The organism is Staphylococcus sp. 11007852 (genome assembly GCF_011394325.1).
In the GTDB taxonomy this organism is placed as follows: Bacteria; Bacillota; Bacilli; order Staphylococcales; family Staphylococcaceae; genus Staphylococcus; species Staphylococcus agnetis.
The window spans coordinates 1-93290 of sequence record NZ_JAANBJ010000026.1 but is presented as its reverse complement, the minus strand read 5'-3'; the positions used below and the strand labels follow the sequence as shown (position 1 = coordinate 93290).

At 35.3% G+C, this 93290-nt stretch carries 94 protein-coding genes, 1 rRNA gene and 1 pseudogene; 56 read left to right on the top strand and 40 right to left on the bottom strand.

Annotated features, from left to right (window positions below; translation table 11 throughout):
* The first annotated feature begins 176 nt into the window (after positions 1-176).
* Positions 177-291: ribosomal RNA gene (rrf, locus tag G8Y85_RS08065) — 5S ribosomal RNA — on the top strand.
* Between the two features lie 47 nt (positions 292-338).
* Here the strand turns inward: rrf and ilvA are convergent.
* From ilvA to ilvD, 9 genes are read right to left on the bottom strand one after another with little or no spacing between them, the layout of a single operon-like run.
* The gene (ilvA, locus tag G8Y85_RS08060; RefSeq protein WP_165805662.1) at positions 339-1607 is read right to left on the bottom strand and encodes a threonine ammonia-lyase IlvA; all 1269 of its coding nucleotides are present in this window, start codon (positions 1605-1607) and stop codon (positions 339-341) included.
* A gap of 5 nt (positions 1608-1612) precedes the next feature.
* Entirely contained in the window at positions 1613-2191 is a 579-nt protein-coding gene (leuD, locus tag G8Y85_RS08055; RefSeq protein WP_060552499.1) for a 3-isopropylmalate dehydratase small subunit, read from the bottom strand.
* Positions 2191-3567: a 3-isopropylmalate dehydratase large subunit gene (gene leuC / locus G8Y85_RS08050; RefSeq protein ID WP_165805661.1), complete on the bottom strand. Its 1377-nt coding sequence runs from the start codon at positions 3565-3567 to the stop codon at positions 2191-2193. The genes leuD and leuC overlap by 1 nt, the downstream gene beginning before the upstream one ends.
* A 2-nt stretch (positions 3568-3569) precedes the next feature.
* Positions 3570-4619 (bottom strand): 3-isopropylmalate dehydrogenase, encoded by a 1050-nt coding sequence (gene leuB / locus G8Y85_RS08045; RefSeq protein ID WP_103345971.1) that lies wholly within the window; start codon positions 4617-4619, stop codon positions 3570-3572.
* Entirely contained in the window at positions 4612-6147 is a 1536-nt protein-coding gene (locus G8Y85_RS08040) for a 2-isopropylmalate synthase (RefSeq protein ID WP_060551506.1), read from the bottom strand. Before G8Y85_RS08040 ends, leuB begins: the two co-directional genes overlap by 8 nt.
* 27 nt (positions 6148-6174) lie before the next feature.
* Positions 6175-7179, bottom strand: a complete 1005-nt coding sequence (gene ilvC, locus G8Y85_RS08035) for a ketol-acid reductoisomerase (RefSeq protein ID WP_060551505.1) — start codon at positions 7177-7179, stop codon at positions 6175-6177.
* Between the two features lie 34 nt (positions 7180-7213).
* Positions 7214-7687, bottom strand: coding sequence for an acetolactate synthase small subunit (gene ilvN, locus G8Y85_RS08030; protein ID WP_103345970.1), 474 nt, complete (start codon positions 7685-7687; stop codon positions 7214-7216).
* Positions 7684-9417, bottom strand: coding sequence for a biosynthetic-type acetolactate synthase large subunit (gene ilvB, locus G8Y85_RS08025; RefSeq protein ID WP_425338451.1), 1734 nt, complete (start codon positions 9415-9417; stop codon positions 7684-7686). The genes ilvN and ilvB overlap by 4 nt, the downstream gene beginning before the upstream one ends.
* A gap of 38 nt (positions 9418-9455) precedes the next feature.
* On the bottom strand, positions 9456-11144 hold the full coding sequence (gene ilvD, locus G8Y85_RS08020; protein ID WP_107371148.1) for a dihydroxy-acid dehydratase: 1689 nt from the start codon (positions 11142-11144) through the stop codon (positions 9456-9458).
* Positions 11145-11571: 427 nt separating this feature from the next.
* Between ilvD and tsaE the strand changes: the two genes are divergently transcribed.
* The 4 genes from tsaE to tsaD are packed head-to-tail and all read left to right on the top strand — an operon-like array spanning position 11572 to position 14132.
* On the top strand, positions 11572-12021 hold the full coding sequence (tsaE, locus tag G8Y85_RS08015) for a tRNA (adenosine(37)-N6)-threonylcarbamoyltransferase complex ATPase subunit type 1 TsaE (RefSeq protein ID WP_060551501.1): 450 nt from the start codon (positions 11572-11574) through the stop codon (positions 12019-12021).
* Positions 12014-12679 carry a tRNA (adenosine(37)-N6)-threonylcarbamoyltransferase complex dimerization subunit type 1 TsaB gene (gene tsaB / locus G8Y85_RS08010; protein WP_107371147.1) on the top strand — a complete coding sequence of 222 codons (666 nt, stop codon included), beginning with the start codon at positions 12014-12016 and terminating at the stop codon, positions 12677-12679. Before tsaE ends, tsaB begins: the two co-directional genes overlap by 8 nt.
* An 11-nt stretch (positions 12680-12690) precedes the next feature.
* Positions 12691-13113, top strand: a complete 423-nt coding sequence (gene rimI, locus G8Y85_RS08005) for a ribosomal protein S18-alanine N-acetyltransferase (RefSeq protein ID WP_082624789.1) — start codon at positions 12691-12693, stop codon at positions 13111-13113.
* Positions 13110-14132 carry a tRNA (adenosine(37)-N6)-threonylcarbamoyltransferase complex transferase subunit TsaD gene (gene tsaD / locus G8Y85_RS08000; RefSeq protein ID WP_103345966.1) on the top strand — a complete coding sequence of 341 codons (1023 nt, stop codon included), beginning with the start codon at positions 13110-13112 and terminating at the stop codon, positions 14130-14132. Before rimI ends, tsaD begins: the two co-directional genes overlap by 4 nt.
* 16 nt (positions 14133-14148) lie before the next feature.
* Here the strand turns inward: tsaD and G8Y85_RS07995 are convergent, their stop codons facing one another.
* Both G8Y85_RS07995 and G8Y85_RS07990 read right to left on the bottom strand, forming a co-directional pair.
* The gene (locus G8Y85_RS07995; RefSeq protein WP_209104229.1) at positions 14149-15780 is read right to left on the bottom strand and encodes a MutS-related protein; all 1632 of its coding nucleotides are present in this window, start codon (positions 15778-15780) and stop codon (positions 14149-14151) included.
* A gap of 344 nt (positions 15781-16124) precedes the next feature.
* Complete coding sequence (locus G8Y85_RS07990; protein WP_103345964.1) at positions 16125-18065, bottom strand: ABC-F family ATP-binding cassette domain-containing protein; 1941 nt, start codon at positions 18063-18065, stop codon at positions 16125-16127.
* 275 nt (positions 18066-18340) lie between these two features.
* Between G8Y85_RS07990 and G8Y85_RS07985 the strand changes: the two genes are divergently transcribed.
* The 4 genes from G8Y85_RS07985 to G8Y85_RS07970 all read left to right on the top strand — a co-directional run bounded on the left by G8Y85_RS07985 (position 18341) and on the right by G8Y85_RS07970 (position 22337).
* Positions 18341-18976 (top strand): redox-sensing transcriptional repressor Rex, encoded by a 636-nt coding sequence (locus tag G8Y85_RS07985; RefSeq protein ID WP_037567012.1) that lies wholly within the window; start codon positions 18341-18343, stop codon positions 18974-18976.
* A gap of 182 nt (positions 18977-19158) precedes the next feature.
* The gene (locus G8Y85_RS07980) at positions 19159-20244 is read left to right on the top strand and encodes a YeeE/YedE family protein (RefSeq protein WP_060551495.1); all 1086 of its coding nucleotides are present in this window, start codon (positions 19159-19161) and stop codon (positions 20242-20244) included.
* Positions 20245-20266: 22 nt separating this feature from the next.
* Positions 20267-20494 carry a sulfurtransferase TusA family protein gene (locus tag G8Y85_RS07975; RefSeq protein WP_060551494.1) on the top strand — a complete coding sequence of 76 codons (228 nt, stop codon included), beginning with the start codon at positions 20267-20269 and terminating at the stop codon, positions 20492-20494.
* A gap of 352 nt (positions 20495-20846) precedes the next feature.
* On the top strand, positions 20847-22337 hold the full coding sequence (locus tag G8Y85_RS07970) for a sucrose-6-phosphate hydrolase (RefSeq protein ID WP_165805659.1): 1491 nt from the start codon (positions 20847-20849) through the stop codon (positions 22335-22337).
* A gap of 67 nt (positions 22338-22404) precedes the next feature.
* On the opposite strand, the gene agrA is transcribed toward G8Y85_RS07970, so the two are convergent.
* The 5 genes from agrA to G8Y85_RS07945 all read right to left on the bottom strand — a co-directional run bounded on the left by agrA (position 22405) and on the right by G8Y85_RS07945 (position 26607).
* Entirely contained in the window at positions 22405-23127 is a 723-nt protein-coding gene (gene agrA, locus G8Y85_RS07965) for a quorum-sensing response regulator AgrA (protein ID WP_107401418.1), read from the bottom strand.
* 13 nt (positions 23128-23140) lie between these two features.
* Positions 23141-24439, bottom strand: a complete 1299-nt coding sequence (gene agrC / locus G8Y85_RS07960; RefSeq protein ID WP_165805658.1) for a quorum-sensing sensor histidine kinase AgrC — start codon at positions 24437-24439, stop codon at positions 23141-23143.
* Between the two features lie 22 nt (positions 24440-24461).
* Complete coding sequence (agrD, locus tag G8Y85_RS07955) at positions 24462-24596, bottom strand: cyclic lactone autoinducer peptide AgrD (RefSeq protein ID WP_107368992.1); 135 nt, start codon at positions 24594-24596, stop codon at positions 24462-24464.
* Between the two features lie 2 nt (positions 24597-24598).
* Positions 24599-25162, bottom strand: coding sequence for an accessory gene regulator AgrB (locus tag G8Y85_RS07950; RefSeq protein WP_165805657.1), 564 nt, complete (start codon positions 25160-25162; stop codon positions 24599-24601).
* A gap of 647 nt (positions 25163-25809) precedes the next feature.
* Positions 25810-26607: a carbon-nitrogen family hydrolase gene (locus G8Y85_RS07945; protein ID WP_165805656.1), complete on the bottom strand. Its 798-nt coding sequence runs from the start codon at positions 26605-26607 to the stop codon at positions 25810-25812.
* Positions 26608-26777: 170 nt separating this feature from the next.
* On the opposite strand from G8Y85_RS07945, the gene G8Y85_RS12285 reads away from it, so the two are divergent.
* Positions 26778-27869 (top strand): SdrH family protein, encoded by a 1092-nt coding sequence (locus G8Y85_RS12285; protein WP_210433360.1) that lies wholly within the window; start codon positions 26778-26780, stop codon positions 27867-27869.
* 81 nt (positions 27870-27950) lie between these two features.
* Here G8Y85_RS12285 and mroQ read toward each other — a convergent pair whose 3' ends face one another.
* Positions 27951-28703 carry an intramembrane glutamic endopeptidase MroQ gene (mroQ, locus tag G8Y85_RS07935; protein WP_103345958.1) on the bottom strand — a complete coding sequence of 251 codons (753 nt, stop codon included), beginning with the start codon at positions 28701-28703 and terminating at the stop codon, positions 27951-27953.
* A gap of 170 nt (positions 28704-28873) precedes the next feature.
* On the opposite strand from mroQ, the gene groES reads away from it, so the two are divergent.
* Both groES and groL read left to right on the top strand, forming a co-directional pair.
* On the top strand, positions 28874-29161 hold the full coding sequence (gene groES, locus G8Y85_RS07930) for a co-chaperone GroES (protein WP_037566995.1): 288 nt from the start codon (positions 28874-28876) through the stop codon (positions 29159-29161).
* Positions 29162-29228: 67 nt separating this feature from the next.
* On the top strand, positions 29229-30848 hold the full coding sequence (gene groL / locus G8Y85_RS07925; protein WP_037566994.1) for a chaperonin GroEL: 1620 nt from the start codon (positions 29229-29231) through the stop codon (positions 30846-30848).
* Between the two features lie 257 nt (positions 30849-31105).
* Here groL and G8Y85_RS07920 read toward each other — a convergent pair whose 3' ends face one another.
* Positions 31106-31612, bottom strand: coding sequence for a YagU family protein (locus G8Y85_RS07920; protein WP_103345956.1), 507 nt, complete (start codon positions 31610-31612; stop codon positions 31106-31108).
* 432 nt (positions 31613-32044) lie between these two features.
* On the opposite strand from G8Y85_RS07920, the gene G8Y85_RS07915 reads away from it, so the two are divergent.
* A complete protein-coding gene (locus G8Y85_RS07915) occupies positions 32045-32488 on the top strand; it encodes an ASCH domain-containing protein (RefSeq protein ID WP_245203098.1) in 444 nt (147 codons plus the stop codon).
* A gap of 115 nt (positions 32489-32603) precedes the next feature.
* Here G8Y85_RS07915 and G8Y85_RS07910 read toward each other — a convergent pair whose 3' ends face one another.
* The 3 genes from G8Y85_RS07910 to G8Y85_RS07900 form a co-directional block, all read right to left on the bottom strand.
* On the bottom strand, positions 32604-33128 hold the full coding sequence (locus G8Y85_RS07910; protein WP_165805655.1) for a methylated-DNA--[protein]-cysteine S-methyltransferase: 525 nt from the start codon (positions 33126-33128) through the stop codon (positions 32604-32606).
* 14 nt (positions 33129-33142) lie between these two features.
* Complete coding sequence (locus tag G8Y85_RS07905; RefSeq protein WP_107368987.1) at positions 33143-33958, bottom strand: SPL family radical SAM protein; 816 nt, start codon at positions 33956-33958, stop codon at positions 33143-33145.
* A gap of 83 nt (positions 33959-34041) precedes the next feature.
* The gene (locus G8Y85_RS07900; protein ID WP_165805663.1) at positions 34042-35331 is read right to left on the bottom strand and encodes an aminotransferase class I/II-fold pyridoxal phosphate-dependent enzyme; all 1290 of its coding nucleotides are present in this window, start codon (positions 35329-35331) and stop codon (positions 34042-34044) included.
* 162 nt (positions 35332-35493) lie between these two features.
* Here G8Y85_RS07900 and G8Y85_RS07895 point away from each other — a divergent pair, with 162 nt between their 5' ends.
* The 7 genes from G8Y85_RS07895 (at position 35494) to G8Y85_RS07865 (ending at position 42105) form a co-directional block, all read left to right on the top strand.
* Positions 35494-35667 (top strand): SE1626 family protein, encoded by a 174-nt coding sequence (locus G8Y85_RS07895; protein ID WP_234022042.1) that lies wholly within the window; start codon positions 35494-35496, stop codon positions 35665-35667.
* 567 nt (positions 35668-36234) lie between these two features.
* Positions 36235-37110 (top strand): phenol-soluble modulin export ABC transporter ATP-binding protein PmtC, encoded by an 876-nt coding sequence (gene pmtC, locus G8Y85_RS07890; RefSeq protein ID WP_103345801.1) that lies wholly within the window; start codon positions 36235-36237, stop codon positions 37108-37110.
* Complete coding sequence (gene pmtD, locus G8Y85_RS07885; protein WP_103345800.1) at positions 37107-37835, top strand: phenol-soluble modulin export ABC transporter permease subunit PmtD; 729 nt, start codon at positions 37107-37109, stop codon at positions 37833-37835. Before pmtC ends, pmtD begins: the two co-directional genes overlap by 4 nt.
* Positions 37836-38038: 203 nt before the next feature.
* Positions 38039-38722: a GntR family transcriptional regulator gene (locus G8Y85_RS07880; RefSeq protein WP_245203097.1), complete on the top strand. Its 684-nt coding sequence runs from the start codon at positions 38039-38041 to the stop codon at positions 38720-38722.
* Between the two features lie 14 nt (positions 38723-38736).
* Positions 38737-40293 carry a gluconokinase gene (locus G8Y85_RS07875; RefSeq protein WP_342448010.1) on the top strand — a complete coding sequence of 519 codons (1557 nt, stop codon included), beginning with the start codon at positions 38737-38739 and terminating at the stop codon, positions 40291-40293.
* Positions 40283-41644 carry a gluconate:H+ symporter gene (locus G8Y85_RS07870; protein ID WP_107369018.1) on the top strand — a complete coding sequence of 454 codons (1362 nt, stop codon included), beginning with the start codon at positions 40283-40285 and terminating at the stop codon, positions 41642-41644. Before G8Y85_RS07875 ends, G8Y85_RS07870 begins: the two co-directional genes overlap by 11 nt.
* Positions 41645-41694: 50 nt before the next feature.
* A complete protein-coding gene (locus G8Y85_RS07865; RefSeq protein ID WP_060551459.1) occupies positions 41695-42105 on the top strand; it encodes a DUF2188 domain-containing protein in 411 nt (136 codons plus the stop codon).
* Positions 42106-42154: 49 nt separating this feature from the next.
* On the opposite strand, the gene G8Y85_RS07860 is transcribed toward G8Y85_RS07865, so the two are convergent.
* Entirely contained in the window at positions 42155-42706 is a 552-nt protein-coding gene (locus G8Y85_RS07860) for a thioredoxin family protein (RefSeq protein WP_060551458.1), read from the bottom strand.
* Between the two features lie 185 nt (positions 42707-42891).
* Between G8Y85_RS07860 and G8Y85_RS07855 the strand changes: the two genes are divergently transcribed.
* Positions 42892-43455 carry an HAAS signaling domain-containing protein gene (locus G8Y85_RS07855; RefSeq protein WP_103345796.1) on the top strand — a complete coding sequence of 188 codons (564 nt, stop codon included), beginning with the start codon at positions 42892-42894 and terminating at the stop codon, positions 43453-43455.
* Positions 43452-44294, top strand: a complete 843-nt coding sequence (locus G8Y85_RS07850) for a DUF4097 family beta strand repeat-containing protein (RefSeq protein ID WP_103345795.1) — start codon at positions 43452-43454, stop codon at positions 44292-44294. The genes G8Y85_RS07855 and G8Y85_RS07850 overlap by 4 nt, the downstream gene beginning before the upstream one ends.
* A gap of 63 nt (positions 44295-44357) precedes the next feature.
* On the opposite strand, the pseudogene G8Y85_RS07845 reads toward G8Y85_RS07850, so the two are convergent.
* Both G8Y85_RS07845 and G8Y85_RS07840 read right to left on the bottom strand, forming a co-directional pair.
* Positions 44358-45398: pseudogene (locus G8Y85_RS07845) on the bottom strand (C45 family autoproteolytic acyltransferase/hydolase).
* Positions 45399-45665: 267 nt separating this feature from the next.
* Positions 45666-46046 carry a hypothetical protein gene (locus G8Y85_RS07840; protein WP_037566976.1) on the bottom strand — a complete coding sequence of 127 codons (381 nt, stop codon included), beginning with the start codon at positions 46044-46046 and terminating at the stop codon, positions 45666-45668.
* A 172-nt stretch (positions 46047-46218) separates the two neighbouring features.
* Here G8Y85_RS07840 and G8Y85_RS07835 point away from each other — a divergent pair, with 172 nt between their 5' ends.
* From G8Y85_RS07835 to pglS, 3 genes are all read left to right on the top strand, one after another.
* Complete coding sequence (locus tag G8Y85_RS07835) at positions 46219-46392, top strand: hypothetical protein (protein WP_086375163.1); 174 nt, start codon at positions 46219-46221, stop codon at positions 46390-46392.
* A 122-nt stretch (positions 46393-46514) separates the two neighbouring features.
* Positions 46515-47090, top strand: a complete 576-nt coding sequence (locus G8Y85_RS07830; RefSeq protein ID WP_103345118.1) for a hypothetical protein — start codon at positions 46515-46517, stop codon at positions 47088-47090.
* Positions 47091-47156: 66 nt separating this feature from the next.
* On the top strand, positions 47157-48206 hold the full coding sequence (gene pglS / locus G8Y85_RS07825) for a 6-phosphogluconolactonase (protein ID WP_103345117.1): 1050 nt from the start codon (positions 47157-47159) through the stop codon (positions 48204-48206).
* A 109-nt stretch (positions 48207-48315) separates the two neighbouring features.
* On the opposite strand, the gene G8Y85_RS07820 is transcribed toward pglS, so the two are convergent.
* The 4 genes from G8Y85_RS07820 to G8Y85_RS07805 form a co-directional block, all read right to left on the bottom strand.
* On the bottom strand, positions 48316-49704 hold the full coding sequence (locus G8Y85_RS07820) for an aldehyde dehydrogenase (RefSeq protein ID WP_234022041.1): 1389 nt from the start codon (positions 49702-49704) through the stop codon (positions 48316-48318).
* 64 nt (positions 49705-49768) lie between these two features.
* Entirely contained in the window at positions 49769-50053 is a 285-nt protein-coding gene (locus tag G8Y85_RS07815; RefSeq protein WP_082624732.1) for a GNAT family N-acetyltransferase, read from the bottom strand.
* 17 nt (positions 50054-50070) lie between these two features.
* Positions 50071-50994 carry a manganese-dependent inorganic pyrophosphatase gene (locus G8Y85_RS07810; protein ID WP_037566973.1) on the bottom strand — a complete coding sequence of 308 codons (924 nt, stop codon included), beginning with the start codon at positions 50992-50994 and terminating at the stop codon, positions 50071-50073.
* Between the two features lie 62 nt (positions 50995-51056).
* Positions 51057-51608 carry a cysteine hydrolase family protein gene (locus tag G8Y85_RS07805; RefSeq protein WP_037566971.1) on the bottom strand — a complete coding sequence of 184 codons (552 nt, stop codon included), beginning with the start codon at positions 51606-51608 and terminating at the stop codon, positions 51057-51059.
* Positions 51609-51690: 82 nt separating this feature from the next.
* Between G8Y85_RS07805 and G8Y85_RS07800 the strand changes: the two genes are divergently transcribed.
* Complete coding sequence (locus G8Y85_RS07800) at positions 51691-52800, top strand: glycosyl hydrolase family 28-related protein (RefSeq protein WP_060551451.1); 1110 nt, start codon at positions 51691-51693, stop codon at positions 52798-52800.
* A gap of 84 nt (positions 52801-52884) precedes the next feature.
* On the opposite strand, the gene G8Y85_RS07795 is transcribed toward G8Y85_RS07800, so the two are convergent.
* Together G8Y85_RS07795 and G8Y85_RS07790 are read right to left on the bottom strand one after the other, a co-directional pair.
* On the bottom strand, positions 52885-53679 hold the full coding sequence (locus G8Y85_RS07795) for a prephenate dehydratase (protein WP_103345116.1): 795 nt from the start codon (positions 53677-53679) through the stop codon (positions 52885-52887).
* A 44-nt stretch (positions 53680-53723) separates the two neighbouring features.
* Entirely contained in the window at positions 53724-54794 is a 1071-nt protein-coding gene (locus tag G8Y85_RS07790; RefSeq protein WP_060551449.1) for a nitric oxide synthase oxygenase, read from the bottom strand.
* A gap of 157 nt (positions 54795-54951) precedes the next feature.
* On the opposite strand from G8Y85_RS07790, the gene G8Y85_RS07785 reads away from it, so the two are divergent.
* The 10 genes from G8Y85_RS07785 to G8Y85_RS07740 all read left to right on the top strand — a co-directional run bounded on the left by G8Y85_RS07785 (position 54952) and on the right by G8Y85_RS07740 (position 66232).
* Positions 54952-56427 (top strand): nicotinate phosphoribosyltransferase, encoded by a 1476-nt coding sequence (locus tag G8Y85_RS07785; RefSeq protein WP_103345115.1) that lies wholly within the window; start codon positions 54952-54954, stop codon positions 56425-56427.
* Positions 56420-57241 carry an ammonia-dependent NAD(+) synthetase gene (gene nadE / locus G8Y85_RS07780; protein WP_060552495.1) on the top strand — a complete coding sequence of 274 codons (822 nt, stop codon included), beginning with the start codon at positions 56420-56422 and terminating at the stop codon, positions 57239-57241. The genes G8Y85_RS07785 and nadE overlap by 8 nt, the downstream gene beginning before the upstream one ends.
* Before the next feature lie 66 nt (positions 57242-57307).
* A complete protein-coding gene (locus G8Y85_RS07775) occupies positions 57308-57877 on the top strand; it encodes a DUF2179 domain-containing protein (protein ID WP_037566962.1) in 570 nt (189 codons plus the stop codon).
* The gene (locus G8Y85_RS07770) at positions 57867-58043 is read left to right on the top strand and encodes an NETI motif-containing protein (protein ID WP_103345114.1); all 177 of its coding nucleotides are present in this window, start codon (positions 57867-57869) and stop codon (positions 58041-58043) included. Before G8Y85_RS07775 ends, G8Y85_RS07770 begins: the two co-directional genes overlap by 11 nt.
* Before the next feature lie 264 nt (positions 58044-58307).
* Positions 58308-59603, top strand: a complete 1296-nt coding sequence (gene purB / locus G8Y85_RS07765) for an adenylosuccinate lyase (RefSeq protein WP_103345113.1) — start codon at positions 58308-58310, stop codon at positions 59601-59603.
* Positions 59604-59673: 70 nt separating this feature from the next.
* Positions 59674-59976, top strand: a complete 303-nt coding sequence (locus tag G8Y85_RS07760) for a YerC/YecD family TrpR-related protein (protein WP_037566960.1) — start codon at positions 59674-59676, stop codon at positions 59974-59976.
* 160 nt (positions 59977-60136) lie between these two features.
* A complete protein-coding gene (gene pcrB / locus G8Y85_RS07755) occupies positions 60137-60826 on the top strand; it encodes a heptaprenylglyceryl phosphate synthase (RefSeq protein WP_060551446.1) in 690 nt (229 codons plus the stop codon).
* Entirely contained in the window at positions 60826-63015 is a 2190-nt protein-coding gene (gene pcrA / locus G8Y85_RS07750) for a DNA helicase PcrA (protein WP_107401179.1), read from the top strand. The genes pcrB and pcrA overlap by 1 nt, the downstream gene beginning before the upstream one ends.
* 5 nt (positions 63016-63020) lie before the next feature.
* Positions 63021-65018: an NAD-dependent DNA ligase LigA gene (ligA, locus tag G8Y85_RS07745; RefSeq protein WP_103345110.1), complete on the top strand. Its 1998-nt coding sequence runs from the start codon at positions 63021-63023 to the stop codon at positions 65016-65018.
* 17 nt (positions 65019-65035) lie between these two features.
* On the top strand, positions 65036-66232 hold the full coding sequence (locus G8Y85_RS07740) for a CamS family sex pheromone protein (protein ID WP_060551443.1): 1197 nt from the start codon (positions 65036-65038) through the stop codon (positions 66230-66232).
* A gap of 144 nt (positions 66233-66376) precedes the next feature.
* Here G8Y85_RS07740 and putP read toward each other — a convergent pair whose 3' ends face one another.
* Positions 66377-67921: a sodium/proline symporter PutP gene (gene putP / locus G8Y85_RS07735; protein ID WP_103345109.1), complete on the bottom strand. Its 1545-nt coding sequence runs from the start codon at positions 67919-67921 to the stop codon at positions 66377-66379.
* A gap of 397 nt (positions 67922-68318) precedes the next feature.
* On the opposite strand from putP, the gene gatC reads away from it, so the two are divergent.
* The 8 genes from gatC (at position 68319) to dinB (ending at position 77344) form a co-directional block, all read left to right on the top strand.
* Positions 68319-68621, top strand: a complete 303-nt coding sequence (gene gatC, locus G8Y85_RS07730) for an Asp-tRNA(Asn)/Glu-tRNA(Gln) amidotransferase subunit GatC (RefSeq protein WP_103345108.1) — start codon at positions 68319-68321, stop codon at positions 68619-68621.
* 2 nt (positions 68622-68623) lie between these two features.
* Complete coding sequence (gene gatA / locus G8Y85_RS07725) at positions 68624-70084, top strand: Asp-tRNA(Asn)/Glu-tRNA(Gln) amidotransferase subunit GatA (protein ID WP_060551441.1); 1461 nt, start codon at positions 68624-68626, stop codon at positions 70082-70084.
* Positions 70085-70097: 13 nt separating this feature from the next.
* Positions 70098-71525, top strand: a complete 1428-nt coding sequence (gene gatB / locus G8Y85_RS07720; RefSeq protein ID WP_039644777.1) for an Asp-tRNA(Asn)/Glu-tRNA(Gln) amidotransferase subunit GatB — start codon at positions 70098-70100, stop codon at positions 71523-71525.
* A gap of 240 nt (positions 71526-71765) precedes the next feature.
* Positions 71766-72698: a diacylglycerol kinase gene (locus G8Y85_RS07715; RefSeq protein WP_103345107.1), complete on the top strand. Its 933-nt coding sequence runs from the start codon at positions 71766-71768 to the stop codon at positions 72696-72698.
* A 95-nt stretch (positions 72699-72793) separates the two neighbouring features.
* Positions 72794-74164, top strand: a complete 1371-nt coding sequence (gene rlmD, locus G8Y85_RS07710) for a 23S rRNA (uracil(1939)-C(5))-methyltransferase RlmD (protein WP_103345106.1) — start codon at positions 72794-72796, stop codon at positions 74162-74164.
* A gap of 11 nt (positions 74165-74175) precedes the next feature.
* The gene (locus G8Y85_RS07705; RefSeq protein ID WP_103345105.1) at positions 74176-75489 is read left to right on the top strand and encodes a carboxylesterase family protein; all 1314 of its coding nucleotides are present in this window, start codon (positions 74176-74178) and stop codon (positions 75487-75489) included.
* 86 nt (positions 75490-75575) lie between these two features.
* Complete coding sequence (locus G8Y85_RS07700) at positions 75576-76115, top strand: metalloprotease family protein (protein WP_060551437.1); 540 nt, start codon at positions 75576-75578, stop codon at positions 76113-76115.
* 158 nt (positions 76116-76273) lie between these two features.
* Positions 76274-77344, top strand: coding sequence for a DNA polymerase IV (dinB, locus tag G8Y85_RS07695; protein ID WP_107371179.1), 1071 nt, complete (start codon positions 76274-76276; stop codon positions 77342-77344).
* Here the strand turns inward: dinB and G8Y85_RS07690 are convergent.
* Positions 77339-77899 carry a 3'-5' exonuclease gene (locus tag G8Y85_RS07690; protein WP_060551435.1) on the bottom strand — a complete coding sequence of 187 codons (561 nt, stop codon included), beginning with the start codon at positions 77897-77899 and terminating at the stop codon, positions 77339-77341. The two genes, dinB and G8Y85_RS07690, sit on opposite strands and share 6 nt — an antisense overlap.
* A 98-nt stretch (positions 77900-77997) precedes the next feature.
* Positions 77998-78501 carry an H-type ferritin FtnA gene (gene ftnA, locus G8Y85_RS07685; protein ID WP_037566941.1) on the bottom strand — a complete coding sequence of 168 codons (504 nt, stop codon included), beginning with the start codon at positions 78499-78501 and terminating at the stop codon, positions 77998-78000.
* A gap of 147 nt (positions 78502-78648) precedes the next feature.
* Here ftnA and murT point away from each other — a divergent pair, with 147 nt between their 5' ends.
* A complete protein-coding gene (murT, locus tag G8Y85_RS07680) occupies positions 78649-79959 on the top strand; it encodes a lipid II isoglutaminyl synthase subunit MurT (RefSeq protein WP_060551434.1) in 1311 nt (436 codons plus the stop codon).
* The gene (gatD, locus tag G8Y85_RS07675; protein WP_105989016.1) at positions 79960-80691 is read left to right on the top strand and encodes a lipid II isoglutaminyl synthase subunit GatD; all 732 of its coding nucleotides are present in this window, start codon (positions 79960-79962) and stop codon (positions 80689-80691) included.
* A gap of 100 nt (positions 80692-80791) precedes the next feature.
* Here the strand turns inward: gatD and G8Y85_RS07670 are convergent, their stop codons facing one another.
* Both G8Y85_RS07670 and G8Y85_RS07665 read right to left on the bottom strand, forming a co-directional pair.
* Positions 80792-81823, bottom strand: a complete 1032-nt coding sequence (locus G8Y85_RS07670; protein WP_103345101.1) for an FUSC family protein — start codon at positions 81821-81823, stop codon at positions 80792-80794.
* 119 nt (positions 81824-81942) lie between these two features.
* Positions 81943-82260, bottom strand: coding sequence for a YkvA family protein (locus tag G8Y85_RS07665; RefSeq protein WP_246864159.1), 318 nt, complete (start codon positions 82258-82260; stop codon positions 81943-81945).
* Positions 82261-82489: 229 nt separating this feature from the next.
* On the opposite strand from G8Y85_RS07665, the gene map reads away from it, so the two are divergent.
* The 5 genes from map (at position 82490) to vraR (ending at position 86106) form a co-directional block, all read left to right on the top strand.
* On the top strand, positions 82490-83248 hold the full coding sequence (gene map, locus G8Y85_RS07660; protein WP_103345099.1) for a type I methionyl aminopeptidase: 759 nt from the start codon (positions 82490-82492) through the stop codon (positions 83246-83248).
* Positions 83249-83346: 98 nt separating this feature from the next.
* Positions 83347-83733 carry a hypothetical protein gene (locus G8Y85_RS07655; protein WP_103345098.1) on the top strand — a complete coding sequence of 129 codons (387 nt, stop codon included), beginning with the start codon at positions 83347-83349 and terminating at the stop codon, positions 83731-83733.
* Between the two features lie 12 nt (positions 83734-83745).
* Complete coding sequence (gene vraT, locus G8Y85_RS07650; protein ID WP_103345097.1) at positions 83746-84447, top strand: cell wall-active antibiotics response protein VraT; 702 nt, start codon at positions 83746-83748, stop codon at positions 84445-84447.
* Positions 84444-85487, top strand: coding sequence for a sensor histidine kinase (locus G8Y85_RS07645; protein ID WP_103345096.1), 1044 nt, complete (start codon positions 84444-84446; stop codon positions 85485-85487). The genes vraT and G8Y85_RS07645 overlap by 4 nt, the downstream gene beginning before the upstream one ends.
* The gene (vraR, locus tag G8Y85_RS07640; protein ID WP_037566926.1) at positions 85477-86106 is read left to right on the top strand and encodes a response regulator transcription factor VraR; all 630 of its coding nucleotides are present in this window, start codon (positions 85477-85479) and stop codon (positions 86104-86106) included. The genes G8Y85_RS07645 and vraR overlap by 11 nt, the downstream gene beginning before the upstream one ends.
* A gap of 65 nt (positions 86107-86171) precedes the next feature.
* On the opposite strand, the gene G8Y85_RS07635 is transcribed toward vraR, so the two are convergent.
* From G8Y85_RS07635 to G8Y85_RS07620, 4 genes are all read right to left on the bottom strand, one after another.
* Complete coding sequence (locus tag G8Y85_RS07635; protein WP_037566924.1) at positions 86172-86741, bottom strand: beta-class carbonic anhydrase; 570 nt, start codon at positions 86739-86741, stop codon at positions 86172-86174.
* A gap of 35 nt (positions 86742-86776) precedes the next feature.
* Entirely contained in the window at positions 86777-88048 is a 1272-nt protein-coding gene (locus tag G8Y85_RS07630) for a YihY/virulence factor BrkB family protein (RefSeq protein WP_103345095.1), read from the bottom strand.
* A 115-nt stretch (positions 88049-88163) separates the two neighbouring features.
* Positions 88164-88439 (bottom strand): hypothetical protein, encoded by a 276-nt coding sequence (locus G8Y85_RS07625; protein ID WP_037566921.1) that lies wholly within the window; start codon positions 88437-88439, stop codon positions 88164-88166.
* A gap of 7 nt (positions 88440-88446) precedes the next feature.
* Positions 88447-88905 carry a low molecular weight protein-tyrosine-phosphatase gene (locus G8Y85_RS07620; protein WP_060551426.1) on the bottom strand — a complete coding sequence of 153 codons (459 nt, stop codon included), beginning with the start codon at positions 88903-88905 and terminating at the stop codon, positions 88447-88449.
* A gap of 132 nt (positions 88906-89037) precedes the next feature.
* On the opposite strand from G8Y85_RS07620, the gene G8Y85_RS07615 reads away from it, so the two are divergent.
* The 3 genes from G8Y85_RS07615 to G8Y85_RS07605 are packed head-to-tail and all read left to right on the top strand — an operon-like array spanning position 89038 to position 91030.
* A complete protein-coding gene (locus G8Y85_RS07615; RefSeq protein ID WP_037566916.1) occupies positions 89038-89247 on the top strand; it encodes a DUF1128 domain-containing protein in 210 nt (69 codons plus the stop codon).
* 16 nt (positions 89248-89263) lie between these two features.
* Entirely contained in the window at positions 89264-90499 is a 1236-nt protein-coding gene (locus G8Y85_RS07610; protein WP_165805652.1) for an aminopeptidase, read from the top strand.
* 12 nt (positions 90500-90511) lie between these two features.
* Positions 90512-91030 carry an acyl-CoA thioesterase gene (locus tag G8Y85_RS07605; protein WP_165805651.1) on the top strand — a complete coding sequence of 173 codons (519 nt, stop codon included), beginning with the start codon at positions 90512-90514 and terminating at the stop codon, positions 91028-91030.
* 141 nt (positions 91031-91171) lie between these two features.
* On the opposite strand, the gene yfkAB is transcribed toward G8Y85_RS07605, so the two are convergent.
* Positions 91172-92302: a radical SAM/CxCxxxxC motif protein YfkAB gene (gene yfkAB / locus G8Y85_RS07600; RefSeq protein WP_481864903.1), complete on the bottom strand. Its 1131-nt coding sequence runs from the start codon at positions 92300-92302 to the stop codon at positions 91172-91174.
* A gap of 114 nt (positions 92303-92416) precedes the next feature.
* Here yfkAB and G8Y85_RS07595 point away from each other — a divergent pair, with 114 nt between their 5' ends.
* Together G8Y85_RS07595 and G8Y85_RS07590 are read left to right on the top strand one after the other, a co-directional pair.
* The gene (locus G8Y85_RS07595) at positions 92417-92578 is read left to right on the top strand and encodes an SE1561 family protein (RefSeq protein ID WP_086375152.1); all 162 of its coding nucleotides are present in this window, start codon (positions 92417-92419) and stop codon (positions 92576-92578) included.
* A 67-nt stretch (positions 92579-92645) separates the two neighbouring features.
* Complete coding sequence (locus tag G8Y85_RS07590; protein WP_060551421.1) at positions 92646-93164, top strand: type 1 glutamine amidotransferase domain-containing protein; 519 nt, start codon at positions 92646-92648, stop codon at positions 93162-93164.
* Positions 93165-93290: the final 126 nt, after the last annotated feature.

Sequence of the window (93290 nt, the reverse complement as noted above, 5' to 3'; positions counted from 1 at the left end):
TTTTACGAAGTGACATGTTCGAATACGAACGTTTACCACACCGTATTTTACGAAGTGAAAACGTTTGAAGTCTATGAATCGCAAGAAAGAGCGAAGGCGTTTACTTACCGTAAACAACTGAGTGATGACGTAGCGATGAAGACGAATGCGAACGATTGCCACGAAGTAAAACATTGTTTGGTGACAATAGCAAAGAGGCCACACCTGTTCCCATGCCGAACACAGAAGTTAAGCTCTTTAGCGCCGATGGTAGTCGGACTTACGTTCCGCGAGAGTAGGACGTTGCCAAGCAAACGAACCCCAAGTACAAATCGTACTTGGGGTTTTTTGTATGTGATTTAAATCAGCAGTGAATAAAGCATTTTATTTTCATTAATATAAATATTTTTTGGATCAAACTGATGGATACGTTGTTTCAGTGTATTTAAGTCTTTGTGATATTTTAATTGGATTCCAATTATAACCGTTCCCGTATTTTGTGATGCCTTTTTAAGATATTCAAATTTCGTGATATCATCATCAGGGCCTAAAACATCATTTACAAATTGTTTTAGTGCACCCGGACGTTGTGGGAAATTCAAAATAAAATAGTGTTTCATTTCTTCGTACAGTAATGCACGTTCTTCAATTTCTTTCATGCGATTAATGTCATTATTACCACCGCTAATGATACATACAACCGTTTTCCCTTTAATCTCTGATTGATAATGATCTAATGCGCTGACACTCAGTGCACCAGCTGGTTCAGCAACAATGGCTTGTTTCGAATACATATCTAATATAGTGGAACATACCGCTCCTTCATCCACTTGTACATAATCATCAATGGTATGTTTACAAATGTTAAAAGTAAATTGCCCAACTTTAGCTACAGAAGCACCATCTACAAATTTATCGATATTTTCTAAACTCACAATACGATTTTGTGAAATAGATTGATACATACTACTTGCACCAAGGGATTCAACTCCAATGCAAGACGTATGAGGGGAGTGTGCTTTAAAATAAGAAGAAACACCAGACATTAAACCACCACCACCGATTGCACCAAACACGTAATCGAAATGTATGTCTGCGTCTGTAGCTTGTGTTAAGATTTCTTTTGCCACAGTACCTTGTCCTGCAATGGTGTCAATATTGTCAAAAGGATCAATAAACGTCATTTGGTGTTTTTCGGTGTAGGATAAAGCTTCTTTTAAACAATCATCGAAGGTATCCCCAATTAATTTAATTTCAACATTGGTATCTCCAAAAAATTTAACTTGATTGATTTTTTGATTCGGTGTTGTCACTGGCATGAAAATTACTGCATTTAAATTTAGTTGACGTGCAGTGTATGCCACACCTTGAGCGTGATTTCCAGCACTGGCACATGTAATACCTTGTGACTTTTGTTTTGAAGATAATACTGAAATTGCATTGTATGCACCACGTAATTTAAATGATCGCACCCATTGTAAATCTTCACGTTTTAAATAAACATGACATTGATATTTTAATGATAAATAATGGTCATATTCAAGGGGTGTTGTTTTTACGGTATCTCGTAATCGTAAATGTGCTTCATCAATCTCTTTTACATTTAAAGTTGGTGTTGTGACAGTCATTCTGTTCACTCCTTTAATTTAGCTCGTTCATAGGCTTTTATTTCACTTTCATACGATAATGTGATAGCAATGTCATCTAATCCATTGATAAATTTATGCTTCCACGTTTCTTCAATGTCGAACGTAAATGTGTTGCCATTAGCTTGAATAAGTTGACGAGGCAAGTCAATCACTATTTCTTTTGCTTCTACGAGTTGATGTCTGGCTTCGTCATCTAGGCGTATCGGTAGTATAGCATTTTTAGTACAGTTCATATAGAAAATATCACTGAAGCTTTTTGCAATAATGACTTGAAAGCCATAATCTTTTAGTGCCCAAGCCGCATGTTCACGACTAGAACCACAACCAAAATTATCACCCGTAATTAAAATAGTTGCACCACGGTAGGGTGCTTGATTTAAAATGAAATCCGGGTTGGCTTCGCCATTTTTTAAATACCGCCATTCATCAAATAGAAAGGGCCCGAAGCCACTTTTCGATATGCGTTTAAGGTGTACTTTAGGAATAATTTGATCCGTGTCAATATTGTCATGGAATAATGGCACAACTTTACCTTTATACGTCGTGAAGGGTTTAATTTCCATCATAATGTCTCAGCCACCTTTCTAACATCAATAAAATGACCATGAATGGCTGCTACAGCGGCCATTGCAGGGGATACAAGATGTGTCCGTGCACCTTTACCTTGTCTACCTTCGAAATTACGGTTACTTGTTGAGGCACAATGGACACCTTCTGGCACTTGGTCAGGATTCATACCTAAACACATGCTGCAACCTGGTTCTCTCCACTCAAAACCTGCTGCAATAAAAATACGATCTAGCCCCAATGACTCGGCTTCTTTTTTAACGCGCCGTGACCCTGGAACGACAATTGCGTTAATGTTTGGATGCACTTTTTGACCTTTGATAAATCGACTGGCTTCAATTAAATCAGATAGACGAGCATTCGTACATGAACCTAAAAATACATAACCTAATGGGATATCTTTAGCACGTTGACCCGGTTTAAGCCCCATGTATCGATACGCACGCGCATCATTGACGGATTTACTTTCGGGAAATGGTTCTGAAACACTCACGCCCATTTCTGGGTTCGTACCCCAAGTGACTTGAGGTTCTAATTGTGATACATCTAAGTGAATGACTTTATCAAAAGTTGCATCCGTATCACTCGATAATAATTGCCAATCCATTACTTTTTGATTAAAGTCTTGGACATACTGGCGTCCTTTTAAATATTCAAACGTTGTTGCATCCGGTTGTATGACGCCATATTTGGCACCAGCTTCGATTGCCATGTTACATAATGTCATTCTACTTTCCATTGAAAGGGATGAGATAGTATCACCTGTAAACTCTAGTGCATAGCCCGTTCCAAAATCTACGCCGTGTTGTTGAATTAAAAAGAGTATAATGTCTTTCGCATAAACCCCTTTAGGCAATGTACCTGTCACTTCGATTTTTAAATTTTTAGGTTTAATTTGCCATAACGTTTGTGTTGCAAATACATGTTCTACTTCACTTGTACCAATACCAAAAGCAATTGCACCAAATGCTCCATGTGTAGCAGTATGTGAATCACCACAAACAATCGTTTTACCAGGTTGTGTAAGTCCAAGTTCAGGGCCGACCATATGTACAATACCTTGTTCATCTGATCCCATATCAAACAATGTGACATTGAAATCTTTACAGTTTTGTTGCAGTGCTTGTATCTGATTCAGCGCTACGCTGTCTTTAATGTTAAAAATATCTGATGTTGGTACATTGTGATCTAATGTTGCAAAGGTTAAATCAGGACGGCGTAAAGGTCTCTTTTGTATACGTAAACCTTCAAATGCTTGAGGTGACGTTACTTCATGAATAAGATGTAAATCAATATAAAGTAACTGAGGTTTACCAACTTCACCTGTAATGACATGTTGATGCCAAATTTTATCAAATAATGTTTGCCCCATAATTACGCCTCCTTTATATATGCCTTAATATTTTCAATAATATCGGTGGTTTTGTAATGACCGCCCAAATCTGCAGTTGTGATATTCTCAGTTATTAAATGTGCAATGCTCTTTTCAATTAATTCTGCGGCTTTTGGAGCTTGAAAGGTTTCTCGTAAACACATTGCTAGCGATAATAACATCCCAAATGGATTTGCTGAATTTTGACCGGCTATATCTGGAGCAGATCCATGAATGGGTTCGTATAGATTGATGCCACTATGTCCTTTACTCGATGAAGGGGATAAGCCTAAAGAACCTGGTAACATCGAAGCCTCGTCGCTTAAGACATCACCGAATAAATTTTCAGTGACGATAATATCAAAATGTAGCGGATTTTGGATAAGTTTCATACTACACGCATCCACAAGTAGGTGCTCTAGCGTGACATCAGGATAAAAACGAGCAACTTCAATTAATGTTTGTCGCCATAATTTACTGCTTGCGAGGACATTTTCTTTATCGACTGACGTCACACGTTGACGACGTTGTTGTGCTAGTTGAAAGGCAACATGTGCGATTTGTTCAATTTCAGATTTTGTATATACAAGTGTATCGATAGCTGACTCCGCATTGAGTACTCTAGGCTCTCCAAAATAGATTCCGCCTGTGAGTTCCCGAACAATAATAAAATCTGTATTGGAAACAATTTCTTCTTTTAATGGTGATAATTTAACCATGGAAGGTAATACTTTTGTAGGTCGAATATTTGCATATAATCTGAGTGATTGACGCAATTTCAATAAACCTTGTTCTGGTCGAACTGACGCGTTTTGCCATTTTGGTCCACCTATAGCTCCCAACAATATCGCATCTGCACGTTTACAAGCAGAGAGCGTATGTTCAGGGAGGGGTGTACCATATTGATCGATAGCACACCCGCCCATAAGATGTTCTTCTAATTCATAGTCAAACTGAAATTGATGAGATAGTAATTGCAGTACTTCTAAGGTGCCTGACATAATCTCAGGCCCGATACCATCTCCAGCTAATACAACAATTTGCTTACACATGCACATCCACCTCACTTGAAACTGCAGCCATCGCTTTTGAACAAGCTTCAACATAGGCTTTACAGGATGCATAGATAATATCGTGATCAAATCCAACGCCATCAAAAGTAGTATCATTTAGACGAATCGAAACACGTACTTCAGCTTGGGCATCAGAGCCTTCAGTAACTGCTTCAATACGGTAATCACATAACTCAGGTTGAATTTTAAATATACGATCTACCGCATTATATATTGAAACTATTGAACCTGTGCCAATACTGGAGTCTTGGTAGGTATGGCCATCCTTGTCTTTAATCACGACGACGGCACTTTGTAATCCATTTGATACAAACTGTAATTGTAACGTTTCTAGTTGATAGTAAGCATGTAACTCATGTGTTGTACCTTGAATTAGGGCATGAATATCCCGGTCTGTCACTTGCTTTTTCTTATCGGCAATATTTTTAAATGCTTTAAATAGTACTTTTTGTTCTTCAGATCCTATTTCATAACCCATTTGTTTAAGCTTCTCTTGGAAAGCATGTTTTCCTGACAATTTGCCAAGTGGTAATTCAGTTTGTTGAATACCCACGAGTTGTGGTGTCATGATTTCATACGTTTCAGGATTTTTAAGAAAGCCATCTTGGTGTATACCAGATTCATGACTGAAAGCATTTTTACCTACAATGGCTTTATTTCGAGGTACAGCAATCCCGGCATAACGTGCGATCAACTCAGATGTTGCTTTCGTTTGATTAAGCTGAACACGAGTTTCTATGCCATAGTGATCTTGACGGACATATAGGCCGAGCGCAACTTCTTCAAGTGCAGTATTACCAGCACGTTCTCCAATACCATTTAAAGTTCCTTCAATTCGGGTTGCACCATTTTCAATCGCAGCCATACTATTGGCGACAGCTAGCCCGAGATCATCATGACAATGTGCGCTATAAATGATTTCAGAGTCCGATTTAATTGTTTGAAGTAGTGTTTTAAATATGGCACCATATTCCGTTGGGTAACTATAGCCAACTGTATCAGGTATATTGATAATTGTTGCACCTGCATCTACAGCTGTTTGTACACTTTGAATTAAGAAGGGTAGGGGTGTACGTGTTGCGTCTTCTGGTGAAAATTGAACAACATCAAATAATGATGATGCGTACGTCACATGCGCTTTGATAGAAGCCAGCACTTCACTTTCAGTCATATTCAGTTTTGATTCCAAATGAATTGGACTTGTAGCAATAAACACGTGAATAGATGGTTTTACAGCATCTTTCGTAGCTTCATATACCGCATCAATATCAGACTTTTTACATCGTGCTAAGCCTGTTACCGTTGTCTTTTTTAAAGTCTGTGCGATTGCTTTAACTGAATCAAAGCTCCCTTGACTTGAAGCGGGAAAGCCTGCTTCGATTACATCAACACCCCAGTTTTCAAGTTGTTTTGCGATTGCTAAACGTTCATCGAATGAAAAACTTACACCAGGTGTTTGTTCTCCGTCTCTAAGTGTGGTATCAAATAGTTGAATATGACTAGTCATCATGAACAGCTCCTTTAAATGAATCAATTACTTTTGAATTTGTTTGGCTTTGATGAAGGGCATCATTTTACGTAAATCTTGACCAACTTGTGTAATAGGATGGTCCTTTTGTGCTTGTCGCATTTGTTTGAAATGCTCAAAACCATTTTGATTATCATTAATAAATTGTTGGCTGAAGGCACCTGTTTGAATGTCTTCTAGTACAGCCTTCATGTTATTTTTTGTTTCATCAGTAATGACACGTGGACCTGAAACATAGTCACCAAATTCTGCTGTATTTGAAATAGAATATCGCATATTTTCGAGGCCGCCTTCATAAAGTAAATCAACGATGAGTTTCATTTCATGTAAGACTTCAAAATAAGCAATTTCAGGTTGGTAACCAGCTTCTGTTAAGACTTCAAATCCACTTTGAATTAAGCGTGTTACACCTCCGCATAAGACGGCTTGCTCCCCAAATAGATCCGTTTCAGTTTCTTCCTTATATGTTGTTTCTAATACGCCTGCACGTGTAGCACCAATCCCTTTGGCGTAACTTAAAGCAATATCACGTGCGTTTCCAGAGGCATTTTGATGTACTGCAAATAATGCCGGAACAGCAGAACCTTCTGTAAAGGTACGTCTAACGAGGTGGCCAGGTCCTTTAGGTGCAACTAAAAAGACATCAACGAATTCAGGTGGTTCAATGACGTTAAAGTGAATGTTAAAACCATGTGCAAACGCAAGTGCGTTATTGGGTTCTAAGTTTGGTTTGATTTCATTATCATAAACCGTACCTTGAATTTCATCTGGTAATAAAACCATTACAACATCGGCTTGTTGTGAGGCTTCACTTACGGTTAAAACATCAAAACCATCTTCTTTTGCTTGCTCAAAAGAGCGACCCGGACGAATACCAATCACAACTTCATAGCCATTATCTTTTAAATTTTGAGCATGTGCATGACCCTGAGAACCATACCCAATGACTGCAATTTTTTTACCTTTTAACGCATCGTTTTCTACATCTTGATCATAATAAACTTTTGTCATAACTTTTCCTCCTAAAAATATATAAGTTGTTTTTTCATACAATGCCAGCAGTTCCTGAGCGAGAAACTTGCTTAATTTCTAATGATGATAGATCTTCTAAAAGATGGTCTAACGTATATTGTGGTCCTGCCACTTGTAAATAAATGTGCTCGTTATCTTCTTTTAAAATAGTAACTAGCGCATCATAAGGGGCTATTAACGCATTGATTTTTGAGATATTTGAGGGTGCTTTCAATTTCACTAAGAGCAATTCACGATTAAATGTATTGGTATCCGTGATGTCTTCAACAGTTAAAATGTTGATTTGTTTTTTTAATTGTTGAATGATTGTCCGTGTAACTTGTTCATTAGGCACTTCTGCTACAAATGTTATTTCAGTTAATCCTTCTTCACGCGTAGGGCTTGCAGCAATATTGACGATATTGAATTGTCGACGTACAAAAATACTTGTAAGTCGATTTAATGTGCCTGCCTTATCGAATACTTTTAATTTAAAAGTGCGTCTCATAACAATCCCTCCATTTCATGATTCGCTTTACCACTAGGAACCATCGGTAATACAGGTTCTGCAGGTGAGATTCTCACTTCAATAAAAGCAGGACCATCATAGCGAAATGCGGCTTCGAGGGTTTGCTCTAATTGGAGAGGGTCATCGATTAAAAACGTCTTTATACCATAAGCTTCAACTAATTTAATAAAATCAGGTTGCTCATTAAATACAGAGTGTGAAAAACGTTGTTTGAAAAATTTATCTTGCCATTGTCTCACCATTCCTAATGTACCGTTATTTATAAGTACAACTTTAATGTTCAATTGATACGCTTTAAGAAGTGCAAGTTCTTGATTGGTCATTTGAAAACCACCATCACCTACAAATGCCACTACAGTATCATTTGGTTTTGCAAATTGAGCACCGATGGCTGCGGGAATGCCAAATCCCATCGTTCCTAAACCACCACTAGTAATGAATTGTCCGTGTGTGTTAAAAGGATAAAATTGTGCAACCCACATTTGATGTTGTCCTACGTCAGTTGTGACATAGGCTTTGCCATTTGTGATTTTTCCGATATATTCAATGGCGCGTTGGGGTTTGCAAAACTGCGTGTCTACATCCTTCAAATATTTAAATGGATGTTTTGCCTTATATTGGGCTATTTGGTTTATCCATGTATCGTATGTAGATACACGGGTTGGGTGGTGTAATAATGCTTCAATCACTGCTTTAACATCCGCTACAATACCTAAATCAGTGTCAATGACTTTATTGATTTCAGAAGGGTCAATATCGACATGAACGATTGTAGCGTTTTGAGCAAATGTCTCAGGTTGGCTTGCTAGGCGATCATCAAATCTGGACCCAAAATTGATAAGAAGGTCACAGTCTGTAATTGCCATATTACTGGCATATGAGCCATGCATGCCTCCCATTCCAAGAAACAGTGGGTGTTCGTAGGGGATTGCTCCTAATCCATGAAGGGTTGTAACGACAGGGATTTGATGACGTTCTACAAAAGTTTGTAATAAATGATTCGCTTTTGAAAAGTTAACGCCTGCACCAGCTAAAACGAGTGGTTTTTGCGCCTCTTTTAAATAATCGAGGACCTGTTGAATATCCTCAGACCTTGGCGTATGATTCACCTCATAGCCAGGCGTTAGAACAGTCGCGTCATTTGTCTTATCTGTTGCTAAAATTCCAATATCTTTTGGAAAATCAATGACAACAGGTCCTTTTCTACCTGAATTTGCGATATAAAATGCCTCTTTTACAATTTTAGGGATGTCTTTAACATCATTTACTTGATAATTATGTTTAGTAATTGGTGTAGTCATTGAAAGTAAATCCGCTTCTTGAAACGCATCTTTACCAATTCCAGCTGTGGCAACTTGGCCCGTAAAAACTACTAACGGTAGTGAATCACTATAAGCGTCAGCAATACCTGTCAACGTATTCGTGGCACCTGGCCCACTTGTGACAACTACAACACCTGGTTTTCCACTTACACGAGCATAGCCTTCTGCAGCATGTACAGCACCTTGTTCATGCCTATATAAAATGTGCGGGATCCGGTCTTCATAAATCGAATCATAAAGTGGAAGTACAGCACCACCAGGGTATCCAAAAATATACTCAACATTTTCTTCAATCAGTGCATCAATTAATAATTCTGAGCCTGATTTGGGTGATTTCGGTTCTAATTCTGGATTTAAACCTTGTACTGCATCATCTGTAGGTACCATTACTTCTTTTTCACTAGTCATAAGTCATCCCTCCATGTTTAAAGTAAATCTTCTGGTACTTTCATCACACCACCTGTATTCGCACTTGTCACTAGGGCTGTATAGCGTGCGAGATAGCCAGTTTTAACTTTAGCTTTAAAAGGTTTTAACAGCTTCTGACGACGTTCTAATGTCACTTCATCAATGTGGACTTCAATTTGTCGTTGTACTAAATCAATCGATATGTCATCTCCATCTTCAATTAAGGCGATAGGGCCTCCAGCAGCAGCCTCTGGAGAAATATGACCCACTGCAATGCCACGTGTGGCACCTGAAAAGCGTCCGTCTGTAATCAATGCGACATCTTTACCTAAACCTCGTCCGACAATGGATGATGTCGGAGCTAACATCTCTGGCATTCCTGGCCCACCTTTAGGTCCTTCATAACGAATCACAACAACATGACCAGCGCGTACGGTATGGTTATCGATGGCTTGAACAGCTTCATCATGACTATCAAAACAAATCGCTTTACCTTTAAATGTTTTAATCGAAGGATCAACGCCGCCAACTTTAATGACTGCACCGTCTGGCGCAATGTTGCCATATAAAATAGATAATCCACCTTCTTTATCATAAGGACGATCAAGCGGTCTAATGACTTCATGGTTTGAAATCTTATGTCCTTCATAATTTTCACGTAAGGTTTGTCCTGTGACAGTAATTCGGTCAGGATGTAATACGCCATCTTTCTTAAGAAGTTCATTGATAATAGCTGGTACGCCACCTGCATTGTGTACGTCTTCCATTGAATAGGATGAACTTGGGGCGATTTTTGAAAGATAAGGTGTTTTTTTAGCAATTGTGTTAATACGTTGGAGGTCATAATCGATACCAGCTTCGTTGGCGATTGCTAATGTATGTAATACAGTATTAGTTGAACCGCCCATAGCCATATCTAAGGCAAAAGCATCATCTATGGCTTCTCTTGTCACAATATCTCTAGGTTTAAGATCATTCTTAACATTTTCAACAAGTTGTTTGGCTGCTTTACGAATTAAATGACGTCGTTCATCTCCAATTGCTAACGCCGTTCCATTAAATGGTAATGCCAGACCTAGTACTTCCATGAGACAGTTCATGGAATTAGCTGTAAACATGCCTGAACATGAACCACATGTTGGACAAGCGTTTTGTTCCATTTCTAAGAATTCTTCTTTTGTCATCGTACCTTCTTTATAAGCGCCAACAGCTTCAAACATAGAGGATAATGTCAAAGCTTTCCCTTGAGATGATAATCCTGCTTTCATTGGACCGCCCGAACAAAATATAGCAGGTACATTTGTTCGAACTGCAGCAAGCAACATACCAGGTGTGATTTTGTCACAATTAGGTATATAAAACACACCGTCAAACCAATGTGCGTTTACTACAGTCTCAGCAGCATCTGCGATAATCTCTCTACTAGGTAAGGAATAACGCATCCCTATATGACCCATCGCAATACCATCATCTACACCAATCGTATTAAATTCAAAAGGAATGCCACCAGCTTCTCGAATTGCTTCTTTAGCGATATCACCCAACTCTCTTAAATGCACATGTCCGGGAACGATATCAATATATGAATTACAGATCGCAATAAATGGTTTATTCATATCAGTAGGGGATTGAATTTGTCCTGTAGCGTGTAATAAACTTCGCGCTGGTGCTTGTTGATCACCTTTTTTAATCATGTCACTTCTCATGGAATGACCTCCTAAATATTGATAAAAGGATAAAAAATAAAAAATGCGCCCCAATTGATAATTGGGACGCATTTTGTAAGTCCCATTCAATTAGAAATAGGACTTAAGTCATTAGTAAATTAAATCACTAATACTCCAGTCCTGAGCACATTAATAAGACAATAATATTTAATTGTTGTTTAGCATTATATGGTGTGAATGTCATATTGATGTGCTCCTTCCTTGAATGAGTGTGTATATTCAATATTTTAAATTGATAGAATTATCTAAAAATTCATGTACCTAATTTACCTTATCCAAATAACGTTGTCAATCATAAATTTGAAATTTCTGAAAATTTATTTATACTTTCTCAAAATAACTCGGTACAGTCAGACGTTAAAAAATTTGTTACAATAGATAAGTAAATCCAATCAGGAGAGAACTAATGATCAAGATAAATAATTTAGATGACTTACAACAGTTTGCAGTGAAACTCACGTCACTATTAACATCGGGCGATGTTATTTTATTAGAAGGTGATCTTGGCGCCGGTAAAACAACGTTAAGTCAAATGGTAGGCCGAGCGTTAGGGGTTAAACGTACAATCAATTCACCTACGTTTAATATCATTAAATCTTATCAAGGTAGTCAGTTGGCATTTCATCATATGGATTGTTATCGTCTAGAAGACTCCGATGAAGATTTAGGGTTCGATGAATATTTTGAAGATGATGCCATTACGATGATTGAATGGAGCCAGTTCATTGAAGCATACTTACCAAGTCACTTTTTAAGGTTAACGATTCACGTCATTGATGAAAATACGAGAACGATTGACATAGATGCTGCGGGTGTTCATTTTGAACAAGTGAAGGAGGCGCTAGAACATGATTAGTTTGTTATTGGATAGCTCTAATCAGCCTTTATCAGTGGCAGTCATGAAAAATGATGACGTATTGGCGTCTAAAACGACAGCCGAAAAAAGAAATCATTCCATACAACTGATGCCGACAATAAAAGAATTACTTGATAAAGTGAAGTTAGAACCTAAAGATTTAAACGCGATTATTGTTGCGCAAGGCCCGGGTTCATATACAGGATTAAGAATCGGTGTTACCACTGCCAAAACACTTGCTTATACATTGAATATACCACTGTATGGTGTATCTTCATTAAGTGCTCTTGCAGCAACAGTAGATGATAAATCAGCAACGATTGTACCGATATTTAATGCGCGTCGAGGTTTTGTTTTTGCGGGAGTATATCAATGGCACAACGATTCATTAACATGTGTGATTGATGATCAATATATTGAATTGGCATCATTAATCACTAAAGTAGCATCAATGGACAACGTTGTCTTTGTGGGGGAAGATACAGAGCAATTTGAGGGTGAACTCGAACAATTTTCAACGGTTTCCAATTTACCCCAAGCACATCAAATGTATCTTCTAAAAGGTCAACCAGTCGATGTTCATACATTTGTCCCATCTTACCTAAAATTATCGGAGGCGGAACAAAATTGGATGAATCAACAATCAAACAGCAATTAAATATTCGTCGTATGACGAGTGAAGATGTGAACGCAGTTTTTGAAATTGAACGTATCAGTTTTAATGATAGTTCATGGACGCGTGATGCTTTTTATCATGAATTGAATGAAAATAACTTTGCCCACTATTTTGTAATGGAATATGAAAGTGAAATTATTGCTTATTTAGGTGTTTGGATTGTCGTTGATCAGGCTCAGATTACAACCATTGCTGTGAAACCAATGTATCGTGGTTATGGATTAGGACAACTATTACTTGAATATGTAATGACTTACAGCGCACACATAGCGAACATGATGAGTCTTGAGGTGCGTGTTGAAAATAAAGTCGCGCAACACATTTATCAAAAACTAGGATTTGAATTTGGAGGACGTCGCGCAAATTATTATGGAGAAGGAGAAGATGCTTTAGTGATGTGGGTGACATTAAAATGACGCAAAACGTTAGAATTTTAGCGATTGAAACGAGTTGTGATGAAACCAGTGTAAGTGTGATAGATAATGGCACACAGCTCATTAGCAACAGTGTATTGAGTCAAATCGATAGTCATAAACGATTTGGTGGTGTAGTACCAGAGGTTGCGAGTAGACATCACGTTGAAAACATGACACTTATGATTGAAGATGCGCTTCAAAATGCTTCCTGTACGATGGATGACATCGACGCAATTGCAGTGACACAAGGCCCCGGGTTAATAGGTGCGTTACTTGTGGGCGTGAATGCAGCTAAAGCATTGGCTTTTGCCCATCAAAAACCCCTCATACCTGTGCATCATATTGCAGGACATGTTTATGCGAATCAATTAGAAGGCACTTTAACGTTTCCGCTGATTGCTTTAATCGTTTCAGGTGGTCATACAGAACTTGTCTATATGAAAGATCATTTGGATTTTGAAATCATTGGTGAGACACGTGACGATGCTGTTGGTGAAGCTTATGATAAAGTGGCACGTACAATTGGTTTACCATATCCAGGGGGTCCTCATGTTGATCGTTTAGCACAAGAAGGAGAAGATACGTATGCTTTTCCGCGTGTGTGGTTAGAAACGGATAGTTATGATTTTAGTTTTAGTGGATTAAAGAGTGCGGTGATTAATAAATTGCATAACTTAAAGCAAAAAGGGGAAACGCCCATCCCTCAAAATGTTGCAACAAGTTTTCAAAACAGTGTTGTAGAAGTACTCGTAGGGAAGGCCATTAAAGCATGTGAGGCTTACCAAGTGAATCAACTTATCGTTGCTGGAGGCGTGGCTAGTAATCGTGGTTTAAGATCTGCGTTACTTAAAGCAACTTCTGATAGAGGCATTACTCTTACGATTCCTAAAGCCTCATTATGTACAGATAATGCTGCAATGATTGGTGCGGCTGCTTACCACATTTATCAAAAAGGCATCGTCGCTGATTTAGATTTGAATGGAAAAAGTCAAATGGATATTGAAATGTATCGATCATAAAAAACCGTCCAACAGATTATTTTGAATCTGTTGGGCGGTTTTGTTTTGATGCTTCAAATGATGAAACATATTGTTGAGCTTGTGTATAAATTTCAGCTGGAAATTTCATTATGCGTATCAGTTCCAATGCATTACGTGTATTTGCAGGACCTTCTTTAATTTTATAGTCAAAATGAATGGCGTCTTCATATATTTGTTCATTGAAATGATAATTCTTAAAATGTGCATCTAACGTATATGTAAGTTCAATATCATGTGTTGCTGCAATCATTTTTAATTGATGAAATTGAGATAAGTATTCCAAAACAGCTGTGGAGGCTGCGATACGTTCTGCCGTATTGGTACCCTTAAATATTTCATCAATAAAATAATAATGTGGTGTTTTAGGGTGAATGTTTAATAAGCGTTTTAAAGATTTTATTTCTGCCATAAAGTAACTATCACCTGTAAGTACATCATCCGCATTTGCCATTGCAGTTTTGACGATACCAGGTTGAAATTCGAATTGTTCAGCAGTCACTGTATTAATTGCTTGCGCTAAAATTAAATTAATAGCTGTGGCTTTCATAAATGTAGACTTACCTGAAGCATTTGAACCCGTTAACAAGACATTATAATCAAAATCAAAGTCATTTGGTACAGCTTCATTGACAAGTGGGTGAACTAATGACGTAAAATGGAAGTTTTTACTAATAGATGGCGTCGTACAATAAGCTTGATGATGGCGCCATTGATCAACAGCTAATAAAGCATCGATTTCACCGACATAACGATAGCATGCATGGATTGTTTCGTGATTCATTTTAAATCGTTTAACTAGCATGTGGTATAAGTGAATATCAATTAAAAACATATATTTAATTAATAAGACAATGTAACCTGGAATCGTCTGCGCTTTTAGAAGCAAAAATCGCCATCGATTTACTTGGTTGAGTTTGTCCAAATCATGCTCAAAGTTAGGGGTAAGCTGTAATTGATTGATTTTATTCGTTGTATGGATAATGCGACCAGTGAAGAATAAACTGTCTACATCTCTATCGACATAATGATTAAACCGCAAACTGACTATATAGTTAATGCATAATGAAATAGGTAAAGCTATAATACTTAACTCAATGTGCCACAAACCTAATAAAATAGAGAGTATAGGCAAAAACGACAACACATAATAAATTGGATGAAAACGATATTGGTAAGATTGCCAATCATAATTAGGATAAGTTTGTTTACCTAATTTAGCGAGTAACATCACAAGTTTATGATGAAATGCTGTGTTTTCTTTAATAGACTTCCAAATTGAGTAATGCGATAGCGAGGATTGAAGCCTTAAAACATGATATAAGTGATTTTCGCCTACCGATGTATAGGTGTAATTTAATGCCTTAAACATATCAAGCATATTTAAATCTGACCAAGTTTTATTATCTACCCAAATTAAGGGAGATTCATCTTGTCCAGTTAAATCAGTATATTTTTTGTAGTAGGTATCGTAAAAAGCAAATGATCGCTCTATATCATCAAATTTAAAACGGTATTTTAAATGTGCTGCAATAGACTTACGGAACTGAATTTTTTGATAGATTTCTGTACCGATGACTACGGTAATCATCCCAATAATTAAAATCATTAAAAATATGAAGTCAGTCATTATAAAAGTACTCCCTTAATGTCATAGAATAATATAAATATACACTATATTTTAATTATTCATTTATCAAAACACAAGTAAAGGTGATAGAAGCTGAAAAGTCAATAGAGAACATGCGTACTTATGCACAACTTGTTAACAACTTGTGTATAAAAAAGTGCCATTTAGAATATTTGTAGTGGATAAACTGTGGGTAAGAGGGGGTTTGTTATTGATATAAAATGTGGATAACTAGGATAACTTTGTGGACAGTTGAATCTATTGGTTTTGAAATTACGGGTTCTGTCTATAATATGTGAAAACAAAAAATATCGAAGTATAAAATTATACTCCGATACATGTCGTTAAATGTCATATTCAGTTAACTTATGTTGTAATTCTTCCCATTGTAACATCGTATGTTCTAAGTTTTGTTCGATGGTGCTACGTTCATTTGCAAGTCGTGATGTTTCTTCATAATCATTGATAATATCTTCTGAAGCCATTTGAATATCTAAATGCTCTATTTGACCTTCAAACGTTGCTATGCGCGCCTCATATTCTTCGATTTGACGTTCAAGTTTACGTTTTTCTCGTCTTATTGTTTTTTGGTCTTGATAATCAGTAGAAGCCGAATCTTTTGATACGTTCTCAGAAGTTACAGAATGATTTTGGTGTGCTTCTAAAGCTTTTTGTTGTGCTACTTTTTCTAAATAATAAGCGTAATTCCCTTGAATAAATTGACCACCATCTGCATCTAAACTAAATATTTTATTCGCTAATGCGTTAATGAAATAACGGTCGTGAGAAACAAATATGAGCGTGCCCTCAAAATGCGCTAAAGCTTGCTCTAACATTTCTTTGGAATTAATGTCTAAATGGTTGGTTGGTTCGTCAAGGATGAGCACGTTATTGCGTTCTAACATAAGAAGTGCGAGTTGTAGACGTGCTTTTTCACCGCCAGATAAATCATTGATGATTTTTTTTACTTCTTCTTGCGTAAATAGGAAGCGCCCTAAGACTGCTCGAATATCTTTTTCTTGCATGTGTCGATATTGATCCCACACATAATCTAATATCGTTTTATTTGACTTAAACTCTGCTTGTTTCTGATCATAGTAACCAATTTTTAAATTTGAACCCATTTGAATTTTGCCGCTAAGAGAGGTGATTTTTTGTGCTAATGTCTTAATGAGGGTAGATTTTCCAACGCCATTTGGACCAATCACAGCAATACGATCACCTTTTGTAATTTCAAAAGAGATAGGTGCGGTAATGGGGCTGTGATAACCAATTTCAAGATTTTGAATATACATCACGTCATTACCGGTGTTTCTATCAAAATCAAATTGAATGTTTGCACTTTTAGCATCCAGTAATGGCTTTTCAATACGTGCCATTTTTTCTAACATTTTACGACGACTTTTAGCCATGCCACTCGTCGAAGCGCGTGTAATATTCTTATCTACAAATGTTTCGAGACGTTTGATTTCAGCTTGTTGATGTTCATATTCGGCCATGCGTTTTTCATAATATGCATCACGTAATTGGACATATTTCGCATAGTTCCCTTTATAAAGTTTCACCTCACCAAGTGCAACATCATAAACTTGTGTAACAATCTTATCTAAAAAGAAGCGGTCATGTGAAATGATGACAATTGCGCCGTTAAAATATTTCAAATAATCTTCTAACCACTCTGTAGTTTCCATATCTAAATGGTTGGTCGGTTCATCTAATAGAAGAAGATCAGGTTCGCTGAGTAGCATTTGTGCAAGTGACAAACGCGTTTTTTGGCCGCCACTAAAATCGTTTATGGGGCGATAATAATCGTCTTCTGAAAATTTCAGCCCATTTAAAACCGTTTTAATTTTACTTTCATATTGATAGCCTTCCATGCGTTCGAACTGGTTAGATAATGCTTCGTAACGATTAAGGTGCTCTTGGTAAGCTTGACTTTCATAGTCTTCCGCGTGTGTACTCAACCAATCTGTTTCTAATTGCATCTTTTGTGCAATTGCCTCAATTTCTTTAAAAGGTTTTGCCATTTCATCAAAAACAGTATTATTTGTATTTAATGTCATCTGTTGTGTTAAATAACCAATCTTTAAACCCTTAATTTTAGAGATATGTCCGCTGTCGTAATCATCGACACCAGCAATGATTTTCATCAATGTCGATTTTCCGGCACCGTTACGCCCAACGATGCCTATGCGTTCACCCGTTTGGACTTCAAAATTGACATGACTAAAAATCTCTTCACCGTCAAATGATTTCGAGAGCTGACTTAATTGCATTAGTATCATGTTAAAGCTCCTTTCATTCTTCATTATTGTACAACAAAGTAGAAGGGGTTCAAATAGATTATGTTCCTTTAAAAGCGGTTTTAAGTTATAATGAAAATGAATAAAAGTAGGTGAAATTTTTAACAAAACAATATTAAGTCATAATGTATTTGCAGTTATTGATACAAAATAAAGTAGATAAATCTTTTTATTATAAAATATTTTTAAAGTTGTTATAGCTCATATAACTTTGAGTGTGCGACCTGAAATGGTATGCAAAAGATGGAGGAACGAAAATGACTAAAGAATTAAATAAAATTCCACGTGCGACGCTGAAACGTTTACCGTTATATTATCGTTTTGTAAATAGTCTCAAATCTAAAGGGGCTTCACGTGTCAACTCTAAAGAAATTAGTGAGGGTCTTGGTATAGACTCCGCCACGATTAGACGTGATTTTTCATACTTTGGTGAACTTGGAAAAAAAGGCTATGGTTACAATATCGACAGTTTATTAGAATTTTTTAAATCAGAGCTAAGTGATGCTGATTTAATTAAAATAGGTGTTGTTGGTGTTGGTCATTTAGGTAAAGCTTTAATTTCTTTCAACTTCCCGATACATGATGATATGTTTATTACTGAAGCATTTGATATAGATCCTGAAATCGTGGGTACTAAAATTGGGGATGTCACAGTGAAATCTATGGATGAAATGAAAAAAGTCATTCAAGATCAAGCCTTAGAAGTAATTATTATTGCGACACCTATCAAAGTTGCACAAAGTGTTACTGATAAAGTTGTAGACGCAGGTGTGAAAGGTATTTTAAATTTTACTCCATCACCTGTTCAAGTACCTAATGATGTGCAAGTGCATCAAATCGATTTAGGTGTCGAACTACAATCCTTGTTATTTTTTATGAAAAATTATGGGTAAATGTAAATAAGCACCATCACATCATGGTGCCGATTGCATTTCAACAGCAATGATCTATGAATATGAAATTGGAGATCGAAGCGTCTGTCGCTTTTATCTTTTTTATTTTAATTCAACCCCTTGATAAAAAATGTGTATTTGCTATAATTCTTATCATAATAATCGGGATAGGAGAGGTATGTATGATTTGGACTATAGTAAGTGGTCTTATAGTAGGGGTACTACTTGGATTTGTAATGCAACGTACACGTTTTTGCCTTACTGGAGGGTTTAGAGATATGTACGTTCAGAAAAATAATAAGATGTTTTATGCATTGCTCATTGCCATAGCGATTCAAGCAATTGGCATATATATTCTCAACGTAATGGGTGTTATCACAATAGCAAATGAAACGTTTCCAATTATAGGCACAGTAATCGGCTCTTTTATATTTGGTGTCGGTATTATTTTAGCGGGTGGATGTGCTACAGGGACATATTACCGTGCAGGTGAAGGATTAATAGGTAGTTGGATTGCACTTGTGATGTATGGTTTATTTGCAGCTATTACAAAAAATGGTCTTTTAGCACCACTCATGAATGCGCTCAATAGTAAAACGGTTGCTAATGCAGATATGGCTCAATCTACAGGTATTCCAAACTGGATTTTCTTAATCATATTAGTCACTGTTACGTTGTTTTTCGTGATTAAAACATTAAGAAAACCAAAACCCAAAATTGCAGTGCCACAGCTAAAACAAAAATATTCAGGATTGCGTCATATTTTATTTGAAAAACGGTTCCATCCTTTTATTGCTGCTATTGCAGTTGGTCTAATTGCACTTATTGCATGGCCAATGTCAGAATCAACAGGTCGTCAAGGTGGGTTAGGCATCACAACGCCATCTTCCAATATAGTGATGTTTTTAACTACAGGTGATATTTCAGTAGTTGACTGGGGTGTATTTTTAGTTATTGGCATCTTTTTTGGCTCTTATATTGCAGCTAGAGGTTCAAAAGAATTTGCGTGGCGTTTACCCGATAAAAAAACGATACGTAATAGCGCTATAGGCGGAATGTGCATGGGCTTTGGTGCAGCAGTAGCAGGTGGCTGTTCTATTGGTAATGGATTAGTAGCAACTGCAGCTCTATCATGGCAAGGTTGGATTGGACTGGCATTTATGATTTTTGGAACTTGGTTCATGAGTTATTTTATGTTTGTGCGCCCTATGAAAGTGGCACAACAACGTCAATCTATCCAATCGAAAACAGTCAGTGTATCACAATAGATAAATTGTAGGAGGAATTAAAATGGTACATGAATTAGGAACAGTAGGAATGGTATGTCCATTTCCATTGATTGAAGCGCAAAAGAAAATGCAAGAATTACCGTTGGGGGATGAATTGAAAATCGATTTTGATTGTACACAGGCAACAGAAGCAATTCCTAATTGGGCTGCTGAAAACGGTTATCCTGTGACAAATTATGAGCAAGTAGGAGATGCTTCTTGGACGATTACGGTTCAAAAAGCCAAGTGATTTTGAGACACCGATTAAATCCTATATGAGATGGGATTTAATCGGTTTTTTCATAAAAATTGATAAAGTTTCAAGGCCGATGTGTGATAAAATAACAAAGAGATAATAAATTCACAAACTGACTTAACCGTAATTGGTTTAGTTTTCAAAAGTGAAATCGTGCCTCAGTATGATATATAAAGAAACTAGTTTTTGATAGTTTAGTCTAAGAAAGTTGAGATAAAATTAGGAAATATACATAAAAAGTACTTTGGTGAGAAACGCTACGTATCACTCATCATAGAAGCGGTTTTAATATGGAATTAAAATTTAAACATTTTACCGCAAATTTTAAAGGAGGAAAAGAATTCCAATGGAACAATGGAGCCGGGAAAAACGTTACCAAAAGCTAGAGGATGTGGATGCTAAAGTAATCAATGATCTTAGAGAACGCGTTCAAGCCTCTCCGTATCGACAAGTATTTCATATTCAACCTGAAACAGGATTACTTAATGATCCCAATGGATTAATCTATTATCAGGGGCAATACTATTTATCACATCAATGGTTTCCATTAGGCGCTGTTCATGGTTTAAAATATTGGTTTCATTATACCGGCAAGAATTTAGTGAATTTAAAACCATGTGGTCCAATATTAAAACCTGATACGACGTTTGATAGTCACGGTGTATATAGTGGTAGTGCTTTCCAATTTCAAAATCAACTATATTATATGTATACAGCGAATCACCGTACGGCTTCATGGGAAAGACGCAGTTGTCAAATGCTTGCCAAAGTGAATAGTCACGGAGATGTCATTAAATTCGATACGCCGATTATTAGTGGGCCACCTAAAGGATATACACACCATTTCAGAGATCCCAAAGTGTTTCAAAGAGAAGGGTATCTTTATGCATTAATAGGTGCGCAAAGAGAAAATCTTACAGGTACGGTTTTAATGTATCGAACATCACATCCAGAGAAGCCATGGACATTTTTAGGTGAAATCGACACACAATTAAAATCATTTGGCTACATGTGGGAATGCCCGGATTATTTCCAACTTAATGGTAAAGATATTTTGTTATTTTGCCCGCAAGGTATAGATTCAGAAGATAACGCTTATCAAAATGTTTATCAAAGTGGTTATTTAGTAGGCCATCTGAACTTTGAAACTTTAACATTCGAACATGCGTCATTCGTTGAATTAGATGATGGATTTGATTTTTATGCACCACAAACATTTTTAGATGAAGCAAAGCGACGTGTTTTAATCGGATGGATGGGACTACCAGATACAGAGTACCCAACGGATGATGAGGGATGGGCGCATTGCTTAACAGTGCCTAGAATTTTAACGTTGGAGTCGGGGGAACTAAAACAGAAACCGCATATGGATTTACGAAAGTTACGCCAAAATAAAGAAACTGCGTTAGGGTACGCGAATAAATTTATTAAACAATTACACCCATATGAAGGTGAGCAATATGAACTCATTATAGATATTCTTGAAAATGAGGCATCTGCCATTGAATTTCACTTAAGAGCTTCAAAACATGAAGCTACGGTAATTCGTTATGAGTCGAAAACGCAACAAGTGATTTTAGATCGATTTGATAGTGGGAAATTACCGCATCCTGTAGAGGGAACAGCACGAGTAGCACAACTAAAATCAGAGCTTTCTCAACTTAGAATATTTGTGGATACTTCAAGTATTGAAATATTCTGTAATGAGGGTGAGAAAGTGTTATCTTCACGTATTTTTCCATCTAAAGATGCCAATAAAATAAAAGTTGTCACAGACTCTGGTCAAGTATACTTAAAATTGACTAAATATGACATAAAAAAACAAATTGAAGACTAAATTAAAATGCCTGAATCGGTTACCGTGCGATAACTGATTCAGGCATTTGACTATTGATAAAACAACGTTATTTTTTGATTTTTTTTATATTTCTTACAGACACATAGCAAAATTCCTCATTTTTAAAATAAACAATGCGCTCTTTAGCGTCAACATGCGTAATGTTATGTCGATTTAACACAAAACTATTATGACATCTAAAAAAACGACTATCAATTTGTGTGAGCTCTCTTAAATTACCATAAAATTCAATTTGACGATTATCTAAATGTGCAATCAAACGATGTGACTTAGGTGAAGATTCAAAAAACATAATATCATCATAGTTAACATAGACAGAATTACTGCCTTGTTTTAATTCCATTGTTTCTACTGTGTTATCCTTTGTTAATAAATCTAACCGCTTAAGTGCTGTTTCGAGACAATCAATAATTCTCGTACGTAACTCATCAATGTCATCTTTAAAAATAAAATCCATTGCTGCAAGTTTATACACGAAAGTTAAATAGGTTAATTCACTATGACTGGTTACAAAAATAATATTACCTACAGGATCATGTTTTCGAATTTCGCTACCAAGCTTAATACCATTAATATCTGATTCCAATTGGATGTCTAAAAAATAACAACCAATATCAGTCATATTTTTGGATGCCTCAAGTAACGCATAGGGGTCACTAGTAGAAATTTCAATTTCCATAGGCTTTTCTTCAATCATAATGTAATTCTGAATGATGGATTCCATTCGTTCTCTTTGTTTAGGGTCATCCTCACAAATTAAAATTTTCAAACGGGTCACATCCTTACGCATCGTTATTCATGATTTCTAATTTTTGAATGAAATAATGATTTTCAATTGTTGTTTCTAAAAAGACATTATCCTTACTATCTGTAATTTCTTTTAAGGTGGATAACCCTAAACCTCTGTTTTTACCTTTCGTTGAGAAGCCTTCTTGATACAACGTATGTAATTTCGGAAGATTGTCAGGTGCTTTATTCATAATAATAATTAACACGGATTGTTCAGTTTTAATAAATGCGATTTGGATCATAGGAGTTTCAAGATTCATAGAAGCTTCTATCGCATTATCCATAATGATGCCTAGAATACGACTTAAATCAATCATTTCCATGTTGATTTCATTAATTTCATCAGCGACTTCAACACTTATTTCAATTTGACGTTCTTGAGCTTGCAAAATTTTTGTAGTGATAACACCTTTTATCTCTTTGACTTTTAAATTTTCCACACCATTTAATTTCAACGTATTTGCTTCAAAATGATCTTTAAGAGGACTAATGTGTTTATTATAATATGCTTTAAGGCCCTCCAAATCATCCTCACGCAAATACTCTGACATCGTGGATAAAATATTAATATAATCATGTCTAAACTTTCGCATGCGATTGTTTACTTGTTCAACGCGCAGCGTATAATTATAATAATCTTCAATCTCTTGTTGACTTCTACGATAATTAATTTCTCGAGAAGTTGTAATAGTTACCAATAAAAGTATTGCGATAAAAATAGCTACAAATGTAAAGTAAAAGATACCTAAAATTTTAAATTCAGCTACTGAAGAAACATAATCTGGCAAGAAGAAAAACATTGTTAAAAAGAATACTAAAAGACAGATCATTAATGTAACAAGATAAATTTTATTTACATATAACCATGTATACTTTAATTTGCTCATGAGTAATCTAACAACTAAAGCAATAATAACTACCAATAAAGAAAATACAAATATGTATATTATAAATATAACCATATGGTGAATAGTTAGTCCATTGATATAGTAGTAAAACCAGGTGGCTATGAAATCACACACAACTAGAATTAATACACTAGATAAAACTGCTATTAGACCAATAATTTTCTTTTTGTAATAAAAGAAAATTAAATAGCCAATCACTAATGCAAGCAAACTTTGTCTATCAAAAAGTATGAATAGAACTGTAGAAGGGATTACAACCCCAAAATAAAGAGAGATGTAATCCCATTTTTTGTAATGGATTTTTTCAATTATTATAATGTTTACAACTAGAAAGAACAAAAAAGATTGATAGTTAGTAATTACAATAACGTTTAATATTTCCAACTTTTATACACACTCTCTACAATTATTCAGCTTCACTTAATTCATGAGGGACTTCAGGTTCATTAAAGAAACCTGTACAAGGATTGATTCTGGCAAAGTTACCTAGAGACTTGAATAAAACAGTTAATAAGTTTAATAAAGAATCAAAAAATGCCATGATTATTCCTCCTTAGGGAAAAATGTTGGTAATAATGTTGAAGCTTGTAAAAATGCACCATATGCAATTAAAAAATTGAATGGTTGTGGAACGAATAAAACCATCACTACATAAATTGAAATTACTAGTAATGATTTAATCTTCAATGATTTCTTACGTTCTAATTTGATTGGTTGTTTGCGTGTTGCTGCAGGAGCATACTTTAATACAATCAACCATCCTAGTATAGTTAAGAATAACATAAACCAGAATGGTATGTCATATTTAACTATTAACCACGGTAAAAATATAAAGAAAATAATATTTTGAACATGACATAATAATGATGTTTTCGCATGGGCTCCGTGTGAGAAGCGTCTTAAAATGAAATACGCTAAGTGAACAGTGAGTGTGTATAAAAAGATATTAAGAAGGATAGCCAGACCGTAAGTTACGATGCCTTTGAAGAGATTAATGATGAACACTTGGATGCCTAGGCGCACTTTGAGATATTCAATGTGATCTAGGTTTTGTTTTTTCTGAAGCTTTAATGCTAGATTGTCAATTGCTGTATCAACGATTCTCATGGCTTTCCCCCTTACTCAATATTATAAAGTACAACTAAATCATTATTCTGTTTTTTGCCTAACTGTCGTTTTATTGTTCCTAACTGTAATTTTAATGTAGAATTCATCAAAAATTAATACAGAAACGGTACATTTAAGCATATAAATGGACAATCTGGGCACTACTTCACACAAGAGGCGATACACATGTTTTAATATAACCATAATCACATTAAGTGGTTCGGTATTACGCCCTTGTGATACCTAAGTGTTTATAAATGCACAGCGTGTTGTATTCTTCGCTCAGCTTACTTCACAAGTGCAACTCTTAAGTCTTGGAATACTTATTAATGAGGAGGTGCTTTACTATGGCAGGAGATATCATTAACACAATTATCGCATTCATTAAGTTAATTGCTGAAACTGTACAAAAATTCACTAAGAAGTAATCATTCTCCCAAATGCTAAAAATCTTTTTCCATTAGTAATTGAAGCTTAAAAGTCAGGTTTCTATATTGAGACTATTGTAAACATTTAATAATCGGTAAATTCACTAAATTTTTTCATAATTAATAACATCCCCAATTAATTAAATAGAATAACTGTAAACAAATAAACATTCCCTTAATATTAAATTGAAAGGCGAGCCCCTCCCAAGCTCGCCTTTTTTATTTGTGAAAATATTGATATATATCTGGACGTAAGTTATCGAAAACTGGAATGTTTTTTCGTTGTTGTTCAACTTCTTTTAAATCAAGCTCTACTGTTAGTACAGTTTCTTCATGTTCCGCTTCTTCTAAAATATCTCCATTTGGATTAATGACCATTGAATGTCCGGCAAACGTTGTTTCTCCATCAGAACCGCACGTATTTGCGGCAACTACAAACATATCATTTTCAATTGCTCTTGCTTGTAAAAGTTTTGTCCAATGTGATTGACGTACTTCTGGCCATTGCGCGACATAAAACATTATTTGTGCGCCATTAGCTGCAGGATAACGTGTTAATTCAGGGAAGCGCAAATCATAACAAATGATTTGAGAAACAGGCGTATTGTTACTTAATGTAAAAGTATAAGGTACATGTTCACCTGCATCTAAAAATTGTGGTTCATTTAACATAGGTACTAAATGAATTTTATGATATTCATAAATCTTGTGACCTTCACAGTTTATGGCAAATGCGGTGTTATAAATGTTTTCTTTAACACGATTTGATACAGAACCTGCAATAATATCTACATTATATTGATGTGCTAAAGACTGTATAAATTTTAGAGATTGATCTAGGTTTTCATCACTACATTGATTTAACGAGGATAAAGCATATCCGTTATTCCACATTTCAGGTAATACTACCACATCCGTATCAGTACTTACATTTTCGGAAAATAATTGGGTGATTTTTTTGGCATTTTCATTTGGTGATTGTGGTTTGACGTTAAATTGTAAAATTTGAACTTTCATATGAAATCCCCCCATGTCCATAGTTGCTATTATTGTACTAAAATAACAGTGGTGTATCAAAATATGATTGATGACAGAGCGGGGAAGTGAGACATAAGGTTTATAGGGTGGTATTTAAGGTAACAATTGTTTATACTAGGTTTGACATAAACGTTAAGGAGGTGTTTGGGTTGAATAAATTAAAAACGAGGCGCGTGATAAGTGGAACATGTATCACATTATTGACACTTGGAACGTTATATTGTGTGCCCAATACTTTGACGGATACAACGATTGCTATAACCTCACCGCAAACGAATGAGACAAATTCGACTACCGAACAACCATCAACAGAAGAACCGTCGACCGAACAGCCATCGACAGAAGAACCATCAACTGAACAGCCATCAACAGAGGAACCGTCGACCGAACAGCCATCGACAGAAGAACCATCAACTGAACAGCCATCAACAGAGGAACCAACGACAGAACAGCCATCAACAGAAGAACCGTCAACAGAACAGCCATCAACAGAAGAACCGTCAACAGAAGAACCATCGACGGAGGAACCAACGACAGAACAGCCATCAACAGAAGAACCGTCAACAGAAGAACCATCGACGGAGGAACCATCAACTGAACAGCCATCAACAGAAGAACCATCGACCGAAGAACCTTCGACTGAACAACCGGCCCCGCCACCTAAACCAGATGGACCTACACAAGGGAATTCAGATGAATCTCATCCAGGGGGTGACCGTGGGCAGCCATCTAAACCAGGTAATAACACTCAATCTGTGCCAACCCCACCAGGTTCAAACCGTCCAGAAGGTAATGAGGTTGCCACAGGTGGAGGAAATAGGTCTAACTTTAATCGAGACAATAATATGCTGAATCCCTATCAAAATCAGTTGTTGTCACAATATCAAAATGAGACGAAACGCAATGCGTTTTCTGTTGCAAATTTTAATCCTTTATCTTCAGACCAATATTATCAACTTTTAGACCGTAATATGTTGGCGCTGATCTCAGGGGAATTCGGATCGAATGATAATCGTAAAAGGTTATTTAGTAAATCATTTTTAAATCATCAAAATGAAGATAAAGTTCGTGAAATTAATCAAAATGGTGAAAATCTAGAAGCGCAACAACAAGGCAAACAAAATATAGGAAACCATGGAAATTTAAGTTTAATTAAATATATGGGTGTAGGTTTGGCAAGTATCATTTTTATTGTGGCTTTTAGTATCGTGATATGGAAAAGAATTAGAAAAATGAATTAAAAACGACTTCCCTAGGATGAGGGGAGTCGTTTATTTTTAAAGTAATTTGATATATTCGTGCGAGTATTATTACGAAACCGCTTATAGTAGCGAAATCATATGATATATGAATTGTGTTTGTTTCAAAGATTCTTCAACCAGTTTTTCAGGTAAAGAAAATTGTATTAAAGCAACAATACCGTTTTGAGCCATATGAATTCCTATCGCTACACTTAAGCGTTTCGTATAACAGTAAAAGCCTGAAAAGATGATTCCCATCACAAAATAGGGTAAGAAATGTGAAAAGTCCATATGTGCCACTGCGAAGATGGCAGAACTGATTACACTAGCAATGATAAAACGAATGGCTTTTGATCCTTTTAGAAGTTGGTACAATTCTCCAAATAATACCCTTCTAAATACAAACTCTTCTAACAATGGACCAATTATCGTAATTAATAAAAAGAATACAGGCATTTGTCGAGCGATTTTCATTAAACGCAACGTATTTTCGCTCGCTTGCTGATGTCCTAGTACAAATACAGTGATGACATTAACGATAATTTGAGTTATGAAAACAATGCCAAGTCCAGCGATAATCCAAGGGATTACATAACGCTTAGGCTCTCTTTTACCTAATTCGAGTTGTAATGGGTTTTTAACATACCAATGCATTACGATAATCACTATAGCGACAATAATAAAACCTATTAATTGAATATGTATAAGTTGTTTCATTTGATCTAACTGATGTGCAGTTGATGGTAACAGATGTAATTTATTTAATATCGCTGGAGCGAATTGAGCAATCACATAGAACACAACAGTTAATATTGAAACAAGAATTCGATTCATAATTTACCTCCTTTCCAAGTATTCTTATCATATCCTATCACACCTTGCGATACAATTAACCTAATCGTAATACTTGAAGTTTTGACTAACTTTGATTATTATAAATGATAGATTAGCACTTAGAAGTAGTGAGTGCTAAATAATGCATCAACCTAAGGAGGCAACAACACATGTTAAAACCAATTGGAAACCGCGTTGTTATTGAAAAGAAAGAAAGAGAACAAACAACTAAAAGCGGTATTGTATTAACAGATTCTGCAAAAGAGAAATCTAATGAGGGCGAAGTAGTCGCTGTAGGTACTGGACGCATACTTGATAATGGTCAACGCGTTGAATTAGAAGTGCGTGTTGGCGATCGTGTTGTGTTCCAACAATATGCTGGTACAGAAGTGAAGCGAGGCGAAACCACTTATCTTATCTTAACTGAAGAAGATATTTTAGCAATTATTGAAGAATAATATAGATCACTCATGAATCGATAACTATTCATTTAAAATATGAAATCAACGATGGAGGTTTGACAGAATGGCAAAAGAATTAAAGTTTTCAGAAGATGCACGTCAAGCAATGCTACGTGGTGTAGATAAACTAGCAAATGCAGTTAAAGTAACAATTGGACCTAAAGGTCGTAATGTTGTTTTAGATAAAGAATTTACAGCACCATTAATTACTAACGATGGTGTTACAATTGCAAAAGAAATTGAACTTGAAGATCCATATGAAAATATGGGGGCAAAACTTGTTCAAGAAGTTGCTAACAAAACGAATGAAATTGCCGGTGATGGTACAACAACTGCAACGGTTCTCGCGCAAGCAATGATACAAGAAGGTTTGAAAAACGTGACAAGTGGTGCAAATCCTGTAGGTATTCGTCAAGGTATTGATAAAGCTGTGGCGGTTGCTATAGAAGCTTTACACAATATTTCTCAAAAAGTGGAAAATAAAGAAGAAATTGCTCAAGTTGGTTCTATTTCAGCTGCAGATGAAGAAGTGGGACGTTACATTTCTGAAGCAATGGAAAAAGTGGGTAATGACGGTGTTATTTCCATTGAAGAATCAAGTGGATTTAATACAGAATTAGATGTTGTTGAAGGGATGCAATTTGACCGTGGTTATCAATCACCATATATGGTAACTGATTCAGATAAAATGACTGCGGAATTAGAGAAACCTTATATATTAATTACTGATAAGAAAATCTCTTCTTTCCAAGACATCCTTCCATTATTAGAACAAATTGTTCAATCCAATCGCCCGATTCTTATCGTTGCTGACGAAGTTGAAGGGGACGCTTTAACAAACTTAGTATTAAACCGTATGCGTGGCACATTCACAGCAGTTGCCGTAAAAGCACCTGGCTTTGGTGATCGTCGTAAAGCAATGTTAGAAGATTTAGCTATACTTACGGGTGCTCAAGTGATTACAGATGATTTAGGACTTGAACTTAAGGAAGCAACTATTGATATGTTAGGTACTGCAAGTAAAGTTGAAGTTACTAAAGATAACACAACTGTAGTTGATGGAGATGGTGACCCTACTAATATCGATGCGCGTGTAAACCAACTTAAGGCTCAAATCGAAGAAACTGACTCTGACTTCGACCGTGAAAAATTACAAGAGCGTCTTGCTAAATTAGCAGGTGGTGTTGCCGTTATTAAAGTCGGTGCAGCATCAGAAACTGAATTAAAAGAACGTAAATTACGTATTGAAGATGCTTTAAACTCAACGCGTGCTGCTGTTGAAGAAGGTATTGTTGCTGGTGGTGGTACAGCACTTATGAACGTATACCAACAAGTTAGCGACATTGATGCTGAAGGTGATGAAGCGACAGGTATTAATATTGTTCTAAAAGCACTTCAAGCGCCAGTACGTCAAATTGCGGAAAATGCAGGCCTTGAAGGTTCTGTTATTGTTGAACGCATGAAAAATGCTGACCCAGGGGTTGGCTTCAATGCGGCTACAAATGAATGGGTAAACATGTTAGAAGCGGGTATCGTTGACCCGACGAAAGTGACACGCTCAGCATTACAACATGCAGCAAGTGTTGCAGCGATGTTCTTAACAACTGAAGCTGTTGTGGCGAATATCCCTGAGGAAAAAGGCAATGATGCTCCTCAAATGGGTGGCATGCCTGGTATGATGTAAAATAGCTGTAGCTATTGTTTTGATAAGGTTTGGGTGCATTGAAAAGGCATCAAAAATCGCAAAACATAAACCGTTCAGTTCAGTTAAACTAAACGGTCAATAATTTCAAAGAGACGCTTTCCATAAGTTGACTAAACTTTTGGAGGGCGTCTTTTTAGTTTGATTAATGAATACAAACACAAGAGTGATTATCTAGTAAATTGAAAATTTTTAAGTGCATTTGTCTGTTATTCTCATATGATGGCGCATATGCATCATCACGATTTTAGTCTAGGGCTATATGCAAAATAACGTCTTACCATTTCAATGACCATCATCCACACAATATGTCCAAAGCACTCGGAAATATGTTCAGCAGCGGGTTGTTGAAGTGGACTAGGAACGACATGCATCACTGGCATGATGACTAGATGAAATGCTATCCAAATGAAAATACCAAATAATGCCCCATAACCTAGTGTGATTTTTGTATATTTAGTTGCTAGAAAAATATAAATAATTGCGATAACAATTGAAAAACTGTAATGTACAATAAAACTCACCCAGGGCAGCGCATGTTCAGAAAATTCATAAGTGAGGTGTGTGATATCAGAAGGTAATCCAAACAATTGAAGTAATTGTTGTGGCGGATTCGTAGCGTCTCTCGCCGGTGTTCTTGGTGGAAACATCACTTCCCATCCTAATTTAACAATTCCAGATAAAAGTCCACCAATGATACTTGCCCAAAGCAGAGTTGCCCAATTTTGATATGCTTTTGCTTTCATTTGAAACATCCTCTTTCATTTTTAAATTTGAATCAAAACAGTCTAAACTTAAAATCTTTTATACAAGTAAAGTATATACCTTAATATAATGAATGATTAAAAAAATAGTTACAGCTTTTTAACAAAATTAATAAAAATATTTGAACGTGAAGGATAAATGATAACAAATGAAATTGTTTAGTTATGATAAACATTCATATAGGGCGCTATTCTTTCACGTTTTTGAAAAGTCATCGTTTATGCTAATATGAAGATAATAGAAATAAGCTACGTATAGAACCTCATATCATTTCGGTATATTATTACAATCGTGAGGAGAAAGTTATGGAAATTATCTCTAAAATTATTGAATTTATCTTCGTTCAATTATCAAATTAGATAGGCATGTTCTCCACTTTTAAAAGAAAAAGACAGCAAAAGAAGGGATGAACAATGATGAATAGCAACATATTTTGGGAGAAGTTCGTTGAAAAATATCCAGAATATCAATCATATTCTTATACAGCATGGCAATTTGGAGTTGATGCGTCACATTTAGCAAATTTAGTGATTCAAGGTAAGAAAACAGCGACGACAAGCGCTTATACACTCTATGCCATTGATGCTGAACTTTTACCAAAAGTTGGAGACTTAAGTATCGTTTTGAGCGATACAAACGAACCGATGTGCATTATTAAAACAACGCGTGTTGAAAAAGTACCTTATTGTGAGGTGACTGCGCAACATGCATTTTTAGAAGGTGAAGGTGATCGCACATTAAATTATTGGAAAGACGCGCATGAGAAGTTTTTTAAAGAAGAGTTTCAGAAATATGGTTTAGTATTTAATGAACATGAGTTGATGGTTTGTGAAACTTTTGAATGCCTTTTTTATTAAAGTTAACCTCACAAACTTTCAACTTATTTACAGAAATTTTTAGCAGTTGATATCATGCGTTTACTAAACGTCTAATGATGATAATGTCAATTTTAAAAAAGACAAACCTTTCTCTTTAAAAGTTAGGTTTGTCTTTTGTCATCTGTTGTTCATGCTCGAGTAATTGTATCTTACGATGTAGACCACTATTAAATCCTCCGAGACTTCCATCTTTACGCAATACACGATGACAAGGGATTATAATAGAAATTGGATTTTGGCCTATTGCAGTAGCTACTGCACGCGTACTTTTTGGGCGTCCAATTTTTTGTGCAATATCACTGTAATTCACAGTTTGTCCCATATTTAGTTCTCGTAATGCTTGCCAAACACTTTGCTGAAAAGGGGTACCTGTATCCAACTGTAACGGGGTTGTAAAGGAGTGATATGCCCCATGTAGATAAGCTGTTAATTCATAAATCAATGAATCGATTAAAGCTGAAATTGAAACTCGGACAAGGCGTCCGCGCTGCGTTAATTTTTGAAGTGCTGTCTCGTAATCTTTGGCATCTTTGAAGCTTAATAGCACAATAGCTTCTTCAGTTGCCACCGCGCGCATTTCACCTAATGGTGTCATAAAATCTTTATAATAGTATTTCATCTTGATTCCTCACATTATTTGGGCTTAAATCCATCGACACTGATAGAAACATTTTGTTTTCCAAATGCTTGTATCATTAAATTTTGTACATATTGATAGGCATCACGTTGAAACCAGTCCATTTCGTCGATAGATGCATAGATATTTTCTATATTTAATGATTGGGTTCGTCGCCCGTTAGAACCATCTCCCATAAAATAATCATCTACCGTCACCTGATCTGTATAAGGTTTTAATAATTCAGCGAACTGATCCGTACACGGCAATACAGGTGCCACTGCCACTTGAACCGGAATATGTGCTTGCTTTAATTTTTTTAGCGTAGACAATCGTGCTTGAATACTTGGTGCGTGCGGCGTAAAGTGACGGATGATTTCTTCTCGATCGGTTTCTATCGTCATGCTTACGATAAAGTCGCCTTTATACGTTGATAAAAGATCAATATCGCGTTGGATTAAAGTACCTCTAGTTTGTATAAATAAAAAATCTGGTGGCGTTTCATGCATCACTTCTAACAATTGACGTGTGACTTTATACTTTTTTTCAATCTGTTGATAGGGATCAGTTGATGAAGACATAAATAGGGTTGTAGGTCCTTTTTGTTTTGCTCTTAACAATTCCTTCTTAAATTGATTAGACATGTCTTCTTTAACGGTAACCCATTCCCCCCATGTTTTACCTGAAAAGAGTGATATGGGTGATTTTCTTACATAACAATAATGACAGCCAAATTGACATCCCATGTATGGGTTTAATGTATGTGTATAATCTGATAAGAAACCGCTTGCTTTTGTAAGAAATTGTTTAGGTTGTCGAAATTCAATATCCATATCATCATCCCCCTTAATATGAAACGACGAAATCAAATCTATGTTGATCTCGTCGTTAATCATGTGTGTGCATCTATGATGATTTATGCTTGTAATTCTTCGATTGCTAATGCGATTTTACTAAATACATGTTCAATCTCGTCTTTTTCAATACAGCTAAATGCAATTCGTATATCTTGTTCGTTAAGCGAGATAATACCAATTGAATATTTTTCAAGTAAATATTGGCGTAACGTTTCAGCATCAACACCGAATACTTGAAGTGCCATGAAATAGCCGGAATTAAAGTCATAAGGTTGCCATAGTGATTGGTACTCGTCTCTATAAACGATGTCTTTTGTCACATTATAGCGTTCACGTAATGTTTCGATGTTGTTTTGTATTTGTGCATCAAATGTTTCATTATTTTCTAAAACATATTGTACTGCTGCTTGAGATGGCGTTGCACCACTTGAAATGTTACTACGAATTAATCCTTTTAATTTGGCTTCTAAAATCGATTTTGTTTCATCATCCGATAGACCAAATGTCATGAAACCAACGCGGAATCCCCATGCGAAAAACTCTTTTGTCGCGCCATCTAAACGTACGGGTAATACACGTTCATTTTGAAGTTGAGTTAATGCTGTGAAAATCGATTGTTCATATACTTCCTCGTAGAAAAGACCGTAATAGGCGTCGTCAACTACAGCAATGACATTAACACCACGCTGAGCAAGCTTATCTATTGCGTTAACAATACTTTGAACTTCAGATTGCGTAGGTGTGTAGCCAGTAGGGTTGTTCGGATAATTCAAAATCAAAATTACTTTCTCTTGATCAATTTGTTCTAATTTATTTACTAAACCTTCAGTTGTATAGTGTCCTTCGTTAGTAAAGATTGGGTATGTTTCAATATTTGCCTGATGGCGTATCCCGAAAACAAGCTTATAATTGCCCCAATTATGATTTGGTAATAAAAGGGTATCATTTTCATTAACGAACATATCACCAACTAAAGATAATCCGTGTGTCAGTGCATTCGTCACTACAGGTGTGCTTATTTGGTCTTCAGCAAGATCAGGATTTTCTTTCAACATTTTTTGTTTCCACAACAGTCGTAGTTGTTCTAAGCCTTGTGGCGGAGCATATGAAAAAACTTCATCCGTTGACATGTGATTAAACATATCATATAACGCACCTGCGTACATCTTTCCATCTTTTGTTGTGGCCATACCAATTGTCGCGTTATAGTCTGATGATTTTGCTTCAGCGGATTGTGTCAAAATACCTTTAGGGTAGTACATGCTTTTACCTAAATCAGATAGCATGTCTAATACGATAGGGTTTGAACGATTTAATGCGTCATTTAATGAGAGTGCTAGCGGGTTCATAAACGTCAACCTTTCCATAATTATAGATACTCTTACTATACCTTGAAATACATAAAAATTAAAGAGATGGAAAGCGTATTCAATGAATATCACAATCGAAATGGTCGGTAGGAAATTAAATATTAAATTTGATATACTAATACCAATTGAGGTGAAAGAATGATTAAACATTTAACTAAAATATTTTTACTGTTAGCGATTATTGTATTTTTAATAGGGGCATTCTTTCAATTCCAAGAAGAAGAAGCATCAGCAATAAAATTGTTTTTAGCCTCTATTTTGTTTATGATATGTGCTTTTATAAGCCGTAACAATGATAGGAAAAAGGGAAGATAACATACATCTGACATTTACGTACGCTGAGTCAATTTATTTGAAGAAGAGGGAAGATGCCTCTTCTTTTTAGCTTTTAAACCAAGTTATTTTTTGATGAGGTGGCTTAAGTTTAAAATGACCTAAAATTGATACATGAACAGTTGCGCTTCATTTGATAATTTTGTTATTGTAACCATGGTACTTGTTTACCAAACACTAATATATTTAATTTTAACAAGTTATTAATTTTACGTGATTATGATGATTTATGAAACCAAGAAGTTGTCACTAACATGTGAATATGTATTTTGAAAATTACAATGTTAAGAGGAATGTACAAACAGGTGTTTAATTAAGCTCTAATAAACTATCTTTGATTGCGAAAAAGTGAAAACAATATACACCTTTTGTGCCAAGAAATCAATTTTATATGGGAAAATTGGCTTGACCAAGTGACATATGACAACGTTTCTGTAACATGGATACAATAGGTTACATACATTTGGGTATTTTTTAAGAAAGTAATGGCAGCGATAACGACTTAAATATTGCAATAGGTACGTTAATAGAAATGAGGAGGACATTGATATGCATTTAAAAAATATCACAAAACGATATGGTGATAAAACTGTATTAGATGCCATAGATTTTGCGTTTAATGATAGTAAAATTGTGGGTTTAATAGGAAAGAATGGTGTAGGTAAAACCACAATTATGAAAATTATGAATGGAAACATCGTGAATTATTCAGGTGATGTTCAGATCGGCAAAGATGAAAATATAGGTTATTTAATCGAACATCCAAAATTATACGATAATAAAAGTGGTTTATATAATTTAAAGCTTTTCGCACATGTATTAGGTAAAGGTTACGATAAAGCATACACTGAATCTATTATTCGCGCATTCGGCATGGAATCGTATATTAAAAGAAAAGTAGGCAAATACTCAATGGGGATGAAACAAAAACTTGCCATTGCAGTGTCACTAATGAACAAACCTAAATACTTAATACTTGATGAGCCTACAAATGGGATGGATCCTGATGGTTCCATTGATGTTTTGAAGACCATTGAAAAACTTGTTCATGATTTAGATATGAAAATTTTAATTTCAAGCCATAAATTAGAAGATATTGAGTTGATATGTGATCGAGCAGTTTTCCTTAGAGATGGACATTTTGTTCAAGATGTTAATATGGCAGAAGGACAAACGTCAGATCAAACTCTAATACAAGTCGACCACAACGATTTTGACAATGCATTACAATACTTGGAATCTCATTTTAAAGTGATACAAAGTATAAGAGAAAATGGAGAAATTATTTTAAATGCACAACAAAGTTATCAACCTTTATTAAAAGGGCTGGCTACGATAGATATTTATCCTAATTTTATCGAAACACGTCGCGCTTCTCTGAGAGACACGTATTTCAATATTAATCAAAGAGGTGGCCAATCATGAACATCATGCAATTAATCAAATATGATATCATTAGTATTTTTAAAAGCCCATTAACTTATATCGCATTAGTGTTAGGGATTGCACCCGTTCTCATAGCTGTAGGTATTAATGTCGGTAATCATAGAGACGTAGATCCAGTCATTATGTTTAGTGTTGGAAAATGGTTCTTTTCACTCATCGGTTTAATGTTTATTGTTAAAACTATCACAAGAGATACAAGCCAAGGAACAATTCAACTATTTATCAACAATACGAGAAATCGTGTGAGTTACTTTATTGCGAAATTTGTATCGATAATCTTAATCTCTTTACTAATGACAGGTGTTGTTGTTTTAATGACATATAGCATTACTTGGACGACAAAAGGACCGTCATTTGAAACAAAATACGTATGGGAATTAATCGCGTTTTATCTCATGTTATTTATGATTTATGGTTTGGTATTATTTTTAATTAATTTATTTGTTCAAAAACCAGCATTAGTCTACACATTAGGTATTTTATTACTTTTAATATTACCTGTTGTAAAGCCATTTATTCCGTTAATTCCGGAAATTGGTGAAAAAATTAATGACGCTTTAAAATATATTCCATTCAGTTATTTAAGTGATATGTCGATGAATGTGGATTTAGATTTTACTAAATGGCAATGGGCGATTAATGCATTCACACTAATCATCTTCTTTATTATAAATATCGTTATTATTAAAAAGAGAGATATTTAACACGAACGCCATTTAGCGCTTAAATTGGAAATATTAATACGATAAGCCTTCAAAATTCGATGTATGAATTTTGAAGGCTTTTTACTATTTAATGATAATTAATGACGATAAGAAACGATGCTACTTCTATAAAATTTAGAGGAGAAAGCGTTTACACAAACGGCGAAGTATATTAGAATACTTGTATACAACTTAGAGGTGATATGATGAAAGTTCCTGAAAAATGGTTATACCAACAAAATACAGGTGAAAAAATTGCAACAGTATTACGCTTTAATATTATCAATGGCCATTATTTAGAACATACCGTTTTAACAGAAAATCAAATTGCGCAACAATTTAATGTGAGTCGTTCTCCGGTAAGAGATGCTTTCAAAATACTGAATCAAGAGCATATGATACGACTTGAAAGAATGGGGGCAGAAATTGAGCCATTTACACAAACAAAACAGCAAGAACTCACTGATATTCGATTAATGATTGAATCATTTGCGTTTACTAAAGTCACTTCAAACGATGACATATCATTGCTTCTTCAAGACATGTACCAGACGCTTGAAATGATGCGTGTATGTGTTCAATTTAAAGATGCTGTGGGTTTTGCTGAATATGATTTACAATTTCATGAGCATCTCGTCTATGCATGTCATCACAATGCGCTTATGAATATATGGCAGTCTCTTCGTCAAAAATTAATGTGCACGGTGTACATCAGTATGGCTACACGTATGGAATCTGATATCGATGACTTTAAACGCATTCTTGATAATCATAGATTGTATATAGAAGCTGTCAGGGACAGAGATAATACTAAAATGTATCAAGCGTTTAAAGCTAATTTTAGTGATTTAAATGACAACATTGGTGCTTTTTGGAGAACACAATAATGGGGGGAATTCATGTGAATACATTGAGTATAGGTGTAGATATTGGAACAACTAATACGAAAGCTGTGTTATTTGATAATTCAGGGCAAGTGCTCATCCATGAACAATATTCATATCCGCTCATCACAACTGACGCTGATACAGCAGAACAACATCCACAATCGATTTTAGAAGCGGTTGAATTCGTACTGATGAAGGTGATTCAGGCATCCAAACAATGGGGGGAACTCTCACATATTGCATTTAGTGCACAAATGCATAGTTTAATTTTAGTTGATGAACATATGGTTCCACTTACAAATTCAATCACTTGGGCAGACAATCGTGCAAAATATTGCGCTGAAAAATTGAAACACAATCAAATGGGGGACTTAATTTATCGCAACACAGGGACCCCTATCCATGCAATGTCACCGCTATGTAAGTTGTTATGGTTCAAAGAAACACAACCTGATTTATTAAAAGCAACACATAAAGTGATTGATATTAAAACATTCGTTTTATATCACTTATCGGGTCAGTGTGTGACAGATATGTCAATCGCTTCAGCAACGGGTCTTTTTAATATTCATAAAAAATATTGGGATGATACGGCACTCAATCTTGTAGAACTCGCTTCACATCAACTCCCACAAGTTGTATCCACAACGTATTGCTTATCGATGTCTGAAAATGCTAAAAACCGTTTCCATTTACATAAGCAAGTACCAATGGTTGTTGGAGCGAGTGATGGTGTACTCTCCAATTTAGGTGTGGATAGTATGCGTCCTGGAGAAATTGCTGTAACTATTGGGACGTCAGGGGCTATTAGATCTGTAGTTCATGAACCGCTTATCGATCCAGAAGGACGAACATTTTGTTACATATTAGATGACTCACATTACGTCATCGGCGGTCCTGTCAATAATGGTGCTGTTACATTACAATGGCTCGGTGAACAAGTATTACACTATCCCCATCATTCAGAAGACCCTATTGATTTTGAAGAAATGATGCATCGTGCAAAATCTGTACCTATTGGTTCTGATGGATTAATATTTCACCCTTATTTATCCGGAGAACGTGCACCGTTATGGTCATCTGATGCAAAAGGATCTTTTATTGGTCTAACATTAGCACATCATCAAGGACATGTGATCAGAGCAGTGATGGAAGGTGTCATTTTCAATTTATATAGTGTTATGACAACTTTAACGCAGATTTCCAACATAACACCAACCTCCATTAAAGCAGCAGGTGGATTTTCTAAAAATGAACTATGGAGGCAAATAATGGCTGATATATTTAACTGTCAAGTCATTGTACCGGAAGATTATGAAAGCTCCTGCCTTGGAGCAGTTATATTAGGAAAAAAAGCGTTGGGCCATCTTAATGATTATGAAGAAATATCATCGTGGATAGGTAAGACGATTTGTCATGAACCCATAAAAGGGCACGTCCAACAATATAAAGTACTTGGATCCATTTTTTTAGATATTCAAAAGCAATTGTTAACTACTTATAAACATATCGCAGTATACCAACAGCAATTTAAAAACCAAACAGATGAGAGGGATCACAATGATTTATGATATATGGCCTATTTTAAGTGTCGTTATCGGCATACTTTTATTACTAATACTGATTATGAAAGTTAAATTGAATACATTCATTGCATTGATTGTAACTGCAGTAACGACTGGGATATTGTTAGGTATGCCATTGGACAAAATTATGACTACCATTGAAACAGGAATGGGCGGAACGCTAGGTCATATTGCACTGATCTTTGGATTGGGTGCCATGTTAGGTAAATTATTAGCTGATGGCGGTGGTGCAACGCAAATTGCGGATACACTCATCGCAAAGTTAGGTCAACGTTATGTCATGTGGGCGATGGTAATTGCCTCGTTTATCATTGGGATTGCATTATTTTTTGAAGTCGGCTTAGTTTTGCTTATTCCACTCGTATTTACAATAGCCAAACGTATGAAGATATCACAGTTAACGATAGGTTTGCCCATGGTAACAGCACTTTCGGTGACGCATGGCTTTTTACCACCGCATCCAGGTCCTGTCGTTATTGCCAAAGAACTTAATGCGAATATTGGAGAAGTGTTGTTATATGGTTTTATTGTGGCTATACCAGTCACTATTATAGCGGGTCCTTTATTTGTAAAACTCGCACCTCGATTAAGTCCCCAAGCTTTTTATAGAGAAGGAGATATATCGTCACTTGGAGCATCAAAGTCTTTTGATAAAGCAGAATTACCTAGTTTTAAATTAAGTACTTTCACCGCATTATTACCTGTCATTTTAATGTTAATTACCACGGTGTGGCAACTTATTTCGGGTCACCAACAAGGTGCAACGAATTTCTTTGAACGTATTCTTTATTTTACAGGGTCTGCTGGAACGGCAATGCTTTTAGCAGTTATATTTGCGATATACAGTATGGGTTTAAAGCAGCGTAGAAAAATGTCTGAAGTGATGGATTCTGTAACACAAGCAATCTATCCTATAGGAATGATGATTTTAATTATAGGGGGAGGGGGCGCATTTAAGCAGATTTTAATTGATGGTGGTGTTGGTAAAACAATTGAGCACTTTTTTATCGGTTCTCAGTTATCACCGCTATTACTAGCTTGGTTAGTAGCAGCTTTATTGAGACTAGCATTAGGATCAGCCACAGTTGCTGCGATATCCACAACAGGTATTATTCTCCCTTTACTACAAACAGCTGATGTGAATTTAGCTTTAGTCGTATTAGCAATTGGCGCTGGCAGTGTATTTTGTTCGCATGTGAATGATGCAGGTTTTTGGATGTTTAAAGAATATTTTGGCTTAACCGTTAAAGAAACATTTTTAACATGGTCTTTAGTAGAAACGATTATATCTGTATCAGGTTTCGTTTTTGTTTATCTCTTAAGTCTAATTGTGTAAAGTGAATTTTCTAAGGGTATAACGTAGTAAAATATAAAGAGGTGACGATGATGCCCTGGACTATGTCAGATTATCCTAGCAGTTGGAAAAATTTAGAAAAACTTGAACGAAAAAAAGCAATCGATATTGGCAACGCGATGTTAAAAGACGGCTATAAAACATCAGATATCATTCCGATTGCAACTGCTCAAGCGGAAAAATGGTATCAAAATGCATCACAAGCAGAACGTGACCAGTTAAATCAAAAAAACATTACACAGCATGAGAAAAATCAATCAGCTAATCCTTCGTTAAATCAACGTGATGTACATGTTTATTTTGAAGATAACGTTTGGAAGGTTAAAACAGAATCCGCACAACAAGCAAGTGACACCTTTGACACTAAAAAAGATGCGATTGCACGTGCAAAAGAGATTGCAAATCATAAACAGACACGTGTTCAAACACATACAAAAGAATAAAAAATAACACACCTATCACGATGTAGAATTATGATAGGTGTGATTATATTTATAAACTTTTTATAATTGATTCGTATACATCGTTCCAAAATGTATGATCTGTTAAATATCGATTTCGAACCGTTTGATGAAATTCTTTTTCTTTATCATCATACGACTCATCTGATTGATCAGGTAAGTTTTGACGTAATGTATTAACGAACTTTTGAACAGATAATGCTCTTGGCCCCCATACTGCGATTTGTTCGTATTGATCATTCATAAAAATAAATATAGGTATCGCTCGTGCTCTCCCGTTCGTTAAGTATTGATCGATAAGATCGGTATTTTCATCTCTATAAAATGCACGTACTTCTAAATTAAGATGCTCAGATATGTGTTTTAAAATTGCATTATTCATCATTGCATCTGTGCACCAATCTTCTGTAATGATGAGTACATGTCTATACCCTTTATCTTTTAATGATTCTAATCTTGCATCATCCTTAGGAAAATCAAAACTATTGTAGATACTTAATAACCCCTCTTTATTAACATTCATATCTTCAATATATTGATTGATAGGTTTAGCCTGTTGATAATATGTTTTTAAATGCGCCATAAAAAACACCCTCCTTCGTTGATAATATTATACCAAGCTCTGTATTGAAAGAAAATTAAAAAGATTACAACAAATTAAGAATGTGACATTTACAATACAAATAATGGTACAAGGTTTAAATTTTTATTGGTTCAAATTATAATTTTAAGTGTTGAAATTATTATTTGAAAAAAGGGGGGAGATTAATGGATAAAATTACTTTCTTAAATGAATTAGAACATCAATTAAAGCGGCTACCTAATGATGTGATTGATGATATTATGAATCAATACGAAAATCATTTTTATAAAGAAAATGAGAAAGGTAAGACAGATCGCGAAATTATATTATCTCTCAACAAGCCAAAACATATTGCAAAGAAAAAATATGCTAAATATGCTGTTAATGATGCTGAGAAAGAACCTGATTTTAGTCATTTAAGACGTGCTGTTCTCGCCACAATTGGAATGAGTATAGTGACGTTATTTTTTGTCGTTGTCCCATTAATTTTCCTTCTATTATTAATTATTATTAGTATTTTTATCTCATTAGGCATGATACTCGCACCTATTATTGTTTTCCTGACACAGTTGTATTCAGGAATTACTCAATTTTCACTAAGTAATTATTTATTTAGTTTTGCGTATTCTGGCTTAGGTATTATGTTATTTGTAATTATAGTTAAAGTAGTTTGCCTTTTACGTATTGCCTTATTACGTTATTTAAAATGGAATATAAATTTTATTAAAAAAGGGACATTTCAATCATGAAACGATTATTTTTAATGGGATTAACAATGTTTCTCATATTTTTCTTAATGGGAACACTCGTATGGTTCTTGTTTGAATCACACCATAGTCAAACACAAACTACTGAAAAAGCGTTTAAGAGATCGAATATTGAAACTTTAAATGTAAATGCTAACAATGCGGATGTATATGTAAAAAAAGGCTCTCACTTTCATGTAAAATATGATGGTAAAGCCAGAGTTAATATTTCTAAGCAAAATAAAATACTTCAAATTTCTGATAGTCAAGCCACTAAGAAGCGCATGATAGATGTCAATCCGTTCAATAAGTCTAAAGAACGATTAGAGATTACAGTACCTGAGAAATATTTAGAAGAATTAAATTTGACTACGCGTGTAGGCGAAGCGCATATTCAAGGTATAAAAAGTAAAAGTGTCACGATTTGGTATGAATCTACGGGTCAAGTGAACATTGACCATTGTCAGTTTAATGCTACAAATATTAAGGCTAAGGATTCATTTGTTAATATCACTAATAGTAGTCTTTCGGATTCTGATATATCAGTGCAAAAAGGGAAAATCACTGTTAATCAAGCACTTGTACGTAAAAGTGTTTTCAAAGTTAGTGAAGGTAGTATGATTCTTAACAATTTAAAACCGGAATGTGATTTTAAAGGGGCTGTTAATCATGGTGAAATTTCAATGCGTTATTTAAACGCACCTGAAGATGTGATGCTCAAGTTAAATCCAGAAAATGGGAATATCAATATGAACACACCACATTTACATCAAGGGAAAAATGGTAAAGGTACACACCTCATCGAACTTTATACGAATCATGGTGATATAAATATTAAATAAAAAGAAGGAACGTTATTAGCTTTGCAACAAGCGCTTTTTAACGTTCTTCTTTTTGTTATAAGTTTAATGCGTGGCAAATGGAATTTCTGTATCAATTTGGCCCTCTAAATGTGTGATTTCAATTGTTTCGGCATTTAACCATTTACCAAAGTTTAAAGCTATTGGTGGTTGTCTTTCACCTAAACTGATCCAAGCAGTTAAAGTTTTTGGCTCATACATAGTCGTATGTATTGTCCCGCTCCAACTTTTGAACAATTTACTATAAATACCGTATTGTGGATCGTTAAACCGCTTAAAGATTTCAAAACGATCGCCTTGGTTTTTTATTTGATACTCAAGTTGCTCTAGTCTTTCTTTAGATTCCTTAATATAGTTTCTATTCTCATGTGTTAAATATTTAAAATGATTAGTACACGTATCATCATAACGTACATGTATGTTTCTAGGTGTCACTTCAACGATTGCATGTTTACCCGTTTGGTCTTGTAATATATAGCTGAAAGAGCTACGGTGAGGGATAGTTTGAAGTAGTTTAATGCCTTCTTCAACATTACGGCACGTTTCTAAGATAAGACGACCTATCATATAACAAACAAAACCATTTGCTGGCTTTTTACGATGCATAAAATTATATGCCATTACCAAACCATGTTCATTCATACCATCCATCCGGCCTGTTGTGCGAGACATAGGACCTATCTGAGCGTAACCACCATCTGTAGGACGGTAAAGTTGATAACGACCATCGTATGTCGCTGGGTGATAGTCATAGTTTCTTACGATAAAATCTGGTCCAACAAACACTGTACATCCACTATCTGGTAAGTCTGTAAAACGGTAATGTGCGAAATTTAATATTGCTTGCTTTGTAGAAATGTTCAAAGTATCCTGAAGACCTTTGATTTCTTCCTATATCGCTGGTGCAAATGTTTGAAATATACGGTAGGTTTCAGGTATATCGATATCAAAGCGTGGCACGCGTTTTTTCCATTCTTTCTCTCTATTTTTTAACATTTGAGTCGTCTGCATCCACTGTGCAACTTGAACGCCATAATCATAATGTGTTCCTTCAAATGTTTGTATATCTATACGGACGTCCTGCATCATTCATATTCCTCTCTGAAATCTATTTAACACAATTTGTTACGATGTTGTAATACTTCTTTAATGGAATTTGTATATTAACACTCATATAATAACATTATCTACAATTATAATTATTGAATAGCTCATTTAAGGAGTGATTGTAATGTGGCTTGAAGCATACTTACGCACTAAACGATGGTTATATCGCAACTTTGTAAGTTAAAATGAAAAAGATTGTTACAAACTTGAAGCAACCGTTTCAAGTGGGGTAACAATCTTTTTTTATTAAACATCTGTTACATTAGGAGTAATGTAAACGGTTTTTATTTTGTTATGTTTACTAGAGCTATCACCGAATGTTAATGTGACTAACGTTTTAGTTTGTTTCTTGTAATCTTGATTTTCATTCGTGTAAGTATAAAACATAATCATTTGGTTGCCGTGAATATGAGCACGATGAATCATTTCAAAATTCCACTGTAATTGAGAATCAGCTTCTACAGCTGCCATACGTGTGGCTAACAAATGAATGAGACGTGATTTATTTAAGGCAATTGGATCTCCGAAATCATTGATGTAATACGCAGAAACCGTATCGTCAATCATGTCTGATACACGTTCAAGATCATGATTTTTCCAAGAATTAAGAAATGATATATAAGGCATTGGCGTTACCTCTTTCTTACTGTTATTGTATTAAATGTAACATATTTTTATTGCGATATGAATAATAAGGAGTAATCGTAGTAGAAAGGGGTATAAGTTTCTTGTGACATATTGAGTATGTTATAATCATACATAGATAGACTAAACATTGGGATTTTGAGGTGAAACATTTATGTGTAAATTTATTGCTGGTATATTTAAAGTATTCTTTGCTTTAATGCTTGTAATGACTGTACTTGTAGGTCTAGGTGTTGCTGTATTAGCATTTGTATTTAAAAAAGACTTTGAAGATATTGAAAACAAAACAAAACAAATTATTGCTGATATTGAATCAAATCAATCGTAATCTAAAACGAACACAATTTTGTGTTCGTTTTTTTGTTTCCAATTGAAATTTGTTCAAATGCATAACTATCTATCTACATTATATAAGTTTTGTTGAATAATTTTTAAATAAAGGGTAAGGTGATGATTTTGTATCAAAGTCAAAATGTACTCGTTTCATATAAATTAAATCAACAAACATCTATTCAAGTAAAACAGATAGACCTTCAACTTAGAAATCAACATTTAACAAAACCTATGCCACAAAAAATCATTGAGCGTATCTTTGACAAACATATTTATGCGCGTAATATTGCGATTGGTGTCAGCCAAGATCCTACTTTAATAGAGAGTGCAGAGCAGTTTAAAGCGCAATTGGAAGACTATTTGGAGCAACAAGGGGCTTATCCTTATGTCGTTAAAATTGTCAAATGGAATGATCATAGTAAAAATATGAAGAAATTTGAGCGCGCTTTTGTTGAGCATGAGCCAGATTTATGGTTCGTGTTTTCAAATGCGTTAGGTTTTTCACGAATGTTAAAACGTTTATATCGAAATGAACATTTTGATGCATCTCGAACATATTGCTTAAGTAATTTGTGTTCTAACTATCTTTTGAACGTGTTAGGTGAGAAATATTTTGAAGGTATGAAAGGTGTAACGCCGACTGGAGAATCTTGGTTTGTAAATAGAGGTGAAATACATATTTTATCTTCATGATATACCAGTAACCAGCTTTTTGATAAACTATAGTTAAGGATTAAATATATTTTAGGAGGAAATCATATGGCATCAAAAGGTTATATTGGCTCTTATACTAAAAAAAATGGTAAAGGATTATACTTTTTTGAATTAGATGAGCAGACCAATCACATCTCTAAACTTGAAACAGCGTATGAAATTAATGCATCTACATACTTTGATATATATGAGAACACTTTAGTGGCGATTACAAAAAATGATACGCATAGTGGGATAGCCACATTTAATATTAAAGATGACGGTAAGTTGGAAAAAGTAAGTGAATGTTTAGATTCACTTAAAGGGTCAGGTTGTTATGTGTCATTCTCACCCGATGGTCAATATATTTTTGAAGCGGTATATGGAGATGGTATTGCACGCATATATGAATTTGATAAATCTTCTCAAAAAATATTGCGTTTAATCGAAGAAGTGTACCACGAATATCCTAAAGGGCCAAATGTAGAACGTCAGGACCAATCACATGTGCACTATTTAGAAGTCACGCCTGAACATAAATATGCTGTCGCTGTCGATTTAGGTGCAGATTTAATTGTTGCATATCATTTCGGTCAAAAAGGATTAGAAGTTGCGCACCGTACTCAAATGCTTCCGGGCGATGGTCCAAGGCACATTGCATACCATAAAACTGGTGCGTATGGTTATGTCGTAAACGAATTATCAAATACTGTTGTGGTCATGTCGTATCAAGATGGACAATTTAAAGAAATTGAGCGTCATTTGACGATTCCAGATGCCTATTTACAACCAACGAAACTGGCAGCGATTCATATTTCAGATGATCAACGGTTTATGTATATTAGTAATCGTGGGCATGATAGCATTGCCATATTCGAAATTTTACAAGATGGTGCACAGTTGCGTTTAGTTGATTTCGTTTCAACAGGAGGCAGTTTCCCTAGAGATTTTAACCTTTCACCATCAGGTCAACATGTTGTCGTAGCTCATCAAGAGGATGAAAGTAACGTAGTTGTGTTTGAACGTAATGAAGAGACCGGCATTTTGACTAAGTGTGATGACACATCATCTGCCCCAGAAGGGGTTTGTGTGAAATTTGTCACTATAGATGGATAAGTACTTAGTTCAAAATCATTTGTTTCATTAATGCAATCTATATTATGAAATTCAATTAGCCTTCAAAATGCATAACAACATGCGTTTTGAAGGCTTTGTAGTATTAACTTTATTTATTTTTGTTGAAAAATTGTTTAATCATATTAAATTTTCCTTTGTATGGAGGAAATAAAATACCTGTTTCGAGTTTTGTAGTTTTAAAAATGTAAGGCTTTTCGTGTGTAAATGTATCAAATGTATATTTTCCATGATAGCGTCCCATACCTGATGCGCCCACACCACCAAATGGTAATTTTGGATTAGCTAATTGTAAAAGCGTATCGTTGACAGCCCCGCTACCAAAAGAGAGTGTGTCTAAAACTAAATTTGATGTATTTTCATCTTCTGTAAAAACATATAGCGCCAACGGTTTAGGTAAGGTTTGTAACCATGCTAATGCCTCATTAAATGACTGATAAGTGACGATAGGGAGTATAGGGCCGAATATTTCATTTTGCATAATTTTATCTGAAGGATGAATATCGTCTAATACTGTTGGTTCTATAAATCTAGAAGCAACATCTTTAGTTCCACCAATGACAATATTATTTTCATGTTCAGTTAACAAAGAAGAAAGACGTTCAAAGTGGTTATGATTCACTATGCGTCCCAAATCTTGGCTTTTTTCAGGATGTTTTCCATAAAATTCTTTTAACGTGGTACGCATTGCATCGATAAATTCATCTTTAACGGTTTCATCAATGAGGACATAATCTGGAGCTACACACGTTTGCCCCAAATTCATAAATTTACCAAAACAAATGCGTTCACTAGCTACTTTTAAATTTGCTGTTTTATCGATAATCGTTGGAGATTTACCTCCCAATTCTAAAGTAACCGGTGTCAGATGCTTGCTGGCAGCTTCATAAACGATTTGACCTACTTTTGTACTCCCTGTAAAGAAGATATGGTCAAAAGGTAATGTTAATAATGATTGAAGTGTGTCTTTACCGCCTTGTACAACTGTGACATGCGTTTCTTCAAAAGTTGCTTCTATGATGGATTGAATCACTTTAGAGACATTAGGGGTTAATTCTGAAGGTTTTACTATCACCGTATTCCCAGCAGCGACTGCGCCAATTAGAGGTTCCATTACAAGTTGAAAAGGATAATTAAACGGTCCAATAATTAAAACAGTGCCTAGAGGCTCTTTCATTAAAAAGCTTTTTGCTGGAAATAAGTAAAACGGTGTTTCAATGGCACGTTTACGCGCCCATTTTTTGAGATCTTTACGATAATGATTAATGGAATTTAACGTATAACCAATTTCAGTTGCGAAAGCTTCTACTGCGTGCTTTCCTAAATCATCTTTTAATGCTTGATATAACGCTTTTTCATGGGACTTAATATTTTTTTTTAAGGATTTTAGTTTTTGTTTTCTAAATGCGAGAGGCTTTGTGGCTTGAGATTTAAAGTATGTTTGAGATGCGTCGAAAAGCATTTGATAATTCAAATCTATCCCTCCTATAAATGATAAAAAAGGTTGAGACATTGCAAATACATTTATGTCTCAACCGTTAGCGTTATGATTTTTTTAAATGCGCAAGTGATGCATCTCGTTCAAATTGAGCATGCACATAAGAACAAGAAGGAATAATTTTTAAGTCTTCTTCTTGCGCCTTTTTAATGACAGCATTAAATAATTGTTTTGCGACACCATGTCCTCTTAAACTCGGATCAACAAATGTATGGTTCACATCTATTGTGTGAGCATCTACAAATGTATAGGTAATTTCTGCATCGGGTGCTTGCGCGTCGTCTCCGATATAAAATTTATGATTACCTTCATTGACTTGAATTGACATCATATCACCTTCGATATTTTTTATGATAATGCGTCGGTAACTTGAGGAACGATTTGTTTCTTACGTGACACTACGCCAGGTAAAAATGCAGTATTGTTGTCTAGTGTTGTGTTAAAAGCACTAGCAATTTTATCTGTATCTGCGCCAGTCACTAAGATTTTTGAATTACTATTTAAGATGTCAGTGACTACTAAAATAAATGATGTATAGTTATGATCTGCGATTTCTTTATTCATTGCATTTTCTAAAGCTTCTTGACGTGCGATAACTTCATCAATATCTACAGTGTTGACTTGTGCGATACGTACTGTACGTTCACCCATATCAAATGATTTCGCATCTTTGTTAAGTAATTGCTCTTCTGTGCTATCTTTTGTAGAAGCACCTGCTTTAAGCATATCAAGACCATATTGATCAACATCTACATTAGCGATGCTTGCAAGCGCACGTGCTGCATTCACATCTTGTTCTGTACAAGTTGGAGATTTAAATAAAAGACTATCTGAGACAATTGCAGAAATCATTAATCCTGCGATTTCAGGTTTGATGTCATAACCACGTTCATTGTACATTTTGTAAAGAATTGTAGCTGTACAGCCTACTGGTTCTGCACGGTAATAGAGTGGTCCAGCTGTTTCGAAGTTCGCAATACGGTGATGATCGATAACGTGTTTAACTTTTGCTTTATTAATCGTTTCAGCACTTTGTTGAAATTCATTATGATCAACTAAAATCACTTCTTGGTCAGTTAAATCATCTGTCAAAAGTTCTGGTGCTTCAACATTAAAATAATCTAAAGCATATTGTGTTTCAGGAGCAACATTTCCTAAGCGATATGCTTTAGCGTCTTTGTTGCCGTGAAGTTGTTCAAAGTCTGCCATAATAATCGCTGATGTGATGGCATCTGTATCTGGATTTTGATGTCCGAAAATATATGTTGTCATTTGATAAACTCCTTATATCTTTACTATTGATTTATTACATATTTTAGCATGGCACACGTATGTTATTCCACCGTTGCGCCTAAAGTATTTTTAAAATGAGCAAGTGCCCATTCATGTCCTAATTCATTGAATGATGCTACGCCATCTTTAGGAATGACTAATTGATAATTTAAATTATAAGCAGTAGATGCTGTGTGTAACACACAAATATCTGTACAAACACCTACTATCTCCAAAGTGTCGATTTTTCTTTCTCTAAGTAATGTATCTAAAGGTGTGCCAAAGAAAGAATCATAGCGCCTTTTATCTATAAAAAATACATGTTCTTCATGTTCAATTGTTTGAAATACTGAACCGACTTGTCCGTATAATTTTCGTCCTTCAGTACCGATAATATTATGTGGAGGAAAACTTTTAGACTCTGGGTGGGTAGGATCATTTTCAAAATGTAAATCCATCATAAAAAAGATATTTTCTTTTTTATCATGATAATGTTGAATGCGATCTACAATGTACCCCTCGATGGCTTGACCAGCGCCCCCACAAGTCAATTTTCCATTGTCTGCGATGAAGTCATTAGAATAGTCAACTACGATTAAAGCTCTTTTTGACATAATGTCCTCCTAAAATTGGGTATACTATCTATAAATCAGAGATGATTATAGTATAACCTAAATATGGAAGGATACTAGACCAATGTTAAAAAATGTTAAAAATTTTGGCGCTAAAACAAAAAATAAATGGTTTGACACTTATGGCATTCAACGTGCATTAAATGTAGTGGCTAGAAATGGGGGTGGTACGGTCTATATACCTAAAGGTGAATATCATATTGCGAAAGCTTTAAAAATATATCAAAATACAACCCTAAAACTTGATGATGAAGCGGTGCTATTACGTAAAGGGCGTGATGCATTATTGAAAAATGGATCAAGTCGTAAAAAATATTATCGTTATGAAGGGAATGGCTATATTAAAATTGAAGGCGGTACTTTTGATATGAATGGAACGGAATGTCCCTATAACAATACCGCCATGTGTTTAGGGCATGCACGTGAAATAGAAGTATCTCATGTTACTTTTAAAAATATTGTTGGTGGTCATGGTATTGATGCTTGTGGCTTAGATGGGGTACACATACATGATTGTGCATTTTTAGGTTTTGCTGATTATGCAGGGGATCGTTGGTTTTCAGAAGCCATTCAACTTGATTTGTTCATTGAGGGTGCTTTTCCAAAATTTGGTGTCAATGACGGTACAATTACTAAAAATGTAGTAATAGAAAATTGTTATTTTGGCAATTCTGGTGAGGGTAACATGGGACCGTGGAATCGCGCAATTGGCTCACATGCTAGCAGACTTTTTCATTATTATGAGAACATCGTCATCCAACATAATGTATTTGAAGGTACTCAATCGTATGCACTCACCCCTTTAAAAGCTAAAAATTTATTTATTGCTTATAATTCGTTTATCAACTGTGCTGGCGTATTACGCTATTTAGGCGTTTACAAAGGGAAGCATATGGTGTCGTTTGATGGACGCATAGAAGGTAAAGAGGGGGGCAAAGATTTAATATTTATTCACAATGATATTCAAAACACAAAAATGCTAGATACGTTGCACATACGCAGTCATAAAGATGCGCCTCATCAGAATATAGATATTTTGCACAATACTTTTTCGGGAGAAAATAATCCAATCCAATTAACAGGTTCTACAGATATTTATATCCACAACAATGAAAATCTCCCTGATATTAATCAAAAAGACGTAGAAAACCTTTATCAAGAGCATCTAAACTAAATGAGAGAATATATATAAATCCCCTTTCAACATATTGAAGGGGGATTTAAATTTGGAGGTTTTCTATATCAACTATGTATGGCATTATGCATCGAAACGACCTAAATGACGGATTTCAAAATCGAGCGTTTCTAAAATGGTTGTGATTTTATGCATATCCTCATCACTAGGGTAGACGCATTGAACAAAAAAGCGATACATGCCTAGTTGCGTTTTTAATGGTCTAGATTCAATCCAACTTAGGTTCACATTAAATAAAGCAAAAGTGTTTAAAATACTTGCTAACAAACCAGGTTTGTCATAACTTGGCGTAATGATGAGCATGCATTGATGACCTTTATTCGGTACAGTAGCCTCACGAGTTAATACTAAAAAACGTGTCATATTATGTGGGAAATCTTCAATATTTTCGATGAGCGGGACGTAACCATAAGCCTCACCACTTCCTTTGGGGGCAATTGCAGCTGTAGTGGCATTAATATATTTTAATGCGTCTACCGTACTTTGTGCATACGCGTAGTCTAACTGTCGTTCGTGAATGAATTTTTGGGTTTGGCTAATGGCTGGTCCAATAGAATACACTCGAGTAATATCCTCTAAACTTGTAGTTGATTGGGTGTATAACGAAAACTCTATATCTAAATGAATTTCTTTAATGATTGTTAAATCATGTTCAACTAGGTTATCCGCGACCACGTTAATCGTACCTTCTATTGCATTTTCAATAGGGACAATTGCTTTTGATTGAGGATTTGCTTGTACAGCTTGAATGACTTCATAAAGATTTTCTTTTGGGATTAATTGATTAAGGTCTTTCTCATATTTTAAGGCAGCTAAATATGAAAAAGTGCCTTTGGGTCCTAAATAAAATAAGGACATAACCTCACCTCACTCGTGAATGTTTGTCCTTATTTTACACAAATCTAATGAAAAGGGCACCCACTCGGGTCCTTTTTTTTATAATAAAAGTTTGTTTCACGCATTGTATTATCGTATCCATGATGGTAATTAGGCGTTAAAGTAGGCGATAATGGTGGTGCAAGCCACGACCATTTTCCTGTCACTGTACGACCTTTAGCGCTTTCTATCGCTTCAAATTTTTCAAACTGCTTGGACGCTGTTAAATGGTCTACCATAGAGACACCATTATCTTTAAAAGATTGGTAGACAGCATCATTTATTTCAACTAATACACGATCTTTATTGAAGCTACTGTTTCTTAACGTATCAAAATCCATTGCGTCTGCTAAAGGTTGCATTAAGTTGTATCGATAAGGGTCAATAAAGTTTCGAACGGCAATCTCATTAACCATATACCAACCGTTAAAAGGCGCTGTTGGGTATGTGATACCGCCAATTTTCAAGTCCATACTGGATATAATTGGCACGGCATACCATTTTAAATTTAACTGTTCTATTTTAGGGTATGCATGATGTCGAATGGGCACTTCCAAAATAAGTGATTTTGGGTAGTCAAAATATTTGATTGGTTGGTCAGGAAGTTGATATATAAGTGGTAAGATATCAAAGTCACTGTGAGTGCCACGCCAACCTAAATGTTCGGCGAGTTGTGTGATATTCTTTTCAGCGGGATCCCCTTTATTTTCATAACCGGCATATCGAATCAACTGATGATTAAAAATTTTCGGTGAATCCTCAAATGAGGGGGCGAAAATTGTAATATATGGTACGATCTTACCATGATTCGTAGCTTTTTCGATGTGAGTAGTGATAGCATTTAAAAATGCTGGTTCGTCTTTAATATGTCTTGCATCTTGAACTTTTAAACTTTCCCAAAACAAGCGACCGATACAACGATTTGAATTGCGCCATGCGAGACGCGCGCCATAAATTAATTCTTCTGATGTATGGTGATAAAAGCCCGTTGTATTAATGTCATGTTCAACCTCTTTAATGCGCTCTAACTTTTTGTAATGAGGTTGATTCGTTTCCTCATAATATTGCGTTATAAATGATATTGCCTCTTTTAACATCGTACCACCTCACCGTTCATTATAATCGATAAATGAAAAATCTTTAGAAAAATTGTATTAATTGTCATATTTTTGTCGATGTTCTTATTAAAAGATGGCAAACATAGTCTAAAAGTGTTATATCATAGATATGACTAAAAGGACGAGGAGAAATTATATGTACCAATATCAAGATGATAGTTTAATGTTACACAACGACTTATACCAAATTAATATGGCTGAATCTTATTGGAATGACGGTATTCATGAACGTACAGCTATTTTTGATCTTTATTTTAGAAAAATGCCTTTCGAAAGTGGCTATGCCGTTTTTAATGGATTGAGAAGAGTAATAGATTTTATCAATCATCTCCATTTTTCTGATACGGATTTAGCTTATTTAAAAGACATAGGGTATGAAGCGGATTTTTTAAATTATTTAAAAGAACTTAAATTTACAGGGCATATTCGTTCTATGCAGGAGGGAGAACTATGTTTTGGGAACGAACCCTTAATGCGTATTGAAGCACCACTTATCCAAGCTCAACTGATTGAAACAGCTTTATTAAATATTATTAATTTCCAAACGTTAATTACAACTAAAGCAAGCAGAATTAAGCAAGTGGCTCCAAATGATACGTTAATGGAATTTGGTACACGACGTGCTCATGAACTTGATGCGGCTGTATGGGGGGCAAGAGCAGCGATTATTGGTGGTTTTGATGCTACGAGTAATGTGAGAGCAGGTAAATTATTTAATATACCTGTCTCCGGCACACACGCTCATGCATTTGTTCAAACGTATGGAGATGAGTACATTGCTTTCAAAAAATATGCAGAACGTCATAAAAATTGTGTGTTTTTAGTAGACACATTTCACACGTTAAAATCAGGGGTACCCAACGCAATCCGTGTCGCAAAAGAATTAGGCGATCAAATTAATTTCATAGGAATACGCCTTGACTCTGGAGATATTGCATACTTATCAAAAGAAGCGCGTAAAATGTTAGATGAAGCAGGTTTTCCTGATGCCAAAATTATCGCGTCTAACGATTTAGATGAAGAAACCATTTCTAGTTTAAAAGCACAAGGAGCTACTGTTGACAGCTGGGGTGTAGGTACGAAATTAATTACAGCATATCAACAACCTGCATTAGGTGCTGTATATAAAATGGTCGCTGTCGAAGATGACAATGGCCAACTTGTAGACCGTATAAAACTCTCAAACAATGCTGAAAAAGTAACAACACCAGGAAAAAAACGTGTATATCGCATTATTAATACGAAAACAAATAAATCAGAAGGCGATTATATTACATTGGATCATGAAAATCCTAATGAAACAACGAAACTTAAAATGTTCCATCCTATTCATACTTACAAAATGAAATATATTAAAAAGTTTAAAGCGATTGACTTACATCACGATATTTTTATAAACGGAAAATGTGTCTATGACTTACCAAGTGAAAATGATGCTAAAACTTTTTTACAACAGAATTTAGAGCTACTATGGGATGAAAATAAACGCTATCTCAATCCTGAAGAATATCCAGTTGATTTAAGTACCGCATGTTGGGAAAATAAACAGCGTCGCATTTTCGAAGTAGCTGAACATGTGAAAGAAATGGAGGAAGAACATGAACATGAGTAAAATGCAAACGATTATTGTGAATGAAATGAAAGTACAACCTGAAATAGATGTCGTTAAGACTATCGAAGAGATAAAACATTTCATTAAAGCATATGTGACGTCTCATTCTTTTATTCGCACGCTTGTATTAGGCATTTCAGGAGGTCAAGACTCTACATTAGTTGGTAAATTAACGCAGCTTGCGGTAAATGAACTCAATGAAAATAGTAGTAAAACGTATGAATTTATTGCTGTAAAACTACCTTATGGCGTTCAACGAGACGCAGATGAAGTAGATGACGCACTCAAATTTATCCAACCTGATAAAACGATTACAGTGAATATTAAACCTGCCGTAGACCAAAGTGTTGCGTCTTTAAAACAAGCAGGTATCACGTTAACAGATTTTCAAAAAGGTAATGAGAAAGCAAGAGAAAGAATGAAAGTTCAATTCTCAATTGCGTCGCATACAGGTGGTATCGTTGTTGGGACTGACCATTCTGCAGAAAATGTTACAGGATTTTTCACGAAATATGGAGACGGTGCTGCTGACATTGCACCTATATTCGGACTAAACAAACGTCAAGGGCGACAATTGTTACAACACTTAAATGCACCTGCTCATCTTTATGAAAAAACACCAACTGCAGATTTAGAAGATGACAAACCACAATTACCAGATGAAACGGCTTTAGGTGTCACGTATCAGGAAATTGATGACTATTTAGAGGGGAAAGCAGTGTCACAACAAGCGGCCACAAGAATTGAAGATTTATATGTACGTAATGCGCACAAACGTGAATTAGCATATACACGATATACATGGCCAAAATAAAAATTTTAATGACATTTGAAATAAATCCTGATACAATGAGCTAAATTTCAAGAAGTGAGGTAAGTTATGAGTGCGATAAATGATAACCCTTTACTACTCATATTGGCAATATTTCTAATTAATGTTGCCTATGTAACTGCGCTAACGATGCGCCTAATATTAACACTGAAAGGGTATAGATATTATGCAGCGGCTTTAAGTTTTGTTGAAGTTTTAGTTTATGTTATTGGTTTAGGTATGGTAATGTCAGGACTAGATCAATTTCAAAACGTCATCGCATACGCATTAGGTTTTTCAGTAGGTATTATTGTAGGTATGAAAATTGAAGAAAAATTAGCATTAGGCTATTCTGTTGTAAATGTTACTACGGCAGATTATGAATTGGACATCCCAAGACAACTTAGAGATTTAGGCTATGGAGTCACACACTTTGCAGCTCATGGTCGAGATGGTGATCGCCTTGTCATGCAAATTTTAACGCCGAAGCGCTATGAGCTCAAATTAATGGATACAATTAAAGCATTGGATCCGAAAGCGTTTATCATTGCTTATGAGCCACGTAATATACATGGTGGATTCTGGGTTAAAGGTGTTCGAAGTAAGAAAGTGAAGGCGTATGACACAGATGAAATTTAAAGTAGAAGACGGCGAAACGATAGAAGCGTGTTTATTGCGCATGAAAGAGGCTGGTTATATGCCAATTAAACGTTATGAAAAACCAGTCTTCAAAGAGAATAAAGATGGCAGTATTGACGTTTTAAAACAGGAAATTATTTTTACTGGGAAGAAAATGAGTCATTAACATTAATTAAGAGACGATTCAAACGCTAGCGTTGACGTCTCTTTTTAAATGCGTATGTTTTTGTTTGAGAATCCGTTAACGTTCGTTTTTAGTAGTTTTTACGAAAAATATTTTAGGATAAATATAAATAAATGGATTGATTCCGAACGTTATATCTGTTTATATAGATAATGTACATATGATGTCCGTTTGCTATAATGTGACTGAATACAATTTTATGTTAGAAGTGTAAGCATACGAAAAAACAAGTTAGGAGATTTTATAATGATTGAACGCTATTCAAGAAAAGAAATGTCAAACATTTGGACAGATCAAAACCGCTATGAGGCATGGTTAGAAGTTGAAATTTTAGCTTGTGAAGCTTGGAGTGAGTTAGGAGAGATACCTAAAGAAGACGTAAAAAAAATTCGTGAACATGCGAAAGTCGATGTTGCGCGTGCTCAAGAAATCGAATTAGAGACACGCCACGATGTCGTTGCCTTTACTCGTCAAGTTTCTGAAACACTTGGTGAAGAGCGTAAATGGGTGCATTACGGGCTCACTTCAACAGATGTAGTCGATACTGCACTAAGTTACCAAGTTAAGCAAGCAAATGACATTATCGAAAAAGACTTGGAACGATTTATAGAAGTCCTAGCAAACAAAGCGAAAGCATATAAGTATACATTAATGATGGGACGTACGCATGGCGTGCATGCTGAACCAACTACATTTGGCTTAAAGATGGCGTTATGGTATGCAGAAATGCAGCGCAATCTTGAACGTTTCAAACGCGTACGAGAAGAAATTGAAGTTGGAAAAATGAGTGGAGCGGTAGGAACATTCGCTAATATCCCGCCTGAAATTGAAGCCTATGTATGTAAGCATTTAGGTATTGGGACAGCACCGATTTCTACTCAAACGTTACAACGTGATCGTCATGCATACTACATTGCGACGTTAAGTCTTATTGCTACTTCGCTTGAAAAATTTGCAGTTGAAATTAGAAACTTACAAAAAACAGAAACACGTGAAGTTGAAGAAGCATTTGCGAAAGGTCAAAAAGGATCATCTGCAATGCCTCATAAACGTAATCCTATTGGTTCAGAGAACATTACTGGTATAGCGCGAGTGATTCGTGGTTACATTACAACAGCGTATGAAAATGTGGCACTTTGGCATGAACGAGATATTTCACATTCATCAGCAGAACGAATTATGTTACCAGATGTGACAATTGCACTTGATTACGCGTTGAATCGCTTTACTAACATTGTTGATCGTTTAACAGTTTATGAAGAGAACATGACAGAAAACATGAATAAAACGTTTGGTCTCATTTATTCACAACGTGTGTTATTAGCGTTAATTGATAAAGGTATGGTACGTGAAGAGGCTTATGATACAGTACAACCTAAAGCAATGGAATCTTGGGCAACAAAGACCCCATTTAGAACACTTGTTGAAGGGGACGCTAAAATTACAGAAAAATTATCAGAAGATGAACTGAATGCTTGTTTTGACCCTAGACATCACTTGAATCAAGTTGATACAATATTTAAAAGAGTAGGTTTAGCATAAAAATACTACACTTTAATGTATTAATTCGTTAAAATATCCTTAAACATATAAAAAATAGGGGTTGTATACCATGCAAATTGAAAAGTTACGTGGACAAGCATTAGATGAATTGTTTGATGCAATTTTGACACTAGAAACACGCGAGGAATGTTATCAATTTTTTGATGATTTATGTACAGTAAATGAGCTCCAATCGTTATCACAGCGCCTACAAGTCGCGAAGATGATTAAACAAGGTTACACTTATGCAACAATAGAAGCTGAATCTGGCGCATCTACTGCGACGATTTCTCGAGTGAAACGCTCACTTCAGTGGGGAAATGATGCATATACAATGATTTTAGAACGAATGGATATTGAGACGAAGCATTAAAAATAAAGTAAAAAAGTAAGTGATAAAGTGAACGTTTAACGTGCAGTTTATCGCTTGCTTTTTTTATGTAATTTTTCCTATAAATCCCAAGGTGTTACTTAGAATATCAGTCTTAAAAATGCTATAATATTATCTATGATATTTAAAGGAGTATTCGGTTATGTATGATATAAAACAATGGCACCATATCTTTAAATTAGATCCAGCAAAACCCATTTCTGATGCGGATCTTGAAAAAGTATGTATGTCTCAAACTGATGCCATCATGATTGGCGGCACTGATAATGTTACAGAAGATAACGTATTACATTTAATGAGTCGTGTGCGACGTTATCCGCTACCATTAGCTTTGGAAATCTCAAACATTGAAAGTGTTGTACCTGGATTTGATTTCTATTTTGTCCCAACAGTTATGAATAGTACTGATGTGACTTATCATAATGGATTGTTGTTAGAAGCCCTCAAAATGTATGGGCATATGATTCATTTTGAAGATATTATTTTCGAGGGATATGTCGTACTGAATGCTGAAAGTAAAGTAGCGCGACATACGAAAGCGAATACTACATTAGTCACTGAGGATATTGAAGCTTATGCACAAATGGCAAATGACATGTACCGATTACCGATATTATATTTAGAATATAGTGGCACTAAAGGAAGTTTAGAAGATATTCAAGCTGCAAAATCACACTTAAATACCACTCAATTATTCTATGGTGGGGGCATTGATAGTTATGAAAGTGCACAATCATTTGCGTCCATTGCCGATACCATAATTGTTGGGAATTTAGTATATGAGAATATCAAGAAAGCGATACAAACGACTAAAATAAAGGAGAGAACATAATGAATCCACTTGTAAAACATATGAATACTGAACAAAGTGAAGCGGTACGCACAACGGAAGGGCCGCTTTTAATTATGGCAGGTGCTGGATCTGGTAAAACGCGCGTTTTGACACATCGCATTGCGTACTTACTTGATGAAAAAGGCATATCTCCTTATAACATTTTAGCGATTACATTTACGAATAAAGCAGCAAAAGAAATGAAAGAGCGTGTTCAAAAATTAGTAGGTGAAGAAGCTGAAGTCATTTGGATGTCTACGTTTCACTCAATGTGTGTACGCATTTTACGTCGTGACGCAGATCGGATAGGTATAGAGCGCAATTTCACAATTATTGATCCGACAGACCAAAAATCAGTGATTAAAGATGTGTTGAAACGTGAAAATATAGACCCTAAACGCTATGAACCACGCATGTTTATTGGGGCCATTAGCAATTTGAAAAATGAATTGAAAACACCTCAAGATGCATTAGAATCGGCGAACGATTTTTATACACAAATGGTTGCTAAAGTATACGAAGGGTATCAAAAACAGCTGATTCGAAACCAAGCTTTAGACTTTGACGATTTAATTATGACGACAATTAAATTATTTGAGCGCGTACCAGAAGTGTTAGATTACTATCAAAACAAATTTCAATACATACATGTTGATGAGTATCAAGATACGAATAAGGCACAGTACACGCTTGTTAATTTAATGGCACAAAAGTTTAAAAACTTATGTGTTGTAGGGGATTCAGACCAATCCATTTATGGTTGGCGTGGTGCAGATATTCAAAATATTCTATCGTTTGAGGAAGATTATCCAAAAGCGAAAACGATATTTCTAGAACAAAATTATCGTTCAACGAAAACCATTTTAAATGCTGCGAATGAGGTTATCAGAAACAATACAGAGCGTAAACCAAAAGGCTTATGGACAGCGAATGCGAACGGTGAAAAAATAAACTATTATGAAGCATTTAGCGAACGTGATGAGTCCGAATATGTGGTGCGTGAAATCTTCAAACAACAGAAAAAAGGACGACAATTAAAAGATATTGCAGTGCTCTATCGCACAAATGCGCAATCTCGTGTTCTTGAAGAAACGTTTTTAAAATCTAATCTACCTTATGTCATGGTTGGAGGACAGAAATTCTATGATCGCAAAGAGATTAAGGATGTATTAAGCTATTTGCGTTTAATTGCGAATAGTGCAGATGATATCAGTTTACGCCGTGTTATCAATGTTCCTAAAAGAGGAATAGGGCCATCATCTGTGGACAAAATCGCAGCGTATGCCTCAACGAACAATATTAGTATGTTTGAAGCTTTAGCTGAAGTTGACTTTATAGGATTATCTAAAAAAGTAACACAAGCTGCATCTGAATTTTATCAATTGATCAATCATCTCATGCGAGAACAAGAGTTTTTAGAAATAAGTGACATCGTAGAGGAAGTGCTCATTAAGTCAGGTTATCGTGAGATGTTAGAACGCGAACAAACGTTAGAAGCACGCAGCCGTTTAGAAAATATAGACGAATTTATGTCTGTTCCGAAAGATTATGAAAAAAATACGCCTTTAGAAGAACAATCTTTGATTAACTTCTTAACAGATTTATCTCTTGTAGCTGATGTTGATGAAGCCAATTTAGAAGACGGTGTGACATTAATGACTATGCACTCTGCGAAAGGTTTAGAGTATCCTGTAGTGTTTATCATAGGGATGGAGGAAAGCATTTTCCCACATGTCCGTGCAATTAAAAGCGATGATGATCATGAAATGGAGGAAGAGCGCCGTATTAGTTATGTAGCCATTACACGTGCGGAAGAAGAATTGTATCTGACGCATGCGACATCACGTACATTATTCGGACGTTCTCAATCAAATCCACGTTCACGTTTCCTAAATGAGATACCAGATGATTTATTAGCGATACCAGAACGTAAACAATCTTCTCATGTAGCACAAAAACGGACGTCACCTAAGAGAGGATTTAGCCAACGAACAGTAGTGAATAAGCAGGCATCAACGACATCTGATTGGAACGTTGGAGATAAAGTGACGCATAAAAGTTGGGGAGAGGGTATGGTGTCTAATGTGAACGTTAAAAATGGTTCGGTTGAGTTAGATATTATCTTTAAATCGCAAGGGCCTAAACGTTTATTAGCACAATTTGCTCCAATTGAGAAAAAGGAGGACTAAGATTTATGGATTTGAAGGCGCGCGTGCGTGTATTGCATGAACGGTTACATCAATACAATTATGAATATCACGTATTAGATAACCCAAGTGTTCCAGACAGTGAATATGATAAATTGTTGCATGAATTAATAGAAATTGAATCACAACACCCTGAACTTAAAGCTGCAGATTCACCAACGGTACGTGTGGGTGGAGAAGCACAATCGACGTTTGAAAAAGTTCGACATGACACGCCGATGCTAAGTTTATCTAATGCATTTAATGAGACAGATTTACGTCGTTTTGATCAACGTGTAAGAGATGCTGTAGGGGAAGTCGAATACATGTGTGAATTGAAAATAGACGGTTTAGCTGTGTCATTGAAATATGTTGACGGTCGTTTTGTCCAAGGATTAACGCGTGGAGATGGAACGACAGGTGAAGATATAACAGAAAATTTAAAAACGATTCACGCAATCCCACTCACATTAAAAGAACCGATTTCTTTTGAAGTACGTGGAGAGGCCTATATGCCTCGTCAATCGTTTTTGAGGCTTAACGATGAAAAAGAGAAAAAGGGTGAACAACCGTTTGCTAACCCCCGCAATGCGGCTGCGGGTTCGCTACGTCAACTAGATTCAAAATTAGCCGCAGCACGTAAACTTGATATTTTTCTATACAGTATAAATGATTTCACAGAGTTAGATGCCACATCACAAAGTGAAGCATTAGCTGAATTGGATCAACTAGGATTCAAAACAAATCCTGAACGGATGAATGTCAAAACCATAGACGATGTACTGGCGTATATTGACAAGTGGACCTCAGAACGTGATACATTAAGTTATGATATCGATGGTATTGTTATCAAAGTGAACGCCATTGAGCATCAAGAGGAGATGGGTTTTACCCAAAAATCACCGAGATGGGCCATTGCATATAAGTTTCCTGCTGAAGAAGTTGTCACTACTTTAGAAGACATTGAGTTAAGTATTGGTCGTACTGGTGTGGTGACACCTACTGCAATTTTAACTCCAGTTCATGTAGCAGGGACGACTGTTTCTAGAGCCTCATTACATAATGAAGACCTAATTCATGAAAGAGATATACGAATAGGTGATCATGTTGTTGTGAAAAAAGCCGGTGATATCATACCTGAAGTGGTTAAAGTCATTTTAGATCGTCGGTCAGATGACGCTCAGCCTTATCGCATGCCAACACATTGCCCGAGTTGTGGTCATGAACTTGTACGCATTGAAGGTGAAGTTGCATTAAGGTGTATCAACCCAAAATGCCAAGCGCAACTGATAGAAGGATTAAAACATTTTGTATCGAGACAAGCGATGAATATTGATGGTTTAGGCACTAAAATCATAGAACAACTTTATCATCATCATTTAATCAAAGACGTGGCAGATATATTTTATCTTGAAAAGAACGATCTATTACCTCTTGAACGTATGGGTGAAAAGAAAGCAGATAACCTTATTAAGGCGATTGAAAAATCTAAATCACAATCATTAGAACATCTATTATTTGGCCTAGGTATTCGTCACTTAGGTGTCAAAGCCAGTCAAGTGCTTGCAGAAAAGTATGATACGATGGAACGTTTAATGCAAGTCACAGAAGCGGAACTTGTGGAAATATATGACGTAGGTGAAAAGTTAGCACAATCCTTTGTAACTTATATGAGCAATGAGGATATTCAAAAGTTAATTCAAAAAATGTCACAACAACATGTAAACATGACTTACACTGGTCAAAAATCATCACAAATTGATGGCCATCCTGATTTTAAAAATAAAACTGTTGTATTGACTGGTAAATTAGAGCAAATGACAAGAACTGAGGCATCACAATGGTTGAAAAATCATGGTGCCAAAGTGACAAGTAGTGTAACAAAATCAACAGACCTTGTTATTGCAGGTAAAGATGCTGGCTCTAAGTTAACGAAAGCAGAGACATTAGGGACACCAATTTGGAATGAACAAGACTTTATTGATAAGCAAAATGAAATCAATTAAAAAGGGAGATTGTGCCTATGAAAAAAAGGTCTTTTATCATCGTTGGTTTATCATTGGTATTAGTCGCGTGTGGTCCAAATCAATCTGAAAACCAATCTTCAAATGATTCATCTTCTAAAAAAGAAAATAATGTTAAACACATTGCGACTGATAAAAACGTTCAAGGTGATAATTATCGGACAATTTTACCATTTAAAGAGAGTCAAGCGCGTGGTTTAACACAAGAAAAAATGTCTAATCATTTTAATGGTGAAGATTTTGAATCAGGTTTATTAGAAATCAGTAAAGAAATTTATCCTACAGATGACTATTTATATCAAGATGGACAGTTTTTAGATAAAAAGACAATTCAAGCTTATTTAAAGCCTAAATTGACTAAAGATGAATTAAATAAAATGAGCGATAAGGAAAAAGAAGAGAAGCAAGCAAGTGAAAATCTCGGACTCAATCCTTCTGTTCATGGTGAAAAAGATGAAGAAAAAATAGCTAAACAATCACCACAAGTGTTATCACATATTTTAGAACAAAATTTCTATGACAATGGCGACACGAGTGGTAAGAAAGTTAAAGGACTTACGATTGGTCTTGCGATGAATCAAGTTTATTATTATCAAAAAGAAAAATACGGTGAGACATTTAGTGTTGATTTAGATAAGAAGAAAGTTGAAAAACAAGGTCGAGAAATCGCTGAAGAAATGTTATCTCGACTACGTGAAAACGATCAGTTAAAAGACGTTCCAATTACTTTTGCGATATATATGCAATCGGGTAAAGATCAAATCGTTCCGGGATCGTTTGTAAGTTATGCGACATCAGATGAGAATGGTGCTGAATTAAAAGAATGGAATAAAGTGAAGGAACAAACCGTATTGATGCCTTCAGGTGAAGCTGCAGATTTGAATGAGCAACTCAATGCCAATTTCCGTGATTTTAATAATAATCTTCAATCTTACTTTACGAACTTTACACAAGCGGTAGGAAAAGCAAAGTTTAAAGATAAAAAAGTGCAATCTTTATCTGTTGATTTGCCAATCGATTATTATGGAAGAGCTGAATTAATAGGTATTACGCAGTACGTGACGCAACTTGCTGAAAAAGACTTCGGAAGTGTAGATACGTATGAAATTCACATTAAAGATGGTAATGAACCACGCGCACTTATCACAAAATCCAAAGATGACAATAGTCCTAAAGTGCACATCTACAATCAATAAAACGGCATATGTGTCATAGTTATAGTTTGACGTGTAGGCATTAGTTACGTCAAGTCAATGCAAATGAAAATAGCCTTCAAAATTCTTTAAAACGAATTTTGAAGGCTATTTTATGTTTAAGTGATTGTACGCAGAGGATTGAACTTATTCATTCAATTCTAGTCTACGTTTAACTTCGTTCATATCATCAATAACGAATGCGTCAGGTTTTTTCGTAAATTTTGAAACTACAATTGTAACGAGTAAACTCATAATAAAGCCAGGAACAATTTCATAAAGTGAAAAAATTTCATATGTTTTACCCAAAGGTAACGCAAAAACTATCCACAATATAACAGTGACTGCACCGGCAATCATACCACTAATAGCACCAGTTCTTGTTAATGATTTCCAATATAAAGATAAAATAACAAGAGGTCCAAATGCAGCACCAAATCCTGCCCAAGCATTACCAACTAAGTTTAATATCGTATCATTTGGTGACCAAGCAATCGCAATTGCGATAATGGCAACTAAAATAACTGAAAGACGACCCACTAATACAAATTCTTTTTCATGTTTTTTTGTATTTGCTTTATCACCACGGATTAACTTATAAAAGTCCTCTGTTAGTGAGCTTGATGTAACGAGTAATTGTGACGAAATCGTACTCATAATGGCAGCTAAAATGGCCGCTAATAAAAAGCCACCAACTAAAGGATGAAACAGTACTTGTCCCATTAAAATAAATAATGTTTCAGGATCCTTAATTTCTACTCCTTGAGCAGGAATAAATGCAATACCTAGAAGACCTACTAATACTGCGCCAATTAATCCAACAGCCATCCATGAAATACCAATTCTTCTAGTGAATGGGAAGAGTTTAATTGAACGAATAGACATAAAACGCACTAAAATATGTGGTTGTCCAAAATACCCTAATCCCCAAGCGAAGAATGAAATGATACCAATGACAGTCGTACCTCTAAATAAATCTAAGTTGGTAGGTTTTAATTCTGCGACTGAATGAAACGTATCTAATCCATTAAGTTTAAGCATGACAACGATAGGGACCATTATCATTGCGATGAGCATGATGACACCTTGGAAAAAGTCTGTAATCGACACGGCAAGGTAACCACCAAAAAATGTATAAGCAATAACGATAACCGCAACTAATAATAATCCAAAACGATAATCTAATCCAAAAGCACTATCAAATAATTTTCCTCCCGACACAAAACCTGCATGTGTATATAATGTGAAGAAAACTACGATAATACCTCCAGAAATAATTTTAATTAAATTAGACTTATCGTTTAAACGATTTTTGAAAAAATCTGGAAGTGTTATAGCGTCACCAGCGATTTCAGTATGTAAGCGTAATCGCGGTGCTACAAGTAAATAGTTGATCCAAGCACCTAACGTTAACCCGATGGCTAACCAAGCAGCTGATAGACCTGTAGAATACACTTCACCTGGTAACCCCATAATCATCCAACCACTCATGTCAGATGCACCAGCTGAAAGTGCAGTAACCCAAGGCCCGATATTACGACCGCCTAACATGTATTCACTTAAGTTACTCGTAGCTTGTTTATAGCCATAATAACCAATACCAAGCAAGATAATAAAATAGAGTGCAATCATAATATACGTTTGCCAGTCAGGGTTGACTTGACTTGATAAAGTTGACCCAAAAATTAACATATATATCCCCCTTTTTGTTACATAAACTAATTATACAGAATTATCGCTAGAATAAAAGTGTAATTTCATACAAAAAGTTAACAATTCGAACTAAAAATAGGACATAAATGTTAAATTAGACTATTGAAGAGGTCAGAGGTGAAATATTGGCCTTATTTGTTATTACTTTTTATGCAAAAATATAACCCTGTGTTATTTCATTTAATGATAAACCTATATTTGAGTAACATTTAACAATAAAAGGGGAACAAGAAAGTCATTTAGCTTGTTAGTGGTTTAAAAGTTAATTAAATGTGCTTGGAAACAATGGAGAGTTGTAGAAAATACTTAGATTTTTACCTTGAAATTTGGTACAATTTTAAGATAAAAGAGTATTTTTAAGGAGGCTAATGAAGTCATGACCGAAATAACACATGAACAAGTGAAGCACATTGCTAACCTTGCACGTTTAAATGTGTCGGATAATGAATCGAAAGAAATTCAAGAGACGTTAGCAGGTGTGTTAGATTTTTGTCATCAAATTGATTCAGTTGATACAGAAAATGTTAAACCTACGAATCACGTATTAGATTTGCAAAATGTTTTAAGAGATGATGTGGCGCATAAAGGATTACCACAAGAAAAAGCATTAGCAAATGCCAAAGAGGTAGAGGCGGGTCAATTTAAAGTGCCTGCAGTGATGAATGGGGAGGACGCATAATTATGAGCATCCGTTATGAATCAATTGAAAATTTACAAAAATTAATTAAAGAAAATAAAATTAAGCCTTCAGAAATCGTAAAAGATATATATGATGCAATTGAAGAAACTGATCCACAAATCAAATCTTTTTTAGCTTTAGATAAAGAAAATGCACTTAAAAAAGCTGAAGAGTTAGATCAAAAGCAAGCTGCAGGTGAAATTGAAGGTAAATTATTCGGTATTCCTATGGGAATTAAAGATAACATTATCACTGAAGGCTTAGAAACAACTTGTGCAAGTAAAATGTTAGAAGGCTTCGTGCCGATTTATGAATCCACTGTCATGAAAAAATTACATGCTGAAAACGGCGTGTTAATCGGTAAAGTCAATTTAGATGAGTTTGCGATGGGTGGTTCTACGGAAACTTCTTATTTCAAGAAGACTGTAAATCCATTTGATCATAAAGCTGTACCAGGTGGTTCTTCTGGTGGTTCTGCTGCTGCAGTTGCTGCTGGTTTAGTTCCATTTACTTTAGGAACAGATACAGGTGGTTCGATTCGTCAACCAGCTGCGTATTGTGGTGTCGTTGGGTTAAAACCAACATATGGACGTGTTTCTCGTTTTGGTTTAGTTGCTTTTGCATCTTCATTAGACCAAATTGGTCCTTTAACACGTAATGTAAAGGACAATGCCATCGTGTTAGAAGCGATTGTAGGTGAAGATGAACTTGACTCTACAAGCGCACCAAATGTATCAAATGACTTTACATCTGATATTGGTAAAGACATTTCTGGAATGAAAATTGCCTTGCCTAAAGAATACATTGGTGAGGGCGTAGACGAAGAAGTGAAGGCTTCTGTGCTTAAAGCAGTAGAAACTTTAAAATCATTAGGTGCGACAGTAGAAGAAGTGTCATTACCACGTACACCTTATGGCATCCCTTCATATTATGTTATTGCGTCAGCAGAGGCTTCTTCTAACTTAGCACGCTTTGACGGTATTCGTTACGGATATCATTCAAAAGATGCTTCTAATTTAGAGGAACTTTATAAAATGTCACGTAGCGAAGGTTTTGGTGAAGAAGTTAAACGTCGTATCTTCCTTGGAACATACGTATTAAGCTCTGGATATTACGATGCATACTATAAAAAGGCGCAAAAAGTGAGAACGTTAATTAAAAATGATTTTGAGAATGTTTTTGATAATTATGATGTAGTCATTGGACCAACAACGCCAACAGTTGCTTTTGATATAGGTTCTGAAATTGATGATCCATTAACTATGTATGCGAATGATTTACTTACAACGCCAGTTAACTTAGCAGGTTTACCAGGTATTTCTATACCTTGTGGTTTAGCTGAAAATGGTCGACCTATCGGCTTACAATTAATTGGTAAACCATTCGATGAAAAAACTTTATACCGTGTGGCATATCAATTTGAAACGCAATTTAATTTACATGATCATTATCATAAATTATAAGGAGTGGCAGTAAATGCATTTTGAAACCGTAATTGGACTTGAAGTCCATGTAGAACTGAAAACAGATTCAAAAATGTTTTCTAACGCACCTGTAGCATATGGCGCAGAGCCTAACACGAATACATCCGTCATTGACTTAGGTTATCCGGGTGTTTTACCTACTGTAAACCGTCGCGCGGTAGACTGGTCGATGCGTGCAGCAATGGCGTTAAATATGGAGATTGCGACAGAATCTAAATTTGACCGTAAAAACTATTTTTATCCAGATAATCCAAAAGCATATCAAATTTCTCAATTAGATCAACCGATTGGTGAGCATGGGTATATTGATATCGAAGTGAATGGCGAAACAAAACGCATCGGCATTACACGTCTTCATATGGAAGAAGATGCTGGAAAATCAACGCATAAAAATGGTTATTCGTTAGTCGACCTCAACCGCCAAGGGACACCATTAGTCGAAATCGTTTCAGAACCAGATATGCGTTCTCCTGAAGAAGCGTACGCTTACCTTGAAAAGCTACGTGCGATTATTCAATATACAGGTGTATCTGATGGCAAAATGGAAGAGGGTTCATTGCGTTGTGATGCCAATATCTCTTTACGTCCATATGGTCAAAAAGAATTTGGTACGAAAGCTGAGCTTAAAAACTTAAACTCATTTAACAACGTGAGAAAAGGTCTTGAATATGAAGTTAAACGTCAAGCTGAAGAGCTATTAAATGGTGGCCAAATTTTACAAGAAACGCGTCGTTTTGATGAATCAACTGGTAAAACAATTCTCATGCGTGTAAAAGAGGCATCTGATGATTACAGATACTTCCCAGAGCCGGATATTGTACCTTTATACATTGATGAAGCTTGGAAAGCACGTGTACGTGAAACGATTCCTGAACTTCCAGATGCACGTAAAGAAAAGTATGTTAAAGAATACGGCCTTCCAGAATATGATGCTCATGTTTTAACGTTAACGAAAGAAATGTCAGATTTCTTTGAAGCGGCAGTGCGTGAAGGTGCCGATGTTAAAATGACATCAAACTGGTTAATGGGTGGCGTTAATGAGTACCTTAATAAAAATCAAATCGAGCTTCAAGATACAGGTTTAACGCCTGAGAACTTAGCAGGTATGATTAAGTTAATTGAAGATGGTACGATGAGTAGTAAAATTGCGAAAAAAGTCTTCCCTGAACTTGCGAAAAATGGTGGAGATGCAAAACAAATTATGAAAGATAAAGGTCTTGTTCAAATTTCTGATGAAGGTGCAGTACTTGAATTCGTTCGTCAAGCCATTGAACAAAATCCACAATCTGTTGAAGACTTTAAAAATGGTAAAGGTAAAGCGATGGGCTTCTTAGTTGGACAAATTATGAAATTGTCTAAAGGTCAAGCGAACCCACAACTTGCGAATAAGTTATTAAAAGAAGAACTAGACAAACTTTAATTAAAACCATGTACGCATAGCTACTTAATGCAATGAAAAAAAGAGTTTATATACCCTTCAAAGGATACAAAATGGGATCTTTTGAAGGGTATTTTTCGTTAATGTCGAGAACTCAAACTTGTTTAACATTGATGTATACAAAATTGGAAAGCGATACTAAAATAGTAATGTAAATAACTTTTAATAGAAGTGAAGTTGCTATAATATAAATGATGAGTATACAAAAATTGAGGGATCTAAATGAGAAAACGTGCGAGAATTATTTATAATCCAACGTCTGGTAAGGAGTTGTTCAAAAAAGCATTACCAGATGTATTAATTAAATTAGAACAAGCTGGTTATGAAACAAGTGCTTATGCGACACAAAAAGTTGGCGATGCGACCGAAGAAGCGGCCCGTGCTATTGATCGAAATTATGATTTACTCATTGTTGCTGGGGGAGATGGGACGCTTAACGAAGTGGTCAATGGTATAGCTGAAAAGCCAAATCGACCTAAACTTGGACTCATTCCAATGGGGACAGTTAATGACTTTGGACGCGCACTCCATTTACCAAATGACATTTTTGAAGCTGTAGACGTCATTATTCAAGGTAAAACTGTTCAAGTAGATATAGGTAAAATGAATAGTCGCTATTTTATTAATTTAGCCGGTGGTGGGAAACCGACTGAAGTATCTTATGAGGCACCAAGTAAGCTCAAATCTATGATAGGTTCCTTTGCATATTATGTAAAAGGGTTTGAAATGTTGCCTCAAATGCATGCAGTTGATGTTCGCATCGAACATGATGAACATGTGTTTGAAGGAGAAATTATGCTATTTCTCCTAGGTTTAACCAATTCGATGGCTGGTTTTGAAAAACTCGTACCGGATGCAAAACTAGACGATGGGAATTTCACTTTATTAATTGTCGAAAAGTGTAATCTTGCTGAAATGGGACATATTATGACATTAGCATCACGCGGTGAACATATTAATCATCCAAAGGTGCATTATTATAAAGCGCAATCTGTTAATATTTCATCATATAGTGATATGGCATTGAATGTAGATGGTGAGTATGGTGGACAATTACCGGCAAACTTTTTAAATTTAGTGCGTCACATCGAAGTATTCTCTCAAACAAAAAAAGAAAATGAATTACTAATAGATAAACCTAAGCAATCTGAATAATAGGGAGTGGATCGACAATATGTGAGCAACAGTTGTTGATCTTCTCCCTTCAGTTTTGAAAACAAATTTTATAGTTAAGAAACGGGGAAAGTATGATGTCAGTGGTACATAAAAATCAAATGTTAGAAGGAGAAGTTGTCGATTTAACTTATGAAGGGCATGGTGTTGTTAAAATTGATGCTTATCCTATTTTTGTCCCACAAACGCTCGTTGGAGAACGTATCGATTACAAAATCATTAAAGTGAAAAAGAATTTCGCTATTGGAAAAGTCATCACAATAAAAAAGGAAAGTGATGCACGAATGGTGCCACCTTGCGACTATTATGATAAATGTGGCGGATGTCAACTTCAACACTTAAATTATGAGGCACAATTAGAAATGAAACGTAATCAAGTGGTGAATTTGTTTCATAGAAAAGGAAAATTGCCACATGTACCGATTCATCCTACAGTAGGTATGGATCATCCATGGTTTTATCGTAACAAGTCACAAATTCCTGTGGGTGGTGAGAAGCAACAAGTTGAAATAGGCTATTATCGCCAACGCAGTCACCATATTATCAATATGGATCAGTGTTTGATACAATATCAAGCTCAAAATGGCATTATGCGCTTATTGAAAGACTTATTAAATCAATACAACATTGCACCTTATCAAGAAACAGTACATCAAGGTTTAGTAAGACATGTCGTTATTCGTAAAGGATACCATAGCGATGAAATCATGGTGACCATTGTGATTAATGGAACCGAACTTCCACACACTCATGACATTATCAATGCGTTAGTCGAAGCCTTCCCTCAAATTAAAAGCATTAAAATCAATATCAATAAAGAGAAGTCTAACGTCATCATGGGTGCTAAAAGCATAACGCTTTATGGTGAGGAAACGATTTCAGATTCATTAGGGGAATTGAATTTTAAAATAAATGACAAGTCTTTTTACCAAATTAATGTATTGCAAACTGAAAAACTTTATAACATTGCGGTTAATTATGCAGGATTAACTGGAGCAGAGACGGTATTAGACGCGTATTGTGGTATTGGCACAATCGCATTATCAATGGCAGACCGAGCTAAACACGTTTATGGTGTTGAAGTTGTTCCTGAGGCGATTAAGGATGCAAAACGCAATGCCCAATTAAATCATTTTAATAATACGACTTTTGTAGCAGGTCCGGCAGAAAAGGTTATTTTAGATTGGCAAAAACAAGGGATACGCCCCGATGTGGTTACAGTAGATCCGCCTCGAAAAGGGTGTGACAATACATTTATTGAAACACTGAATCAGTTGGAACCTGACAAAATCGTCTATGTATCTTGTAATCCAAGCACGCAACTTAGAGATATTCAACTTTTATTAAATAAGTATGATTTAATCGAAGTGACACCAGTAGACATGTTCCCTCATACAACACATGTTGAAACTGTCGCACTTTTAAAACGCAAAAAAAGTGATGAATAGGAGATTTTTGTATGACTAATAAGGAAGTTCGCTTTGAAACGCGTGTAGGACAAGTGACGGGGATAGAATTAAACGATGTTCAAAAATTTTTAGGTATTCGATATGCACATGCGCATAGATTTGCCCAACCAGAGCCATATTCGTATCAAAATGGTACAATTCAGGCAACGTCGCATGCGCCAATAGCATGGCAGTCACAATCGTTTTTTGAGTCATTTTATTTAGGGACTGATTATGAAAACCTCCCACAAACTGAATTTCCTCAATATCTATCGATTACACGTCCTAAAGTGCATCAAGAAAACTTACTTCCTGTCATGGTTTGGATACACGGAGGTTCCTTTGTAAATGGTAGCGGTGAAAATCCTGAATATGATCCAACACCACTCGTCAAACAAGAAGAAGTCATCGTAGTCAATTTAAGTTATCGTCTAGGTGTCTTAGGCTTTATGTATAATCAACACGGAGAATTAGCCAATTTAGGACTTTTAGATCAAATTGAAGGATTAAAATGGGTAAAAGCACATATTGAAGATTTTGGTGGAGATCCAAACAATATTACTATCTTTGGACAATCTGCAGGCGGAGAATCAGTTAGAGCATTACTGGTTGCCGATGGAACAGAGAATTTATTTCAAAGAGCAATTATACAAAGTGCCCCAATCGGATTAATGAAAGGGCGCCAGCACATGACGACAAAAATGTTAACAGCTTTAAAATCGTTAGCATACGATGCAGATTTAGATGAATTTAAATCGATGCAATCGTTTTTAACAAAACATAATCACGGTAAAGGCTTAACTAAGTTGATGCCCTTTGGTCCACACTACGGTGTATATCCTTTACCGAAAGAGGCAGATGTTCAGCGAATCATTGAACGACGTGCGAAACACATAGACTTACTCATCGGTCATACCTCAAGGGAAGTCAATGTCTTCATTTACATTAATGCATTTCAACGAAAATTGAGCGAAATACCTATAATAAAGTGGGGAGTAGCTTCATTTGTAAAACTTTTAACAAAAATGATTTATGCGCGCCCTTCTTATGCGTTTTATCGTCATTTTCTTAATCAACAAGGACGTGCATATTATTATCAATTTAATTGGTTAAAGCATGAACATTTCTTTGCAGCTGGCCATAGTTCTGAGCTTGCATTGTTATTTGATTCTGAACCTTATATGAAATCGCCACTTTTTGCTTTATTACCTAAAGAGAGAATAGAAAAAGCGGGCCAAATCATGAAAAAATTATGGGGTGATTTTGCACGTAATGGTAAAGTTGAAACATCACAACCTAAAGAAGTCATTACTTTTTTAAAGTAGGTTGATAATCTTTAAAATAGAGTTCTACAATATCTTTCATGATTCGGGTATACTATATGTAAGCCTAACAGTAAGAGGGTGTTACGATGTATACGATTAATTTATTTGAAGATTCTAAAGTGCGTAAGCGATTGATACTGACACAATTTATCGTAGCATTGGTATTTATCGTCTTAAGTTATAAGTGGTCGATGGCGTTAACTGGTTTAGAGGAAAAAAACATTATCGCAAATCTCATTATTGGCATACTAGGATTATTAGTTCTTGTTGTGATTCAAGAGCTTATTCGTTACGTGTTATTACGAATGTTATATACGAAAGCAAGGCCTAAGTACAAGCTTACACCATCTTTTATATTAAGTTATTTACCAGATGTAAAGATGAATCGTAAGTCATTTAGTACAATTATGTTATTACCAAGTATGCTTGTAAGTATGATGCTGTTACTTGCATTTATTAATTTGCCTAATACGTATATTATATTTATTTTTTCATTTTATATGGGATATACCTTTTTATCTGTTTATCTTGTTATGCTCGTATTTAGTAACAAACAAGCACAGTCGATTGAACTGACAGAAGAAGGATTGGTCATTTGTTGTGATGAATCGAAAAACAAGGATTAAAATTGCTACGGCTCACTATCAATTGTAATGGATGTAATACGTTGACTTTAGGCTAGGACACACGTGTCTTGGCCTTTCTCTTTATTAAGAATGAGATCAAAGTAATCGTTAATGATATGAGTAGTGATATTTAATAAAATACGATTGGAGGTGGAACGATGGTCGAGAGAAGAATCATTCACATTGATATGGATTTCTTTTTCGCGCAAGTTGAAGTTCGAGACCAACCGCACCTTAGAGGTAAGCCTGTTATTGTCGGAGGTAAGGCAAGTGGGAGAGGTGTAGTTGCAACAGCATCTTATGAAGCGAGGAAATTTGGAGTGCACTCAGCAATGCCCATGGCACGTGCGCATCAACTTTGTCCTGATGGTTATTTTATTACACCGCGTTTTGAAATGTATAAAGCAGTTTCGAAAGAGATTATGTCAATATTTAAAAGTTATACTGAATTCGTTGAGCCATTATCTTTAGATGAAGCATATTTAGATATAACTGAGCTTGTACGACCAGATCTTTCCGCTTCTCAAATCGCTCAATTTATTCGGCGTGATATTTATGAACAAACTCAATTAACTGCGAGTGCAGGTGTCTCATACAACAAATTTCTAGCGAAGTTAGCGAGTGGTATGAATAAGCCTAACGGTCTCACTGTCATTACCTATGATAATGTGCATGACATTCTAATGGCTTTAGATATTGGAGATTTTCCAGGTGTAGGACGGGCTTCAAAAGAAAAGATGCATGCACACGGCATTTTTACAGGAAAAGATTTGTATCGTAAAAGTGAACGAGAATTGATTTATTTGTTTGGTAAAAGAGGGCATCATTTATACGAACGGGCAAGAGGTATCGATCATCGCGTTGTAAAATCCGAACGAATTCGAAAAAGTGTAGGTGCTGAACGTACATTTTCTATAGATACGAATGACGACGACCAAATTTTACGTAAAGTTGAAGAATTAAGCCGTATCATTGAAAGTCGACTGAGTCAGCTTAAGCAAGCTGGACGTACTGTGACGGTTAAAATAAAAACAAATGATTTTAAAAATGCATCAAAACAAAGAAGCTTATCAACACCACTTAGTGATGCAGAAACCATTTACCAAATTGCATACGATTTATATTATGAATTGAAAGCGCCTGAAATATCCATTCGATTAATTGGCGTGACTGTTGGTGGTTTAGAGGATGCTTTTTATCGAAATATGACCATTTATGACTTTTTATAAAACATCCTTATCCATTAAATTTTTACCGTAAATACGCAACACATTTTCCAAACTTGGATAATGTTGTAGTAACCGATACGTTATCATTGCACACGCTTTGGCATCATTTAGTGCATCATGATGACCATGAAAATCTAATTGAAAATAGTCCATCATATGTTTTAATCCATTCCGTTTTGATGGAACTGTTTTTCTTGAAAGTTGACACGAACAAAAATAAGTTAAATCAGGTGTTTCGAACTGATGCGCCTTTAAACTCGCATGCAATACGGACATATCAAATGCAGCATTGTGGGCGACTACAGGTAATTGATCTATAAATTGCAACATATAAGGATAAACGTATTTAAAGTCTGGCGCAGATAAAACGTCTTCAGGTTGAATACCATGAACGTCAATATTTTTAGGTGAGAAATAATCATTCGGATTGACTAGTGTATAAAACGTCTCTGTAAGTTCATGATTAACGACTTTAACCATTCCGACTGAGCACACGCTTGTTCGTTTATAATTTGCTGTTTCAAAGTCTAAAGCCACAAAACTATCTTGTATCATCATCGCCACCTCGTTTCAATGTGTGAAATAAGCATATCTTATCATAACAATAAAAAAAGCGCCATCGAGAGATTTCGAGGCGCTCACTTTACTGAATGCTATTCTGTTTCATTAAAAGAACGGCTTGCAAGTTCTTTTTCGTAAAGGTATAACGTATTACAATCATCACCGATACGTTTTAAGTAGTCAATATGTCTTTCAAACATTGATTCTTCTTCAACTTGCTCATCTAAGAACCAGTTTAAGAATGAAATCGTAGCATAATCTTTTTTCTCGTTTGCGATTTCAGATAGATTATAAAAACGACGTGTTACATTTTGTTCTTGTTTTAAGCCGTCTTCAAATGTTTCTAAAATAGAATTAAATTCGACTTTAGGTGCATCTAAAGATGAAAAGATAGCTTGTTCACCACGGTCGTTAATATAATCATAAATTTTCTTACCATGAAAACGTTCTTCTTTAGCTTGTTGAATAAAGAAATTTGCAAACCCTTCGTATGCATTATGGTCACAATACGCAGCCATAGCCATATAGGCATGAGCGGCAAAATATTCGTGGTTCATCTGGTCATTCAAAGCTTCTAATAATTGTTTATCTAGCATAATATCCCTCCAAAGATGTCATCCTTCAAGTCCATTGTACCCAATGGCATTAAATATGCAAAGAATAATATCTGGATTATGCTTTTGATTTTGAATTAATGGTGAGCATGGTATAATATGCTAAGTGAAAATTGAAGGAGAATTGGTATGAGACAATGGACTGCGATTCAAATGGCCAAGTTAGCACGTAAAGCGAGTCGTGCGATTGGTAAAAAAGGGACAGACTTACCAGGTCAAGTTGCCCGAAAAATAGACCAAAATATATTACGAAAATTAGCTGGAAAAGTGGATGAAGTAGTTTTTGTAAGTGGTACCAATGGTAAAACGACGACATCTAACTTGATTGGACATACACTTAAAGTGAATCAAATTCCAATCATTCATAATAATGAAGGTGCCAATATGGCAGCAGGCATTACTTCTGCGTTTATCGTACAATCAAAAGCTAATACTAAAATGGCTATCATTGAAATAGATGAAGGCTCTATTCCACGTGTACTGAAAGAAATGACGCCAACGAAGATGGTATTTACGAACTTCTTTCGCGACCAGATGGACCGTTTTGGAGAAATAGATATTATGGTAAATAATATTATCTCTGCCATTGAAAATAAAGGTATTGCTTTAATTTTAAATACAGATGATCCATTTGTGAGTCGCTTAAAAAAAGCAAGTAATGATGTAACGTATTATGGTATGGCAAAAGAGGCTTACCCGTTCGAACAATCTACGATGAATGAAAGTCGTTATTGTCCGAACTGTGGTAAAAAGTTAAATTATGAATATATTCATTACAACCAACTAGGGCATTATACATGTCAATGTGGTTTTAATCGCGTGGCACCTAAATATGAAGTGTCGCATTTTGAAATCAATCCATTTTTGACAATGCATATTAATAATGAAACTTTCAACATGAAAATTGCTGGTGATTTTAATGCTTATAATGCACTTGGGGCTTATGCGGTTTTAAGAGAATTAGGTTTAAATGATGCCTCTATCCGTAAAGGATTTGAATCCTATACATCTGATAACGGACGCATGCAATATTTTGAACGAGGATCCAAAAAAGCGTTAATCAATTTAGCTAAAAACCCTGCTGGTATGAATGCTTCAATTTCGATGGGTGAAAAGTTACAAGAACGTAAAGTTTATGTGATGAGTCTGAATGATTTTGCTGCTGATGGACGTGATACGTCATGGATTTATGATGCGGATTTTGAAAAATTAGCCACTCAAGATATTGAAACGATCATTGTGACAGGGTCAAGAGCCGAAGAATTGCAACTACGTTTGAAACTGGCTGAAATTGACGTGCCTATTATTTTAGAAAAAGATATTTATAAAGCAACTGCACGCTCTATGGATTTCGAAGGCTTTACTGTAGCAATTCCTAACTATACGTCTCTCACACCGATGTTAGATCAACTCGTACGTTCTTTCAAGGAGGCGAAATAAATGCATGAATTAACGGTTTTTCATTTTATGCCAGATAAACTCAATTTATATAGTGATATCGGGAATATTATGGCTCTGAAATACAGGGCGAAACAGCGCAATATTAAGTTGAATGTTGTAGATATTAATGAAACTGATAATATTGATCTTTCTAAAGCTGATATATTCTTTATAGGAGGCGGCAGTGATCGTGAGCAATCTTTAGCAACGAAAGAATTAGCCAAAATTAAAACGCAATTGAAAAACGCTATTGAAGATGGATTGCCAGGTTTAACAATTTGTGGAGGCTATCAATTTTTAGGTGAAAAATATATTACGCCAGACGGGGAAATTTTAGAAGGATTAAATATTCTTGACTTTTATACGGAATCTCAAATCGAGCGTTTGACCGGTGATGTTGTTATTGAAAGTGACACATTCGGTACGATTGTAGGTTTTGAAAATCATGGTGGTCGTACGTATCACAAATTTGATACGTTAGGGCATGTCACTTATGGTTATGGCAACAATGCTACGGACCAAAAAGAGGGGATTCATTATAAAAATTTATTAGGTACCTATTTACATGGACCTGTATTGCCTAAAAATCATGAGATGACCGATTATTTATTAGAAGCTGCTGCGAAACGAAAAGGGATCCCTTTTGAACCTAAACACATTGATAACACAGCAGAAGAACAAGCTAAACAAGTGTTGATTGATCGTGCGCGAAAAAATCAACAAAAGACTTAAATCTTATTATTCGATATATGTTGTTATTCACACGCATGTATGAGATAGAGCTATCCAAGATGTTTAATATCTCTATGTAAAAACAACCCTCAAAATTCAGTCAAAGTGAATTTTGAGGGTTGTTTAAATTTAACTTTTTAAAACGTAACAATAAAATACGGTAAATTAATAAGATTTCATAGATTGTGTGACTTTTCACTTGATTGATATCGAATTCGTTTAACCCTTTGACAGAATTTTTAAGAGTGGTCGCTGCTTTACGTTCAGGTTCGAATGTTCCTTTAATGCTAATTTGACTAATTTTATTTGTGATTGCAATAATTGCTTTCTTTTCAGCATCGTTAAATAAAATAAGATCATCTTCAGGTAGATAAATAATATTTGATAGATGTGTAATTAAAAGGCGGTTTTCATGTGCACGGTTCGTAAGTTTTCTAATTCTGAGCCATTCATCGGAACGATTATTAGATTTGTGATATTTTAATTCATCGCGTTGAAAGCCTAACAATTCTTCAACACGTGCATTGTTAATATGTAATTTTTCAACAGCTTTATCACTTTTATCAGAATGATACTGTCCAATAAGTAATTCTTTCATCCGTTGGGTAAATAGTGCATAAATTTGAGATTCTGTTTGATCAATCAATGCATCGATTTGTGTGTAATATTTTGGTGGTAATACAATGAAATTCACTAATCCTGCGGTACCTAATCCAATAAATGCAGTAATGAGGCGTGAGACAAAGTTAAACACATAATCTTCATGAATATCTGGAATCATCGCAAGCGCAGTTAAAGTTGCGACAGTAATCCCAACATGTAAATTAAATTGAATACAAAAAAGTATGGTTAATGTTGCGGTGATCCCATACGCTAGTGCAGAGTCATCGCCAAAAATATAGGTACAAACTACAGCAATAAAAGCCCCCATAACCGTAGCGGGTAGCCGTTTGTATCCTTTTGTGATGGATGCTTTTACAGTCGGCTCAATAGTAACGACAGCAGATAATATAGCGAATATAGGATTTAGATTCAGCCATAAACAAAACAAAGCAGTTAAAAATGTAGCAAGTCCTGTTTTAATGGTTCTAGCGCCGATGACGCTTTTTATGCGTGTACCGTTCCCGTTCATCTTATATGCTCCTGTATATATGTTAAATTTAGTATAACAAATTTTTCACAAAGCGAAACGGGGAATTATGTCTTTTATTCTAAAAGCGTGATATCTTATGAGAATTAAAAACGCCTTCCTTATAAGTGTAAATACCAATGTACTATTGTGATCACAATTATGCTCCATAAACATATGATTATGATGCCCATTAACCAGTTTTTGCGTAACTGTTGCTGAGTTAGATATGTCGCTTCAACTTGATGCCGTTTTATAATGTCATTAGGAATGAACATTAAAGAAAGCCAAATTCCAAATGGAACGATTAACACATCATCTAAATAGCCAAGTATTGGAATAAAATCCGGTATTAAATCAATAGGACTTAATGCATAGGCTATAGTTAATAAAGCGATCATTTTAGCTAAGAGTGGTGTTTCCTCATCTTTATAACACAAATAAACTACAGTTAATTGTCTTTTTAGCGTCTTTATGAATGTTTTTAACTGGATCAAGCCATCACCTCTCTCATGTATTATAAAATAGTTTACATGAATTCAATTTGAATTATCAGATAAATGCTTGGCTTAAAGAAGGATGTTTAAAATTTAATAGTAAGACAATGGCAATTTAGAAAAATAATGATATAGTAAAGTAAATAAGAAATTAAAAAGGAACGGGATTCAAATGATTGTAAAAACAGAAGAAGAACTTCAAGCTTTAAAAGAAATCGGTGCAATATGTGCCAAAATCAGAGATACAATGGTCGAAGCAACAGTACCTGGTATTACAACGAAAGAATTAGATAACATTGCTAAAGAAATGTTTGAAGCTGAAGGCGCACTTTCCGCACCTATTCATGACGAAAATTTTCCGGGTCAAACATGTATTAGTGTTAATGAAGAAGTCGCTCACGGCATACCGGGTAAGCGTGTGATTAAAGAAGGAGATTTAGTGAATATTGATGTCTCTGCATTAAAAAATGGCTATTATGCAGATACCGGCATTTCTTTTGTAGTAGGTGACACAGAGGAGCCAATGAAACTAAAAGTTTGTGAAGCGGCGCAAGAGGCATTTGATGCTGCGATGACTAAAATAAAACCAGGATCCAAATTAAGTCAGATTGGTAAAGCTGTACATGCGACAGCGCGTAAAAATAATTTGAAAGTGATTAAAAATCTAACAGGTCATGGTGTAGGTTTATCATTACATGAAGCGCCTGCGCATATTATGAATTATTATGAACCGCAAGATAAAACATTATTAAAAGAGGGCATGGTATTAGCCGTAGAACCTTTTATTTCTTCTAATGCGTCATATGTGACAGAAGGTAAAAATGAATGGGCTTTTGAAACTAAAGATAAAAGTTATGTCGCTCAGGTTGAACATACAGTGATTGTAACCAAAGACGGTCCATTATTAACTACACAATCCTTAAAAGGATAATCTTCGGACTTAAGTCCTAATGAAAGATGGTTCCATAGCCTATTATAAAGGCTGTGGAACCATTTTATAATAGAGTCGTTATAAGAGGTGATTCTATTATGAAACAACTTAAACGTTATATCGAACGGGTATTAAGAACAATGTACAGCCATCAACTAAGTGCATGTCTCGTGGCATTGAAAGGAAAAATGCATGATATTGATGCAACTATACGCTACTTGCAGCACAAGAAAACACAATTACAGTTGTTAATTGACAGACAGACTATCGCATTAGAAAATAAATATATCGATTTGTTAGATGAACAACATGTGCAATGCCCTGAAAAAATTAACGGTAGAGAAATTACAAAAATGAAACGTGATTTAAATGAAATTGAATATGAGTATGCACATTTAGAGCGATTATTAAATCAATTAAACAACGAACGGAACTATACACAACAAGAGTGTGATTTATTATTAACTTTAAGATTGGCATACTAGAAAGGTGGAAATATGACACAAAAATATATTTCGACTGAGCTTTTAATCATTTTTACAGCGCTAATGATTATAGCCAATTTTTATTATATATTTTTTGAGAAAATTGGTTTTTTATTTGTTTTGTTATTAGGAAGCATCTTAATGTATGTAGGATATATTTATTTTCACAAAGTGCGTGGGCTATTATGCTTTTGGATAGGCGCATTAATGGTGTTATTCACACTCTTGTCTAATAAATATACGCTTGTGATATTATTTATTTTTATGATTATCGTAGCGATTCGTTATATTATTTATAAGCGTAAACCATTAAAGGTGATGTCATCTGAAGATATTGAAACATCCCCAGCTTTTATTAAACAGAAATGGTTTGGCGAACAAAAAACGCCAGTTTATGTTTACAAATGGGAAGATGTCCAAATTCAACATGGAATGGGTGACATTTATATTGATATGACCAAAGCAGCGAACTTAAAAGCTCAAAATACTATCGTCGTACGTCATATAGTGGGGAAAGTGCAAGTCGTTGTGCCACTCAACTATAATGTAAAGCTTAATGTATCCGCATTTTGTGGAAATGTTCATTTCGAAGACCAACGACTTAGACTTGAAAATAACAATATAAAATTGGAGTCAGCTCAAAAATCAGACCGGTACACTGTGAATGTGTTCGTTTCAACATTTATAGGTGATGTTGAGGTGATTGGTCGATGAATCAATACGTACGATCGATAGGTTCAATGCTTATATTAGTGTATAGCTTATTTACAGCTTTCTTCTTTATAGACAATGTATTTACGAATATTATTTTCTTTCAAGGTATGTTTTATACACAAATTTTTGGTATACCTGTGTTTCTGTTTTTAAATCTTATTACCATATTTTTGTGTATTATTGTTGGAAGTGTACTTGCATATAAAAATAATCAACAAAATGATTGGCTTAAAGTTCAAATTGAACGTGCGATTGAAGGGGAAACCGTTGGTGTAAATGATCAACAAATTGAAATTTACCAAGAAACATTAGAGCTTTACGAAGCACTCGTGCCACTGAATCAAGAGTTACATCGCATGCGTATTAAAACGCAAAATTTAACGAATGAATCGTATAATATCAATGATTCAAAAGTACAAAAAATTATCGAGGATGAACGTCATCGACTTGCTAGAGAACTTCATGACAGTGTGTCACAACAATTGTTTGCGGCAAGTATGATGCTTTCTGCAATTAAAGAAACACCTTTAGAACCCCCATTAAATCAACAAATTCCGACGCTTGAAAAAATGGTGCAAGATTCACAATTAGAAATGCGCGCGCTGTTATTACATTTAAGACCGATAGGCTTGAAAGATAAATCATTAGGTGAAGGTATTCAATCTTTAGTGACGGAGTTACAACGTAAAGTTCCATTGAAAGTAGTTCAAGATATCGGTGAGTTTGATGTACCTAAGGGAATGGAAGACCATTTATTTAGAATTACACAAGAAGCGATTTCTAATACACTCCGTCATTCAAAAGGGACTGAAGTGACGGTGGAATTGTTACAACGAGAAGATTACATATTGCTACGCATTCAAGATGATGGTATCGGATTTAATGTTGATGATAAGATGGAACAAAGTTATGGATTGAAAAATATGCGTGAACGTGCAATGGAAATTGGCGCGACATTTCATATCGTATCATTACCGGATTCAGGTACTCGAATTGAAGTGAAAGCACCATTAGATAAGGAGGGACATAATGACAATTAAAGTATTATTTGTAGATGATCATGAAATGGTTAGAATTGGAATTTCGAGTTATCTTTCTACACAACCAGACATTGAAGTAGTAGGTGAAGGGGCGTCAGGTAAAGAGGCAATCTCAAAAGCACATGAACTGAAACCGGATTTAATTTTAATGGATTTAGTGATGACAGATATGGATGGGGTTGAGGCTACGACACAAATTAAAAAAGAGTTACCACGTATCAAAGTGGTGATGCTTACAAGTTACATTGAGGATAAAGAAGTTTATCGCGCTTTAGATGCCGGTGTCGACAGCTATATTTTAAAAACAACAAGTGCAAAAGATATTGCCGAAGCTATTCGTAAAACATTCCAAGGTGAATCTGTTTTTGAAGCAGAAGTATTAGTGAAAATGCGAAATCGTATGCGACAAAGAGCTGAACTTTACGAATTGTTAACGGAACGTGAAATGGAAATTTTATTGCTGATTTCCAAAGGGTATTCGAATCAAGAAATTGCGAGCGCTTCACATATTACGATTAAGACTGTAAAAACTCATGTGAGTAATATTTTAAGTAAATTGGAAGTTCAGGACCGTACTCAGGCTGTGATATATGCCTTTCAACATGGGTTAATAGAATAATTAGAAGCGGTGATAGGTATGGCAAATGTCGTACCTATCACCGCCTCTTTTTAATTTTATATTAATTATTTACAATGTTCATAGCCATTATGAACGAGTTCTAATTCGCCTGTGTGTGGTTCAATTACTAAGCCGTGCACGGGCACTTTACGATCAAATAATGGGTGACCATAAATCATTTGAATATTTTGACGCACGTTTTCATAAACGTCATCAAAACCTTTTAAAAAGTGTGATACGTCAATCCCTGAATGGCGTAAAATGTCAAACACTTGTTGATTCACACCTCGTGATTTCATCGTATCAATAACATCATCAACGTTAAGATTTCCCATTCCACAATCTTTATGACCCATAATAATGATTTCTTCAGCACCTAAGGCATAGATGCCTACAATGAGACTACGCATTGTAGAGCCATAAGGATGAGAAATAGTTGCGCCGGCATTTTTTACTACTTTTAAATCACCGTTATTAAATCCTAAAGCTTTCGTAGATAAGTCTTGTAGTCTTGTATCCATACATGTGAGCAAAACGGCTTTTTTAGAAGGTTGTTTACTTGTTTCATACGCTTCATACTCTTTATTATCTACAAAAGATTTATTAAATTCTAAAATACTATCTAACAAAGTCATTTACGTGCGCCTCCATCAGCAAGTCAAATTTTAAATTATTTCTTTGTTTTTATATGGTGTGAACGACCTTCATTCTTACGTTCTACTGTCTCTGGTGATTCATATTGGTTATGATTTTGATAATCAACTTGGTGTTTTGGGTTCTTGGCGTGATGGTGTGATTCAGATTCATCTCCCATATTGTTATATGCATCAGCTAAATCCTCTTCACCACGTGCATCCATTTCATCATACGTGATTTCCTCAGGTGTCTTACCTTTAGCGACTTTTCTATGATGGAAAATGGCATTGACCTCTGCACCTAAAATCAATATAAAGCCAGTGATGTATAACCATAGCATTAAAACAATGACACCACCGATACTACCATATGTTTTAGAATAATTACCAAAATTTGAAACATAGAAACCAAATGCAAGTGTACCTAAAATCCAAATCACGGTTGCAAATAACGCACCAGGTAATACAGATTTCATTTTAATTTTTACATTAGGTGCCATTGTATACAATAAAGTAAATACAATAAAGATTGCAATAACCGGTAACACTGTACGTAAGACACTAAATACCCATTTTACAGCTTCATCCAATCCTAAAGGTCCAAATAAAAAGTTTCCAATTTGTTGACCAAACGTAAATAACACTAATGTAATCGGCATCGTAATACCAATAAGTAAAGTGAAGAAAACGGCCATTGCTTTTGATACGAAAAAGTTACGGCTATCTTCTACATCATAGGCTACATTAAATGAATTCATCAAAGCAGTCATACCATTCGATGCTGTCCACAATGCAAGAATCAAACCGAATGATAAGATACCGCCATTTGCATTACTCATGACGTCCGTTAGTATATTTGTAATGATGGATGAGGCTTGCGCAGGTGCATTGGACTCAATTTGACTGATAATTGATTTTTGATTGATGTTAAATAATGGTATTAACGATAAGATAAAAATCAGCATAGGGAATAGTGACAACATAAAATAATATGCCAGCTGTGCCGCAAGTCCCGAAGCATCATCTTTACCTATTCGATAAAGTAAATAGGTGAAAAAGTTTGGGCGATCGGTATATTTTGCTGGTTTATTAATACGCGAAACAAAAAAAGTTTGATTGTCTTTTTTAGCTTCTTTAGATTGGAAAGGTTGTGGTTTTACGAAGTTATGTTCTTCATGGATATCTCCTTTCGCATCTCCTTGACGGTCTGGATTTGGTCCATGTTCTTTTTGATTGTTTTCATCATTTTGGAATTTTTGTTTTGCTTTATCAATGATTCCTGAAGAATGTTTTTTGTTATCTGACATAATGTGACTCCCCTATAAAGTAGTATAAAAAAAGCAATCTCAAGGGGGGAGGCATGAATGACAACTCCCCACGAAATTGCTTAGATTGTTTCATATCAAATACTGATATTAGTCCTTATCGGTTGTTTTTACGTTTTTGGAAAGTTTCTTTCGCGTCACGTAAAGAACGTTCTAATTCTGGGTTATTACGACGAATTTCTTCGATTGTATTCTTCCAGTATTTGAATTCATCTGTTAATTGAGATACTTTCGAACCTTTACCAGTCGATTGACCAGATTTAATATTTTGTACTTGTGATTTTACTGATGAACGCGTATTTTTGTCGATAAGTGCAATCGCACCTCCAACAACCGCGCCAATTAATACACCAGGAATTAATTTGTTTTGCATAATAGTGTTACCCCTTCCTAATATCTTCTAAAATATAATCGATTAAGTTGTCACATGATGATTGTATCATGTCAAAGACACCTTCGAAATTATTTGTATAATATGGATCCGGTACATCGGATGCGTCCATATCACTAAAATCAAGCAACTTAAATAATTTACCTTTAAGTTGAGGATTGATTTGTCTTATATTATCCACATTACTTTGATCCATTGCAATAATATAATCGAAATCATCGTTGTCAGTGAATAATTCACTAATCATATTATCAAAAGGAATATGATGTTGCGTCAAAATGTTTTGCGTTCCTTCGTGAGGCGGTTGCCCTAAATTCCAATGGCCTGTTCCTCTAGAGTAAACGTCTATGTCTGTAATGTGTCGTTCTTTGAGACGTTGACGCATAATGGCCTCTGCCATAGGTGAACGACATATGTTACCGAGACATACAAATGCGACTGTTGTCATGTTGTTCCCTCCATGTCTTAGTTTATATGCCCATTTTATCCCTTTTTTAAACAACTCTAAAGTAAATTTGACAAAAATTTTTCAAAAATTGTAGGACTTTGCTAAAATGATAGAAGTGAAAGGATGAAATATATGTCAAAAAATATTGAAACGATGATTATAGATATTAGAGAACAATTAAATTTAGTAAATCCAGGATTAATCGATCCTGAGAATTTTAGTGAAACACATTATGAAGAGATTGAAGAAATTCACGACTTTGTCATGTCTAAAAAAGATTTTACCCCTAGTGAAATGAATGGAATTACAGAAGCCTTAGGTGCATTACGTCAGCCAAAATAGAAAAGGGGAGATAAATTTGAATTTAAATGAAAAATTAAAACGATATGCCAAATTATTAGTTACTGTAGGATTAAACGTTCAAAAAGGACAACCAGTGTTTATCCGTTCGACAGTGGATGCTGTTGAATTCACTCGAATGATTGTTAAAGAGGCATATCTTTTAGGTGCTTCTGATGTACGAGTACAATATGCAGACCCTATATTAACGCGACTTTCCTATGAACATGAAGATGTTACTTTTTTTAACCAAGAAGTTAAAGCTTATGATGTAGATGTTCGCATGGATTATGTTCAGCGCGGTGCATGCTCATTAGCACTCATTACGGAAGATCCTGATTTACTCAATGGTATAGATTCAGAAAAATTAAAAGCAGCTCAAATTCAAAAAAGTAAAGCGTTTAAGCCCTATATGGTGGCGTCACAAAAAAATGAATTTCCATGGCTTGTCGCATGTTATCCATCAAAAGCTTGGGCTAAGCGCGTATATCCAGATTTAGACGCGGATGAAGCATTTGATCGATTTTTAGATGATATCCTTGAAATCGTAAGGGTAGACGGTAATGATCCTGTTGAAAACTGGAAACAACATACCGCTTTATTGAAAGAAAAAGCAGATATGTTAAATGCCAAAGCATTTACTGCCTTACATTATAAATCTAAAGGTACAGACTTAGTGATAGGCTTACCGAAAGGACATATTTGGGAAGATGCGACAAGCTATACACAAAAGGGCCAAGCTTTCGTCGCTAATATTCCAACTGAAGAAGTATTTACTGCTCCAGATGCAATGCATGTCAACGGTTATGTATCTAATACACTTCCTTTAAGTTATAATGGCACGATTATTGACGGTTTTAAATTAACGTTTAAAGAAGGGAAAGTCGTGGATTTTACTGCTGAAAAAGGGGAAGCAGTTTTACAATCATTACTGGATACAGATGAAGGAGCAAAACGTTTAGGGGAAGTGGCGCTTGTCCCGCACGACTCTCTAATTTCTAATAGAAATACAATTTTTTACAATACGTTATTTGACGAAAATGCTTCATGCCATGTCGCTTTAGGATCTGCGTATGCCTTTAATTTAAAAGGTGGTACTGAAATGACAGAAGATGAATTAAAAGCGCACGGTTTAAATAATTCACTGACACATGTTGATTTTATGATTGGAAGTAAAGATTTAGATATTTATGGTGTCACAGAACAAGGTGAAGAAGTTCCAATTTTTAAAAATGGTAATTGGGCTGTGGAATAGAGGAGTGTAAAAATGCAAGTAAATCAAAAAGCGATGAAAGATTCTAAAGTGTATAAATCACGTCAAGTGTTTCCTCAAGATACTAATCATTTAGGAACTTTGTTTGGTGGCACGATGATGGCAAATATTGATGAAGTTGCCGCAATATGTGCATGTAAACATGCTAATACGCAAGTTGTAACGGCTTCAACGGATTCCGGTGACTTTATTCGGCCAATTAAAACTGGGGATATCGTGAATTACGTCGCTATGGTGACCTATTCTGGAACATCGTCTATGGAAGTTTGTGTACAGATATTTATAGAAGATGTATATAATAATGAAGAACATTTAGCAGCACTAAGCTTTTTAACTTTTGTCGCACTGGACGAAAACGGCAAACCTACCCAAGTGCCAGAAGTTTATCCAGAATCAGAAACAGAAAAATGGTTCCATGAAACTGCACATACGCGTGTAGCACGACGTAAAGAGCGTCGACATGAAAGTAAAGACACATTGTCATTTTTAGAAAACATTAAAACACAATCATAAAAATTAAAACGCTATAGAAGTGATATTTATTTAGCTTAAAGACATCATTGTCCTTAACTCTAATGGTTTATCACTCTGTAGCGTTTTTTTAGAGTACTGATATATGAATGTTTGCGAAGCGTTAATCAAAAGATTTTAAGTTTACTGAGTACGGTGCATTTCAATTTCTTTCTGATTAAAATCAACATTAGGATAATACATATTTTTAACCAGTACATTTGGACCTAGACAACGAAATTTAGGACAATGGCAATTTAATGATTGTGCGAGTGGTGACTTAAGCCATTTGTCAAAAACATCATTTAATTCATCATATTTAATATTAGAGATTGTACCGGTTTCATCACCAAAATCTGTTACGATCACATTTCCGGTAAATACGTTTACATTTAGTCTACTACGACCATCAGGGTCATTCCGTAGTGAGACATTTGGGGTATTTAATAATCGTTGTCTTAACTGTTGATCTTCATTGTTTTGAATACATGGGAAAATAGGCAATGTGCCAAATAGCATCCAAGTAGCACTATCGCGAAAATCTAATAAATGATGAATGGTTTCTTTAATGTCAGCCAATGATAGTACGTCAAGTTGGCTTGCAAAATCTGAAGGATACATTGGATGAATTTCATGGCGCTCGCATTTCATGTCATGAACAACTTCATGATGTATGCGTTCTAAATATGGTTTTGTACTTTTGTTTAACATCGTTTCTGCAGATACAAACATTCCTTGTTCACTTAGAGTACGTGCATTTGTAATCATTTGCTCATATAATTTTTCTCGCGCTTTTAAAGGTGGTTTTTGCGCCATTGCGCCAAATCCGACTGATGTAAAAGTGTCAATCGTTCCCCAATTATGTGAAATATGCATGACATCAATATACTCTGCAATGTCTAAATAGCGGTCCAAAGGTAAGGTTAAATTTGAGTTCATCTGAACATAAATACCTCTATCATATGCATAACGTAATAAGGGTTTTACGACTTCACGAATAGATTTTTTTGAAAACATCGGTTCGCCCCCCGTAATGGATAGGGTCTTAAGGTGTGGAATTTCATTTAAGCGCTTTGTTATTAATGACATGGGTAGGGGCGTAGGATCCTGCGTTTGAAGTGTGTAGCCTACAGCGCAATGACTACAACGCATATTACATAAATTTGTCGTTGTAAATTCAATATTACTAAGTGTCAGTTGACCATAAGTATCAACATCGCTGTGCGCCTCCCATGGATCATTGTAAAGTGAAATAGGTTGTTTTTTTGTATGAATCATTCTGCAAGACTCCTCTAAAACTAAGTTTGATTTGATATTTTGAGTTGAGGAATATCAAAATCATGTTATGATAGCATTGATAAATGCAATTATAAAGGAGAATTTAAATCTATGGAAGAGCCTCGTACAATGAATCAAGTAAAAGAAAGATTGACACAATTTTTAGAGGATATCGACCAAGTGAATCCGAATGATGTAGATGTTAAAGAAGTAGATGAATGGATATCACTTTTAGATCAACTTGAAATGAAGGTCAATCAATTGCGTAAATAATCTTTGTTTAAATATCACATTTTCGGATATACATTAGATAGACATGAAATGAAGAAAGGTGATAAATATGGCAAAGAAAATCGCAGTTTTACTCGCTGACGAGTTTGAAGATATTGAATTAACAAGCCCACAAGAGGCCATCGAAAAAGCTGGTCACAAAGTTGTGATTATTGGAGACGAAGCTGATAAAGAAGTCGAAGGTAAGCATGGTGAAAAAGCTAAAGTTGAGGTGGGTATTGCTGACGCAAAACCTGAAGATTATGATGGATTATTATTACCAGGCGGCTTTTCACCTGATCATCTACGTGGTGATAAAGAAGGTCGATATGGTAAATTTGCAAAATATTTCTTAACTGAAAATTTACCAACTTTTGCCATCTGCCATGGTCCACAAATCTTAATCGATACAGATGAATTAAACGGCAGAACTTTAACAGCAGTTTTAAACGTACGTAAAGATTTAAGCAATGCAGGTGCTACGGTAAAAGACGAATCTGTTGTTGTAGATCAAAATATCGTAACAAGTCGTATTCCAGATGACTTGGATGATTTTAATAGAGAAATCACAAATTTATTAAATCAATAAAATCAAAACGTTGGTACATTGATTTATTGATGCGCGTTATTGTTAATGTACACGCGTGAACATTAAATCATTTGTATAAGCTCACGTTTTATATCAATAATAAAAGGCCATCAAAGTTCATTTTTA

What these genes read in the sequence shown, in the direction of transcription:
- dinB (WP_107371179.1), top strand. Translation starts at nt 76,274, where the DNA reads ATGGTCGAGAGAAGAATCATTCACATTGATATGGATTTCTTTTTCGCG.
- vraT (WP_103345097.1), top strand. Translation starts at nt 83,746, where the DNA reads ATGACACAAAAATATATTTCGACTGAGCTTTTAATCATTTTTACAGCG.
- groES (WP_037566995.1), top strand. Translation starts at nt 28,874, where the DNA reads ATGTTAAAACCAATTGGAAACCGCGTTGTTATTGAAAAGAAAGAAAGA.
- tsaE (WP_060551501.1), top strand. Translation starts at nt 11,572, where the DNA reads ATGATCAAGATAAATAATTTAGATGACTTACAACAGTTTGCAGTGAAA.
- ilvD (WP_107371148.1), bottom strand. Translation starts at nt 11,144, where the DNA reads ATGAGAAGTGACATGATTAAAAAAGGTGATCAACAAGCACCAGCGCGA.
- purB (WP_103345113.1), top strand. Translation starts at nt 58,308, where the DNA reads ATGATTGAACGCTATTCAAGAAAAGAAATGTCAAACATTTGGACAGAT.
- leuC (WP_165805661.1), bottom strand. Translation starts at nt 3,567, where the DNA reads ATGGGGCAAACATTATTTGATAAAATTTGGCATCAACATGTCATTACA.
- G8Y85_RS07880 (WP_245203097.1), top strand. Translation starts at nt 38,039, where the DNA reads ATGATGAAAGTTCCTGAAAAATGGTTATACCAACAAAATACAGGTGAA.
- gatD (WP_105989016.1), top strand. Translation starts at nt 79,960, where the DNA reads ATGCATGAATTAACGGTTTTTCATTTTATGCCAGATAAACTCAATTTA.
- G8Y85_RS07645 (WP_103345096.1), top strand. Translation starts at nt 84,444, where the DNA reads ATGAATCAATACGTACGATCGATAGGTTCAATGCTTATATTAGTGTAT.
- G8Y85_RS07905 (WP_107368987.1), bottom strand. Translation starts at nt 33,958, where the DNA reads ATGGATATTGAATTTCGACAACCTAAACAATTTCTTACAAAAGCAAGC.
- mroQ (WP_103345958.1), bottom strand. Translation starts at nt 28,703, where the DNA reads ATGAATCGAATTCTTGTTTCAATATTAACTGTTGTGTTCTATGTGATT.
- ligA (WP_103345110.1), top strand. Translation starts at nt 63,021, where the DNA reads ATGGATTTGAAGGCGCGCGTGCGTGTATTGCATGAACGGTTACATCAA.
- G8Y85_RS07630 (WP_103345095.1), bottom strand. Translation starts at nt 88,048, where the DNA reads ATGTCAGATAACAAAAAACATTCTTCAGGAATCATTGATAAAGCAAAA.
- G8Y85_RS07855 (WP_103345796.1), top strand. Translation starts at nt 42,892, where the DNA reads ATGGATAAAATTACTTTCTTAAATGAATTAGAACATCAATTAAAGCGG.
- G8Y85_RS08040 (WP_060551506.1), bottom strand. Translation starts at nt 6,147, where the DNA reads ATGACTAGTCATATTCAACTATTTGATACCACACTTAGAGACGGAGAA.
- G8Y85_RS07850 (WP_103345795.1), top strand. Translation starts at nt 43,452, where the DNA reads ATGAAACGATTATTTTTAATGGGATTAACAATGTTTCTCATATTTTTC.
- G8Y85_RS07830 (WP_103345118.1), top strand. Translation starts at nt 46,515, where the DNA reads ATGATTTTGTATCAAAGTCAAAATGTACTCGTTTCATATAAATTAAAT.
- G8Y85_RS07870 (WP_107369018.1), top strand. Translation starts at nt 40,283, where the DNA reads ATGATTTATGATATATGGCCTATTTTAAGTGTCGTTATCGGCATACTT.
- G8Y85_RS07835 (WP_086375163.1), top strand. Translation starts at nt 46,219, where the DNA reads ATGTGTAAATTTATTGCTGGTATATTTAAAGTATTCTTTGCTTTAATG.
- ilvC (WP_060551505.1), bottom strand. Translation starts at nt 7,179, where the DNA reads ATGACAAAAGTTTATTATGATCAAGATGTAGAAAACGATGCGTTAAAA.
- pcrA (WP_107401179.1), top strand. Translation starts at nt 60,826, where the DNA reads ATGAATCCACTTGTAAAACATATGAATACTGAACAAAGTGAAGCGGTA.
- G8Y85_RS07910 (WP_165805655.1), bottom strand. Translation starts at nt 33,128, where the DNA reads ATGAAATACTATTATAAAGATTTTATGACACCATTAGGTGAAATGCGC.
- tsaD (WP_103345966.1), top strand. Translation starts at nt 13,110, where the DNA reads ATGACGCAAAACGTTAGAATTTTAGCGATTGAAACGAGTTGTGATGAA.
- pmtC (WP_103345801.1), top strand. Translation starts at nt 36,235, where the DNA reads ATGCATTTAAAAAATATCACAAAACGATATGGTGATAAAACTGTATTA.
- agrD (WP_107368992.1), bottom strand. Translation starts at nt 24,596, where the DNA reads ATGGCATTTTTTGATTCTTTATTAAACTTATTAACTGTTTTATTCAAG.
- ilvN (WP_103345970.1), bottom strand. Translation starts at nt 7,687, where the DNA reads ATGAGACGCACTTTTAAATTAAAAGTATTCGATAAGGCAGGCACATTA.
- G8Y85_RS07795 (WP_103345116.1), bottom strand. Translation starts at nt 53,679, where the DNA reads ATGTCCTTATTTTATTTAGGACCCAAAGGCACTTTTTCATATTTAGCT.
- G8Y85_RS07770 (WP_103345114.1), top strand. Translation starts at nt 57,867, where the DNA reads ATGAAATTTAAAGTAGAAGACGGCGAAACGATAGAAGCGTGTTTATTG.
- G8Y85_RS07590 (WP_060551421.1), top strand. Translation starts at nt 92,646, where the DNA reads ATGGCAAAGAAAATCGCAGTTTTACTCGCTGACGAGTTTGAAGATATT.
- rlmD (WP_103345106.1), top strand. Translation starts at nt 72,794, where the DNA reads ATGTCAGTGGTACATAAAAATCAAATGTTAGAAGGAGAAGTTGTCGAT.
- pmtD (WP_103345800.1), top strand. Translation starts at nt 37,107, where the DNA reads ATGAACATCATGCAATTAATCAAATATGATATCATTAGTATTTTTAAA.
- G8Y85_RS07815 (WP_082624732.1), bottom strand. Translation starts at nt 50,053, where the DNA reads ATGATGTCAATTCAAGTCAATGAAGGTAATCATAAATTTTATATCGGA.
- G8Y85_RS07785 (WP_103345115.1), top strand. Translation starts at nt 54,952, where the DNA reads ATGTACCAATATCAAGATGATAGTTTAATGTTACACAACGACTTATAC.
- G8Y85_RS07995 (WP_209104229.1), bottom strand. Translation starts at nt 15,780, where the DNA reads ATGACTGACTTCATATTTTTAATGATTTTAATTATTGGGATGATTACC.
- G8Y85_RS07990 (WP_103345964.1), bottom strand. Translation starts at nt 18,065, where the DNA reads ATGATACTAATGCAATTAAGTCAGCTCTCGAAATCATTTGACGGTGAA.
- tsaB (WP_107371147.1), top strand. Translation starts at nt 12,014, where the DNA reads ATGATTAGTTTGTTATTGGATAGCTCTAATCAGCCTTTATCAGTGGCA.
- G8Y85_RS07985 (WP_037567012.1), top strand. Translation starts at nt 18,341, where the DNA reads ATGACTAAAGAATTAAATAAAATTCCACGTGCGACGCTGAAACGTTTA.
- G8Y85_RS07945 (WP_165805656.1), bottom strand. Translation starts at nt 26,607, where the DNA reads ATGAAAGTTCAAATTTTACAATTTAACGTCAAACCACAATCACCAAAT.
- leuD (WP_060552499.1), bottom strand. Translation starts at nt 2,191, where the DNA reads ATGGAAATTAAACCCTTCACGACGTATAAAGGTAAAGTTGTGCCATTA.
- vraR (WP_037566926.1), top strand. Translation starts at nt 85,477, where the DNA reads ATGACAATTAAAGTATTATTTGTAGATGATCATGAAATGGTTAGAATT.
- G8Y85_RS07740 (WP_060551443.1), top strand. Translation starts at nt 65,036, where the DNA reads ATGAAAAAAAGGTCTTTTATCATCGTTGGTTTATCATTGGTATTAGTC.
- G8Y85_RS07635 (WP_037566924.1), bottom strand. Translation starts at nt 86,741, where the DNA reads ATGACTTTGTTAGATAGTATTTTAGAATTTAATAAATCTTTTGTAGAT.
- G8Y85_RS07595 (WP_086375152.1), top strand. Translation starts at nt 92,417, where the DNA reads ATGGAAGAGCCTCGTACAATGAATCAAGTAAAAGAAAGATTGACACAA.
- groL (WP_037566994.1), top strand. Translation starts at nt 29,229, where the DNA reads ATGGCAAAAGAATTAAAGTTTTCAGAAGATGCACGTCAAGCAATGCTA.
- G8Y85_RS07700 (WP_060551437.1), top strand. Translation starts at nt 75,576, where the DNA reads ATGTATACGATTAATTTATTTGAAGATTCTAAAGTGCGTAAGCGATTG.
- G8Y85_RS07915 (WP_245203098.1), top strand. Translation starts at nt 32,045, where the DNA reads ATGATGAATAGCAACATATTTTGGGAGAAGTTCGTTGAAAAATATCCA.
- gatC (WP_103345108.1), top strand. Translation starts at nt 68,319, where the DNA reads ATGACCGAAATAACACATGAACAAGTGAAGCACATTGCTAACCTTGCA.
- murT (WP_060551434.1), top strand. Translation starts at nt 78,649, where the DNA reads ATGAGACAATGGACTGCGATTCAAATGGCCAAGTTAGCACGTAAAGCG.
- G8Y85_RS07865 (WP_060551459.1), top strand. Translation starts at nt 41,695, where the DNA reads ATGCCCTGGACTATGTCAGATTATCCTAGCAGTTGGAAAAATTTAGAA.
- G8Y85_RS07670 (WP_103345101.1), bottom strand. Translation starts at nt 81,823, where the DNA reads ATGAACGGGAACGGTACACGCATAAAAAGCGTCATCGGCGCTAGAACC.
- G8Y85_RS07690 (WP_060551435.1), bottom strand. Translation starts at nt 77,899, where the DNA reads ATGATACAAGATAGTTTTGTGGCTTTAGACTTTGAAACAGCAAATTAT.
- G8Y85_RS07900 (WP_165805663.1), bottom strand. Translation starts at nt 35,331, where the DNA reads ATGAACCCGCTAGCACTCTCATTAAATGACGCATTAAATCGTTCAAAC.
- putP (WP_103345109.1), bottom strand. Translation starts at nt 67,921, where the DNA reads ATGTTAATTTTTGGGTCAACTTTATCAAGTCAAGTCAACCCTGACTGG.
- leuB (WP_103345971.1), bottom strand. Translation starts at nt 4,619, where the DNA reads ATGTGTAAGCAAATTGTTGTATTAGCTGGAGATGGTATCGGGCCTGAG.
- G8Y85_RS07860 (WP_060551458.1), bottom strand. Translation starts at nt 42,706, where the DNA reads ATGGCGCATTTAAAAACATATTATCAACAGGCTAAACCTATCAATCAA.
- G8Y85_RS07705 (WP_103345105.1), top strand. Translation starts at nt 74,176, where the DNA reads ATGACTAATAAGGAAGTTCGCTTTGAAACGCGTGTAGGACAAGTGACG.
- G8Y85_RS07760 (WP_037566960.1), top strand. Translation starts at nt 59,674, where the DNA reads ATGCAAATTGAAAAGTTACGTGGACAAGCATTAGATGAATTGTTTGAT.
- G8Y85_RS07605 (WP_165805651.1), top strand. Translation starts at nt 90,512, where the DNA reads ATGCAAGTAAATCAAAAAGCGATGAAAGATTCTAAAGTGTATAAATCA.
- G8Y85_RS07920 (WP_103345956.1), bottom strand. Translation starts at nt 31,612, where the DNA reads ATGAAAGCAAAAGCATATCAAAATTGGGCAACTCTGCTTTGGGCAAGT.
- G8Y85_RS07980 (WP_060551495.1), top strand. Translation starts at nt 19,159, where the DNA reads ATGATTTGGACTATAGTAAGTGGTCTTATAGTAGGGGTACTACTTGGA.
- G8Y85_RS07620 (WP_060551426.1), bottom strand. Translation starts at nt 88,905, where the DNA reads ATGACAACAGTCGCATTTGTATGTCTCGGTAACATATGTCGTTCACCT.
- map (WP_103345099.1), top strand. Translation starts at nt 82,490, where the DNA reads ATGATTGTAAAAACAGAAGAAGAACTTCAAGCTTTAAAAGAAATCGGT.
- G8Y85_RS07800 (WP_060551451.1), top strand. Translation starts at nt 51,691, where the DNA reads ATGTTAAAAAATGTTAAAAATTTTGGCGCTAAAACAAAAAATAAATGG.
- ilvB (WP_425338451.1), bottom strand. Translation starts at nt 9,417, where the DNA reads ATGGTACCTACAGATGATGCAGTACAAGGTTTAAATCCAGAATTAGAA.
- ftnA (WP_037566941.1), bottom strand. Translation starts at nt 78,501, where the DNA reads ATGCTAGATAAACAATTATTAGAAGCTTTGAATGACCAGATGAACCAC.
- G8Y85_RS07975 (WP_060551494.1), top strand. Translation starts at nt 20,267, where the DNA reads ATGGTACATGAATTAGGAACAGTAGGAATGGTATGTCCATTTCCATTG.
- G8Y85_RS07655 (WP_103345098.1), top strand. Translation starts at nt 83,347, where the DNA reads ATGAAACAACTTAAACGTTATATCGAACGGGTATTAAGAACAATGTAC.
- G8Y85_RS07715 (WP_103345107.1), top strand. Translation starts at nt 71,766, where the DNA reads ATGAGAAAACGTGCGAGAATTATTTATAATCCAACGTCTGGTAAGGAG.
- G8Y85_RS07625 (WP_037566921.1), bottom strand. Translation starts at nt 88,439, where the DNA reads ATGCAAAACAAATTAATTCCTGGTGTATTAATTGGCGCGGTTGTTGGA.
- G8Y85_RS07615 (WP_037566916.1), top strand. Translation starts at nt 89,038, where the DNA reads ATGTCAAAAAATATTGAAACGATGATTATAGATATTAGAGAACAATTA.
- gatA (WP_060551441.1), top strand. Translation starts at nt 68,624, where the DNA reads ATGAGCATCCGTTATGAATCAATTGAAAATTTACAAAAATTAATTAAA.
- pcrB (WP_060551446.1), top strand. Translation starts at nt 60,137, where the DNA reads ATGTATGATATAAAACAATGGCACCATATCTTTAAATTAGATCCAGCA.
- nadE (WP_060552495.1), top strand. Translation starts at nt 56,420, where the DNA reads ATGAGTAAAATGCAAACGATTATTGTGAATGAAATGAAAGTACAACCT.
- rimI (WP_082624789.1), top strand. Translation starts at nt 12,691, where the DNA reads ATGACGAGTGAAGATGTGAACGCAGTTTTTGAAATTGAACGTATCAGT.
- G8Y85_RS07950 (WP_165805657.1), bottom strand. Translation starts at nt 25,162, where the DNA reads ATGAGAATCGTTGATACAGCAATTGACAATCTAGCATTAAAGCTTCAG.
- G8Y85_RS07810 (WP_037566973.1), bottom strand. Translation starts at nt 50,994, where the DNA reads ATGACAACATATATTTTCGGACATCAAAATCCAGATACAGATGCCATC.
- G8Y85_RS07840 (WP_037566976.1), bottom strand. Translation starts at nt 46,046, where the DNA reads ATGCCTTATATATCATTTCTTAATTCTTGGAAAAATCATGATCTTGAA.
- G8Y85_RS07775 (WP_037566962.1), top strand. Translation starts at nt 57,308, where the DNA reads ATGAGTGCGATAAATGATAACCCTTTACTACTCATATTGGCAATATTT.
- G8Y85_RS07790 (WP_060551449.1), bottom strand. Translation starts at nt 54,794, where the DNA reads ATGTTAAAAGAGGCAATATCATTTATAACGCAATATTATGAGGAAACG.
- ilvA (WP_165805662.1), bottom strand. Translation starts at nt 1,607, where the DNA reads ATGACTGTCACAACACCAACTTTAAATGTAAAAGAGATTGATGAAGCA.
- gatB (WP_039644777.1), top strand. Translation starts at nt 70,098, where the DNA reads ATGCATTTTGAAACCGTAATTGGACTTGAAGTCCATGTAGAACTGAAA.
- G8Y85_RS07805 (WP_037566971.1), bottom strand. Translation starts at nt 51,608, where the DNA reads ATGTCAAAAAGAGCTTTAATCGTAGTTGACTATTCTAATGACTTCATC.
- G8Y85_RS07970 (WP_165805659.1), top strand. Translation starts at nt 20,847, where the DNA reads ATGGAACAATGGAGCCGGGAAAAACGTTACCAAAAGCTAGAGGATGTG.
- pglS (WP_103345117.1), top strand. Translation starts at nt 47,157, where the DNA reads ATGGCATCAAAAGGTTATATTGGCTCTTATACTAAAAAAAATGGTAAA.